The organism is Caloramator sp. mosi_1 (assembly GCF_028622835.1).
In the GTDB taxonomy this organism is placed as follows: Bacteria; Bacillota; Clostridia; order Clostridiales; family Caloramatoraceae; genus Thermobrachium.
In genome coordinates, this window is sequence record NZ_CP117677.1 from 859,851 (window position 1) to 975,193 (window position 115,343).

At 33.1% G+C, this 115,343-nt stretch carries 120 protein-coding genes, 6 tRNA genes, 5 rRNA genes, 1 other RNA gene, 28 pseudogenes and 2 riboswitches (2 of these 162 cut by a window edge); of the genes and pseudogenes, 19 read left to right on the top strand and 141 right to left on the bottom strand.

The window, feature by feature from the left end:
* Positions 1 to 162: the 5' end (the start) of an iron-containing alcohol dehydrogenase gene (locus tag PL321_RS06160; protein WP_273963874.1), read on the bottom strand. Its footprint begins 249 nt before the window's first position; 162 of the gene's 411 nt are visible here — the first part of the coding sequence; the start codon lies at positions 160 to 162; its stop codon lies beyond the left edge, outside the window.
* A 22-nt stretch (positions 163 to 184) separates the two neighbouring features.
* Positions 185 to 813, bottom strand: a pseudogene (locus tag PL321_RS06165) (iron-containing alcohol dehydrogenase).
* Positions 814 to 1,068: 255 nt separating this feature from the next.
* On the opposite strand from PL321_RS06165, the gene PL321_RS06170 reads away from it, so the two are divergent.
* Positions 1,069 to 1,248 carry a hypothetical protein gene (locus PL321_RS06170; RefSeq protein WP_273962636.1) on the top strand — a complete coding sequence of 60 codons (180 nt, stop codon included), beginning with the start codon at positions 1,069 to 1,071 and terminating at the stop codon, positions 1,246 to 1,248.
* Positions 1,245 to 2,459: a transposase gene (locus PL321_RS06175; protein ID WP_273962637.1), complete on the top strand. Its 1,215-nt coding sequence runs from the start codon at positions 1,245 to 1,247 to the stop codon at positions 2,457 to 2,459. Before PL321_RS06170 ends, PL321_RS06175 begins: the two co-directional genes overlap by 4 nt.
* A 150-nt stretch (positions 2,460 to 2,609) precedes the next feature.
* Here PL321_RS06175 and PL321_RS06180 read toward each other — a convergent pair whose 3' ends face one another.
* From PL321_RS06180 to PL321_RS06350, 38 genes and pseudogenes are all read right to left on the bottom strand, one after another.
* A complete protein-coding gene (locus PL321_RS06180; RefSeq protein ID WP_273963875.1) occupies positions 2,610 to 3,854 on the bottom strand; it encodes a DUF4179 domain-containing protein in 1,245 nt (414 codons plus the stop codon).
* Between the two features lie 119 nt (positions 3,855 to 3,973).
* A complete protein-coding gene (locus PL321_RS21095; RefSeq protein ID WP_443110695.1) occupies positions 3,974 to 4,099 on the bottom strand; it encodes an RNA polymerase sigma factor in 126 nt (41 codons plus the stop codon).
* Positions 4,096 to 4,440 carry a sigma factor gene (locus tag PL321_RS06185; protein ID WP_273963877.1) on the bottom strand — a complete coding sequence of 115 codons (345 nt, stop codon included), beginning with the start codon at positions 4,438 to 4,440 and terminating at the stop codon, positions 4,096 to 4,098. The genes PL321_RS21095 and PL321_RS06185 overlap by 4 nt, the downstream gene beginning before the upstream one ends.
* Before the next feature lie 170 nt (positions 4,441 to 4,610).
* Positions 4,611 to 4,763, bottom strand: a complete 153-nt coding sequence (locus tag PL321_RS06190; RefSeq protein WP_273963879.1) for a XapX domain-containing protein — start codon at positions 4,761 to 4,763, stop codon at positions 4,611 to 4,613.
* An 18-nt stretch (positions 4,764 to 4,781) separates the two neighbouring features.
* Complete coding sequence (locus PL321_RS06195; protein ID WP_273963880.1) at positions 4,782 to 4,949, bottom strand: XapX domain-containing protein; 168 nt, start codon at positions 4,947 to 4,949, stop codon at positions 4,782 to 4,784.
* A 217-nt stretch (positions 4,950 to 5,166) separates the two neighbouring features.
* Positions 5,167 to 5,250, bottom strand: a tRNA-Leu gene (locus PL321_RS06200).
* A 53-nt stretch (positions 5,251 to 5,303) separates the two neighbouring features.
* Positions 5,304 to 5,380, bottom strand: a tRNA-Asp gene (locus PL321_RS06205).
* Between the two features lie 29 nt (positions 5,381 to 5,409).
* A 23S ribosomal RNA gene (locus tag PL321_RS06210) occupies positions 5,410 to 8,296 on the bottom strand.
* Between the two features lie 219 nt (positions 8,297 to 8,515).
* Positions 8,516 to 10,032, bottom strand: a 16S ribosomal RNA gene (locus tag PL321_RS06215).
* Together the 16S and 23S rRNA genes with 2 tRNA genes alongside form the textbook arrangement of a ribosomal RNA operon.
* 243 nt (positions 10,033 to 10,275) lie before the next feature.
* Positions 10,276 to 10,647: a cation diffusion facilitator family transporter gene (locus PL321_RS19725; RefSeq protein ID WP_337961103.1), complete on the bottom strand. Its 372-nt coding sequence runs from the start codon at positions 10,645 to 10,647 to the stop codon at positions 10,276 to 10,278.
* The gene (locus PL321_RS19730) at positions 10,605 to 10,778 is read right to left on the bottom strand and encodes a cation transporter (RefSeq protein ID WP_337960977.1); all 174 of its coding nucleotides are present in this window, start codon (positions 10,776 to 10,778) and stop codon (positions 10,605 to 10,607) included. The genes PL321_RS19725 and PL321_RS19730 overlap by 43 nt, the downstream gene beginning before the upstream one ends.
* Entirely contained in the window at positions 10,748 to 11,059 is a 312-nt protein-coding gene (locus PL321_RS19735; protein ID WP_337960978.1) for a cation diffusion facilitator family transporter, read from the bottom strand. The genes PL321_RS19730 and PL321_RS19735 overlap by 31 nt, the downstream gene beginning before the upstream one ends.
* 344 nt (positions 11,060 to 11,403) lie before the next feature.
* Positions 11,404 to 11,928: a Crp/Fnr family transcriptional regulator gene (locus PL321_RS06225; protein ID WP_273963881.1), complete on the bottom strand. Its 525-nt coding sequence runs from the start codon at positions 11,926 to 11,928 to the stop codon at positions 11,404 to 11,406.
* 504 nt (positions 11,929 to 12,432) lie between these two features.
* Positions 12,433 to 12,507 (bottom strand) — tRNA-Asn (locus PL321_RS06230).
* 12 nt (positions 12,508 to 12,519) lie between these two features.
* Positions 12,520 to 12,634: ribosomal RNA gene (gene rrf, locus PL321_RS06235) — 5S ribosomal RNA — on the bottom strand.
* A gap of 28 nt (positions 12,635 to 12,662) precedes the next feature.
* Positions 12,663 to 15,548, bottom strand: a 23S ribosomal RNA gene (locus PL321_RS06240).
* Positions 15,549 to 15,645: 97 nt separating this feature from the next.
* A 16S ribosomal RNA gene (locus tag PL321_RS06245) occupies positions 15,646 to 17,162 on the bottom strand.
* Positions 17,163 to 17,695: 533 nt separating this feature from the next.
* Positions 17,696 to 18,640 (bottom strand): thiamine pyrophosphate-dependent enzyme, encoded by a 945-nt coding sequence (locus PL321_RS06250; RefSeq protein WP_273963882.1) that lies wholly within the window; start codon positions 18,638 to 18,640, stop codon positions 17,696 to 17,698.
* Between the two features lie 11 nt (positions 18,641 to 18,651).
* Positions 18,652 to 19,830, bottom strand: a complete 1,179-nt coding sequence (gene porA / locus PL321_RS06255) for a pyruvate ferredoxin oxidoreductase (protein WP_273963883.1) — start codon at positions 19,828 to 19,830, stop codon at positions 18,652 to 18,654.
* A 19-nt stretch (positions 19,831 to 19,849) separates the two neighbouring features.
* The gene (locus PL321_RS06260; protein WP_273963884.1) at positions 19,850 to 20,155 is read right to left on the bottom strand and encodes a 4Fe-4S binding protein; all 306 of its coding nucleotides are present in this window, start codon (positions 20,153 to 20,155) and stop codon (positions 19,850 to 19,852) included.
* A pseudogene (locus tag PL321_RS06265) lies at positions 20,148 to 20,724 on the bottom strand (2-oxoacid:acceptor oxidoreductase family protein). Before PL321_RS06265 ends, PL321_RS06260 begins: the two are co-directional and overlap by 8 nt.
* Positions 20,725 to 20,992: 268 nt before the next feature.
* Positions 20,993 to 21,097 (bottom strand): pro-sigmaK processing inhibitor BofA family protein, encoded by a 105-nt coding sequence (locus PL321_RS21100; RefSeq protein WP_443110753.1) that lies wholly within the window; start codon positions 21,095 to 21,097, stop codon positions 20,993 to 20,995.
* A gap of 206 nt (positions 21,098 to 21,303) precedes the next feature.
* Positions 21,304 to 21,423: a hypothetical protein gene (locus tag PL321_RS06270; RefSeq protein WP_273963885.1), complete on the bottom strand. Its 120-nt coding sequence runs from the start codon at positions 21,421 to 21,423 to the stop codon at positions 21,304 to 21,306.
* Positions 21,424 to 21,931: 508 nt separating this feature from the next.
* Positions 21,932 to 22,186, bottom strand: coding sequence for a hypothetical protein (locus PL321_RS06275; protein ID WP_273963887.1), 255 nt, complete (start codon positions 22,184 to 22,186; stop codon positions 21,932 to 21,934).
* A 213-nt stretch (positions 22,187 to 22,399) separates the two neighbouring features.
* A pseudogene (locus PL321_RS06280) lies at positions 22,400 to 23,733 on the bottom strand (IS1380 family transposase).
* Between the two features lie 345 nt (positions 23,734 to 24,078).
* The gene (locus tag PL321_RS06285; RefSeq protein ID WP_273963888.1) at positions 24,079 to 24,237 is read right to left on the bottom strand and encodes a hypothetical protein; all 159 of its coding nucleotides are present in this window, start codon (positions 24,235 to 24,237) and stop codon (positions 24,079 to 24,081) included.
* 1 nt (position 24,238) lies between these two features.
* Positions 24,239 to 24,811, bottom strand: a complete 573-nt coding sequence (locus PL321_RS06290; RefSeq protein ID WP_273963889.1) for a hypothetical protein — start codon at positions 24,809 to 24,811, stop codon at positions 24,239 to 24,241.
* Positions 24,780 to 25,385: a cell wall-binding repeat-containing protein gene (locus PL321_RS06295; RefSeq protein WP_273963890.1), complete on the bottom strand. Its 606-nt coding sequence runs from the start codon at positions 25,383 to 25,385 to the stop codon at positions 24,780 to 24,782. The genes PL321_RS06290 and PL321_RS06295 overlap by 32 nt, the downstream gene beginning before the upstream one ends.
* A gap of 49 nt (positions 25,386 to 25,434) precedes the next feature.
* Positions 25,435 to 25,716: a cell wall-binding repeat-containing protein gene (locus tag PL321_RS06300; protein WP_273963891.1), complete on the bottom strand. Its 282-nt coding sequence runs from the start codon at positions 25,714 to 25,716 to the stop codon at positions 25,435 to 25,437.
* A gap of 26 nt (positions 25,717 to 25,742) precedes the next feature.
* On the bottom strand, positions 25,743 to 26,021 hold the full coding sequence (locus tag PL321_RS06305; protein WP_273963892.1) for a DUF1871 family protein: 279 nt from the start codon (positions 26,019 to 26,021) through the stop codon (positions 25,743 to 25,745).
* A 41-nt stretch (positions 26,022 to 26,062) separates the two neighbouring features.
* Positions 26,063 to 26,236, bottom strand: coding sequence for a hypothetical protein (locus PL321_RS06310; protein WP_273963894.1), 174 nt, complete (start codon positions 26,234 to 26,236; stop codon positions 26,063 to 26,065).
* Between the two features lie 571 nt (positions 26,237 to 26,807).
* Positions 26,808 to 27,401 carry a recombination mediator RecR gene (gene recR, locus PL321_RS06315; RefSeq protein ID WP_273963896.1) on the bottom strand — a complete coding sequence of 198 codons (594 nt, stop codon included), beginning with the start codon at positions 27,399 to 27,401 and terminating at the stop codon, positions 26,808 to 26,810.
* A gap of 12 nt (positions 27,402 to 27,413) precedes the next feature.
* Complete coding sequence (locus PL321_RS06320) at positions 27,414 to 27,752, bottom strand: YbaB/EbfC family nucleoid-associated protein (protein ID WP_273963897.1); 339 nt, start codon at positions 27,750 to 27,752, stop codon at positions 27,414 to 27,416.
* An 89-nt stretch (positions 27,753 to 27,841) separates the two neighbouring features.
* Positions 27,842 to 29,442: pseudogene (gene dnaX / locus PL321_RS06330) on the bottom strand (DNA polymerase III subunit gamma/tau).
* Positions 29,443 to 29,720: 278 nt separating this feature from the next.
* Positions 29,721 to 29,985, bottom strand: an RNA gene (gene ffs / locus PL321_RS06335) — signal recognition particle sRNA large type.
* 4 nt (positions 29,986 to 29,989) lie between these two features.
* Positions 29,990 to 30,081: transfer RNA gene (locus PL321_RS06340), tRNA-Ser, on the bottom strand.
* Between the two features lie 108 nt (positions 30,082 to 30,189).
* Positions 30,190 to 30,483 carry an ArsR/SmtB family transcription factor gene (locus PL321_RS06345; protein ID WP_273963900.1) on the bottom strand — a complete coding sequence of 98 codons (294 nt, stop codon included), beginning with the start codon at positions 30,481 to 30,483 and terminating at the stop codon, positions 30,190 to 30,192.
* A gap of 223 nt (positions 30,484 to 30,706) precedes the next feature.
* Positions 30,707 to 31,284, bottom strand: a pseudogene (locus PL321_RS06350) (metallophosphoesterase family protein).
* Between the two features lie 313 nt (positions 31,285 to 31,597).
* Here PL321_RS06350 and PL321_RS06355 point away from each other — a divergent pair.
* Positions 31,598 to 32,197 carry an MFS transporter gene (locus PL321_RS06355; protein ID WP_273964437.1) on the top strand — a complete coding sequence of 200 codons (600 nt, stop codon included), beginning with the start codon at positions 31,598 to 31,600 and terminating at the stop codon, positions 32,195 to 32,197.
* A gap of 521 nt (positions 32,198 to 32,718) precedes the next feature.
* Here the strand turns inward: PL321_RS06355 and PL321_RS06360 are convergent.
* The 6 genes from PL321_RS06360 to PL321_RS06385 form a co-directional block, all read right to left on the bottom strand.
* On the bottom strand, positions 32,719 to 32,991 hold the full coding sequence (locus tag PL321_RS06360; protein WP_273963902.1) for a thioredoxin family protein: 273 nt from the start codon (positions 32,989 to 32,991) through the stop codon (positions 32,719 to 32,721).
* Positions 32,991 to 33,947 (bottom strand): NAD(P)/FAD-dependent oxidoreductase, encoded by a 957-nt coding sequence (locus PL321_RS06365; RefSeq protein ID WP_273963903.1) that lies wholly within the window; start codon positions 33,945 to 33,947, stop codon positions 32,991 to 32,993. Before PL321_RS06365 ends, PL321_RS06360 begins: the two co-directional genes overlap by 1 nt.
* Before the next feature lie 85 nt (positions 33,948 to 34,032).
* Complete coding sequence (locus PL321_RS06370) at positions 34,033 to 34,185, bottom strand: YeeE/YedE thiosulfate transporter family protein (protein WP_273963904.1); 153 nt, start codon at positions 34,183 to 34,185, stop codon at positions 34,033 to 34,035.
* A 44-nt stretch (positions 34,186 to 34,229) separates the two neighbouring features.
* Entirely contained in the window at positions 34,230 to 34,445 is a 216-nt protein-coding gene (locus PL321_RS06375; RefSeq protein ID WP_273963905.1) for a hypothetical protein, read from the bottom strand.
* Between the two features lie 152 nt (positions 34,446 to 34,597).
* Complete coding sequence (locus tag PL321_RS06380; RefSeq protein WP_018666356.1) at positions 34,598 to 34,825, bottom strand: sulfurtransferase TusA family protein; 228 nt, start codon at positions 34,823 to 34,825, stop codon at positions 34,598 to 34,600.
* Positions 34,826 to 34,840: 15 nt separating this feature from the next.
* Entirely contained in the window at positions 34,841 to 35,512 is a 672-nt protein-coding gene (locus tag PL321_RS06385) for a YeeE/YedE thiosulfate transporter family protein (protein WP_273963907.1), read from the bottom strand.
* A 209-nt stretch (positions 35,513 to 35,721) separates the two neighbouring features.
* On the opposite strand from PL321_RS06385, the gene PL321_RS06390 reads away from it, so the two are divergent.
* Positions 35,722 to 36,249 (top strand): LysR family transcriptional regulator, encoded by a 528-nt coding sequence (locus PL321_RS06390; RefSeq protein ID WP_273963909.1) that lies wholly within the window; start codon positions 35,722 to 35,724, stop codon positions 36,247 to 36,249.
* A complete protein-coding gene (locus PL321_RS06395) occupies positions 36,222 to 36,611 on the top strand; it encodes a LysR substrate-binding domain-containing protein (RefSeq protein WP_273963910.1) in 390 nt (129 codons plus the stop codon). The genes PL321_RS06390 and PL321_RS06395 overlap by 28 nt, the downstream gene beginning before the upstream one ends.
* Here PL321_RS06395 and PL321_RS06400 read toward each other — a convergent pair.
* On the bottom strand, positions 36,608 to 36,826 hold the full coding sequence (locus tag PL321_RS06400) for a sulfurtransferase TusA family protein (RefSeq protein WP_273963911.1): 219 nt from the start codon (positions 36,824 to 36,826) through the stop codon (positions 36,608 to 36,610). The genes PL321_RS06395 and PL321_RS06400 overlap by 4 nt on opposite strands.
* Positions 36,827 to 36,943: 117 nt before the next feature.
* Between PL321_RS06400 and PL321_RS06405 the strand changes: the two genes are divergently transcribed.
* The gene (locus PL321_RS06405) at positions 36,944 to 37,522 is read left to right on the top strand and encodes a class I SAM-dependent methyltransferase (protein ID WP_273964438.1); all 579 of its coding nucleotides are present in this window, start codon (positions 36,944 to 36,946) and stop codon (positions 37,520 to 37,522) included.
* Here the strand turns inward: PL321_RS06405 and PL321_RS06410 are convergent.
* The 12 genes and pseudogenes from PL321_RS06410 to PL321_RS06485 form a co-directional block, all read right to left on the bottom strand.
* Positions 37,490 to 39,894 (bottom strand): annotated as a pseudogene (locus tag PL321_RS06410) (glycogen/starch/alpha-glucan phosphorylase). The gene PL321_RS06405 and the pseudogene PL321_RS06410 sit on opposite strands and share 33 nt — an antisense overlap.
* 11 nt (positions 39,895 to 39,905) lie before the next feature.
* Positions 39,906 to 41,333, bottom strand: a complete 1,428-nt coding sequence (glgA, locus tag PL321_RS06415; RefSeq protein WP_273963913.1) for a glycogen synthase GlgA — start codon at positions 41,331 to 41,333, stop codon at positions 39,906 to 39,908.
* A 14-nt stretch (positions 41,334 to 41,347) separates the two neighbouring features.
* Positions 41,348 to 42,463 carry a glucose-1-phosphate adenylyltransferase subunit GlgD gene (glgD, locus tag PL321_RS06420; RefSeq protein ID WP_273963914.1) on the bottom strand — a complete coding sequence of 372 codons (1,116 nt, stop codon included), beginning with the start codon at positions 42,461 to 42,463 and terminating at the stop codon, positions 41,348 to 41,350.
* A 13-nt stretch (positions 42,464 to 42,476) separates the two neighbouring features.
* Positions 42,477 to 43,620, bottom strand: a pseudogene (locus PL321_RS06425) (glucose-1-phosphate adenylyltransferase).
* 7 nt (positions 43,621 to 43,627) lie between these two features.
* A pseudogene (gene glgB, locus PL321_RS21105) lies at positions 43,628 to 45,440 on the bottom strand (1,4-alpha-glucan branching protein GlgB).
* Positions 45,441 to 45,763: 323 nt separating this feature from the next.
* A complete protein-coding gene (locus PL321_RS06455) occupies positions 45,764 to 47,791 on the bottom strand; it encodes a carbohydrate binding domain-containing protein (protein ID WP_273963920.1) in 2,028 nt (675 codons plus the stop codon).
* Positions 47,724 to 48,611 carry a glycoside hydrolase family 16 protein gene (locus PL321_RS06460; protein WP_273964439.1) on the bottom strand — a complete coding sequence of 296 codons (888 nt, stop codon included), beginning with the start codon at positions 48,609 to 48,611 and terminating at the stop codon, positions 47,724 to 47,726. Before PL321_RS06460 ends, PL321_RS06455 begins: the two co-directional genes overlap by 68 nt.
* Positions 48,577 to 48,870 carry a hypothetical protein gene (locus PL321_RS06465; protein ID WP_273963921.1) on the bottom strand — a complete coding sequence of 98 codons (294 nt, stop codon included), beginning with the start codon at positions 48,868 to 48,870 and terminating at the stop codon, positions 48,577 to 48,579. Before PL321_RS06465 ends, PL321_RS06460 begins: the two co-directional genes overlap by 35 nt.
* 236 nt (positions 48,871 to 49,106) lie before the next feature.
* On the bottom strand, positions 49,107 to 49,337 hold the full coding sequence (locus tag PL321_RS06470) for a hypothetical protein (RefSeq protein ID WP_273963922.1): 231 nt from the start codon (positions 49,335 to 49,337) through the stop codon (positions 49,107 to 49,109).
* A gap of 8 nt (positions 49,338 to 49,345) precedes the next feature.
* Positions 49,346 to 49,501, bottom strand: a complete 156-nt coding sequence (locus tag PL321_RS06475; RefSeq protein ID WP_273963923.1) for a hypothetical protein — start codon at positions 49,499 to 49,501, stop codon at positions 49,346 to 49,348.
* 26 nt (positions 49,502 to 49,527) lie between these two features.
* Positions 49,528 to 49,734, bottom strand: a complete 207-nt coding sequence (locus PL321_RS06480; RefSeq protein ID WP_337961104.1) for an MCP four helix bundle domain-containing protein — start codon at positions 49,732 to 49,734, stop codon at positions 49,528 to 49,530.
* Positions 49,735 to 50,140: 406 nt separating this feature from the next.
* Positions 50,141 to 50,386: a hypothetical protein gene (locus tag PL321_RS06485; protein ID WP_273963924.1), complete on the bottom strand. Its 246-nt coding sequence runs from the start codon at positions 50,384 to 50,386 to the stop codon at positions 50,141 to 50,143.
* Positions 50,387 to 50,523: 137 nt separating this feature from the next.
* Here PL321_RS06485 and PL321_RS06490 point away from each other — a divergent pair.
* Positions 50,524 to 51,858: pseudogene (locus PL321_RS06490) on the top strand (IS1380 family transposase).
* Between the two features lie 155 nt (positions 51,859 to 52,013).
* Here the strand turns inward: PL321_RS06490 and PL321_RS06495 are convergent.
* The 34 genes and pseudogenes from PL321_RS06495 to PL321_RS06650 form a co-directional block, all read right to left on the bottom strand.
* Positions 52,014 to 52,247, bottom strand: coding sequence for a hypothetical protein (locus PL321_RS06495; RefSeq protein WP_273963925.1), 234 nt, complete (start codon positions 52,245 to 52,247; stop codon positions 52,014 to 52,016).
* A gap of 464 nt (positions 52,248 to 52,711) precedes the next feature.
* Complete coding sequence (locus tag PL321_RS06500; protein WP_273963926.1) at positions 52,712 to 53,224, bottom strand: response regulator; 513 nt, start codon at positions 53,222 to 53,224, stop codon at positions 52,712 to 52,714.
* Positions 53,202 to 53,834: a sensor histidine kinase gene (locus PL321_RS06505; protein ID WP_273963927.1), complete on the bottom strand. Its 633-nt coding sequence runs from the start codon at positions 53,832 to 53,834 to the stop codon at positions 53,202 to 53,204. The genes PL321_RS06500 and PL321_RS06505 overlap by 23 nt, the downstream gene beginning before the upstream one ends.
* An 11-nt stretch (positions 53,835 to 53,845) precedes the next feature.
* A complete protein-coding gene (locus PL321_RS06510; protein WP_273963928.1) occupies positions 53,846 to 54,277 on the bottom strand; it encodes a sensor histidine kinase in 432 nt (143 codons plus the stop codon).
* 124 nt (positions 54,278 to 54,401) lie between these two features.
* Positions 54,402 to 54,881, bottom strand: a complete 480-nt coding sequence (locus tag PL321_RS06515; protein ID WP_273963929.1) for a hypothetical protein — start codon at positions 54,879 to 54,881, stop codon at positions 54,402 to 54,404.
* 345 nt (positions 54,882 to 55,226) lie between these two features.
* Entirely contained in the window at positions 55,227 to 56,657 is a 1,431-nt protein-coding gene (locus PL321_RS06520; RefSeq protein ID WP_273963930.1) for an extracellular solute-binding protein, read from the bottom strand.
* 51 nt (positions 56,658 to 56,708) lie between these two features.
* On the bottom strand, positions 56,709 to 56,843 hold the full coding sequence (locus PL321_RS06525) for a hypothetical protein (RefSeq protein WP_273963931.1): 135 nt from the start codon (positions 56,841 to 56,843) through the stop codon (positions 56,709 to 56,711).
* A gap of 90 nt (positions 56,844 to 56,933) precedes the next feature.
* Positions 56,934 to 57,092, bottom strand: a complete 159-nt coding sequence (locus PL321_RS06530; protein WP_273963932.1) for a hypothetical protein — start codon at positions 57,090 to 57,092, stop codon at positions 56,934 to 56,936.
* Positions 57,093 to 57,118: 26 nt separating this feature from the next.
* Positions 57,119 to 57,346 (bottom strand): ABC transporter permease subunit, encoded by a 228-nt coding sequence (locus tag PL321_RS06535; RefSeq protein ID WP_337961105.1) that lies wholly within the window; start codon positions 57,344 to 57,346, stop codon positions 57,119 to 57,121.
* On the bottom strand, positions 57,310 to 57,828 hold the full coding sequence (locus PL321_RS06540; RefSeq protein WP_273963933.1) for a hypothetical protein: 519 nt from the start codon (positions 57,826 to 57,828) through the stop codon (positions 57,310 to 57,312). Before PL321_RS06540 ends, PL321_RS06535 begins: the two co-directional genes overlap by 37 nt.
* An 11-nt stretch (positions 57,829 to 57,839) precedes the next feature.
* The gene (locus tag PL321_RS06545) at positions 57,840 to 58,676 is read right to left on the bottom strand and encodes an ABC transporter permease (RefSeq protein WP_273963934.1); all 837 of its coding nucleotides are present in this window, start codon (positions 58,674 to 58,676) and stop codon (positions 57,840 to 57,842) included.
* A gap of 337 nt (positions 58,677 to 59,013) precedes the next feature.
* The gene (locus PL321_RS19740) at positions 59,014 to 59,520 is read right to left on the bottom strand and encodes a hypothetical protein (protein ID WP_337960979.1); all 507 of its coding nucleotides are present in this window, start codon (positions 59,518 to 59,520) and stop codon (positions 59,014 to 59,016) included.
* Entirely contained in the window at positions 59,511 to 59,894 is a 384-nt protein-coding gene (locus tag PL321_RS19745) for a GH36-type glycosyl hydrolase domain-containing protein (RefSeq protein ID WP_337961106.1), read from the bottom strand. Before PL321_RS19745 ends, PL321_RS19740 begins: the two co-directional genes overlap by 10 nt.
* Positions 59,882 to 61,750, bottom strand: coding sequence for a hypothetical protein (locus tag PL321_RS06550; RefSeq protein WP_337960980.1), 1,869 nt, complete (start codon positions 61,748 to 61,750; stop codon positions 59,882 to 59,884). Before PL321_RS06550 ends, PL321_RS19745 begins: the two co-directional genes overlap by 13 nt.
* A 64-nt stretch (positions 61,751 to 61,814) precedes the next feature.
* Positions 61,815 to 62,228, bottom strand: coding sequence for a family 1 glycosylhydrolase (locus PL321_RS06555; RefSeq protein ID WP_273963935.1), 414 nt, complete (start codon positions 62,226 to 62,228; stop codon positions 61,815 to 61,817).
* Entirely contained in the window at positions 62,206 to 62,667 is a 462-nt protein-coding gene (locus tag PL321_RS06560; protein WP_273963936.1) for a family 1 glycosylhydrolase, read from the bottom strand. Before PL321_RS06560 ends, PL321_RS06555 begins: the two co-directional genes overlap by 23 nt.
* Positions 62,654 to 63,159 (bottom strand): annotated as a pseudogene (locus tag PL321_RS21110) (glycoside hydrolase family 1 protein). Before PL321_RS21110 ends, PL321_RS06560 begins: the two are co-directional and overlap by 14 nt.
* A 73-nt stretch (positions 63,160 to 63,232) precedes the next feature.
* Complete coding sequence (locus tag PL321_RS06575; RefSeq protein WP_273963938.1) at positions 63,233 to 64,570, bottom strand: glycoside hydrolase family 30 protein; 1,338 nt, start codon at positions 64,568 to 64,570, stop codon at positions 63,233 to 63,235.
* A gap of 22 nt (positions 64,571 to 64,592) precedes the next feature.
* Positions 64,593 to 64,733 carry a hypothetical protein gene (locus PL321_RS06580; protein ID WP_273963939.1) on the bottom strand — a complete coding sequence of 47 codons (141 nt, stop codon included), beginning with the start codon at positions 64,731 to 64,733 and terminating at the stop codon, positions 64,593 to 64,595.
* Complete coding sequence (locus PL321_RS06585; RefSeq protein ID WP_273963940.1) at positions 64,724 to 65,815, bottom strand: hypothetical protein; 1,092 nt, start codon at positions 65,813 to 65,815, stop codon at positions 64,724 to 64,726. The genes PL321_RS06580 and PL321_RS06585 overlap by 10 nt, the downstream gene beginning before the upstream one ends.
* Complete coding sequence (locus tag PL321_RS06590; RefSeq protein ID WP_273963941.1) at positions 65,794 to 66,897, bottom strand: hypothetical protein; 1,104 nt, start codon at positions 66,895 to 66,897, stop codon at positions 65,794 to 65,796. Before PL321_RS06590 ends, PL321_RS06585 begins: the two co-directional genes overlap by 22 nt.
* Positions 66,898 to 67,103: 206 nt before the next feature.
* Complete coding sequence (locus PL321_RS06595) at positions 67,104 to 67,409, bottom strand: hypothetical protein (protein ID WP_273963942.1); 306 nt, start codon at positions 67,407 to 67,409, stop codon at positions 67,104 to 67,106.
* A gap of 38 nt (positions 67,410 to 67,447) precedes the next feature.
* Positions 67,448 to 67,624 (bottom strand): hypothetical protein, encoded by a 177-nt coding sequence (locus tag PL321_RS06600; protein ID WP_273963944.1) that lies wholly within the window; start codon positions 67,622 to 67,624, stop codon positions 67,448 to 67,450.
* A gap of 19 nt (positions 67,625 to 67,643) precedes the next feature.
* Positions 67,644 to 67,805 carry a hypothetical protein gene (locus PL321_RS06605; protein WP_273963945.1) on the bottom strand — a complete coding sequence of 54 codons (162 nt, stop codon included), beginning with the start codon at positions 67,803 to 67,805 and terminating at the stop codon, positions 67,644 to 67,646.
* 87 nt (positions 67,806 to 67,892) lie between these two features.
* Positions 67,893 to 68,261, bottom strand: coding sequence for a carbohydrate ABC transporter permease (locus PL321_RS19750; protein ID WP_337960981.1), 369 nt, complete (start codon positions 68,259 to 68,261; stop codon positions 67,893 to 67,895).
* Positions 68,246 to 68,743: a hypothetical protein gene (locus tag PL321_RS19755; RefSeq protein WP_337960982.1), complete on the bottom strand. Its 498-nt coding sequence runs from the start codon at positions 68,741 to 68,743 to the stop codon at positions 68,246 to 68,248. The genes PL321_RS19750 and PL321_RS19755 overlap by 16 nt, the downstream gene beginning before the upstream one ends.
* A 13-nt stretch (positions 68,744 to 68,756) precedes the next feature.
* Entirely contained in the window at positions 68,757 to 69,650 is an 894-nt protein-coding gene (locus PL321_RS06615) for a carbohydrate ABC transporter permease (RefSeq protein ID WP_273963946.1), read from the bottom strand.
* A gap of 73 nt (positions 69,651 to 69,723) precedes the next feature.
* Positions 69,724 to 70,536, bottom strand: coding sequence for a hypothetical protein (locus tag PL321_RS06620; protein WP_273963947.1), 813 nt, complete (start codon positions 70,534 to 70,536; stop codon positions 69,724 to 69,726).
* 17 nt (positions 70,537 to 70,553) lie between these two features.
* Entirely contained in the window at positions 70,554 to 70,883 is a 330-nt protein-coding gene (locus tag PL321_RS06625) for an extracellular solute-binding protein (RefSeq protein ID WP_273964443.1), read from the bottom strand.
* 335 nt (positions 70,884 to 71,218) lie between these two features.
* Positions 71,219 to 71,905 (bottom strand): substrate-binding domain-containing protein, encoded by a 687-nt coding sequence (locus tag PL321_RS06630; protein ID WP_273963948.1) that lies wholly within the window; start codon positions 71,903 to 71,905, stop codon positions 71,219 to 71,221.
* A 76-nt stretch (positions 71,906 to 71,981) separates the two neighbouring features.
* Complete coding sequence (locus tag PL321_RS06635; RefSeq protein ID WP_273963949.1) at positions 71,982 to 72,194, bottom strand: LacI family DNA-binding transcriptional regulator; 213 nt, start codon at positions 72,192 to 72,194, stop codon at positions 71,982 to 71,984.
* Between the two features lie 196 nt (positions 72,195 to 72,390).
* Positions 72,391 to 73,240 (bottom strand): annotated as a pseudogene (locus tag PL321_RS06640) (bifunctional 5,10-methylenetetrahydrofolate dehydrogenase/5,10-methenyltetrahydrofolate cyclohydrolase).
* Positions 73,241 to 73,247: 7 nt separating this feature from the next.
* A pseudogene (locus tag PL321_RS06645) lies at positions 73,248 to 74,919 on the bottom strand (formate--tetrahydrofolate ligase).
* A gap of 182 nt (positions 74,920 to 75,101) precedes the next feature.
* Positions 75,102 to 75,191 (bottom strand) — tRNA-Ser (locus PL321_RS06650).
* Positions 75,192 to 75,324: 133 nt separating this feature from the next.
* On the opposite strand from PL321_RS06650, the pseudogene PL321_RS06655 reads away from it, so the two are divergent.
* From PL321_RS06655 to PL321_RS19760, 4 genes and pseudogenes are all read left to right on the top strand, one after another.
* Positions 75,325 to 75,632 (top strand): annotated as a pseudogene (locus PL321_RS06655) (PadR family transcriptional regulator).
* 126 nt (positions 75,633 to 75,758) lie between these two features.
* Complete coding sequence (locus PL321_RS06660; protein ID WP_337960983.1) at positions 75,759 to 76,238, top strand: ABC transporter ATP-binding protein; 480 nt, start codon at positions 75,759 to 75,761, stop codon at positions 76,236 to 76,238.
* Between the two features lie 19 nt (positions 76,239 to 76,257).
* Positions 76,258 to 76,911, top strand: coding sequence for an ABC transporter permease (locus PL321_RS06665; protein ID WP_337960984.1), 654 nt, complete (start codon positions 76,258 to 76,260; stop codon positions 76,909 to 76,911).
* Positions 76,912 to 76,937: 26 nt separating this feature from the next.
* Positions 76,938 to 77,045, top strand: a complete 108-nt coding sequence (locus PL321_RS19760) for a hypothetical protein (protein WP_337960985.1) — start codon at positions 76,938 to 76,940, stop codon at positions 77,043 to 77,045.
* A gap of 62 nt (positions 77,046 to 77,107) precedes the next feature.
* On the opposite strand, the pseudogene PL321_RS06670 reads toward PL321_RS19760, so the two are convergent.
* Positions 77,108 to 77,440, bottom strand: a pseudogene (locus PL321_RS06670) (nucleoside deaminase); the annotation flags it as partial.
* A 168-nt stretch (positions 77,441 to 77,608) separates the two neighbouring features.
* Between PL321_RS06670 and PL321_RS06675 the strand changes: the two are divergent.
* Complete coding sequence (locus PL321_RS06675) at positions 77,609 to 78,010, top strand: hypothetical protein (protein ID WP_273963950.1); 402 nt, start codon at positions 77,609 to 77,611, stop codon at positions 78,008 to 78,010.
* 16 nt (positions 78,011 to 78,026) lie between these two features.
* Here the strand turns inward: PL321_RS06675 and PL321_RS06680 are convergent, their stop codons facing one another.
* From PL321_RS06680 to PL321_RS06740, 12 genes and pseudogenes are all read right to left on the bottom strand, one after another.
* On the bottom strand, positions 78,027 to 78,398 hold the full coding sequence (locus tag PL321_RS06680; RefSeq protein WP_273963951.1) for a DUF948 domain-containing protein: 372 nt from the start codon (positions 78,396 to 78,398) through the stop codon (positions 78,027 to 78,029).
* 3 nt (positions 78,399 to 78,401) lie between these two features.
* A complete protein-coding gene (locus tag PL321_RS06685; protein ID WP_273963952.1) occupies positions 78,402 to 78,755 on the bottom strand; it encodes a YtxH domain-containing protein in 354 nt (117 codons plus the stop codon).
* Positions 78,756 to 79,187: 432 nt separating this feature from the next.
* Positions 79,188 to 80,444: pseudogene (locus PL321_RS06690) on the bottom strand (IS66 family transposase).
* Positions 80,445 to 80,455: 11 nt separating this feature from the next.
* A complete protein-coding gene (locus tag PL321_RS06700; protein ID WP_273963954.1) occupies positions 80,456 to 80,800 on the bottom strand; it encodes a transposase in 345 nt (114 codons plus the stop codon).
* A gap of 92 nt (positions 80,801 to 80,892) precedes the next feature.
* Positions 80,893 to 81,117 (bottom strand): IS66 family insertion sequence element accessory protein TnpB, encoded by a 225-nt coding sequence (gene tnpB / locus PL321_RS06705; protein WP_337961109.1) that lies wholly within the window; start codon positions 81,115 to 81,117, stop codon positions 80,893 to 80,895.
* 210 nt (positions 81,118 to 81,327) lie between these two features.
* Complete coding sequence (gene tnpA / locus PL321_RS06710; RefSeq protein WP_273963008.1) at positions 81,328 to 81,570, bottom strand: IS66 family insertion sequence element accessory protein TnpA; 243 nt, start codon at positions 81,568 to 81,570, stop codon at positions 81,328 to 81,330.
* A 201-nt stretch (positions 81,571 to 81,771) separates the two neighbouring features.
* Positions 81,772 to 82,053 (bottom strand): hypothetical protein, encoded by a 282-nt coding sequence (locus PL321_RS06715; protein ID WP_273963955.1) that lies wholly within the window; start codon positions 82,051 to 82,053, stop codon positions 81,772 to 81,774.
* Positions 82,054 to 82,172: 119 nt separating this feature from the next.
* Positions 82,173 to 82,412 (bottom strand): hypothetical protein, encoded by a 240-nt coding sequence (locus PL321_RS06720; protein WP_273963956.1) that lies wholly within the window; start codon positions 82,410 to 82,412, stop codon positions 82,173 to 82,175.
* Between the two features lie 487 nt (positions 82,413 to 82,899).
* Entirely contained in the window at positions 82,900 to 83,247 is a 348-nt protein-coding gene (locus PL321_RS06725; protein WP_273963957.1) for a hypothetical protein, read from the bottom strand.
* A 41-nt stretch (positions 83,248 to 83,288) separates the two neighbouring features.
* Complete coding sequence (locus tag PL321_RS06730) at positions 83,289 to 83,558, bottom strand: hypothetical protein (RefSeq protein WP_273963958.1); 270 nt, start codon at positions 83,556 to 83,558, stop codon at positions 83,289 to 83,291.
* 226 nt (positions 83,559 to 83,784) lie between these two features.
* Positions 83,785 to 83,861, bottom strand: a tRNA-Arg gene (locus tag PL321_RS06735).
* A 64-nt stretch (positions 83,862 to 83,925) separates the two neighbouring features.
* A complete protein-coding gene (locus PL321_RS06740) occupies positions 83,926 to 84,090 on the bottom strand; it encodes an aspartyl-phosphate phosphatase Spo0E family protein (protein ID WP_273963959.1) in 165 nt (54 codons plus the stop codon).
* Between the two features lie 216 nt (positions 84,091 to 84,306).
* Here PL321_RS06740 and PL321_RS06745 point away from each other — a divergent pair.
* Positions 84,307 to 85,687: pseudogene (locus PL321_RS06745) on the top strand (oxaloacetate decarboxylase subunit alpha).
* A gap of 21 nt (positions 85,688 to 85,708) precedes the next feature.
* Here PL321_RS06745 and PL321_RS21115 read toward each other — a convergent pair.
* The 3 genes and pseudogenes from PL321_RS21115 to PL321_RS06760 all read right to left on the bottom strand — a co-directional run bounded on the left by PL321_RS21115 (position 85,709) and on the right by PL321_RS06760 (position 86,768).
* The gene (locus PL321_RS21115) at positions 85,709 to 85,999 is read right to left on the bottom strand and encodes an SH3 domain-containing protein (protein ID WP_443110754.1); all 291 of its coding nucleotides are present in this window, start codon (positions 85,997 to 85,999) and stop codon (positions 85,709 to 85,711) included.
* Positions 85,979 to 86,448, bottom strand: a pseudogene (locus tag PL321_RS21120) (N-acetylmuramoyl-L-alanine amidase family protein); the annotation flags it as partial. The gene PL321_RS21115 and the pseudogene PL321_RS21120, both read right to left, overlap by 21 nt.
* Before the next feature lie 110 nt (positions 86,449 to 86,558).
* Positions 86,559 to 86,768, bottom strand: coding sequence for an alpha/beta-type small acid-soluble spore protein (locus tag PL321_RS06760; RefSeq protein ID WP_027309403.1), 210 nt, complete (start codon positions 86,766 to 86,768; stop codon positions 86,559 to 86,561).
* A 237-nt stretch (positions 86,769 to 87,005) separates the two neighbouring features.
* On the opposite strand from PL321_RS06760, the pseudogene PL321_RS06765 reads away from it, so the two are divergent.
* Positions 87,006 to 88,082, top strand: a pseudogene (locus PL321_RS06765) (6-phosphofructokinase).
* A 14-nt stretch (positions 88,083 to 88,096) separates the two neighbouring features.
* Here PL321_RS06765 and mgtE read toward each other — a convergent pair.
* Positions 88,097 to 89,425, bottom strand: a pseudogene (gene mgtE / locus PL321_RS06770) (magnesium transporter).
* A gap of 217 nt (positions 89,426 to 89,642) precedes the next feature.
* A riboswitch (M-box (ykoK) riboswitch) is annotated at positions 89,643 to 89,805 on the bottom strand.
* A gap of 273 nt (positions 89,806 to 90,078) precedes the next feature.
* On the opposite strand from mgtE, the gene PL321_RS21125 reads away from it, so the two are divergent.
* Positions 90,079 to 90,327, top strand: a complete 249-nt coding sequence (locus PL321_RS21125; RefSeq protein ID WP_443110696.1) for a MarR family transcriptional regulator — start codon at positions 90,079 to 90,081, stop codon at positions 90,325 to 90,327.
* A 727-nt stretch (positions 90,328 to 91,054) separates the two neighbouring features.
* Here the strand turns inward: PL321_RS21125 and nuoB are convergent.
* From nuoB to PL321_RS06905, 26 genes and pseudogenes are all read right to left on the bottom strand, one after another.
* Complete coding sequence (gene nuoB / locus PL321_RS06775; RefSeq protein WP_273963962.1) at positions 91,055 to 91,753, bottom strand: NADH-quinone oxidoreductase subunit NuoB; 699 nt, start codon at positions 91,751 to 91,753, stop codon at positions 91,055 to 91,057.
* An 8-nt stretch (positions 91,754 to 91,761) separates the two neighbouring features.
* Entirely contained in the window at positions 91,762 to 92,121 is a 360-nt protein-coding gene (locus tag PL321_RS19765) for a hypothetical protein (RefSeq protein ID WP_337961111.1), read from the bottom strand.
* Positions 92,103 to 92,210, bottom strand: coding sequence for a hypothetical protein (locus PL321_RS19770; protein WP_337960986.1), 108 nt, complete (start codon positions 92,208 to 92,210; stop codon positions 92,103 to 92,105). Before PL321_RS19770 ends, PL321_RS19765 begins: the two co-directional genes overlap by 19 nt.
* A complete protein-coding gene (locus PL321_RS06785; protein ID WP_273963963.1) occupies positions 92,170 to 93,315 on the bottom strand; it encodes an NADH-quinone oxidoreductase subunit C in 1,146 nt (381 codons plus the stop codon). The genes PL321_RS19770 and PL321_RS06785 overlap by 41 nt, the downstream gene beginning before the upstream one ends.
* A gap of 44 nt (positions 93,316 to 93,359) precedes the next feature.
* Entirely contained in the window at positions 93,360 to 94,787 is a 1,428-nt protein-coding gene (locus PL321_RS06790) for a proton-conducting transporter transmembrane domain-containing protein (RefSeq protein ID WP_273963964.1), read from the bottom strand.
* A gap of 113 nt (positions 94,788 to 94,900) precedes the next feature.
* Positions 94,901 to 95,407, bottom strand: a complete 507-nt coding sequence (locus tag PL321_RS06795; RefSeq protein WP_273963965.1) for a hydrogenase — start codon at positions 95,405 to 95,407, stop codon at positions 94,901 to 94,903.
* Positions 95,408 to 95,419: 12 nt separating this feature from the next.
* Positions 95,420 to 96,346: a respiratory chain complex I subunit 1 family protein gene (locus tag PL321_RS06800; RefSeq protein ID WP_273963966.1), complete on the bottom strand. Its 927-nt coding sequence runs from the start codon at positions 96,344 to 96,346 to the stop codon at positions 95,420 to 95,422.
* Positions 96,347 to 96,358: 12 nt separating this feature from the next.
* Positions 96,359 to 96,493, bottom strand: coding sequence for a hypothetical protein (locus PL321_RS06805; RefSeq protein WP_273963967.1), 135 nt, complete (start codon positions 96,491 to 96,493; stop codon positions 96,359 to 96,361).
* Positions 96,475 to 96,915: a hypothetical protein gene (locus PL321_RS06810; protein ID WP_273963968.1), complete on the bottom strand. Its 441-nt coding sequence runs from the start codon at positions 96,913 to 96,915 to the stop codon at positions 96,475 to 96,477. The genes PL321_RS06805 and PL321_RS06810 overlap by 19 nt, the downstream gene beginning before the upstream one ends.
* Before the next feature lie 29 nt (positions 96,916 to 96,944).
* Complete coding sequence (locus PL321_RS06815; protein WP_273963969.1) at positions 96,945 to 97,205, bottom strand: hypothetical protein; 261 nt, start codon at positions 97,203 to 97,205, stop codon at positions 96,945 to 96,947.
* Complete coding sequence (locus tag PL321_RS06820; protein ID WP_273963970.1) at positions 97,202 to 98,008, bottom strand: proton-conducting transporter transmembrane domain-containing protein; 807 nt, start codon at positions 98,006 to 98,008, stop codon at positions 97,202 to 97,204. The genes PL321_RS06815 and PL321_RS06820 overlap by 4 nt, the downstream gene beginning before the upstream one ends.
* A 224-nt stretch (positions 98,009 to 98,232) precedes the next feature.
* Positions 98,233 to 99,863, bottom strand: a pseudogene (locus PL321_RS06825) (Na+/H+ antiporter NhaC family protein); the annotation flags it as partial.
* 94 nt (positions 99,864 to 99,957) lie between these two features.
* Positions 99,958 to 100,135: riboswitch (Lysine riboswitch) on the bottom strand.
* Positions 100,136 to 100,191: 56 nt separating this feature from the next.
* Positions 100,192 to 101,108 (bottom strand): annotated as a pseudogene (locus PL321_RS06830) (pseudouridine-5'-phosphate glycosidase).
* Positions 101,102 to 102,191: pseudogene (locus tag PL321_RS21130) on the bottom strand (PfkB family carbohydrate kinase). Before PL321_RS21130 ends, PL321_RS06830 begins: the two co-directional pseudogenes overlap by 7 nt.
* A gap of 85 nt (positions 102,192 to 102,276) precedes the next feature.
* On the bottom strand, positions 102,277 to 102,720 hold the full coding sequence (locus tag PL321_RS06850) for a hypothetical protein (protein WP_273963974.1): 444 nt from the start codon (positions 102,718 to 102,720) through the stop codon (positions 102,277 to 102,279).
* Between the two features lie 83 nt (positions 102,721 to 102,803).
* Positions 102,804 to 103,307 (bottom strand): cellulose biosynthesis cyclic di-GMP-binding regulatory protein BcsB, encoded by a 504-nt coding sequence (locus PL321_RS06855; RefSeq protein ID WP_273963975.1) that lies wholly within the window; start codon positions 103,305 to 103,307, stop codon positions 102,804 to 102,806.
* A 177-nt stretch (positions 103,308 to 103,484) separates the two neighbouring features.
* Positions 103,485 to 103,634, bottom strand: a complete 150-nt coding sequence (locus tag PL321_RS06860; protein WP_273963976.1) for a hypothetical protein — start codon at positions 103,632 to 103,634, stop codon at positions 103,485 to 103,487.
* Positions 103,635 to 103,672: 38 nt separating this feature from the next.
* Complete coding sequence (locus PL321_RS06865) at positions 103,673 to 103,945, bottom strand: hypothetical protein (RefSeq protein ID WP_273964717.1); 273 nt, start codon at positions 103,943 to 103,945, stop codon at positions 103,673 to 103,675.
* A complete protein-coding gene (locus tag PL321_RS06870) occupies positions 103,902 to 104,216 on the bottom strand; it encodes a cellulose biosynthesis cyclic di-GMP-binding regulatory protein BcsB (protein WP_273963977.1) in 315 nt (104 codons plus the stop codon). The genes PL321_RS06865 and PL321_RS06870 overlap by 44 nt, the downstream gene beginning before the upstream one ends.
* 10 nt (positions 104,217 to 104,226) lie before the next feature.
* A pseudogene (locus tag PL321_RS21135) lies at positions 104,227 to 105,457 on the bottom strand (glycosyltransferase family 2 protein).
* Positions 105,447 to 106,022, bottom strand: coding sequence for a DUF2334 domain-containing protein (locus tag PL321_RS06880; protein ID WP_273963978.1), 576 nt, complete (start codon positions 106,020 to 106,022; stop codon positions 105,447 to 105,449). The pseudogene PL321_RS21135 and the gene PL321_RS06880 overlap by 11 nt, the downstream one beginning before the upstream one ends.
* A 79-nt stretch (positions 106,023 to 106,101) precedes the next feature.
* A pseudogene (locus tag PL321_RS06885) lies at positions 106,102 to 106,323 on the bottom strand (DUF2334 domain-containing protein); the annotation flags it as partial.
* Positions 106,324 to 106,438: 115 nt separating this feature from the next.
* Positions 106,439 to 106,741: a hypothetical protein gene (locus tag PL321_RS06890; protein ID WP_273963979.1), complete on the bottom strand. Its 303-nt coding sequence runs from the start codon at positions 106,739 to 106,741 to the stop codon at positions 106,439 to 106,441.
* Between the two features lie 67 nt (positions 106,742 to 106,808).
* Positions 106,809 to 107,396 (bottom strand): hypothetical protein, encoded by a 588-nt coding sequence (locus PL321_RS06895; RefSeq protein WP_273963980.1) that lies wholly within the window; start codon positions 107,394 to 107,396, stop codon positions 106,809 to 106,811.
* A 29-nt stretch (positions 107,397 to 107,425) separates the two neighbouring features.
* Positions 107,426 to 107,608, bottom strand: coding sequence for a hypothetical protein (locus tag PL321_RS06900; protein WP_273963981.1), 183 nt, complete (start codon positions 107,606 to 107,608; stop codon positions 107,426 to 107,428).
* A complete protein-coding gene (locus PL321_RS06905) occupies positions 107,608 to 108,048 on the bottom strand; it encodes a hypothetical protein (RefSeq protein WP_273963982.1) in 441 nt (146 codons plus the stop codon). The genes PL321_RS06900 and PL321_RS06905 overlap by 1 nt, the downstream gene beginning before the upstream one ends.
* A gap of 211 nt (positions 108,049 to 108,259) precedes the next feature.
* Between PL321_RS06905 and PL321_RS06910 the strand changes: the two genes are divergently transcribed.
* From PL321_RS06910 to PL321_RS06925, 4 genes and pseudogenes are all read left to right on the top strand, one after another.
* Positions 108,260 to 108,535: a hypothetical protein gene (locus PL321_RS06910; protein WP_273963983.1), complete on the top strand. Its 276-nt coding sequence runs from the start codon at positions 108,260 to 108,262 to the stop codon at positions 108,533 to 108,535.
* A 242-nt stretch (positions 108,536 to 108,777) separates the two neighbouring features.
* On the top strand, positions 108,778 to 110,421 hold the full coding sequence (locus PL321_RS06915) for a PTS transporter subunit IIBC (RefSeq protein WP_273963984.1): 1,644 nt from the start codon (positions 108,778 to 108,780) through the stop codon (positions 110,419 to 110,421).
* 2 nt (positions 110,422 to 110,423) lie between these two features.
* Positions 110,424 to 111,207 (top strand): annotated as a pseudogene (locus PL321_RS06920) (endonuclease/exonuclease/phosphatase family protein).
* A 104-nt stretch (positions 111,208 to 111,311) separates the two neighbouring features.
* A pseudogene (locus PL321_RS06925) lies at positions 111,312 to 112,993 on the top strand (glycoside hydrolase family 13 protein).
* A gap of 38 nt (positions 112,994 to 113,031) precedes the next feature.
* On the opposite strand, the gene PL321_RS06930 reads toward PL321_RS06925, so the two are convergent.
* The 5 genes and pseudogenes from PL321_RS06930 to PL321_RS06950 all read right to left on the bottom strand — a co-directional run.
* Complete coding sequence (locus tag PL321_RS06930) at positions 113,032 to 113,208, bottom strand: H-type small acid-soluble spore protein (RefSeq protein ID WP_273963985.1); 177 nt, start codon at positions 113,206 to 113,208, stop codon at positions 113,032 to 113,034.
* 62 nt (positions 113,209 to 113,270) lie between these two features.
* Positions 113,271 to 113,527 (bottom strand): annotated as a pseudogene (locus tag PL321_RS06935) (DUF6241 domain-containing protein).
* 597 nt (positions 113,528 to 114,124) lie between these two features.
* Positions 114,125 to 114,328 (bottom strand): hypothetical protein, encoded by a 204-nt coding sequence (locus PL321_RS06940; protein ID WP_273963987.1) that lies wholly within the window; start codon positions 114,326 to 114,328, stop codon positions 114,125 to 114,127.
* An 11-nt stretch (positions 114,329 to 114,339) separates the two neighbouring features.
* Positions 114,340 to 114,955: pseudogene (locus PL321_RS06945) on the bottom strand (DnaJ domain-containing protein).
* Positions 114,956 to 115,017: 62 nt separating this feature from the next.
* Positions 115,018 to 115,343, bottom strand: the 3' portion of a protein-coding gene (locus PL321_RS06950) for a DUF5685 family protein (RefSeq protein ID WP_337961113.1). It continues 472 nt past the right edge of the window; 326 of the gene's 798 nt are visible here — the last part of the coding sequence; the start codon falls outside the window, past its right edge — the gene reads right to left on this strand; its stop codon occupies positions 115,018 to 115,020.

Consider the following 115,343-nt stretch of genomic DNA (forward strand, 5'->3'; position numbering starts at 1 on the left):
TAGTCTTTCCTTTACCTCCTCATCTCTTGAATTATATTTTAATACATAGGGTAAACATACTGCATTTAATAACCCGTGGGATAAATTATACCTCCCACCTACTGCGTGGGAAATACCGTGGGCCATCCCAAGCCCTACATTAGAAAAAGCACATCCAGCCATACATTGATATTTATGTACTTTATCACGGGCTTTTTATCTCCATTATAGGATAGTACAAGAAACTTAAATATACCCTTAACAGCCCCTCTGCCAAAACTTCAGTAAACTCATCTATATTTTTGTTTATATAGCATTCTACAGCGTGAGTTAATGCATCCATTCCTGTTTCAGCAACAACTTCCTTTGGCATTGAATAAGTTAAAGTAGAATCAAGTATTGAGTAGTCAGGAATAAAGGCATCAGATTTTAGACCTATCTTTATATTTTTTTCTTTATAGGTTATAACCGAAGCCCTTGTAACCTCCGTTCCTGTTCCTGAAGTAGATGGAATGGCTATAAACTTTGTCTTGAATCTTACCTGTGGCAAAGATATTCCTTCTACTTTATCTATATCTAAATCATACTCGTAAAATAATGCCATAGACTTTGCTGCGTCTATAGGAGAACCTCCCCTATACCAATTACAGCATCGGGGTTAAATTTTTTCATTTCTTCTATTCCCATTTTAACAACATCTGTTGTAGGGTTTTTAGTAACTCCTTTAAATACATACACCTCTATACCTTTTTCCTGTAATATATTTATTAACTTATCCAAAGTCCCATTTTCAACCATTGACCTTCCACCAGTTACAACAAAAACCCTTTTCATATCTATATTCTTTACATATTCAATAGAATTTTCTCCAATTACAATACTTTTTCCGTGAAACTTAAGCTCCTTCACTCTATCACCCCATATACCTTTTTATATATAGCCTTGAGCATAACTCAAAGACCTTGATTTTACTAGCCCGATAGGGCCAAATTTTTTATCACTCAAATTTATGTCATAGGATTTCCTCTCTTTTGTCGAATTATACTATATAACCACACATAATACAAAAACAATAAGGAGGAAATCTCTATGTACCAACGTCAAGAAATATTTAATATAATTGAACTTTTTACTTCTCAAAAACTTATCAATTTTTATACTAAAATCTTTGATAGTCTTGATTTATCTATATTACCCGATAGGATTCCTTCTAAATATGGTCCTAATGGCTATTCTCGCCATGCTCTTTTAGAGCCTTTATTGTTATGAAATGTGAGAAGTTCGGCAAAATTACTGACCTAAAAGATTTTCTAGAAAATAATCTAATCATTGCTCAGCTTTGTGGTTTTAATATTCTTAAGCCTTTGCCTTCATACTCAGTTTTTCAGAGATTTATTAAAAATTTATCTAACTCTTATCTTAAGGAAATCATGAAAAATCAAGTTAATATTCTTAAAGAACTAGGATTTATTGACAACAACTTTATATCAGTTGATGCAACGCCTGTTAAAGCTAACACTAAATTTAATAATCCTAAATGCTTCGCAAATAACAAGTTTTCTAAAAATAACCCGCCTTCTTCTGATAAAGATTGTAAATTAGGTGTTCATACTGCTAATAACTCTATGAATGTTCAAGTTTCAGAAGATAAACCTAATAATTCAAAGAAAAAATATGAATTCTACTGGGGATACAAAAATCATGTTATTTGTGATGCTATCTCTGGTCTTCCCATTGCTGAATTTACTACAACCGCTGATGTCAATGAAATTTCTAACTTTACAGAAATCCTATCTGATACAAATGAGTGGTTCCCACTCAAAGGTAGTTATATTATTGCTGATAAAGGCTATGATTCAAAGCAAAATCATGACTTTATTCGTAATACCCTTAAAGGTCATGCTTTCATTGCATTAAATAAACGTGGAAGAAAGCCTAAAGACTTAACATCCACAGGTAATGTAATATGCGATGCTGGATTAGCAATGCATAAAGATGGCAAACAATATTTTGATTCCTATATTAAACAAAAGTTTTGCTGTCCTTTTAGAACTTCTAAAGATGATTCTTTATGTCCATGTAACCACGAAAAATTCTTTAACGGTAAGAAAAACAGAGGTTGTGTAAAATACATAAGTATTGGCACTGATTATAGATCTTCCATAAATCGTGATTCTATATTTTTCAAGAAAATATACAGTCTTAGAACTGAATCTGAAAGATACAATTCTAGATGGAAGAATCTAAATACTGAGCAAGCTTATGTTAAAAATATTAACTCTGTTGCTAATCTAAATACAATCGGACATATTTGTCTTTTAACTATTGCAATTGCTGCTATAAAATCTGGCTGTGTTGATAAATACAAATCCCTATCGGGATTAAAAGGACAGCTTAAACTAAGTTATATCAAAATTTTTAAGCATCAATTTCACCAAGGGGATAGTCTACCCTTTTTTGTTTCTTTCATTTCAATTTAAATTCCATTTTTGATAGTTAAGCTACGCTTAATAAAAATTGTAATAATTTAACTTTTGTTGTTTTATTTTTTATTTAATTATGCTCATATCTATTTTTATATATTATACCACAAACAAGTAAACACAAGGTGAAAACCACCTTGTGTTTACTTACTTTATTTCAAATTCCATAGGCTTCTCTATTCCCTTTAACACGTGTGTAATCTTGATTTTTAATCTCTTTGTTTCCAGAGACAGTTTATTTTTCTTTATAACTATACTCTCAATATATTCTCCATTTTGTTCATAATATCTCCACAAGCAATCATCAAAATCATATCTTCTACCGTTCTGATCGTAAATTTCACCATAAGTAAATCCTCCAGCTATGTTATACTTTTGCATATTTCTTACTATTTGTTCATCCGTTATAACAAATTGAATATCAATACCATATTTTCCTTCATCATCTCCAAGCACATTGCCATATTTTATCTCTTTCAAAATTATTCCATAACCAGAACTATCTAATATCTTATGGTTTTCTAAATCTACAACAATATATTCATCCTTGTTTGGTTTGTAGTATATTCCATCAAATTTTAGCTTTAAACTTTTAGACTTTGTAAAATAAGGACTTTCAAATTTATATACATATTTAAAAGATTTAGTACCTTCTACCCATCCGTAACATTTATAAATCTCTCCATCTTCTGTTTGTATTTGTGGATTTATTAAATCAAAACTTGTATATTTGTCATTATTAAAAGAAACACCTATTTCACAAGTAGTCGGCGTAATTTCTACTTTCCCTAAACTTACTTCTATATCGCCAACTAAAACTTTCTTATCAATAGAATACTTCTTAACTGGCATCTCAGAAAACTTAGGTATATCAATTCTTACCTTCCAATTTCCATCTATCTTGACTGACTTATCATTTTCAAATAGTTCTATATTATTTGCATATAGATAGATCTTTTCAGGAATTTTGTTAGGCTCTAAAATTTCAACATCTATAGTTCCTGTAAATATATTGTTTGTTTTATTTATTTTTGGACTATGCATTACATTATAAAGACCTTCTATTTTGTTTCCTTCTTCATCGAAGAATACAAAATTTTCTATAAATGCAAATTGGTATGGTTTTTGTGTCTCTATCGAATAGAGTATTGCAAATCTTTTATTGTGTCCTGCAATATTATTTACTACTAATTTAACTCCCTTATCTTCAGAAAAAGTACTAACATCTTTAACATATCCTTCTTTTGCTGACTTTTCTAAACCTTTATCATATTTTAGGATTTCTACAATATTTCGTAATATAGGAACCTTCATCATAGTCTCTGCTGATACTGTAAAATTATTGACAATTATTATTAACACAGCTATAAATATTGCTGCAGATGTAGCCATATTTTTAATAAAACTTATTCTCTTATTTTTTCGTGCTCTTTTTATAGATTTTTCTATAACAATATTAAGCTCATCTGGAATCTCTATTTTTTCAAAATTATATTCTTTTTATCCATATTCTACTCCTCCCTTAATTGAAATCTTAAAAACTCTAAAGCCTTATGCAAATTATTTTTTACACTGCTATCTGACATTTCTAATATTTCTGATATTTCCTTTATTGTATAGTTATAGAAGTATTTCAATATAATAATGCTTTTTGAACACCATTTAATAAATTTATTCCATCATATAAATCAATATATTCTTTATCTTGAGTCTCAAAATTACCTACATCAGTATCCCAATATAAATTATTTTTATGTTTTAAAAAATCAATTGCACAATTTATCAGTATTCTTGTTATCCAAGTTTTAAAATATTCCTTTTTCTTCAACTTTTTATAGTTTAAATAAGCTTTGTATACTGTTTCATCAACAATTTCCAGTGCATCCTGCTGATTCTTAACATACAAAAATGCCATTTTATACAGATACTCTTTGTATGTTGTTATATTTTCTATAAACTCTTTTTCTGATGTTGTCAATTAATCCACCCCCAACTCAATTTACCTTTTCATCTATTAGACTTATAAATATAAAAATTGTTTTTGTAATAAGAAAATTTTTATCAATAAAGTACTTTTTATTTTACCGTATTATATTTAGTAAGCATATATAATTTTTTGTAAAATAAAAAGAGGGTTTAAAAACCCTCTTAAATTAGCTTTGCTAACATACTTCCAAGAAGTACTCCTAATACCCCTACTACACCTGGTAATGTTGGTGGTGCTGGTAGTGGTAGGTTTAGCTTTTTAAATAGAGCACCTAATATCATTCCTGCTACTGTTGCTAATAGTATTGTTATCATTTTCTTTCCCTCCTTTAATTATTTTGATAACTTATCAATTATAACTGAACCAAGCCACACACCAAAGATACCCATAAAAGCATCAATAGTAGGTGGTGCTGGTACAGGTAGGGAAAGCTTTTGGAATATAAATCCAACGATAACTCCTGTAAGTAGTGATAATACTACAAGCTTTGCCTCCTTCAATGCTCCTTTCTCCTTTCAATCATAAACCCTCCGCCCACCCTAGCTATTTTATTTTATATAAATTATTCTCAAAAATCAATAGAAAAATGTGCTATACTATTTTAAATTTTAGAAATTTTTATGGTATTATTTGTATATTTATTGTTTTATTATTACAAATTTTTTGCTAAATATATTAGAAGACAAAAACAAAAGGCCACCTGTTGGTAGCCTTTTATGGTGCGGGCGGAGGGACTTGAACCCCCACGCACTGGGCACTAGATCCTAAGTCTAGCGCGTCTGCCAATTCCGCCACGCCCGCTCGTTATATAATTTATTATACAATATATTAATATAAAATGCAATAATAAATTTTGGCGACCCAGAAGGGGCTCGAACCCTCGACCTCCGGCGTGACAGGCCGGCACTCTAACCAACTGAGCTACTGGGCCATTAGTTCTTTCAAAACTGCACAGCCTATATGATCAAGCCCTCGACCTATTAGTACCAGTCAGCTAAACGCCTCACGACGCTTACACCTCTGGCCTATCAACCTGATGTTCTTTCAGGGGTCTTACTAGCTTAACGCTATGGGAAATCTCATCTTGAGGTGGGCTTCGCGCTTAGATGCCTTCAGCGCTTATCCCTTCCGAACTTGGCTACCCAGCTGTGCCACTGGCGTGACAACTGGTGCACCAGAGGTTCGTCCATCCCGGTCCTCTCGTACTAAGGACAGCTCCTCTCAAATTTCCTACGCCCGCGACGGATAGGGACCGAACTGTCTCACGACGTTCTGAACCCAGCTCGCGTGCCGCTTTAATGGGCGAACAGCCCAACCCTTGGGACCTACTTCAGCCCCAGGATGCGACGAGCCGACATCGAGGTGCCAAACCTCCCCGTCGATGTGGACTCTTGGGGAGATCAGCCTGTTATCCCCGAGGTAGCTTTTATCCGTTGAGCGATGGCCCTTCCACTCGGTACCACCGGATCACTAAGCCCGACTTTCGTCACTGCTCGACTTGTCAGTCTCACAGTTAGGCTCCCTTCTGCCTTTGCACTCTACGCGCGATTTCCAACCGCACTGAGGGAACCTTTGGGCGCCTCCGTTACTCTTTAGGAGGCGACCGCCCCAGTCAAACTGCCCGCCTAACAATGTCCCGTGACCAGATTCATGGCCTCCGGTTAGAGCTTCAGTATCATCAGGGTGGTATCCCAACGTCGGCTCCATAGCGCCTAGCGACGCTACTTCTCTGCCTCCCACCTATCCTGTACAGACAATACCGAAACTCAATGCTAAGCTGCAGTAAAGCTCTACGGGGTCTTTCCGTCCAATCGCGGGTAACAAGCATCTTCACTTGTACTACAATTTCGCCGGGTCCCTTGTTGAGACAGCGCCCAGGTCGTTACGCCATTCGTGCGGGTCGGAACTTACCCGACAAGGAATTTCGCTACCTTAGGACCGTTATAGTTACGGCCGCCGTTTACTGGGGCTTCGGTTCAAAGCTTCGCTTGCGCTAACCTTCCCCTTAACCTTCCAGCACCGGGCAGGCGTCAGCCCCTATACATCGTCTTTCGACTTAGCAGAGACCTGTGTTTTTGCTAAACAGTCGCCTGGGCCTATTCTCTGCGGCCTACCTTGCGGTAGGCACCCCTTCTCCCGAAGTTACGGGGTCAATTTGCCGAGTTCCTTAACAAGGGTTCTCCCGCTCGCCTTAGGATTCTCTCCTCACCTACCTGTGTCGGTTTGCGGTACGGGCACCAGCATCCTCGATAGAGGCTTTTCTCGGCAGTGTGAAATCAGCTGCTTCGTCTTACGACTCCCCATCAACACTCAGCTTATCCTCCCGGATTTGCCTGGGAGGCACGCCTTGTGCCTTGGACACACATATCCATCAGTGTGCTCAGCCTATCCTCCTGCGTCACCCCATCTCTCAAACGGCTACTGGTGGTATCGGAATATCAACCGATTGTCCATCACCTACGCCTTTCGGCCTCGGCTTAGGTCCCGACTAACCCTCAGCGGACGAGCCTTCCTGAGGAAACCTTAGGTTTTCGGCGAATAGGATTCTCACCTATTTCTCGCTACTTATGCCAGCATTCTCACTTCTTAGCAGTCCACCAGTCCTTCCGGTCTGACTTCTACCCGCTAAGAAAGCTCCCCTACCACCCGTTAGGGTCCATAGCTTCGGTGGTATGTTTGAGCCCCGGACATCTTCGGCGCAGGACCTCTCGACCAGTGAGCTATTACGCACTCTTTAAATGAATGGCTGCTTCTAAGCCAACATCCTGGTTGTCTTGGAAATCCCACATCCTTTTCCACTTAACATACACTTTGGGACCTTAGCTGATGGTCTGGGCTGTTTCCCTTTGACCACGGATCTTATCACTCGTAGTCTGACTCCCGGGCATCAAGATCATGGCATTCGGAGTTTGATAAGGTTCGGTAACCTAGACGGCCCCTAGCCCATTCAGTGCTCTACCTCCACGTCTCTAACCCGAGGCTAGCCCTAAAGCTATTTCGGGGAGAACCAGCTATCTCCGAGTTCGATTGGAATTTCTCCGCTATCCACAGCTCATCCCATGGTTTTTCAACACCAACGTGGTTCGGGCCTCCAGTGAGTTTTACCTCACCTTCACCCTGTCCATGGATAGGTCACCCGGTTTCGGGTCTACGGCATGCAACTTTTCGCCCTTTTCAGACTCGGTTTCCCTACGGCTTCACACCTTAAGTGCTTAACCTCGCTACATACCGTAACTCGCTGGCTCGTTCTACAAAAGCACGCCGTCAGGCCTTAACGCCCTCCGACTGCTTGTAGGCACACGGTTTCAGGTTCTATTTCACTCCCCTCCCGGGGTTCTTTTCACCTTTCCCTCACGGTACTATACGCTATCGGTCACCAGGTAGTATTTAGCCTTGGGAGGTGGTCCTCCTGCTTCCCACAGGGTTTCACGTGTCCCGTGGTACTCTGGATCAGGTCTAGCTTAAATTCTCTTTCGCCTACAGGGCTATTACCTTCTGTGGCCGGCCTTTCCAGGCCTCTTCGACTAGAGATTTTAAACCGTTATGACCTGTCCGCAACCCCAGAGTTTCCTCTGGTTTGGGCTCTTCCCCTTTCGCTCGCCGCTACTTAGGGAATCGATTATTCTTTCTCTTCCTCCGGGTACTTAGATGTTTCAGTTCCCGGGTGTGCCCTCCTTAACCTATGGATTCAGTTAAGGATACCTAGTGTTTACTAGGTGGGTTCCCCCATTCGGACATCTGCGGATCACAGCCTGTTTGCGGCTACCCGCAGCTTTTCGCAGCTTACCACGTCCTTCTTCGGCTCCTGGTGCCAAGGCATCCACCATGCGCCCTTTGTAGCTTGATCTTACAAAGAACTTGTTACCTTTGGCTGTGCAGTTTTCAAAGAACTTTTTTGCTTAAACTAAAAGACGTATCCTATTTAAAAGCGTCTTTAATCGAAGGGACTTCGGCCTTTCGGCTCCGGGGCAATTTAAACGCTAATTTGATTAGCTAAATTGCCCGCCGAAATCCATTCAGGATTTCGGCCCCTCAAAACTAAACAGCGAGAGCTATTTCCTCTTAGAAAGGAGGTGATCCAGCCGCAGGTTCTCCTACGGCTACCTTGTTACGACTTCACCCCAATCACCAGCCCCACCTTCGACAGCTGCCTCCCTTGCGGGTTAGCCCACTGGCTTCGGGTGTTGCCGGCTCTCATGGTGTGACGGGCGGTGTGTACAAGGCCCGGGAACGTATTCACCGCGGCATGCTGATCCGCGATTACTAGCAACTCCAGCTTCATGTAGGCGAGTTGCAGCCTACAATCCGAACTGGGACCGGTTTTTGAGATTAGCTCCCCTCGCGGGTTTGCAACTCATTGTACCGGCCATTGTAGCACGTGTGTAGCCCAGAGCATAAGGGGCATGATGATTTGACGTCATCCCCACCTTCCTCCTGGTTAACCCAGGCAGTCCCTCTAGAGTGCCCAACCGAATTGCTGGCAACTAAAGGCAAGGGTTGCGCTCGTTGCGGGACTTAACCCAACATCTCACGACACGAGCTGACGACAACCATGCACCACCTGTCTCACCGTTCCCCGAAGGGCACCCCCGTGTTTCCACAGGGTTCGGTGGATGTCAAGCCCTGGTAAGGTTCTTCGCGTTGCTTCGAATTAAACCACATGCTCCGCTGCTTGTGCGGGCCCCCGTCAATTCCTTTGAGTTTTAATCTTGCGACCGTACTCCCCAGGCGGGGTACTTAATGCGTTAGCTGCGGCACAGAGGGCTTCGCCCCTACACCTAGTACCCATCGTTTACAGCGTGGACTACCAGGGTATCTAATCCTGTTTGCTCCCCACGCTTTCGTGCCTCAGCGTCAGTTACAGTCCAGAAAGCCGCCTTCGCCACTGGTGTTCCTCCCAATCTCTACGCATTTCACCGCTACACTGGGAATTCCGCTTTCCTCTCCTGCACTCTAGCTCTCCAGTTTGAGTGCAGTTCCTGGGTTGAGCCCAGGGATTTCACACCCCACTTAAAGAGCCGCCTACGCACCCTTTACGCCCAGTAATTCCGGACAACGCTTGCCACCTACGTATTACCGCGGCTGCTGGCACGTAGTTAGCCGTGGCTTCCTCCTCCCTTACCGTCATTATCGTCAGGGAAGACAGAGCTTTACAACCCGAAGGCCTTCATCGCTCACGCGGCGTCGCTGCGTCAGGGTTTCCCCATTGCGCAATATTCCCCACTGCTGCCTCCCGTAGGAGTCTGGGCCGTGTCTCAGTCCCAGTGTGGCCGACCACCCTCTCAGGCCGGCTACCCATCGTCGCCTTGGTGAGCCGTTACCTCACCAACTAGCTAATGGGCCGCGGGCCCATCCTTGAGCGGAATTAACCTTTGGCTAAGACGCCATGCAGCATCTTAGCGTTATGCGGTATTAGCAGGCCTTTCGACCTGTTATCCCACTCTCAAGGGCAGGTTACCCACGTGTTACTCACCCGTCCGCCGTTGAGGTTCAAGAAGCAAGCTCCTATCCCCTCCGCTCGACTTGCATGTGTTAGGCACGCCGCCAGCGTTCGTCCTGAGCCAGGATCAAACTCTTATGTTATAACCTAGCTTTTATTTGGTACGTTCGCTCTCGCTGTTCAGTTTTCAAGGACCGTTGACGCTTATTTATATTATCACGTCTTTTTATCTATGTCAACTACTTTTTTGTTTCTTATCTCGTCGCCCTCGCGACGACTTTTATATAATATCACGCGATTAAATATTTAAACAAACAAAAAGAGAAGAAATTCAGGGTTTAAATCTTTATTTCTTCTCTTTTATCTTATTTCTCTTTTTTCTTAATTCAACACTCCAGGTTGTGTTGATATTCATCTATAATATTAGGTTCAACGTGTACCATACAGTGCTTTATATTTTCAATTCTGCTTTCTAAAATGTCGTGTACATCTTCTGCTATTTGATGTCCATCCTTAACAGTTAAATTTTCATCCACTAATATTTCTAAATCAACATATATTCTATGCCCAAATATTCTTGTCTTAAGATTTTTAATTCCCTCTACTCCTGTTACTCCCAGAGTTAACTCTTTTATTTTTTCACAAGTATCCTTATCCGCAGACTCATCAACAAGCTCTTTTGTTGCCTTTATATAAAACTCTATTCCAACTTTGACTATAAAAAGCTTACTATGATTGCAGCTAATGGGTCGAAAAATTTATATCCTAATCGTGCTACAAATATACCTATAAAAGTACCTACTGATGAAAAAGCATCTGAACGATGATGCCAAGCATCAGCTTCTAATGATATACTCTTTATCTTTTTGCAATAATAATTGTATACCAATACATTCCCTCTTTTACTAAAATAGATACCAACGCTGCTATTAATGCAAGTTTACCTGGAATATCTGTATCCCCAGAAATTAAATTCTTAGCACCTTCATATCCTATTAAAGCACCAGTTAAAATTAATATTATACTTATTATTTTAGCAAATACAGGCTCAAATTTTTCGTGCCCATATGGATGCCCTTCATCTTCTTTTCTTGAACTTATTTTAAGCCCTAATATTACAACAAAAGTAGCCAAAACATCTGATAAAGTATGAACACCATCTGCAACCATTGCAGCACTTTTACCTATTATTCCTGCAAAAATTTTAAATAGACATAAAAAATATTTATGGCAATTGTAATTATAGAAGCCTGTATTCCAAGTTTTTCTCTTTCCATACCAATCACTTCCTTTTCAATTGAAATAAGCTTATATACTAAATTATATACTTCAAACCTTGTAGATTCTACTTAAAAAACGAAATTAATTTTTATCAATTGATAATAACTTTAATTATTATTTAAATTACAAATTGTACCATATGTCCATTAATTCTTTAATATATTTCACTTTTAAAAACTATATATAAATAAAAAAGCTACTAAATTTAATGCTTAGTAGCTTATATTTAGTAGTTATGCTAATGTTTTAAGAGTTTTTAAATCAAGTATTGTAAGTTCCTTACCATCTATTTCAATTATTCCTTCACTTTTAAATTTAAAAAGAGTCCTTGTTAAAGTTTCACGAGTTAATCCAACCATATTGGCCATATCTGTTCTTGAAATATCTAATTGTATTTTAGACCCTTCCTTTATCTCTACGCCCTTAATTTTGAAAAGATGCATTATTAGCGTTGCTGTCTTTTGGCTTGAATCCTTAAGAGAAAGATTTTCAATCTGCATAGCAACCATCCTTAACCTTTTTGCCATAATCTTTACAAGTTCAACCGCTATCTTTGGATGTTTTTCTAAAACCTCTTCAAGCTTTTTATTATCTATTACATATACAACTGTGTCTTCAATTGAATCTGCACTTGCAGGATATGGACAAGCTTCAAAGATACAAGATTCTGCAAAAACATCTCCATCAGTCATAATATGAATTATATGTTCTTTTCCATCTTGACTTGTTTTATAGATTTTTACTTTTCCCTTTTTCACAACGTATACAGCCTGAGCTCTATCCCCTTCTACAAATATATTACTTCCTTTTTATACTCTCTTTCTATTAATATCTGTGAGAGTTTCGTAAGACTATCCTCATCAAGGGCAGAGAAAAATTTCAGTTTCTTTAATATTTTATCCATATTTATCCTCCTAAAGCACTTCTAATATTGTAATTTACAATTTGCCTTCTACCCATTTAATCTATTCTGTTATTCATTTTAACTTAATTTGCAACAGAAGTCACCCATTTCTATTAATGGGTTATGAATATTATTGTGCAGATCTCATCTTTAGAATATATTTAGGAATATATTTAGTATAAGAAAAATATAAATACAACAAAAATCAAGATTTATTTGCCTTATAAAAGATAAAACTTCAAATATAGTCAATCTAATAAGAAGAATTACCCTTATCACTAATCATCACATCTATAACTTGAAAGAAAGCAAAAATTAAATAAAAAGAGGTTGCGATTACAACCTCCTACATTCAAAGTGGCTCCACGGAGAGGACTCGAACCTCCAGCCCTTCGGTTAACAGCCGAATGCTCCACCATTGAGCTACCGTGGAATATTTTATTTTATCCGGCAACGACCTACTCTCCCACACCGTACAGTGCAGTACCATCGGCCCTGCGGAGCTTAACCTTCGTGTTCGGAATGGGAACGGGTGTTTCCTCCGCGGCATTGTCACCGGATTAGTTCTTTCAAAACTGCACAGCCTATATGATCAAGCCCTCGACCTATTAGTACCAGTCAGCTAAACGCCTCACGACGCTTACACCTCTGGCCTATCAACCTGATGTTCTTTCAGGGGTCTTACTAGCTTAACGCTATGGGAAATCTCATCTTGAGGTGGGCTTCGCGCTTAGATGCCTTCAGCGCTTATCCCTTCCGAACTTGGCTACCCAGCTGTGCCACTGGCGTGACAACTGGTGCACCAGAGGTTCGTCCATCCCGGTCCTCTCGTACTAAGGACAGCTCCTCTCAAATTTCCTACGCCCGCGACGGATAGGGACCGAACTGTCTCACGACGTTCTGAACCCAGCTCGCGTGCCGCTTTAATGGGCGAACAGCCCAACCCTTGGGACCTACTTCAGCCCCAGGATGCGACGAGCCGACATCGAGGTGCCAAACCTCCCCGTCGATGTGGACTCTTGGGGAGATCAGCCTGTTATCCCCGAGGTAGCTTTTATCCGTTGAGCGATGGCCCTTCCACTCGGTACCACCGGATCACTAAGCCCGACTTTCGTCACTGCTCGACTTGTCAGTCTCACAGTTAGGCTCCCTTCTGCCTTTGCACTCTACGCGCGATTTCCAACCGCACTGAGGGAACCTTTGGGCGCCTCCGTTACTCTTTAGGAGGCGACCGCCCCAGTCAAACTGCCCGCCTAACAATGTCCCGTGACCAGATTCATGGCCTCCGGTTAGAGCTTCAGTATCATCAGGGTGGTATCCCAACGTCGGCTCCATAGCGCCTAGCGACGCTACTTCTCTGCCTCCCACCTATCCTGTACAGACAATACCGAAACTCAATGCTAAGCTGCAGTAAAGCTCTACGGGGTCTTTCCGTCCAATCGCGGGTAACAAGCATCTTCACTTGTACTACAATTTCGCCGGGTCCCTTGTTGAGACAGCGCCCAGGTCGTTACGCCATTCGTGCGGGTCGGAACTTACCCGACAAGGAATTTCGCTACCTTAGGACCGTTATAGTTACGGCCGCCGTTTACTGGGGCTTCGGTTCAAAGCTTCGCTTGCGCTAACCTTTCCCCTTAACCTTCCAGCACCGGGCAGGCGTCAGCCCCTATACATCGTCTTTCGACTTAGCAGAGACCTGTGTTTTTGCTAAACAGTCGCCTGGGCCTATTCTCTGCGGCCTACCTTGCGGTAGGCACCCCTTCTCCCGAAGTTACGGGGTCAATTTGCCGAGTTCCTTAACAAGGGTTCTCCCGCTCGCCTTAGGATTCTCTCCTCACCTACCTGTGTCGGTTTGCGGTACGGGCACCAGCATCCTCGATAGAGGCTTTTCTCGGCAGTGTGAAATCAGCTGCTTCGTCTTACGACTCCCCATCAACACTCAGCTTATCCTCCCGGATTTGCCTGGGAGGCACGCCTTGTGCCTTGGACACACATATCCATCAGTGTGCTCAGCCTATCCTCCTGCGTCACCCCATCTCTCAAACGGCTACTGGTGGTATCGGAATATCAACCGATTGTCCATCACCTACGCCTTTCGGCCTCGGCTTAGGTCCCGACTAACCCTCAGCGGACGAGCCTTCCTGAGGAAACCTTAGGTTTTCGGCGAATAGGATTCTCACCTATTTCTCGCTACTTATGCCAGCATTCTCACTTCTTAGCAGTCCACCAGTCCTTCCGGTCTGACTTCTACCCGCTAAGAAAGCTCCCTACCACCCGTTAGGTCCATAGCTTCGGTGGTATGTTTGAGCCCCGGACATCTTCGGCGCAGGACCTCTCGACCAGTGAGCTATTACGCACTCTTTAAATGAATGGCTGCTTCTAAGCCAACATCCTGGTTGTCTTGGAAATCCCACATCCTTTTCCACTTAACATACACTTTGGGACCTTAGCTGATGGTCTGGGCTGTTTCCTTTTGACCACGGATCTTATCACTCGTAGTCTGACTCCCGGGCATCAAGATCATGGCATTCGGAGTTTGATAAGGTTCGGTAACCTAGACGGCCCCTAGCCCATTCAGTGCTCTACCTCCACGTCTCTAACCCGAGGCTAGCCCTAAAGCTATTTCGGGGAGAACCAGCTATCTCCGAGTTCGATTGGAATTTCTCCGCTATCCACAGCTCATCCCATGGTTTTTCAACACCAACGTGGTTCGGGCCTCCAGTGAGTTTTACCTCACCTTCACCCTGTCCATGGATAGGTCACCCGGTTTCGGGTCTACGGCATGCAACTTTTCGCCCTTTTCAGACTCGGTTTCCCTACGGCTTCACACCTTAAGTGCTTAACCTCGCTACATACCGTAACTCGCTGGCTCGTTCTACAAAAGCACGCCGTCAGGCCTCAACGCCCTCCGACTGCTTGTAGGCACACGGTTTCAGGTTCTATTTCACTCCCCTCCCGGGGTTCTTTTCACCTTTCCCTCACGGTACTATACGCTATCGGTCACCAGGTAGTATTTAGCCTTGGGAGGTGGTCCTCCCTGCTTCCCACAGGGTTTCACGTGTCCCGTGGTACTCTGGATCAGGTCTAGCTTAAATTCTCTTTCGCCTACAGGGCTATTACCTTCTGTGGCCGGCCTTTCCAGGCCTCTTCGACTAGAGATTTTAAACCGTTATGACCTGTCCGCAACCCCAGAGTTTCCTCTGGTTTGGGCTCTTCCCCTTTCGCTCGCCGCTACTTAGGGAATCGATTATTCTTTCTCTTCCTCCGGGTACTTAGATGTTTCAGTTCCCGGGTGTGCCCTCCTTAACCTATGGATTCAGTTAAGGATACCTAGTGTTTACTAGGTGGGTTCCCCATTCGGACATCTGCGGATCACAGCCTGTTTGCGGCTACCCGCAGCTTTTCGCAGCTTACCACGTCCTTCTTCGGCTCCTGGTGCCAAGGCATCCACCATGCGCCCTTTGTAGCTTGATCTTCATTAAGAACTTGTTACCTTTGGCTGTGCAGTTTTCAAAGAACTTTGGACCTTACGGTCCCTGAAGACTAAACAGCGAGAGCTATTTCCTCTTAGAAAGGAGGTGATCCAGCCGCAGGTTCTCCTACGGCTACCTTGTTACGACTTCACCCCAATCACCAGCCCCACCTTCGACAGCTGCCTCCCTTGCGGGTTAGCCCACTGGCTTCGGGTGTTGCCGGCTCTCATGGTGTGACGGGCGGTGTGTACAAGGCCCGGGAACGTATTCACCGCGGCATGCTGATCCGCGATTACTAGCAACTCCAGCTTCATGTAGGCGAGTTGCAGCCTACAATCCGAACTGGGACCGGTTTTTGAGATTAGCTCCCCTCGCGGGTTTGCAACTCATTGTACCGGCCATTGTAGCACGTGTGTAGCCCAGAGCATAAGGGGCATGATGATTTGACGTCATCCCCACCTTCCTCCTGGTTAACCCAGGCAGTCCCTCTAGAGTGCCCAACCGAATTGCTGGCAACTAAAGGCAAGGGTTGCGCTCGTTGCGGGACTTAACCCAACATCTCACGACACGAGCTGACGACAACCATGCACCACCTGTCTCACCGTTCCCCGAAGGGCACCCCCGTGTTTCCACAGGGTTCGGTGGATGTCAAGCCCTGGTAAGGTTCTTCGCGTTGCTTCGAATTAAACCACATGCTCCGCTGCTTGTGCGGGCCCCCGTCAATTCCTTTGAGTTTTAATCTTGCGACCGTACTCCCCAGGCGGGGTACTTAATGCGTTAGCTGCGGCACAGAGGGCTTCGCCCCTACACCTAGTACCCATCGTTTACAGCGTGGACTACCAGGGTATCTAATCCTGTTTGCTCCCCACGCTTTCGTGCCTCAGCGTCAGTTACAGTCCAGAAAGCCGCCTTCGCCACTGGTGTTCCTCCCAATCTCTACGCATTTCACCGCTACACTGGGAATTCCGCTTTCCTCTCCTGCACTCTAGCTCTCCAGTTTGAGTGCAGTTCCTGGGTTGAGCCCAGGGATTTCACACCCCACTTAAAGAGCCGCCTACGCACCCTTTACGCCCAGTAATTCCGGACAACGCTTGCCACCTACGTATTACCGCGGCTGCTGGCACGTAGTTAGCCGTGGCTTCCTCCTCCCTTACCGTCATTATCGTCAGGGAAGACAGAGCTTTACAACCCGAAGGCCTTCATCGCTCACGCGGCGTCGCTGCGTCAGGGTTTCCCCATTGCGCAATATTCCCCACTGCTGCCTCCCGTAGGAGTCTGGGCCGTGTCTCAGTCCCAGTGTGGCCGACCACCCTCTCAGGCCGGCTACCCATCGTCGCCTTGGTGAGCCGTTACCTCACCAACTAGCTAATGGGCCGCGGGCCCATCCTTGAGCGGAATTAACCTTTGGCTAAGACGCCATGCAGCATCTTAGCGTTATGCGGTATTAGCAGGCCTTTCGACCTGTTATCCCCCTCTCAAGGGCAGGTTACCCACGTGTTACTCACCCGTCCGCCGCTGAGGTTCAAGAAGCAAGCTCCTATCCCCTCCGCTCGACTTGCATGTGTTAGGCACGCCGCCAGCGTTCGTCCTGAGCCAGGATCAAACTCTTATGTTATAACCTAGCTTTTATTTGGTACGTTTGCTCTCGCTGTTCAGTTTTCAAGGACCGTTGACGCTTATTTATATTATCACGTCTTTTTATCTTGTCAACTACTTTTTTGTTTCTTATCTCGTCGCCCTCGCGACGACTTTTATATAATAACATACAGGAGAAATTGATTGCTATTATAATTTGTCATTTAATTAAATTAGATATATTATTTTATTATTTTTCTTCTAATTTCTTATTTTTCTTATATCGATATGCCAGGATTAGTTGATTCTACATTTTTTATTATTTACCCATATATTTTTTATTATTCATACCAAAAATAATTTTTCATTTCTTATAAAGCGAACAGAACAAATTAAGAAAAAACAATAAACTTCATTTAAAACCATTGAAATAAAATACAGCAAAAAGCAAAGTAAATTTCATCCGCTTATATCATAAATTATATTTTAAAGGGGTAATACCTTACCCTTCAAAAATCCCTCATTAAACAAAAACACCTAAAGGAGCAAAATCCTTTAGGTGTTTTTTCATTATTACTTTTCACCACAAAGTTCAAGAAGTCTTTCCCATCTTCTGTCAACTTCTTCTTGAATCTTAGCTACAATATGTTCATTTTCTGGCTTTAATAGGTGCTTAAATCTTCCTTGAAGCTTTAACCATTCAGTTATTGGTTTCTTTTCAGCTGGCTTGTAGTTTAGTTTGTAAACTCCATTTTCAACTTCATATAGTGGCCAGAAGCAAGTTTCAACAGCCGCCTTAACAACGTCAAGTTCAGTTGCTGTATCACATCTCCAACCTCTTGGACAAGGAGTTAATACATTCATAAACTTAGCACCCTTTATGCTGAATGCCTTTTCTGCCTTATTGTATAAGTCAAACATATACTTAGTTCCTGGTATAACTGGAACTGATTGAGCAACATATGGAATATGATGTCCTACCATTATCTCAGTTAAATCTTTTCTAAATTGTTGCTTACCTGGTACAACCTTTCCTGCTGGTGATGTAGTTGTATCCGCACCAAATGGAGTAGCTGATGATCTTTGAATACCTGTGTTCATATATGCTCCGTTGTCATAGCATACATAAAGTAGGTCGTGTCCTCTTTCCATAGCACCTGAAAGTGATTGAAGACCGATATCGTATGTTCCACCGTCTCCACCAAATGCTATAAACTTATATGTATCATTAACCTTTCCTTTTCTTTGGAATGCTCTGTAGCAAGCTTCTGCACCGCTACCAGTTGCAGCTGCGTTTTCAAATGCTGTGTGTATCCAAGAATCCTTCCAAGCTGTGTATGGATATAAACAAGTTGAAACTTCAAGACATCCAGTTGCATTTGATATAACTGCCTTTTCATCATCTTTAAGTGCCTTAAGTATCCAATTTACTACCATTGGGGCACCGCAACCTGCACACATTCTATGTCCACCAGTTAATCTAACCTTCTTTGCTGAAAGTTCCTTTAAATTTGGCATGATGGCACCTCCTATTCTCTTACACCAATGTAGTTGTAAACTTCATACTTGCCAGTTTCAATAGCATTAAATAGATTGCTGTAAACTTCTTCAAAATTATATGTTGTAACGTCTCTTCCTCCAAGACCATAGATGTAGTTTTGTACTATCTTTCCATCTGCTTTTCCATACATAGCACTTACTACTTCATTGAATAATGGTCCACCTGCTGCATTGAAACCATCAACCTTATCCATTATTGCAACAGCCTTGACATTCTTTAGAGCTTCAGCTATTTCTTCAACTGGGAATGGTCTAAATACTCTAACCTTTATTAAACCAACCTTCTTGCCTTGAGCTCTTAAAGCATCAACAACAGTCTTTGCAGTACCTGCTGATGAGTTAATTAAAACTATAGCAGCTTCTGCATCTTCCATCTTATATTCTTCAAAGAAACCATACTTTCTTCCTGTTAACTTTTCATATTCAGCAGCAACTTCAAGAATAACCTTCTTAGCATTCTTCATTGCTTCTGCTTGTAATCTCTTGTGTTCAAAATAGTGATTTGGTAAATCAAGTGGTCCCATTGATACAGGTTCTTGACCAATTAATGCAAATGGAGCCTTTCTTTCTTCTCCAACAAACGCCTTAACATCTGCATCATCAAGCATTTCTAAGTTTTCAACAGCGTGGCTTGTAATAAATCCATCATAACATACCATTACTGGTAGTTGTACATCTGGATGTTCTCCTATTCTAACTGCTTGCATTAGGTTGTCATATGCTTCTTGTGCATTTTCACCATATAGTTGTATCCAGCCTGAATCTCTTGCACCCATTGAGTCTGAGTGGTCGTTATGTATGTTAATTGGTCCTGAAAGTGCTCTGTTTGTTACAGCAAGAACCATTGGTGTTCTCATTGACGCTGCAACATATAAAACTTCCCACATAAGTGCAAGACCTGCTGATGCTGTAGCAGTCATAACTCTACCACCTGCAGCTGCAGCACCTATACAAGCTGACATTGCACTATGTTCTGATTCAACTGGTACGAATTCAGTTGTAACCTCACCATTTGCCACAAATTGTGAGAAATATTGTGGAACTTCTGTAGATGGTGTTATAGGGAAAGCAGCAACAACATCTGGATTTATTTGTTTCATACCAAATGCAACTGCTTCATTACCACTTAATGATACTCTCTTTGCCATTGCCTAATTCCTCCCCTCATTATTCTTCTGGTACAAAGTCAAGGGCACCGAACTTACATTGTTTTGTACAAACTCCGCATCCCTTACAGTGGTCAAAATCAAAACCTACAAGCTTGCCACCTTCAACCTTTATTGAGTTGTCTGGACAAACAACCCAGCAAAGTAGACAGTGCTTACATTTATCTTCATACCAAACTGGTCTCATTGCTCTCCAGTCACCAGTTTTGAAATCTTCTGCATTACCAGCATCTACGATTACTCCACCTGGTGTAGTTTCTTTCCAAGTTGTTTCATTTGTTATGTTAACCTTTCTTTCCTTATTCATTTCCCTTCACCTCCTCAAGTGCTCTCTTAACAGCTTCCATATTTTTGGAACAACGTGAGGTTTGTTAGCAAACTTATGCTTAAATGATGCCTCTATATCATTTAAGAAAGTTTCAACAGGGATAACTCCTGTTATCTTAACAACAGCAACTAACATTGGAGTATTTGGGAAATATGCTCCAAGTGTTTCTTCTGAAATCTTTCTTGCATCTATTGTATATACTCTTCCATCGTAGTTTAATTCCTTTTTAATTTCTTCAGGTGATTTTGCAGTATTTACAATTACTGCACCACCCTTTTAAGTCCTGCTGTAACAGGTACAGACTTAATTAATGTTTCATCAACAACTACCACATAATCTGGTTCATAAATGTTGCTATGTATTGATATAGGTTCATCACTTATTCTGTTGTATGCAGTAATTGGTGCACCCATTCTTTCTGGGCCGTATTCTGGGAAACCTTGAATATACTTTCCAGTATTAAAAGCTACTTCTGCAAGTAAAAGTGAAGCTGTCTTTGCCCCTTGGCCACCACGACCATGCCAACGAATTTCAACTAGCTTTGACATTAAATTATCCTCCCTTCACACTCTTTTATATAACAGAAAATTCTGAACAAGCCTGTTATAATATAATTTATGTTCCTTGTACTATAACAGCGTGTACACTCCTTATAATACAAGGCTTTTCATTACAACAGCCTGTCAATTAAAATTGTAACAGACTCAAAATATCCTGTCAATAAACTTAACTAAAAAATTCGACTTATCTAAAAATTTGTTAATTTGTTAACACTCTATGCTTAAAATAAATGGACAAGTAAATCTTGTCCTTATTTTAAAATATAGCCCATTCTAAGAGGAATATAAGACCAAAACCAGGAATACCAAGCACTCCTGTGCATATGGCTGTAAATAAGTTAAGAGGAATTGTTATGTTAATTTTTGACCTATTATATTAAATGCAAAAATTATAAGGGCACCTATAACTGTTTTTAAAATAAATTTAATAATTATTAATGATTTCTCCTTTAATGCCATAACAAATAGTAAAAGTAAAAAACAACCATTACATATATGACAATATTAATATCAATTTGTAAAGGCATACATTCCCCTAAAATACTTGTTTGTTATAATTTATATGCATCAATAGTTAACTATATTATTAATTCTTTTTGCAACTTTAAAAAGATAACTCAATCTTGCAAACTCAACCTTTTCTTTAAAAATTGCATAATCAATCATATCAGGATCTGTGGAATACATAAATATATCCTGTGCACTTTTAATTTCTAATATGGTATTTTCTATTTCTCTTTTACTTCTAACAATTCTTTGTTTTCCTGAACCTTTTGTGTGCTTATAACCTTTATTGCCTTTTCTAATAAATCAATGGTTGAAACGTGTCCATCCATTTTAACCCCTCCTAAATTTTCTCATTTAAATTATTAACAACTTTAGGACAGGTTATACATATATAAGAAAATAATGTAAAAAGAAAGGAAGGGTTAAAACCTTCCTCTTTTAGTTTACTGTATGGATTTATAGATTTTGGTATGATATTATCCTTAGATAAACTCACTAAAAATATCTAATTTCAAGTAAGTATTTTAGGATAGTACAAATTAATAAACTTTGTTCTATAACCTTAGATTGTTTTTTCTACTTTCTATTGCCTTAATCCATTCATTAACACCATTAACTACAAAAACTTCATTCTTACCTTCTACAGTTTCAACTTCAATTCCTTTTTTGAATAATTTAAAAATTGGTACTACTTTTGTTTTTTAATTTGTGATAATGGAATTGTAATTTGATGGCAATTAAAATTATACCTATGAGTCTGAAAAATAAGTTCATTCTCAGTTAAAAACAACCACCCACCTGCTGATTCAAAATTTATAAAATGATTCGCAGGACCTTCATAAACTATTTTTTTATCTCTTGTTATTTCTGATGCAATCCTTTTAAACTTTTTACTTTGAATATATATAAAAATGTAAAGAACATTCCAAATATAATTCCACACAATAATCCTTGCAATATCCCTTTAATGAAAGATAAATTTATCTTGAATTCGGCAAGTAAATTTTAAAAAGTTTCTACTTGCCATTTTTGTTTTCTTTATGAATAAATTTACATTTATTATGATATTTTATACCGTTAGGTCTTTTTTGAGTATACTTAATAAACCCAAATAACATTTGGATTTTTAAGGGAATTTATTGTTTTTATTTTACTATTAAGTATAAACTGTTATCATTTTTCTACTAAAAATATGTATTTGTTTTTGAATATGAGTAATGATTTTTTCTAATAAGCAATTATTTGAAAAACTTAAATATCTATAATATTTGCTGCCGCAAACATTACCACAAACTCTATAAAATATTCTTCTTAATGTACTAATTTCATGATGTTGTACTTCCTTAGGCATGATTGCTTGTTTAAACCAGTTATGAATGTTATATGCTATCATTTTTATTAAAAGGTACAATTCATTGCATTTATGATTTACTAAACTATTTTCGCTAAAGGCATAGCCTTCTTTTATTTCATCTATATTATTTTCAACATCACATCGTTGATTATAATCTTGAAATATTTCTTCAGGTGTTAAATAATTTATATTTGTTACTATTGCTTGATATTTATATTTACATTCTTCGAACATTAACTGATTCATATTTTTGGAATAATTTTTTCTCTTATAATCACAAATCTTCTTGCTCTTTGCCATTTAGGCAATGGAACTGTAATTTCTGTAACAGATAAAGTAGAACTTATATCGTGCCATATATAATCCTTTGGATTATTATTTATAAAATCTATTATCATTTTAACAGTAGAATACATTTTACATTTAACAACATATTCTATTCCATTATCTTCAAAATATAAAAAGTTTTCTTCATCAAAAACCTCTATCAAGTCTAACTCTTTTAAGAATATATCTTGAAGGAAGCTGGTTTACACAACTCTTAAAGAAATCTAAAAATTTATAATTACTATGGTGTCTACCATTTTCAAGAGTAATGTTAAGTAATTCATCAGTTCCTGAAATAAACCCAACTTTTTCTTTAAATGATGGTCTTCCATTGTACCTTGGATTATATCCTATTCCTGATTTTTCTTGATTACCAAAGATAGTTATAACAGTATCATCAATATTAATACAAACCTCGCGTACATCTTCAGTTGAAGACTTTAAGTCAAGTATTTTTTATTTATAGTTCTTAATTCTTCTAAAGTTTCTGTTGGTAAAGCTTTTAAGAGATCTCTACATACTTTTTCACTGGGTAATTTATCTACACCTTTAAACTTTTTATATCCTTCATCATTTCTTAATGTTTCAATGTGCATAAATCTTGAGAAACCAAGAATATTTGCATCAATCATGTATTCTATAATTTCTGCAGTATTAAAAGTAGAATTAGCGGCCTTCTTATAGGTTACGCCTTTTTCTAAAATAGTTGGTAATCCTATTATTTGTTTAAAGGATTCCACATAAGAAAAAGTTGCTACAGAAGTAACTTTGGTATCATTAAATTTTGCTTTCATGTTCAAAAATCTAATTTTCTTCTTTAAATTTTTTGATTTTGTTGTAAACTATCCATAGAAATCACCCTTTTGTGTTTTAGTTTTGCAATTATATTTTAACACTTAAAAGGGATGATTTCTTTTAATTTTTGAACAAAAATCCTTTAATTCCAATGTCTTTCGGCATTACTTGCCGAATACAAGATTAAATAATATTTAAAATAATGTATTAAAGAATGGAGGAAAATAATATATAAATTTTCCTCCATTCCCCTCTTCCTCCCTATTCTCTTTTTATTTACACCTTATTTTATACCCTATATCCTATTACTTATTCTTTTTTCATACAAAAATAGTCCCACTATTTTAGTGGGACTATAATTATTTTTCTATAGCCATTTTTATATTATCATTATTTCTATTAAGTTTTCCTCCAACCTTTGAGAAGTATAAAGCACCTGTAGTTCCATCAGCTATAAATTCTCTTCCATCAAGTATATAAAATTTACCTACATCAAGTGTTCCACTTCTACCTAACATATTATCCCATATTTCCTCCCATCTTGTTGGGAAGTAAAATTTTAAAATTTGTGGATGTATCCAGTTCTTTTTGACTTTGGAATGCATAAAGTGGGTCTGTTGAAAATTCTACTGGTCCACTTCTAAATGCTATTCCATAATCTACACCTTCGTTTGAATTATTAAACAAGAAAATTGATTCCCATCCACCATTTCTACCTGATGGAGAGTATGCAACAGTAAGTTTATCAGCTCTCATATATTTCATTTCAAGATACTTTATCATTGTTTCTGTATCTTTTTGCCAATTGTCAGTTGCCTTTAAATTAGCTGGTAATACTGGCATAACCCAACCTGATTTAAAACCTCTATTGTTTTCAAATACAAGCATATCGTTGTCTGGTCCTGGTGTTCCAAGTTTAGGAACAAACATGCCTTTAAATGGCTTTCTCATCCAATAATCGTAAATAGGATTATTAGTTTTATCAAGGTAATAGTATTCAGGTTTTTCTCCTCCATTTGCTACAGTATCAAATGTTAATTTGCTTACAGCTCCTTCTCCCCTAATATATAAGCCTTGGATACATTTTTTCATTTATATAACCTTTGTAGTATATATCTATATTTTCATTTGCAGTTAATAGTATAGGTGCTTTTTTCTCCTTTGCTAAACACACTCCACTTAGTGCATCAGGAAAGTTTAATCCATTTGCTACTATAACATAATCGTTAAATTCATCTTTAAAATACTCTGCTATCTTCTTAGATGTATCGTATCTATCCCCTCCACCTATTCTTATTATATCTATATTCTCATTAATACTCTTAATCCTATTTACTACACTATTAGATACAACACCTGTTCCTCCTATTACAAAAACCTTATTTGCCTTTTCTATATACTTTACACTACTTTCTCTTATATTATCCTTTGATACAAGTACTATTGGATAATCTTTTATAGCTGATATTGAACTTATCGATAAGGCATCTGCAAAACTTTCTCCATTAACAACTATTATTGTGCTAAAATCATCAAGTTTTGAATTGGTTTTGTCATTAGTATCATATCTATCTACTCCACCTATTCTTTCAACTTCAAAACCAAGTTCTATAATCTTGCTCTCTACGCCTTCTCCTATTACTCCTGTTCCCCTAATATATAACATTTTCCTCCTTGTTTTAGGTTGTTTTTAATATAGCTTTCTATATCTACATCTATTTTTCTTTATCAACTAATAATATGGGTGCTTCATATTTTGATGATAGTGCTGATGCTCCTAAACTATCAGGAAAGTTATTACCATAGGCTATGATTAGGTTATCATACTTTTTCCCTCTCAGCTCATAATGTTTCTTGGCTATATTTGCTGATGTTTTATACCTATTTTGCCCACCTATTCTTTCAACTTTAACTGTTTTTGCATTTGTTACTATCCCTTTACATGAAGTCAAAATCATAAACATAGACATTGTAAGAGATACTATTCTTTTGTTCATATTTAATCCTCCTTGTTGTCATATATTTAGTTATTATTAAATACTTCCCATAAGTCTTTAGCCATCTTATAAATATCCTCATCATTTATTAAAGCTCTATTAAACCAATAAGCAAAAATATTAATTATTTCCCCTTTAAATTTTTCAAAATCCTTGATACTTTTACATCTATTTAATATATCTATTATTTCAGGTTCATACTCGTCTTCATTGAAACCCAAATATATTCCCATAGGGTCATATTTATTTACAATATCTTTAACATTTAAGAACATCTTGTCATTTCTGTTTATCCAATTTCTCATAAAACAAACCTCCATATAACAACTTTAATTAATGCAAGACATTAAATTGATATTAAAGATATTATTACTTTATATTCTATTTTCTGTATATTGATAGATATATATATTATTATACTATAAATATAATATTTTAAAAATACTACCTTTTCTCCTCTTAAATTCCTTAATCCTAAATACTTGTCCCTACTATGTTTTCGTAAAATAAACTCCTTCAAAATCCATCCCCTCAACCCTTGAAAAATCTACATCCCATTTTTATCCATAAAATAAAGTTCTTCAAAATCCTCAATTTAATTTCCAATTTTTATCCTCTTTTTCCATTTTCTCTTGTCGAATCGTAAAATAAAGTTGTTCAAAATTAGGGCTATAGGAGATAGAGTTTTATAGGAGATTAGGGGATAGGGGTTAGGTAAAAAGGAGGGTATCCTTTCCACATTAAAATCTTAATTATTTCTCAATTAATTCCCAATAAAATCCCCCTTATTCCTATTCCCTAAAAACCTTATTCCTATCCCCCAAAACCCTTTAAAATTCTAATATTCTCAATTATTCTCCTATAAAATTCCCAATTAAATATCCTATTTCCTTAATCCTAAATTCCTATCACCTAAAACTGCAATTAATATCCTAATAAATACCCCTATATCCTATCAAAACAATAAAAATAGAAACTAAAAAGGAAGAAGCAAAAAATGCTCTTCCTTTTTTGAACAAGTTTATTTTCTTTTGAAGAAGTTTAACTGGAATTGAAGGAGTTTATTTGAGCAAGACACAAAAACTACAAATTTATATCTCTCTTCTTCCCTCAAGTGCTTTAAGAAGCGTTACCTCATCAGCATATTCTATGTCCCCACCTACTGGAATTCCGTGGGCTATCCTTGAAACTTTTATTCCAAGAGGTTTTATAAGTCTTGCTATATACATAGCTGTAGCTTCTCCCTCAACATTGGGATTTGTTGCAATGATAACTTCCTTTACTTCATCATTCATTCTTGATATTAGCTCTTTTATTTTTATGTCATCTGGTCCAATACCAAGCATTGGCGATATTGCACCGTGGAGTACGTGATATAATCCTTTATATTCCTTTGTTCTCTCCATAGCAATAACATCCTTAGGTTCCTGAACAACACAAATTGTACTTCTATCCCTTGAAGTATTAGCACATATTACACAGGGATCTGTATCAGTCAAATTCCCACAAACAGAACAATATTTTATTGTCTCCTTTGCTTCGATTATTGAATCTGCCAGAGATTGTACATCTCTCTTGTCCATATTTATAATATAAAAAGCAAGCCTCTGGGCTGTCTTTGTTCCAACACCCGGAAGCTTTGAAAGTTCTTCAATTAGTTTTGCAACTTTAGTAGGATAAAACAACTAACTCACTCCTTAGAAAAGACCAGGCATATTTAGCCCACCTGTAAGTTTGCCCATTTCATTTGCCATCATTTCTTCTGCCTTCTTTAGAGCTTCATTTACAGCTGCTAAAACTAAATCCTGTAGCATTTCAACATCATCTGGATCAACAACTTCACTATCAATAACTATATCAACTATTTCCTTCTTACCATTTGCAACCGCCTTAACCTTTCCACCACCAACAGTTGCTTCAACAGTTTGTTGTTCAAGCTTTGCTCTCATTTCTTCTATTTGCTTTTGAAGTTTTTGAGCTTGTTTTAAAAGATTATTCATATTTCCACCCATCGGGGGCATTCCACCTTTAAACATATAAAAACCTCCCTTATTTCACTATCATTTTATTATATTCACTTTACCCTCTTATTGTACCAGTTAGTTTTTACTAATTCAACGATAAACTACTCCATAACCTCAACTAAATCGTCTCCAAATATGTTTTTACCCTTTCAATTTCTTCCTCCATTGGGTCACCTAAAATTCTAAACTCAAATTTTACATCCTTCTTTAAAACCTTTGAAAAATACTCTTCAACCACCTTTTTATTTTCAACCTTTTCAAGATTATCTTTGCTGAAGGAATATTTCTTATCAAAACCAATTACTATTTTATTGCCCTTTGTCTCTACAACATCCCCTGGCTCAAGATATGCATACACTATCATCTTTTGTTAGCCTTAAGTAGGTTTAATACATCGTGCCAGTTTGCTCTAACTTCATTTATAGATACATCAGCTACAGGAAGTTCCTCTAAAACCTCTTCCCTTTTGACTTTTGTCTCCTCTACCTTTTAGGTGAAACAGGCTTTTGCTTTGGAGGTTGCGGCTTTGCCTCTGCACTTTGAACTACAAAACTTCCCTCTCTTATTTTTTCCTCCAAAGTATTAAGCCTTGACATTATAGTTTCAACCGATATATCATATTCCCTCTTACAATATCTTATTACAGTCATCTCAAGAAGTATTCTCCACTGGTTTGTAACCTTTGTTGAGTTTTCTGTTTCAACAAATAGGTTAATCGCCCTCATTATTTCTTCACTTCTTAGTCTCCTTGACTGTTCAACTAATCTATTTATAGTATCTTTACTTAAATCAAGTATTTCCTCTGGATTTTTACTAACCTTTGCAAGAAGTAGATTTCTAAAATGCCTTGTCATATCCTTTATAAACTGAACTACATCCTTACCGCTTAATATAACTTCATCAATAGTCTTTATTGCACCCTCTATGTTTCTTTCTATCATAAAGTCTACTAAATTAAAAATATATTCATTTGATGTAAGCCCAAGCATCTCTGAAACTCTTTGGTATTCAACTTTACCATCAGACATTGCAATTGCCTGGTCTAATATTGAAAGGGCATCACGCATAGCACCATCTGAAACTCGTGATATAAGTTCAAGTGTTTCATCATCACAAAGAGCACCTACTTGATTGACAACACCTCTTAATCTAAAAACCATATCCTTTGTTGTTATTCTCTTGAAATCAAACCTTTGGCATCTTGAAAGTATTGTAGGGGTACCTTTTGAGGATCTGTCGTTGCAAGTATAAAAATAACGTGCTTTGGAGGCTCCTCTAAAGTTTTCAATAGTGCATTGAAGGCACTCTGGGAAAGCATATGAACCTCATCTATTATATATACCTTATATCTTGCTCTATGGGGTGGATACTTTACATCCTCAATAAGTTCCCTTACATTTTCAACCCTATTATTTGAGGCAGCATCAATTTCAAAAACATCAATCAACGTTCCTGCATTTATTTCCCTACACATTTCACATTCATTACAAGGTTCTGCATCAATAGGATTAAGACAGTTTACCGCCTTTGATAAAATCTTTGCCGTTGATGTCTTACCTGTTCCTCGAGTTCCACAAAATAGATATGCGTGTGGAACTTTATTTTGTAATATTTGATTCTTAAGAGTTCTAACTATATGTTCCTGCCCTACCACCTGGCTAAAGTTTTGTGGTCTAAACTCTCTATAAAGGGCTTTATACATATTATCACCCCTTAAATAATTATAACCAATTATTTTACCTGTGAACTACCCCCACCTATAGAGGTGGTGGCTTCGTGGTCAAGGCAACTTCTGTTGCCAGTTTACCCACGCTCAAAGGGCTGTTCCTTCCCCAGTTTTACCAATCATATGGCTAATTTTAGTAGCCTTGGTTTTCGCTACTTTTCAGCGACATTCATCACCAACTTACAGAAGTGGGCGACTTCTGTTGCTGTTTATGTTAAAAAATATAAAAAAAGCCCTAAAGGCTATTTAAAAGACCGTGCACCTTACTTCGATGTAAGCCTACAAGCGTTACCCAGGCAGTAAGCTCCAATCAGGCTTACCCGCGGCACACGAAAGTGTTCACTTACCGTTGCTTCCTTCCGGACCTGGCGGGGTTCATGAATTTCCGTTGCGCAGGACCCAATCTTCAACACCACTTACCTAGGTCAGTCCCTACAAGCTTACACCTAGGCAAGGAATTCAACCCTGCTATAGCGGATTGCAGGTTACAGGGCACCGCTACCTCCCCGTCTAGCACGGTCACTGGCGGAGAGAGGGGATTCGAACCCCGATACGGGTTTTGTCCGTATACGCGATTTCCAGTCGCGCGCCTTCGACCAGCTCAGCCATCTCTCCAAGTGCTGACTATTACATTATATATATTTTATTTAACTATGTCAAGGTGAGATTTGTCAGAAATATTTGTAATAAGTTAGTAAAAGGTTCCTATCTTTCTCTACTGCCCTACTTAAACTTTCTAAATCTCGCCTCAGCCATTTCGTCTGCAACCTTTAATAGTTCCTTAATTTCTTCTGAAGCTAAGCTGTAGTGGATATTAAGGCCTACCTTTTCTCCTTTAACTATCCCAGCATCCTTTAATATTCTTAAGTGTTGTGAAAGATTTGATTGGGTAAATTCTATGTTTTCATTTAGCTTACAAACACATTCAGGCCCGTCTAATAAAAACTTTACTATCTTGTATCTTATTGGATGTCCTAAGGCCTTGAACATTTTGACAATCATTTCTTCTTGTGTCACGCTAAACACCCCTTTGTATTCAGTTAACTATATTATAATTCTCTAAATAAATCTCTGCAACACCAAAGTAATATATATGTTGAAAGGGCATATTATGCCCTTCCTGTTCTTATATTTTTAATAAAGCTTTCTGGCATTCCTGCCTCCTCCATATCCTGTGCAGCTCTTTCATAATCATATGGTACATACATTATTTCAACCTTTAGCTCTTCATTCGCATCTATTATAATATAATTTGCATCTGGTCTTCCGTTTTTGGTTTCCCAACACTTCCTGAGTTTATAAGCATTTTATTATAGTATCTTTTAAAATATGGTACGTGTGTATGTCCACAAACCAAAATATCGTGGCCTATTTCTTCCATAACTTCTTCTGCTTCTTTTGAATTTTCCTTTAAATATTCATTTATCTTTCTTGGACTTCCGTGAACAAATATAAAGGTTCTATCTCCAAAAGTTAATACAGCCTCCCTTGGAAGTTCCCTCAAAAATCTTTTATTCTCTTCAGTCGTATTTTCTACCGTCCAACTAAGTGATATGCCTGCATTTTCAGCGTCCTTAGGATCAGGATAATCACATCCGCATACCATTCTTTCAAATCCTACTGCATCATCATAATTACCCATTATAGTCAATATATTTTTCCTTCTAATTAGTTCTATTACTTCATTTGGATGGGTTCCATAACCCACAAGATCACCTAAGCATACAGTTAAGTCAACATTCCTTTTTCTATATCTTCCATAACCTTTTCTAACGCATATATATTGCTGTGTATGTCTGATATTACCGCTATTCTCATAACATCACTCCTTAATACTATTTAATTATATAATAAATTATAAATATGTACCTGTAAAGTTAATTTTGCGTTAATATTTTCTTTTCAAGACTTATTATTTCCAAAATTTATTGTACTAATAAGTATAAAATGTTATAATATTTTTAGCAGTGAAGGGAGGTATTAAATTGAAGGATAAGAAAAAATTGCTGTTCAGTTTATTATTTTATTCGGTATTATAAGTGCTTTAGGTGATGTTACCTATGAGGGTGCCCGAAGCGTATATGGAGCATATCTTAGCTCTTTAGGTGCAACTGCAACAATAATAGGCCTCATTACAGGATTTGGTGAATTCTTAGGCTATACCTTTAGATTAATTTCAGGGTATTTTGTTGACAGAACCGGCAAAGAATGGCCAGTTACTATTTTAGGATATGCTCTATTATTATCTGTTCCTCTATTAGGCTTTTCAACCACTTGGAAGGTAGCTGCAATATTTGTTCTTTGTGAAAGGCTGGGAAAAGCTATTAGAAGCCCAGGGAAAAGTTCAATGCTATCCCACGCAACAAAACACGTTGGAACAGGTTTCGGCTTTGGTATTTTAGAAGCAATCGACCAACTTGGTGCCTTAGTAGGCCCTCTAATATTTACCTTTGCACTAACACTTACAGGAACCTACAAGGCTGGATTTAAATTTATGTTAATTCCTGCACTCTTAACTATTGCCTTTGTTATCTATGCAAGAATTACAGTACCTAATCCTAAGGAACTTGAAGATGAGATAAAATCCCAAACAAAGGTTGAAATTAAAGACAATAAAGCTGTATATACTAAAAAATTTATAAACTATTCACTATTTATTTTCTTTAGTATAGTTGGTTTTGTGAACTTTCCTATACTCTCATACCACTTCCTAAATAAAAAGTTATATTAGAGGGGTAATCCCTACACTATATGCTGTTGCAATGGCACTTGATGGTTTATTTGCTGTTGTTATTGGAAAATACTACGACAAAAAGGCTTTAGAGCTCTTATATTTGTACCTATACTTTCAATTTTACTTATAATCTTAGGTTTTACTGAAAACACATATCTTGCTGTAATTTCTGTTATGCTTTGGGGTATTATAATGAGTATTCACGAAACAATACTTACGGCTGCAATAGCTGATATAACAACAAAGGATATTCGCGGAAGAGCCTATGGAATTTTTACACTATATATGGAATATCAATGCTAATTGGAAGTGTTTTAATAGGATATTTATATGAAATATCAATATTATCCACAATAGTTTTTGCAGTAGTATGTCAATTAGTTGCCTTTGTATTCTATTTTAGGTTTAAACAAAGCCTGCAAGGGTAGTCATTTAATAGTGTATTAATATTGCCCGATTAAATGTTTAAAAATACATTTAATCGGGCTTTTATACCAACACAGAAGCTTAAGAAACTATTATGCAAGTTCCTTTATATTCTCAATTATTGCATCCTTTTCAATGTTATTATCCTTCTTTACAACCTTACCATCCTTCGTATAATACAATGTAAGTGCTTCAACATCACCTAATCTTGCAGCAAGTGTAGCATTTTTATATACATCTATTTTAAACACCTTTAACATATCTCTATATTCCTTTTCAATGTCTTCAATAACCTTTAAACTTTCTCTGCTCTTTTCATCTATTGGAGACCAAAGATATATAAGGCCTACTTTTTCCTTTTGCATTATTTCCTTTTCAAAAGTTCTGATTCTGCAACATACTTTTCTGCCATAATGCCAGCTATTGCACCGTCCCCAACTGCTGTTGCAACCTGTTTTATGGCCTTTGCTCTAACATCTCCCGCAGCAAAAACGCCATCTATATTAGTCTGCATATTCTCGTCTGTTATAATATATCCATTTTTATTCATATTAATTTGTCCTTTAAATATTTCTGTATTAGGTTCATAACCAATGAATAAAAAGCATCCATCTACAGGTACATCAATAAGTTCACCTGTCTTTACGTTCTTTAATACAACTTTATTTAACCTTTCTTCTCCCTCAAAGGAGTGAACCATTGTATTCCAAATAAACTCCATCTTAGGATTATTCATTGCCTGCTCCTGTGCTATTTTGTTAGCATCCATTATACCAACATCGTGAATAACAGAAACAATAACCTTTTTAGCAAACTTTGTTAAAAATATTCCTTCCTCTATTGCAGCATCTCCACTTCCAATAACCATTACTGTTTTATCTGTGTAATATGCTGCATCACAAGTCGCACAGAAGGATATACCCTTATCATATAAAAAGTTTTCCTCATTTTGTGCTTTGGTTAATCTTGGTTTCCCACCAGTTGCAATTATAACAGCCTTTGCGTGATATATAACCCTAAATGTTTCTAAGGTTTTATCTTTACCCTCTAAATTTACAGCCTTTACATCCGTTTGTTTTATAGTTACACCAAACTTTTTAGCCTGTTTAGTAAAAAGATTCATAAGTCCTGTACCTGTCTCTCCCTCTGGAAATCCTGGATAGTTTTCTATTTCACTTGTATAGGTAGCAAGTCCACCTAACAGAGACTTTTCAAACAATATTGTTTTTAATCTGGCTCGTCCACAGTATATCGCTGCTGTAAGCCCAGCTGCTCCACCACCAATAATTGCAACATCATAATATTCGTGCTTTTTTTCCATAATTAAACCTCCTAAAATACGAGCTCGGTTTCCCGAGCTCTTTTTGTATTAATTACAAACCTTTAATATAGTACTTAAATTTTAGTTACATAAAATATTTAACTAACAACTTACTACCAATAAATGCTCCTACAAATATAAATACCATAAATACCCATCCGTGTAATGACATAGATGCAACACCACTAAATAGAGCACCTATATTACATCCAAAAGAAATTCTTGCACCATATCCCATCAAAAGTCCACCTATGATTGCTGCTACAACCTGCTTCCAGGATTTTATCTTTTAATCTTAAATTGTGAAGCAAGAAGTGTTGCTAATAATGCACCAAATATGATTCCTAAGTTAGAAACGCTGTGAGTATCTGCCCAAAATCCTGCCTTTATTGCTTCAGCGTGTACTTTTTGTTGGAAATAGAACCAACCTTCAGGATTTCCTCCTAATGCCTTATATATCCAAGCACCCCAATAGGAAAATGGAGTTGTTACCCCCAAGCCTTTCCAGTAGATGCTAAAAGACCTATGTTTAATAAACCTAATATTACCGCACCTGAAACATAACTCCAAGGATCCTTTAATAATTTTTGTAGTATGGATTATCTTGAATTTTCATTTACATCCCCCTCCTATAACATTTAATTAAGCCTTTACTTTGTTTTTTCAATATAAATCTCCCATTGTCCGTCATCAACTTCTTCTATTTCAACATTATATCCTTCTTTTCTTGCCCATTCTGGCACGTTCTTAACTGCACAGCTGTGATCAATTTCAACTATTAGTATATCTCCAACCTTTAAAGTTTCCATCTTCTTTTGAGTTTTTAGTAGTGGTACTGGACAAGCTTCTCCTAAACAATCTAATCTGTATTCAGCCATTGTAAACTCCTCCTTTTATTCATTAATCTTCTTATTTCCATACCAATCTGCAACTATATATATAACAAATAACAAACCAAATTGAATAAGTAGTGCAAGTGGCCAACCTAATACCTTTGGTAAAAATACAGGCTTTGTCTTAGAAATTAAATTCTTTGACCACCATCCAAAATCGTGTGCTCCCCAAAGTGAACCTATTATAAAGAACACTAAGGATAGCCATTGCATCATAAATCCTTCTCCAACTCTCATAAGCGTTCCAGAAGCACAACCACCAGCTATAACCATACCAATACCAAACATTATTGCTCCAATTGCAGTATGAATTCCAACCGGTGAAATATTACCTGGTATCTTTGAAGGATCCTTTAAAAATGCGGAGTATTGAATTGATGCAAATCCAATTGTCGCTGTAGCAATTGCAATAATTACAGCCTTAGTTAAAGATGTGCTTCCTGTTAAAACAGGGTCTCTCATTGAAGCTGTAAAACAAAATCTTGACCTTTGTAGAGTGTAGCCTAATGCAACACCAAATGTCCACATAATTGCTGCTTTAGGTGCTTGATTTGCAGCAAAGAAACCTACTCCAACAATTGCAATTAAAAGTGCTACTCCAAAAGGAATTTGATTTACCTTGTTCTTTTTTGTCTTTGCCCTTGTTGAAACTTGAATTTTTGTTTCTCCCACATAAATCCCCCTTATTTGTTAATAGATTAACTGTTTTATTTGTAGAATTTTCTTTACATTTATAATTATAATATAATTTGTTATTTTTTGTCATTAATTATTTTAATGCTGTATTAGTTTTTCTTATGAATATCTTTTCAAAATAATTGAAATTGTTAATTAATAAATTATATAATTAATATTAGATAAGATGTAAGGGGTTGTTACCAATGAACATACAAAGTTTAATTTCCTTTAGGGAAACTGTCAGACAAAACAGCATATCAAAAGCATCAAACAAACTACACTTAACACAATCTGCCTTGAGTCAACAACTTCAAAACCTTGAGAAAAATGTTGGTTGTTCTCTTTTAATTAGAAGCAACAAAGGGGTTGAATTGACCAAAGAGGGAGAAATTTTACTTGAATATGCCGAATCAATAATTAATCTTTATGAGAATATGTTATCGGATATTAATGAATCGTTACACAACAAAATAAGTAAAATTAAAATTTTAAGTTGTAACATAGTAGGTGAGTATCTTCTACCTTGTTCCGTATACATATATAAGTCAAAACATTCAAATATCAAATTTGATATTAAAATTGAAAACACTAAAAAGGTTATAGAAGGTATTAAAAGTAAAATAGCAGACATTGGATTTATTGATAAACCCTTGATAGATGACGGAATAGAGAGTAAAAAATCTGTGCAAATGATTTGGTTTTTGTGTATAATCCTAAGAGGTATAAAATAGCTGATAACAAAATCAATATAAATAGACTATCAGAAATTCCACTAATACTGTTATCTAAAGACAACGGTATAAGATATATAATAGATACATCTATAAAAGATGAAAATTTGAAATTAGAAATGGAGCTAAATACAATTGAATCAATAAAGGCTTCTATAATAGCTGGTATGGGTGCATCTATATTACCCTATACATCTATAAAATCAGAAGTACACACAGGTCTACTCTCTGCTCTTCCAATAGAAGATATGTCCTGTTTTTGTGATATTTACTTAATCTACAACAAAGATATATTAAACAAAGAATATGTTAAGGATTTTGTTGAATTTATAATCAAGCACGGCAAGGAAACCTTCTGCTAAAGCTTAGTTATTTTTATATACCATATTCCAGCATCATCTTCTACTTCTATTTTGCAATTATAGTTTTTAAAGGCTTCAAAAATGCCTTGCTGTGTACAGCTATGGTCTGTAACAACTGTTATAGATTCATAGCTATTTATATTTTTAAAGGCTATTTTTGCTTTAATTACTGGAATAGGGCAGAATAATCCTATACAATCAATTTTGTTATTCATTTTTACCACCCTTTTAAATAGAGTATAATTTGTTATAATATAATTGTAACAGAACTTAAGGAGGCATAAAATGGATCAAAGAGATTTTTTAATAGACTTGCACCCGTTTGGGATCAAATAACAAACCATAACGAAGAAAAAATAAATAAAATACTGCAATTAATAGAAATAAAAGATAATTTAGACATACTTGACGTTGGTTGTGGCACAGGAATACTCGAATCCTTTCTTCTAAAATACAATCCAAACTCTATCACCGCAGTTGATATATCTGATAAAATGATTGAAGTTGCAAAATCAAAGTATGATAATAACAAGATAAACTTTATAACACAGGATATAATGGAACATAAAGGGGTATATGACTTAATTATAGTCTATTCTGCATACCCTCATTTTTATGATAAAAGGGCACTTGTTGAACATCTTTCAAGTATGCTAAATAAAGGTGGAAAGCTTGTGGTTGCCCATTCCGATTCACGCGAAAAAATAAACAATGTTCACAGTAAACACAATGAAGTTAAAGAAGATAGACTGCCACCTGCAATTGAAACAGCAAATATATTTTCAGAACATCTGTATGTTGATCTCATTATTGATAATGACGAAATGTATATAGTAAGTGGAATAAAAAATAAACAAAAGGTGTTTTGCACCTTTTGTTTACTTAAACCATATATCCCTTGCATATTCTAAAATTGTATTATCACTTGAGAACCTTCCTGAATGTGCAATGTTAATTAAGGACATCTTATTCCATCGGATTTTATCCTTATACATCTCATTTATCCTTTTATGTGCTTCACAATAGGAGTTAAAATCCTTAAGTACAAAAACTCATCATTGTAGGTTAATAGATGATTGAATATCTCCCTAAACTCTCCCCTTGGTGCAAAGTATCCATCATCAAGTTCATTTAATATCCTTGTTAATCTTCTATCTTGATAATATAAATCCCACGAATGATATCCTCCATTTTTGTAATAATTAATTACTTCTTCTGAGGTCATACCAAATATAATTATGTTTTCATCTCCAACTTCTTCATATATTTCAACATTTGCACCATCAAGAGTTCCTAAGGTTATTGCACCATTCATCATAAACTTCATATTACCTGTGCCTGATGCTTCCTTAGAAGCTGTAGATATTTGTTCACTAATCTCAGCACTTGGGATAAGCTTTTCTGCCAAGGATACATTATAATTTTCTGCAAAAACAACCTTTATTCTATTATTAACTATTGGGTCATTGTTTACCTTTTCACCTACACTATTTATTAGTTTTATAATCTTCTTTGCAAGATAGTACCCTGGTGCTGCTTTTGCACTAAATATAAATGTATGTGGCACAATGTCCATATTTGGATTATCAATAAGCTCATTATATAGATTAATAACGTGCAGAATATTAAGAAGCTGTCTTTTATAGGCGTGTAATCTCTTTGACTGCACATCAAATATTGAATTAGGGTCTATTTTAATACCCTGTGTTCTTCTTATATAGTCTGCTAATTTCACTTTATTGTTGTATTTAATCTTTGCAAGTTTATCTAAAAACGCCTTATCTTCCTTATAGTCCTCAAGCTTTATTAATTCCCTCGGATTTTTTATAAATTCGCATCCAATTGTATTTGCAATAAGAGTTGTAAGCTCTGGATTTGCTTTTATAAGCCATCTTCTGTGGGTTATCCCATTTGTTTTGTTGTTAAATTTATCTGGATAGTATTCATTAAATTCCTTAAGCTCTTGATTTTTGAGTATTTCTGTATGAAGCTTTGAAACTCCATTTACACTGTGGCTCCCTACTATAGCAAGGTTAGCCATCTTAACCCATCCCCCACTTATAATAGCCATTCTGTCTACCTTATTCCAATCATTGTTGTACCTTTGCATAAGTTCTTGACAGAATCTTCTGTTTATCTCTTCTATTATTGTATATATTCTTGGTAATAGATTTTTAATCATTTCAACAGGCCATTTTTCAAGAGCTTCTGCCATTATCGTGTGGTTTGTATAGGCTATAGTTTTAGTTGTTATATACCAGGCATCTTCCCAAGAAAGGCCTTCATCATCTATAAGTATTCTCATAAGTTCAGCAACAGCAAGTGCTGGATGCGTATCATTTATGTGTATTGCCACATATTTATGGAAATCATAAATTGAGTGTCCCATCTTTTAAAGGTTCTCATAATACTCTGAACACCAGCACTAACAAAGAAATACTCCTGTTTTAATCTAAGCAGTTTACCCTTTTGTGTTGTATCATCAGGATAAAGAACCTGAGATATAGACTCAACAGAATACTTATATTCTACAGCCTTAGTATAATCTCCTGTATTAAAGCTTTGGAAATCAAAATCCTTATTTTTTACCTCTGCACTCCATAATCTTAATGTATTTACAGTATCCGTTCCATAACCTATTATTGGAACGTCATAGGGAACTGCAAGTACCTCCTCATATCCCTCGTGTTTGGCAACAAAACGACCATTTTCAGTTGTAAAGTAAACGTATCCCCCAAACTTTACAATAACAGACTTATCTACCCTTCTTATCTCCCAAGGATAGCCGTGCCTTAACCAATCATCAGGTGTTTCCACCTGATATCCATCCCTTATTTGCTGTTTAAAAATCCGTATTTGTATCTTATTCCATTTCCGTGACCTGCTATAGATAATGCTGCCATTGAATCTAAAAACAAGCCGCAAGGCGTCCTAATCCCCCATTTCCAAGCCCTGCTTCCCTTTCAACATTCTCAAGTTCATTAAGTCTAACACCTAAATCATCTAATGCCTCTTTTACCAATTCCTTTATACCTAAGTTTAGAAGGTTGTTTTCAAGAAACTTTCCTAACAAAAATTCCATTGAAAAATAGTAAACCTGTTTAATTCCTTCCTTTTTATACTTTTGGTTTGTCTTCATCCATCTTTCAAAACTATATTCCTTTATAAGCTCAGCAAGTGCTATATATTGATGTAATACAGAGGACTCCTCCAAGTCCTCTGCAAATAAATTTATTAGTTTTTTCTTATAATCATTTTTTATTTGTTCCTTGGTCAAATTCATATAATCACCACCTAAATTCCTTCATATAAACCTTTGTATAATCTTGCAGAATTGTTCCAACTATTATCCCTTTCCATTCCGTGTTTAATTAAATGGTACCAGGCATTTTTGTTATTTCTATATACAGAAACAGCATATTTTATTATATTTAACATCTCATAGGAGTTATAATTTCTAAAGGAGAATCCCCAGCCTTCACCCGTAAATTGATTGTAAGGCTTTACTGTATCCTTAAGTCCTCCTGTTTCTCTAACTATAGGAACAGAACCATATCTTAAGGCAAGAAGCTGACCAATTCCGCAAGGTTCAAACAATGAAGGCATTAGGAACATATCGCTTGCTGCATATATTTTTCTTGCTAAGCCATCGTTAAAACAAATATTAGCAGACACCTTAGATGGATATATAGAAGCATAATATTTAAACAAATCTTCATATACATACTGTCCGGTTCCTAATACAACAAGTTGAACGTCCTGCCTTAATATTTCTTCAATCACATTTGCAACTAAGTCAAAGCCCTTTTGGTCTGTAAGTCTTGAAACTATTCCTATCATAGGAATATTTTCATTCACCTCAAGGTTTAATTCCCTTTGAAGCGAAGTTTTATTTATCTTCTTGTTTTCTATAGAATTAATATCATATTTTGCATAAATACTTCTATCAGTTGCGGGATTATATACATCATAGTCAACACCATTTAAAATACCTGTAAACTTATAGGATATACCTGCTAAAAGACCGTGAAGTCCTTCTCCATAGAAGGGCGTCTTAATCTCCTCTGTATAGGTTGGGCTTACTGTAGTAACCTTATCGGAATATATAATTCCTCCCTTCATAAAGGAAACAGCATCATAATACTTCATCTTATCTTCGGCAAAATAACCATCATCAAGTCCTAATAAATCCCCTAACACTTCCCTTCCAAATACTCCTTGGAATTTTAGGTTGTGGATTGTAAGTACTGTTTTTAAATTCCTATGAAAATCGCTGTGCCAATAATGATGTTTTAATAAAACTGCAGAAACTGCTGTATGCCAATCATTTAAATGAAGTATATTTGGTTTAAAGTCAATGTGGTAGATTGCCTCAAGTATTGCTCTGCTAAAATATGCAAATCTTTCACCATCATCGTAATATCCATAGGCACCCGGCCTTTTAAAATAATATTCATTATCTATAAAGTAGAATGGTACTCCATCGTACTCAAGATATTCTATACCACAATACTGTCTTCTCCATCCAACCCATACATCAAAATGAGTAATATGCCTCATCTTGCTTTTAAAATCATAATTTATATCTGAATACTTAGGCATTATGACCCTGGCATCTACACCTATTCTTCTCAATGCCTTAGGAAGTGCATAGGCAACATCGCCAAGCCCTCCTGTTTTTAAGAATGGATAGCACTCAGCCGCTGCAAACAATACCTTCATTAAAACCACCTCTCTTATATTCCGACATAACTTCCCTTCTCAATTACAATTGGATAGTTCTTATCTCCAATTAAAACCTTATCCATTTCAATTTCAACATTTTTATCTAATATAACGTTTTTAAGCTTTACATTTTTATTGATTACACACTTTGGAAAGACAATTGAATTTATGACTTCAGCCCCTTCTTCAATGATAACCCCACGGGATATAATACTATTTTTAACTGTACCCTTTATAACACATCCATTTGCAACAAGTGAATTTACTATCTCTGAACCATTTAAGTATTTTGTTGGAGGTGAATCATTGGATTTTGTATAAATTCTTCTTGAAGAATTTAAAAGTTCCTTCATTACATCATACTCTAATATATCCATTGATACCCTATAATATGAATTAACTGAATTAACACACCCTACATAACCTTTATATTCATAGGCTCTTACATCAAACTTCTTAAGGTTTGCAAATAAATATTGTTTTATAGTATCACATCCGCCATCCTGTATACATCTTAAAATACAATCTATAAAGAACTCCTTATTCATAATATATATTTCCATATTCACATTAGCTGTATCTGTCAAACAAAGATTTCTTCCAACACTTAATACTCTACCGTTTTCATCTATCTTCAATGTATCACAATTTAAGAACATATTGTCTCCATTTTCTACCTTTTTATATACAACTGTTACATCAGCGTCACTCTTTTCGTGTTCATAGGCAATTTCCTCAAAGTCAATATTACATATCATATAGGAGGATGTCATAATAACCTTGTTCTTTTTACTTCTATATAAAAACTCTAAGTTGTTTTTGAGAAGTTTTATATCACTATTTACTGCTGCATTTAAGTATCTATTAAATATAAACACACCATCATTTTTTCTGTTCATATCCCAAGGTTTTCCTGTTCCTATATGGTCAATTAAAGAACGTGATGCAGAATTAACAAATATACCTACATTTGTAATTCCTGCGTTTTTCATATTAGATAGCATAAAATCTATCACTCTGTATCTTGCAAATATTGGTATAGAAGCAATTGGTCTATGAACTGTCAAACTTCTTATATTGCTTTCATCCTCGCTTAGAGAAATTACTCCCATATAATCCTTTAGCATAAATTACCCCCAGTCACTCATTCTTTGTATTTTCTTTTATATCTTTATTATCGCCAATTAAAATAATATCCTGGCAGTTTCCGACAGATACTCCTGCTCTTACCCTACAACCTTTTCCTATAATTGCTCTACATATATAGGCCCCGTCTTCTATCTCGGTATGATTCATAATTATTGAATCTACAACCTTTGCATTTTTCCCCACCTTAACTCCATAGGATAAAACAGAATTTTTAACTTCTCCTTCTATAATACATCCCTCAACAACTAAGGAATTTTTAATATCTGCATCTGCCCCAATATATTGTGGGGGTAGGAATAATCTGCAGTATATATCTTCCAATATGGATCGTTCAAATCCATACCACTCTCTTCATCTAATAGATCCATATGTGCTTCCCAATAGCTCTCTACTGTTCCAACATCCTTCCAATATCCCTCAAACTTATATGCATAAAGTTTTAGACCGCCATTTAGCATTTTTGGTATTATATTTTTACCAAAATCTCTTTGTGATTCTGCATCCTTTTCATCTTCCTTAAGGTATGCCTTAAGCTTTTGCCAGTTAAATATATAAATACCCATTGAAGCTAATGTACTTTTTGGTTTTTTGGTTTTTCCTCAAATTCATATATTCTTCCGTCTTCCTCTGTATTCATAATTCCAAATCTTGATGCCTCTTTTAAAGGTACCTCAATTACTGCAATTGTCGCATCAGCCTTCTTTTCCTTATGATAATCGAGCATCTCAGAGTAATCCATCTTATAAATATGATCACCTGATAATATAAGTACATACTCTGGTTCAAAATAATCTATAAAACTAATATTTTGGAAAATAGCATCTGCTGTTCCCTTATACCAGTTACCACCCGATTCACCTTCAAAGGGTGGAAGTAGTGTTACACCACCGAATTTTCTGTCTAAATCCCAAGCAGAACCAATACCTATATGAGTATGTAGTATTAAAGGCTGATACTGCGTCAAAACACCAACTGTATCTATACCAGAATTTGAACAATTGCTCAATGTAAAATCGATTATTCTGTATTTACCACCAAATGGAACTGTTGGCTTTGCATTATTACGAGTTAAAGTCTTTAATCTACTTCCTTGACCTCCTGCAAGTATCATTGCTACTATTTCTTTTTGGCATATTAACCCCCTATGCTTTCTTTACTGGTTTTAATATCATAAATGACAGCGGTGCAACCTTTATATTTATATGATACTTCCTACCGTGCCATTCCTCTTTTTTGGCTTTATTATTTCATCATTTATAAAATTGCTTCCTCCATAAATATCTCTATCGCTATTAAACACCTCTACATATTCACAATTTTCAGGTACTCCTATTTTAAAGTCTTCGTATTTACCCTTATTAAAATTACATACGACAACTAAAAGTCTCCCTTTTTGTTTCTTCTTATAAATGAAAATACTGATTGATGTGCATTTGATGCATCTATCCACTCAAACCCTTCCATCTTATGGTCAAGTTCATAAAGTTCAGAATTATATCTGTAGAACCTATTTAAATCTTTAACATATGTCTTTAATGCATCGTGCATTGGATACTTAAGCAAAAACCACTCTAAGGATTCATAAAATCTCCATTCAATAAACTGGCCAAACTCTCCACCCATAAACAGAAGTTTTTACCTGGATGAGTCATCATATACCCATAAAACGCTCTTAGATTAGCAAATTTTTCTTCATACGTACCAGGCATTTTATCTACTAATGACTTTTTACCGTGTACTACTTCATCGTGGGATAGAGGAAGAACAAAGTTTTCCGAAAAAGCATACATTATAGAGAATGTGACAAGATTATGATTATCCTTTCTGTATTCATAGTCTGTTTGCATATAACGCAGCATATCATTCATCCAGCCCATATTCCATTTATAATTAAAACCTAAACCTCCATCGTGAACTGGATATGTTACAAGTGGCCACGCAGTTGATTCTTCTGCTATCATTAGAGGATTCTTAACCCTTTCAAATATAGCTTTATTTAGCTTCTTTAAAAATTCTACTGCTTCAAGATTTTCCCTTCCACCAAATTTATTTCTAATATTCATATTCTGCTTTCCATAATCTAAATAAAGCATAGCAGCAACTGCATCAACTCTAAGTCCATCTACGTGGAACTCTTCAAACCAATATAATGCATTAGAAATCAAGAAGCTTTGAACAGCTTTTTACCATAATCAAAGTTTGCTGTTCCCCAATCCCAATTATCTGCAAGAAGAGGATTATCTGATTCAAAGACGTGTCCACCATCAAAACAATAAAGACCGTGTTCATCGCGGCAAAAATGGCCTGGTACCCAATCAAGTATTATACCAATACCATTTTGGTGTAGCTTGTCTACTAAATATTTGAAGTCCTCTGGCCTTCCATATCTACTCGTTACAGAGTAGTAACCTGTTGGTTGATATCCCCAAGATTCATCAAGAGGATATTCTGATACTGGCATAATTTCAACGTGGGTATATCCCATATCTAAAACATATTCACACAGCTTATCAGCTATCTCTCTGTATGTTAAAAATCTGTTGTCTTCTCCCCTCATCCAAGAACCTAAGTGCACCTCATATATATTTACAGGAGATTCGTATATATTAGTCTGTTCTCTTTTATAAGCCATTCCCTATCCTTCCACTCATATTCTTTAAGTTCTGTTACAATAGATGCTGTTTTTGGTCTTAATTCTGAATATAATGCATAGGGGTCAGCTTTTAGAACTACACCTCCATCCTGTTTATGTATTTCATATTTATATAATTCTCCCTCCTGTATCCCCTCAACAAACAGCCACCATAAACCAGTATTTAAAACTTTGTACATCCTATGCTTTTCACCATTCCACCCATTAAAATTTCCAACAACTCTAACCTCTTTTGCATTTGGTGCAAAAACGCAAAAGCTTGCTCCTTCTTTCCCTCTATAATTTATAAGTTTACTCCCCATAAATTTATAACTTTCAAAATGTTCACCTCTTATAAACCTATCAACATCCTTTTCAAATAAGAATGCATTTACTTTTTCCTTGGCAACTTTTTCACCCCCAAGTATAAATTTTCACTAAATATTTGAAAATTAATGGTAATTTAATATTAAATTTAATTATACACGAGTTTTGTAAAAATCTATACTTTCTGTGTAAAAATATAAAATATTTATAATTTTTATTAATTTCAACATACTTCGACAGCAAATGTAGATTTATATGCATATATTGTTGAAAAAGTTATATTGTAAAATAAAAACATATGGGATAAACCCATATGTTTCTACCTTTCCTCTACAACAACATTATCAATAAATATATCGTGGGGTTGAAGAGGGAACTCATTACCATCAATCTTACCTAAAGCAAACACTATATGTGCATTTGGGTCTGTATCATTATTCATTGTAAATTCAAAGGTAAATCTCTTCATCTCGTTTGTCAAATCTGCCACCTGTGGTTCTAAATACTTTGTATATGCTCCTCCATTTTGTTCAATTATAACCTGTATCTTTCTACTTATGCTTGACCTTGCATCAAAGCTTACCACATATGTCTTCCCTTTTTCTATTTTCAATCTTTCCTGTGCTAATTGTGTTGACCAAAACTCTGTTCCTTCAAAATCAATATGAATTAAAGCCTCACCATTTACTACGTTAAATGTTGAATAGGCTCCTTCCCAATTTGCCATAAAGCGAATCCATTCCTTTGTACCTTCCCCAAAGTCTCCATTCCTTATCATATTATATTTTACTTCTAAAACTACATTATCAATGTATATATTGTGTAGCCCATATGGTACTGTTTCATCTGTTTTTCCTAATAAGAACTTTAAGTTTGCAATTTCATCTTTTTCCATCTTAAAAGTGAATTCATAGTGTTTCATTTGACTTCCTGCTGGTGCTTCAACTACCTTGCTAAAGTATCTATAATATGCAGCATTATCAATAACAACTTCTATATTTCTACTCTCTGATGCTCTCACATCAAAAGCAAGTACATATTCAATACCCTTATGCATTTTAAAACCTTCTTGGTTTAATAGTATAGACCAAGGATTAGGTCCTGCATTTCTTACAGATATTTTTGCCTCCCCATTTTCAACTGTAATAGTTGAATCAGCACCATCACCTATATTAGGATATGGTTTCCACATATCTAATCCACTTGAAAAATCTCCATTCTTTAATGGATAAAGTACTAATTTAGAATAATCTATAGGATTTGAAGTCTTAATTAACTTAACATCATCAATATAAACGTTTGCATTGCTTCCTCCAAGTTTAAAAACTATCTGAGACTCTAAATCACTTTGATCTACCATTTTAAAATCGATTGTATACTCCTGCATTGATTTAGTTAAAGTTATCATATTATCTTCAACATAATTAAACTTACCTTCTTTATCTAAAAATGCTACTTTAATTGTCCTATTAAGATCTGCTCTTGCTTTAAAAGTTAGTCTATATTCACTATCTTTCAATAACTGAATACCTCTTTGGAATAACAAAATAGATTCATAATAATTACCGCCGTTATTAATATTAATTGTTATTTCTCTTGTATTTTCTGGAATACTTACAGTTGCCTTTGCTCCGTCTACTTTAAAATTCCAATAGGTCATTCTATCTATATAACCTTTATCGAAGGTACCATTATATATGTGATTTCCATCAGGTAACGGTTCTTTTGATGCGTTATAATCTACTTCTGGGGCTGGTATCTCTTCAAGTCTTACATTTCCTATCCAAACTGGTTTTGTACTTAATCCTAATTGGAACTCAAGTCGTGCAAACGCATCTGAATCCTTTTGCATTTGGAACACATTTTCAAAATGCTTTACCTCATTTGTAAGTTCTGCTTTAAAATTATCAGTATAGGAAGTCCATCCCCTTTCAGCACCACCACCTATTTTTACGTTTATACTTCTATTACTATCTGTCATAGCATCAAAGGACAATCTATACCATCTTCCCTTTCCCATTGGAACTATTTGAATAAGTTGTACTGCATAGTCCTGTGTACCTGCTGATGTAATATCTATCTTTGCAAAATTACTGTTATTTATTCTTTCTATAGAAACGCTACCACTTCCACCAAAATCAGGAACGTGAACAAAGTTCCACCCTGTTCCAAAAGGTAGACTTCCATCTATATTTTCTTGAATTTCATTTCTACTAAAATCACCATTATAAACATAATTACCATCACTGGTTGGTAACTTTGAACCTTCTGGTAATGGTTCAGCTTCTACTAAAGGTCTCTGATGGTGTTTTATATTCTCTGCCAACAAGTTCATACACTCGTACATAATCAACTTCCATTGTTGCTGGAAATACAGTGTTTTCATTTGGTTCTCCGTCCCAATGACCACCGACAGCTAAATTTAGAATTATATAAAATTCTTGGTCAAAAGGAGCAGGGAAAGAAAATTTTTCTCCACTATTAGGATCCTTTGAATACCAATTATTTTGCACTTGATATAAATTGCCATCTACATACCATCTAATCTCACCAGGTTCCCATTCAATTGCATAGGTATGAAAATCACTGCTTACACTCTGTCCTTCTGGAAATAAATATTCTTTTCCTGTATAAGTATTATTTGGCCAAGATGAACCATAATGAATTGTACCTGCTACTTTATTAGTGTTACTTCCCCAAGCTTCCATAATGTCAATTTCGCCTGATGCCGCCCAACCACCATAAACATCTTTTTCGGGCAACATCCAGATAGCAGGCCATAACCCTTTACCTTCAGGTAATTTTGCCTTTACTTCTATACGACCATATTTTTTAGAATACTTACCTTTAGTTTTAATTTTTCCAGAAGTATAATTTAATGTAGTTCCAAACTGATCTGTTACGTTCTCTTTTCTTGCTATAATCTTTAGCTTTCCATCTTGTACATATACATTATTTTTCGAATCTGTATAATACTGCTTTTCGTTATTACCCCAACCATCAGCAATCTTATTTCCATTAGCGTCTACTAATGCATTACCTATATCATATCCCCATTTTGTTAAATCAAGCTCTTTTCCATTAAACTCATCACTCCACACCAGTTTCCAATTATCCTTTTTGGTTGTACTATCATCTTTTTCCCTTTGTCTTGAGTTTTTTACTATTAGTTTTACCCGTAAAAATTAAATTGGTTTCATTAGTAGAATCATTTACTTCATTTTGTTCAGATAACTGCTGTGACTCATTATGTGATTCATCTTTGTTGGTATCTTGTTTTTGATTAGTACTATCTTTAGATATTTTTTCTTGATTAGTTTGAGCCACTGGATTATTATTTCTTTTAAATCCTAATGCCCAATACGTAGTAAAAGCTACTGCAGCCAATAGAAATAACGTAAGTAGAATAGTTGTTGTTTTTTTCATACTTTCCCCCTTATCAAACAAATTATTATGAATTATTAATTTTATCTTAATATTCATTTAATATTGATAAAAGTGTATCTATTTCGTTTTTGGTTTCTATATTTTATATGGAATAATTTGTATATAAAAAATAAAACCCAAACATAAAAGATTTGGGTTTTTCTAATTTATAAAACTAATATCTATAAACATAGATAGGGGGAACTTTAATATATGAAAAAATCACAATTTTATTATTAAATAATGAACTTATTTATTATTTCTGATAAACTATGTGACATATTACTTAACAATTGAGCTGTTGTTGCAACTTCTTCTGCTGACGAAGTAATTTCTTCAGAAGAAACTGCTACTTCTTCAATAGATTCTATATTTTCTTTGGTAATAACATTAACTAATTTAATTCTTTCTAAAACATTATCTTTAGCTTTTTCCATATCTTTTATCTCTTCAAAGGTATTTAACATCAAAGGCTCTATTTTTGTATTGAATCCGAAATATCACTAAAAACAAACACTGAGTTTTCAACCATACTTATCTGATGATTAATATTGATTTTATCAATAATTTCTTTATATAAATTTTGAACATTAACATCTAAATTTTTGTCATATTCTTTAAATATATTCAATCTAAAAGCTTTATAAGCATTTATCCTCATTTCAAAAATGAACTATTTATACTCTGCACATAGTCTGTTGGAATTACTATGTCACTATACATACTATAAAGTGCTTTATTTGTAATATTTAAGTTTCTTAGTCCCTCTAATGAAGTTATTAATGCTGTTACTATTGCAATTAGCACCAATAGATTCAATAGAAATTTTACTGTTATTTTATTTTTGTTCTTAAAAATATTTATACTTGTTTTTTCATTAGCTTTGAAAACATTTGTCTAAATCCCCTAACATTAATTTATAATCACAACCAGATATTTTAATTAAGCTTAAATATTAATTAAAATTTTATTAATTTTTTGTATTTTCTAATTTTATTATAGTAATGATACCTTATTAATTTTAGTGTCTATTTTTTGTTTTTGGTGTTTAATTTTCAGAAAAATAAAACACCCGCATTGTAACAACTTACATACGGGTGTTTAAAACTATTTTAATTTAAGACTAAATATTTTTTGCCTATATTCAATTGGTGAAATTCCCTCCATATCTTTAAATATTTTAGCAAATTGTTTTGAATTTTTATAGCCAACCTTTTCACCAATTTCATATATTTTATAACTGTCATCTTCAAGAAGTTTTTAGCCTCTTCTATCCGTATCTTTTTAAATAATCAACAAAATTTAACCCTATATATTCCTTAAATATCTGAGAAAAATAAGAATAATTTAATGAAACATAATTAGAAACCATAGCCATATTTATATCTTTGTAGTAGTTTTGATGAATATATTTAATAGCCTTTTCTATGTATATATTATCAGTATAGGCTAATTTCTTTTGATTTATATATTCATTTAGTTTAACTTGTATTCGGCAAGTAATGCCGAAAGACATTGGAATTAAAGGATTTTTGTTCAAAAATTAAAAGAAATCATCCCTTTTAAGTGTTAAAATATAATTGCAAAACTAAAACACAAAAGGGTGATTTCTATGGATAGTTTACAACAAAATCAAAAAATTTAAAGAAGAAAATTAGATTTTTGAACATGAAAGCAAAATTTAATGATACCAAAGTTACTTCTGTAGCAACTTTTTCTTATGTGGAATCCTTTAAACAAATAATAGGATTACCAACTATTTTAGAAAAAGGCGTAACCTATAAGAAGGCCGCTAATTCTACTTTTAATACTGCAGAAATTATAGAATACATGATTGATGCAAATATTCTTGGTTTCTCAAGATTTATGCACATTGAAACATTAAGAAATGATGAAGGATATAAAAAGTTTAAAGGTGTAGATAAATTACCCAGTGAAAAAGTATGTAGAGATCTCTTAAAAGCTTTACCAACAGAAACTTTAGAAGAATTAAGAACTATAAATAAAAAATACTTGACTTAAAGTCTTCAACTGAAGATGTACGCGAGGTTTGTATTAATATTGATGATACTGTTATAACTATCTTTGGTAATCAAGAAAAATCAGGAATAGGATATAATCCAAGGTACAATGGAAGACCATCATTTAAAGAAAAAGTTGGGTTTATTTCAGGAACTGATGAATTACTTAACATTACTCTTGAAAATGGTAGACACCATAGTAATTATAAATTTTTAGATTTCTTTAAGAGTTGTGTAAACCAGCTTCCTTCAAGATATATTCTTAAAAGAGTTAGACTTGATAGAGGTTTTTTGATGAAGAAAACTTTTTATATTTTGAAGATAATGGAATAGAATATGTTGTTAAATGTAAAATGTATTCTACTGTTAAAATGATAATAGATTTTATAAATAATAATCCAAAGGATTATATATGGCACGATATAAGTTCTACTTTATCTGTTACAGAAATTACAGTTCCATTGCCTAAATGGCAAAGAGCAAGAAGATTTGTGATTATAAGAGAAAAAATTATTCCAAAAAATATGAATCAGTTAATGTTCGAAGAATGTAAATATAAATATCAAGCAATAGTAACAAATATAAATTATTTAACACCTGAAGAAATATTTCAAGATTATAATCAACGATGTGATGTTGAAAATAATATAGATGAAATAAAAGAAGGCTATGCCTTTAGCGAAAATAGTTTAGTAAATCATAAATGCAATGAATTGTACCTTTTAATAAAAATGATAGCATATAACATTCATAACTGGTTTAAACAAGCAATCATGCCTAAGGAAGTACAACATCATGAAATTAGTACATTAAGAAGAATATTTTATAGAGTTTGTGGTAATGTTTGCGGCAGCAAATATTATAGATATTTAAGTTTTTCAAATAATTGCTTATTAGAAAAATCATTACTCATATTCAAAAACAAATACATATTTTTAGTAGAAAAATGATAACAGTTTATACTTAATAGTAAAATAAAAACAATAAATTCCCTTAAAAATCCAAATGTTATTTGGGTTTATTAAGTATACTCAAAAAAGACCTAACGGTATAAAATATCATAATAAATGTAAATTTATTCATAAAGAAAACAAAAATGGCAAGTAGAAACTTTTTTAAAATTTACTTGCCGAATTCAAGTTTAATTAATAAATTCTCAAGGATCCTATAATAGTCGTGAAAACTTGAGTAATTATAAATATTTTCTATTATTTTATATTCTTTAATTTCCTCATAAAACTCTCTATCTAAATCAGTAATAAAACCTTTAATAACATTTACTATCTCCCTATTCACTTCCTCTATATAACTAATATTATATTTTAGTATTTCTTTTATATTATATATTTCTCTCAAACAATTTTTAATTTCTTCTTCTCTATTTGTTCCTATTAAATTGTTTAGTTTCTTTATTTTACTTATAGGAATAACATAATCTTCTACCCTATTTTTTATATCTTCATATTTTACAATACGTTGATTTGTATATAAAAATATATACTTTAATGCTTCAATTGATTCATAATACTTATCTCTTAATTCTCCTAAGTAACTACCTTCACCACTTACACCTAAATTTAATGATATATGACATTGTTCAAATCTAAAAATAATGTAATTATATAAATCTATGCTGCTACTAATAATAACTACCCTTTCATCCTTATCTAAAAAAGCAATGTTCTCACCATTAAAATTTTTTCTATATTCATTTAAAATTGCTTTTAACTTATCTAATAATTCCTTGGTATCTATTTTACAATTATTACATTTTATTTTATCTACAACATATATAAAGTATCTATCTTTAAAAATATTATCTAAATTAATTTTTTACACAGTTCATTTATTTCATTTCTACTTAAATTTGTGTTTAACAAAATATAGTTTATTTGGGAATTAAAAAATTCATCTTTATTGCTATATATTTCATTATTTTTGATATTGGTATTTTCCTTTGATTTTATTTCTTTTTCTATTCTTTCAATGGTATCATAAAGAAGATTTCTTTTAATTGGCTTTAACAAATAATCCTTAGCTCCATTCCTTAAGGCGTGAGTTGCGTAATTAAAATCATCATACCCACTTAAAATAATAATGTTAGTTTGTACATTGTTACTATATAAATTACTAATTAATGTTAAACCATCCATAACAGGCATTCTTATATCTGTTATCAATATATCAATATTATTTTGTTTATAATATTCTAATGCTTCTTCTCCATTTGAAGCAAGAAATATTTCATACACCCCAGGATACCTATTTTCTATCATAGATTTTATCCCTAATCGTATATTCTTCTCGTCGTCAACTATTAATATTTTTCTCATAACCATTCAAACCTCCTGAGAGTATAAGCAAAGGTAGTTTTACGGTAACGGATGTATAGAAATTTTGTTTACTTTCAATATATATACCATATTCTTTTCCATAATATAGCTTTATTCTTTGATTAACATTTCTTAATCCTAAACCATTATTTCTTCTTTTATTAAATATTTTATCATTTCCCATATATATTTTATTAAAGGTTTCATCATCTAAATTTATCTTATAATTTATTTCATATAACTTATTTTCTTCTATACCTTTACCAAAATCTTTAATGATAATAACAATATTGTTTAAGTCCACAAAAGCACTAATATCAATAGTTAATTGTTCTTCTTCCTTTATTCCATATTTAACTGAATTTTCTACAATTGGCTGTAATGACATTTTTAATATTTCTTGTTCAAGGACCGTATCATCTATATTTATATTTAGGTTGATTTTATTATCAAACCTAATATTCATTAAAGCTATATAATTCTTTATATGTTCTATTTCTTCCTTCAAAACTACATATTCGCTTGTCCACTTCATATTGTATCTCATCATATCACCCAGGGATGTTAATGCATCAGAAATTTCGAACTTACCCTCTATTTCTGCAAGCATTTTAATATTTTCTAAGGTATTATATAAAAATGCGAATCTATCTGATTTTGAAGTGCTTTAAGCTCCGCTTCTTTAGTAATAGCCTTTTTATTCACTGATTCTGCAATAAGTTCATTAATTTTATCTAATAATCGCCTAATATTATGAGCAAGTTCTCCAATTTCTCTGCTGCCTTTAACATCTATATCAATATCAAACTCTCCCTTTCTAATCCTTTTAACAGAATGTATTAGAATATTTAATTTCTTTAGTACAATTGAATTTATAAAATTAGTTACTACTGATAAAATACCAGTTAAAAGTAGAGTAATAAATATAATGTTATTTCTCATTCTTGATATTTTAATAAATATATCTTTTAAAGATATTATAGAAACTAAATATGAGTCAATTTCTTCAAGATAGGTATATATAATATATACAGATTTAGTTTTACTATCCAAAAAAAGCTACCTCTATTTTGAACCATTTTCTGATTTAATTCTTGTTTTATATATGATACATCAATTTTATTTTCCTTAAAAAAATCATTTTCTAAATCCATATAAATGTTTCTATTATTATCTATTAGTAAAATTTGTGATGGAGGATTTGGTGTTTTGACATACATCTTAGGAAAAAATTTTTTAGAAGCATATCAACTTCAATAATACCTATGTGTTCATTCTCCGGATAATTAATTTCTCTTAATAGCATTATTTTAGCAGAGTTTTCAGGGATAGCATTATATTTTCTGTCAACTACTTCATCATCTTTATCTTGAAAATACCAAAGTGCTCTTCCATTTAGTTCATTTGTCTTTTTAAACCAATATTTATCACTTACTCTTGACTCATTAAAAACTATAGGCCATATTTCATTTATATATGGATTATTAGTAAACAATCTTATATGTTCAATATTAGGATTGCTATTTTGTAATCTAACAATATTTACTACACCATTTAAATTGAAATCTATTAACTCATCTGTTGTAGATTCATTTCTATTTTTGATAAAATCTATAAACTTTTTATCTGATATAACCATTTGAGCTACATTTTCCATTGTATTAATATTTTTTAGAATACCAACTTTTTCTATCTCTAATAAGTATTCATAGTTCTTGATAGCATCTTTTATTGTATTGTCCTTAAACCTTTTAAAATAAATAAATGAGAATATTACAATAGGAATAAGAATTACTAATATATAGGATAAGACTAATTTACTTTGAAGAGGTATATTATCATACCATTCTATAAATTTTTTTTATTTTTTTAATTGATAACATTAATGGTTTCAAAATAACACCACTTTCATAAATATGATAATAAAAAATTATTTAACATATACGCGGAAGAAACGGCTAAAAACCCAGTTTTACTGGGTTTTTAACCGTTTATTATTTAATTATTTTTCTATTTTTTTCTTGTTTTCTTGGTACTTTTGCTCTTGATATTTTAATACTTTATCATAGCCATATTGCTTTCTCTTTTCTAAAAATTCATTAAATAGTTTATCAAATTCTTCATCAGACTTAGCTAACAATAATTTTGGTAAAGTCTTACCCCATTCCATTGCTATCTTGTTAGCTGCTATACCTTCATCAGAATCTCCTGTTGGATTTATACCATCGAATACAGCATAGCTTACAGTCTTACCCTTTGTCCAATCCTCTAATTGCTTCATTGGTTCTGCTGTTGGAGGTGCCCATTGAAGCATCATATTTGTATCCATAAGCATCCAGAATGTATATGAAGCACCATATTTCTTGTCAAAGGCTGCTCTATCCTTATTTAATAAATCTAAAACTTCTGGCTTAAATTGATCTTTTCCATCAATTGTATCATATGTTATGCCCTTTTCTCCGAGATATAAATCCTTTTGTCCTTCTTCGCTGATTAAATAGCTTAGGAATCTAATAGCTCTTGCCTTGTCCTTACAGTCCTTTGATATTAACGTAATTGTCCAACCTGATAATCCGTCACCAGCAAGTTTTGGTGCATCAAGGTTTGAATTTGAAGGCCCATCAACTGCAATATAAACAGAATTTGGATCTTTAGCAAAAAGTGCTTGGTTTTGTGCTGCAAAGTCACTTCTTTGGAAAATCATTGCAAAATATCTTCCTTGAGCTATCTTTTCTTCCATTTGGGCTCTCTTATCTACAAATATATCCTTTGCATGAAGCCCCATTTCATTAGCTTTTCTGAATGTCTTTAACCATTTAATATATTCTGGGTCTGTCAATCTATCATAAAGTTTTCCATCTTTTTCTCTCGGAATTGCAAGGAAATTTTGTAAGTAATCTTCTAATGAATAGTTTCCTGTTTCAGTAAATTCGTGCAATCCAAGTGGTATCAATGGTTGTCCATTTACTGTTGGGAACTTTTCCTTTGCCATCTTTAATGCATTTAGAAATCCTTCTGGTGTTCTCATATCTGGTTTTCCTAATGCTTCATATATGTCCTTTCGTACTACAAATGTTTGATTAGATGGCTTTAATTCTTTATATCTATCAAAATCCTTTGGTGAAGATGATGCATTTGGATATCCGTATACGTGTCCATCAGGTTGTCTATACCAATCAAGCTTTATTGGATCAGCAACCTTAAAGAAATATGGGTCATATTTTTCTGCAAGCTCATCTAAAGGTAAAACTAATCCACCTTCTATCATCTTCTTAACGCCGTCTTCCCACCAACCAAGAGTTATAAAATCAGGTAATTTACCAGACGCAATCATTGTGTTTAACTTTTCATTTTCATTTCCTGCTGGAACAATAAAGTTGATATTTACACCAGTCTTCTTTGTAACGTATTGTGAAGTTAAATCTACCCCCACTTATTTGGAAACCAAGAAAAGTTTAAATACCAATCAAAGGTAATTGGTTTGTCAGCATCCTGCTTCCATCCTGAGTATCTGCTGACACATTAGTGTTGCTATTAGTTTCTTTTGCATTGTCTTCTTTTTACCACATCCTGCAAGAACCGTTGCAGTCATTAAAATAGATAAAAGAAGAGCAAGCAATTTTGTTAGTTTTGTTTTTTCATTTTAATCCCCCTTCTTTTTTATAAATATCTTTGCTAATAGCAAAGAATATAAACAAAGTAAAAATAATCACCCCTTCACAGAACCAATCATCATACCCTTTACAAAATACTTTTGTAGGAATGGATAAACACATACAATAGGAAATGTTGTTACAACCATTGTTGCAAGCTTTATTGATTGGCTTGTTACTGTTCTTGTAACAATTCCACCTGGTGCTGACTGCATTGCCGTATTACTTCCTGCTTGTGCAACTATTCTATATAAAAAGTTTGTATTGGTTGTAAATCAGGGTTATTTATAAATATCATCCCTGTAAAATAGTCATTCCACTGATATACCCCGTGAAAAAGTGCAATTGTTGCTATAACTGGAAGTGATACAGGTAATATTATCTTTAGAAATATTGTAAAATCATTTGCTCCGTCTATTTTAGCTGCCTCTTCTAAACTTGACGGAATCTCTCTAAAAATGCCATAAATATTATTGCATCATAAAAACTAAACATAGCTGGAATGATATAAACAATAAATCTATCTAAAAATCCTAAATTTTTAAGTAGTAAGTAATATGGTATCAACCCTCCACCAAAGAACAAAGTGATAGTACCTAATGTCATATAAAATTTCCTTCCTATTAAATCCCTTTTAGAAAGTGCATAGGCTACCATAGCTGTAAAAAACACGTGTACAACCGTTCCTATAACTGTTTTTGCTACTGTAATCCACATAGCTTTTGCAATACCTGGGCTTGAAAAAACTGCCCTATAGCTATCTAAACTAAATTTTCTTGGCCACCAATAAATGCCACCTCTCATAGCATCCATACCATCGTTAAAGGAATTAACTATTACATACCAGATAGGATATATGGTGAGAAAACATATAATAAGCATTATTATTACATTTATAGTATCAAATACTTTTTCTCCAGGTGTTCTTCGTTTTAATATACTAATTTTCATATCATATCCCCCTAAAACAATGAAGTATCATTAAGTTTTTTAGAGACGTAATTTGCTGATAGCAGCAATAAGAATGCTATAATCGACTTTACTAATCCTACAGCTGTTGCATAAGAATATCTACTAAGCTGAATACCCATTCTATAAACATAAATATCTATAACATCACTTGCACTTGCATTTAATGAGTTTCTCAATACTAATATTTGATCAAAATTAGAATTCAATATACCACTTACAGCTAATATAAATAATATTGTTATAGTTGGTTTAATTGCCGGTAAAGTTATGTATATCATTCTATGAATTCTGCTTGCCCCATCAATTGTTGCTGCTTCATACATTTCAGGATCTACCCCTGCTATAGCAGCTAAATATATTATTGCCGACCAACCAAGCTCCTTCCATATATCAGATAAAACCACTATCCCCCAAAAATATTTAGGATCTGCTAAATAATTGACTGGTTCTTTTATAATATTTAATTTCATTAAAATCTCATTTATTATACCAACATCTGAAAGCCAAGTTGTTAATATTCCACCTAAAACAACCCAAGATAAAAAGTGAGGTAGATATGATATCGTTTGGACTGCTCTTTTAAACTTTACTGATGTTAATTCATTAAGCATTAGTGCAAACAAAATAGGAAGTGGAAAACCTATTAATAACTTTAAAGCACTTATTCCTACAGTATTTTTAATAACGTTATAAAACTCTGGATCAGTTAAAAACTCTTTAAAATACTGAAATCCAACCCAAGGTGCTTTTGATATTGGTTTTATTATGCTATATCTTTTAAATGCTATTATAAGACCATACATTGGTAAATAATTGAATATAATCATCCATATAACCCCAAGTAAAGCCATAACCTGTAAATATTTCTGAGATAAGAATTTATTTAGTTTATTTTTTGCTTATTTTTACCAACTACAACATTACTACTTAGTTTTATATCCATTATTTTACCTTCCTCCAAACCCATTTTTAAAATTTTCTTATTTTTCTATATTTATTTTACTTTATGGGTTTTTCTATTTTAAGGTATGGTTTTTTATTTATGGTGTAGTTTTTTGGTAATTATTCCATATTGTAATTAGATATAGTTACTAATTTAATTTTATAAAAAGGACAGGAATTCTAATCGAACACCCGCCCTTTCTTTTAAGAAGAGGCTTTAAATCAACCAAGTTCCACAACTATATCGTGTACCTTATCAATATCTAATGCTTCTATAACACTTCTCTCAATTACTGCTTTATTATTACATAAATCACAATCTACTTTATTTCCATTTATACTTACAGATAATATCTTATACTGTCCATAATTTACTTTGTTTTTATTAACATATTGAACTCTTATACTTCTTTGGGCAAATAATGCAGTTGCAGAGGCTTTACCTTCATTGTTAAATTGCTTATCTAATAGTTTTGGTTCTAATACTAAATCTCCTATCTCACCCTTTACTCCAAACATCTCAGTTAAAACTGTTAAAAGTAGCCAGCTTGCTGAACCAGTAAGGTAGTGATACATACCTCTTCCTTTTTCATTGATGTATTCTGGTATTCCTGGGTATATTCTACTCTTTTCAAAATCCATACATTGAGTGTATATTGAATTTATAACCTCATATCCTGCATCCACAAAGCCTCTCTTATAAAGAGCATTTCCATACATTACTGCCATATGGCTAAACATTGCACCATTTTCCTTATGTCCAAAGGCAAAACCAAAAGTCTTCCTAAATCCTTCTTAACCTCATAAAAGTTAGTATTAAGTCTATATCCACCTACTTTTTCATCCTTTAAATATTTGTTTGCAGACTCAATGATTTTAACAACTTGTTCTTCTGTAGCTGTTCCACCCATTGTAGTAAACACTTGGCTTGTTAAATTCATTCTTGTACCATTTATATGGTCTCCCTCTACTCTATTTCCGGAGTTATCATAATATCCATTAAACCATTGGTATCCTTCAGAGTTTGTTATCCACTCATTGTTTCTTATATGATTGATTATCCAATTTCCTTTTCTTTGTAAATCATTAATTAAATCATCAATTGAAACCTTAGCTTTTTACCCGAAACTTTGCTCTTACAACTATTGAAATACTTCTTAAGTAAATTAACCTTTTCCTCTACAGAATCGTAATTTACAGGAGTATTTAAAGAATCTAACAGTAGCAGCATCTCTTCAACTAATTCTATTTCATAAATAGAATTACTTTCCTTTAACTCTCTTAGTAATTTTGCAAATTCAATCAGATTACTTCCATATAGGGCTGTAAAGGCAACACTCTCTCCCTTTTCAGGAGCCATATCTAACCCATCATTCCAATCTGCACCTTCAAGCCTAATGTTGTTATGCATTCCTACATTAAAAAATGGAGTAAGATGCTGTATTAAAATATGTTCTAATATTGTTCCCTTATAGTTTTTTCCATCTATGGTTTTTAATTTATTTCCTTCTTCAATTGTCCAATTTTCATCAAAATCAGTACATCTACTTGCAAGCCTATCCTTAAAGTATTCCTGTTCTTCTAATAAGAAGTTTAGATCTCCACTTAAATCTAAATATAGCTTTGTTGTTAAGAAAGGCCAAGCACCGTGGTCCATCCATATTCTTGCTATATTATTTCTATCTGCTATAAACTCACCAGGTTTTGAACCAATTATAGTAGCATTACTTCCATCTATTCTTACACCAGCATAGTTGTTGTAAAGAAGCTTTCTAACTTCGTCTGGTTCCATCATAAGAAGTGCAAGACAATCCTGCCATAGGTCTCTCCAACCTCTTCCGCCTCTACCGTAGTCGTGATGAGGTAGGAAGGAACATCCATATATTCTTCTTAAAATAGGCTGTAAATTAATCCACTTCATCCACTTATCAAATTTATCATCGCCAGTCTTAAATTCTGGCTTGCTTAGTTTGTTTTGCCAATATACTTTGCATTCATTTAAAGCCTTATCAAACTTTTCTTGGCTTCCATACTTGTTTATAAGTACTTCATTTTCCTTTTCATCACCATCTTCATTTATAGCCATCATTATGATAAATGTCTTTGTTTCTCCTGCTGAAAGTTCTACATCTTTAAATCTTATAGCACCTATTGCTTCATACCCTTCAAGCATATCCCCTGACTTACAATAAGGCTCTTTATTTAAAAATACAGCTTCAGGGCATTCTAAATTTCCGCCTTCGCCAATAAATTCTTCTACCTCTGGGAAAAATCCAATTGGGTTGTCACCATTTCCTTCAGCACCAAGTACAGAATATATAACATTATTAGTCTTATGCCCTCTTTCATCAAAGGATAGTGTAGGTTTTACTACTACACCATAATCCGTCGTCTTAATTCTATGAAGTAATGAAGTAACGTGTCTGTGATCCCTTAAATTATCTGCTGAACGTCCATATATAGGAATGGCTGCAGTAGGTATAATTATCTTTGTATCCTCTCCTATATTTGTAATGCTTACCTTCATTAATTCAACTTTGTGATTGTCAACAGGTGCAAAGTTTAAAACCTCTGCCCTGATTCCTAAATCCTTGTTTTCTCTTATTATCTTGTGCCATAAAAATCCTGCTTGTAATTTTACACTTTCAGGAGAATTCTCTTGGAAGGTATATCCTACCTGCGTTGGTGAATTTCCGCTTACAGACCATACTCCTCTTTCCTTAATGTTAATCCAAAAATTTCTTGCACTTCTTGTATTGTGTAAATCCTCTGCTGATACAGGAAGTAAAAGAAAGGTGTTTTGACTTGACTTAATGTCTCCGTTTAAAGTTGGAGTTATTGATGACATAATCCCAGCTTCATTAGCAATAGGAAAGTACAGATAACTATTCTTTTCTGGATTTTCAAGTTCAAACTCTCCATTTTCGTTAATAAACTCCCAAGGTTTAACCTTATTCATAATATTTGTCCTCCTCTTTTAATATCAACACTCAAGATACACTTTATATTTAACTTATTAGCTCTCAATCAAGTAGTCCATTATTCTTTATAACTTGGCTATACCAGTAGGCACTGTCCTTTATTATTCTGTTTTGATTATTATAGTCTACAAATACAATACCAAACCTCTTTGCATAACCTTCTGCCCACTCAAAATTATCTAAAAATGACCACAGATAATATCCCTTAAGATTTACTCCATCTGAAATTGCTCTGTGAACCTCCTTTAAGTGTTCATAAAGGTAATAAATTCTATAGTCATCTACTACTTTTCCATTGGAATTTACTATATCATTAAAGGCTGCTCCATTTTCTGTAATATATATATCTATACCATTATAATTTTGATGTATAGCCATTAGAATATCATATAACCCCTCAGGATATATTTCCCATCCCATATCAGTTTTTGGGTTATCTACTTCTACTGCCTGCAACCTTTAATGGATAAGCATTTTCATCATATTTAACTACACCTCTGGTGTAATAGTTTATTCCTAAGAAGTCTATCTTTTCCTTTATAATTTCCATATCTTCCTCTAAAATTTCTGGCAGTATATTTTGTTCTTTATACAATTTAACGATATCTTCAGGATAACTTCCCTTAAGTACAGGGTCTAAAAACCATCTATTTACAAAACCATCATTTATTTTGGCTGCAAGTACATCCTTTTCATCTGAAGTAAAGGGATATGACGTTAGTACATTTAAAGTTATACCTATTTTCCCCTTTAAATTCATTTTCCTATAGAGTCTTACAACTTTTCCGTGGGCTAAAAGTACATTATGGGCAACTTGAAGAGCCATTTTATAGTCCTTTATACCTGGTGCGTGTATTCCCAAGCATATCCTAACATTGAAACTACCAAGGTTCATTATGTGTTATCCATATAGGTACTAAATCACCAAACTCCTTAAACATAAGCTCAGCATACTCAACAAAGTAGTCGACAACCTTTCTATTTGCCCATCCACCTAAATCCTGAAGGTGTTGTGGCAAGTCCCAATGATATAGTGTAACTGCAGGCTGTATTCCCTTACTTACAAGTTTGTTAATTAATTTTCTATAAAACTCTAAACCCTTTTGATTTACTTCTCCATAACCCTTTGGAAATATTCTTGCCCAAGATATTGAAAGTCTGTAATTTTTATTCCCAGTTGTTCTAATATTTCTATATCCTTTTCATATAAATGATAATGGTCGCAGGCTACATTACCATTATGATTCTTATATATATTACCTGGAATGGAACTAAACCTATCCCAAATATTTTCTCCTTTACCATCTTCATTATACGCACCTTCTATTTGATATGAAGATGTAGCTACTCCCCAAACAAAGTCCTTTGGAAAAGAATATCTATTCATACTTACCTCCTATTTTTAATTATAAATTTGGCAAGCAACTTAGCGTTCAAGTTGCTTGCCTAAACAAAATAAATTACTCAATTACAAGTGTAACTATCGAATGTCTTACGCTCTTAAATTCTGCTGTTCCTTCATTAATCTTTAGTCTAAAATCAATGTTCTCATCCGATCTATTCATAACAACAACCGCAACCGAACCATCTAAGTTTTTAAATGCTGTAACTTCTAAGTTTTCATACGGATTTACAAAGCCTATTCTCTTTGCTCCTCTTTTTATAAATCTGCTAAAGTGCCCTATATAATAGTAGGAACTTTGGTAATAAACTTTATCATTTTCAGTATCAACAATAATTGGAGCATCACAGTAATTACCTACGTGGTTTGGTCCACCTTGCGTATCTAAAATTAAATTCCAGTCAACCCAACCAACTGTGTGGTTATTTAAATCCCCAATAATGTTGTGTCCATATCTTTCACCAACATTCCAATCTCCAAGCTTTACTCCGCCTTCTTGACAACCTTCTGTAAATAATAGCTTTTTATCTGGAAACTCTTTATGTGTTTTTTCAAGGTTTTCAAACTGATCTCCTGAATACCAGTGGAATCCAACACCCCAAACATACTTTGCTGCTTCTTCATCCGATAATATTACCTTAGCTCTATCATATAATAGGTCTCTATTGTGATCCCAAACTATTATATTTATGTCCTTTAGCCCCTCTTTATATAAGGTTGGCCCTAAATGATTTTTCACAAAATCTCTCTCTTCTTCTGCTGTATATCTACAAGAATCCCAAACCTGAGTTGCTTCAGGCTCGTTTTGAACAGTAATACCCCAAATATCAATGCCCTCTTTCTTCATTGCCTTAATATATTTTGCATAGTAGAGAGCCCAAACATCTTTATACTCATCCTTAAGTCTTCCACCATTATTCATTTCTCCATTTGTTTTCATCCAAGCTGGAGGACTCCAGGGTGAAGAAAAGAGCCTTATTTCTTGGTCTGATATAGATTTTGCTTCTTTTATAAAAGGAATAACATATTTTCGTTCTCTTGCTATATCAAAACTTTCAAGAGAAATGTCATTTTCCTTAACATAATCATAGTTTCCTAATGAAAAGTCACAACTATTTATATGGGTTCTACAAAGGTTATATCCGTGTCCTTCTTTAGTATCAAAATATGCCTTTAAAATATTCTTTCTATTTTCTTCACCAAGCTTATAGAAATTATATGAAGCTGATTCTGTGAAGGCTCCACCAAACCCTTCAATTGTCTGGAAAGTTTGATTTTCAATTACTTCCACAGTTTTATCAAATACTGCATTTTCATTTAAAGAAATATTGCCTTTATATGCTAATCTATCCTTAGTATCCTTAGCTGTCATATATACTTTTATGTTCCTTTTCATTGTTTGCCTCCAACATAATTTATTATTGTAAATGAATTTCTATTTTGTCTACTTTTCCTTCCCTTACAAGCTTTGCATATTCTTCTTCAATTATATTGCCTTGAATATTTACAACACTGCCATCTGATAAGTATATATTAATAGATTGATTAGTTAAATCCATTTCATAGGTATTTTTCTTGATGGATTATGGTAAGTTACAAGGCATTTACCTAAGAAGTTAAAGCTTACTTTATTTTCTTCATCAAATAACCATTCAGGCAATACAGGATTAAAGCTTAAGGTTAATTTTCCATTTCTCACTGCAAATGGTTGTTTTCCAGCAAACATCAATCTCCACATACTTAAAAACTCGGCTGTTGCACCACTCAATCTTGCTACAAATCCTGTTCCGTGTATTGATTCATCTAAGTTAGCACTACTTGCTATAAATGAAGAATTTTCAAGTGGGCTTCTTCCATATACATCTGGATCCATAAATGCAATTATTACCTTCCTGAAGTCATCATAGTATTCCTTATATAAGCCTCCCTTTAGCACCTCGAGCATATACTTATACTCCATATGAAGCCAAATAGATTCATTTTCAAGCCATCCTGGAGTAAAGGCCCTTGCTCTACCTATTTCAATAGTTTCATTTTCTAAGGAAGCATTAACCTTATACATATTTAACTTATTATCAAATAGGCCGCTATTTCTTACCTTATTATATATACCTCTTAAAAATTCCTTATCATTATAAATTTTAAATCCTCTAACTACCCCTTCTAAGAATAGAGGCATCTTTCTTTGCTTAAATTTTAATACTTTAACATATTTGTCTTTGCTTTCATCCTCTATCTTTTGGCTATCGTTTTCTATTACTTCGTATTCTTCTGCCTCATAGTAGAAATATGTTGGCATAATTCCATCATTTTCTTGTAATGCTCTTTCTAAACCTAATCTAAGCTTTTCATTTAGAAGCTCTATTTTCACAGCCAGCTCTTCAGCCTTAACCACTACTTCTTTTCCTTCAAAGCCAAACTTAACATCTTCTCTATATTTTTCTCTTAAATTAGACATTATTGTCCAGAACTCAAAGTCCCTATTTTCTTCATTTAAATCTTTGTATTTATTTATACAATCCAACTCATTTTCTAATAGTTCCATTACTTCAACAGGAACTTTTACACATTCATTTGAGTATTCCTTTAATGTATCCTTAATAAATGTTAATAATCTTGCTAATTCATAGGCCTCTGACACAGATGAACCAAAAGCCCTGGAAGACCATTCAGTGCATCATACCATCCAGGTTTTCCTGCCTCCATTTCAATTCCCATACCCTTTGGATCTACTGTTGCAAATTTAACTACTGCCAGATTTAATAGTTTTACCATAAGGTTGGTTTTATATATTTCACCAAAACCTTTTTTATCCCTCATTATATTTTTGTATTCTTTTCTATCTTCAATTATTTTCTTCTTATCCTTATCAGCAACTAAGGAATTATATTGTCTTACCTTACCATTTGATAAGACGTATCTCTTTTCTCTTGGCAATACAACTTCACAATCATCGAAATATGTGTAATCGTATTCATTAAATAGTAAATCCTTCTTTTTGTCTGGATATACCTCTAAATAGTTTTCGATTAAATCAAGATTATATGTCCAGTGGTCAGTCCAATATCCTTCACCGTGAACTGCATCTACTTCTTCATTTGAATTTTCAATTATTTTTACTAAAAATTCTTCTTCTGATACATTTATTTTAATTTGTTTTTCTTCTATAAATGTAAACAGCTTTCCTGGCGTAAATGGATTCTTTAAAAATTCCTTTAGTTCTTCAGCCTTATCAACAAGACCATCTAATAGGCCTAAGCTATTAGAATCAAATCTATACTTTACACCATTTATAACAAGTGGGTTATATCCATCTGTTTGAATCAAATTCATAAATGTTTTTATGTTATAACTACCAACTGCAGGGTTAAAGAATACATCATTCCTTCTGTTTTGATTTACATCTCTATAGTTTCCGTTACCGCTTGAGTAGTACTCGGGTTGAAGTGAGAAGTAGTTGTAGTCTCTTTCTAAGTCTCCGTGTTTTCTTGAATACATATAGTAAACAAGAGTCTTGCCATCTTTATTAAATACGATTGGGTATCCACCTCTTAAGATGTTATCTAAGTATGTTTGTCTACAGTATTCATCAAAAACCTTTGAGGATGTTTTTGTATATATATCATTAGTAATATTTTCTATTATTCTATTTCCCTCTTCATATTTATTTATCAAATACTCTTCATTCATAAACTTATCTTTATAACCTTCTAAAATATCCATATCAGGTACGTGACCTATTACTGTATATATATTTACCTCTTCTGCTTCTTCAAGTTCAACACTAAAGGCTGAGAAACCACAAGGTATTTTGTTTGCAGTTACTTGTTTTCTATTTAAAATATCTTCTACAGAATTGTTTGCAAATTCATCTGGATAACTAAAGGAAGTATTTCTACCAAATACTAAATCAGGATCTACTATAGGTTTTAAAAGTTCAGATTTATTATTTTTGCTCTTAAAGGATACAAAGAAATTTCCTCTTTAAATTCACTTACGTTTACACTATCCTCAGATGAAGACCTCATCTTATATACAGGAATACCACTCTCTAAATTGTATACAGCCATCCAAGCCTTTAGAGTATTTCCAACCTGTTTTAGCCCTCCATCACTTACACCATAAGGAAGAACTGATGGAGCACCATCTATAATTTCTAATGATTTTTTAGAGTTTGAAATGTTTTTTATAGTTACCTTTCTAATCAACGCAGCTATTCTTTCTTGCGGAAGCATAAAATAAAGCACATCTGTTTTAAGTCCCTTTTCATTGTTTACTTCCTCTCTTCTAATTCATTCATTCCTATATACATATTTTGAGAAATATTTGAATAATCTCGTTGGTTTGCAAAAGGTTCATAAATGCTGTTATCATCAACTAATTTTATAAATGTTCTAAAACCTAAACTTTGAACATTTTGATAACACTTATATGCTGGGAAAAACTCCATTATTGGGTTATCTTTATTTTTATTCCAAAGGATGAAATACACTGTCCTCTATTAACATAGAAAATCCACATTGGAATACCCTTTTACCTGCAATTCCTGGTAAAAAGCTTGAAAAAGTCTTAGAAGTATTAAAATTCTTTATAATAAATCTGTTCTTATTATCAAAGTAATAGTTGCCCATAGACAGCCTCCATTAAAATTTTATTTTTTCTATAGAATAAACCCAAGAAAAACTACTTTAACTTGGGTTAAAAACAATAATCTTTTATTATTCCTTTACAGAACCTGCAGATATACTGCTTATTATATATTTTGAAAATACAGCAAAAGCAATTATTATTGGAATAACTGACATTGAAATAGCTAAATACATTGAACCTAAGTTTTCAGCAACCTTTCCACCCTTTAAATATCCCATTAATACAGGTAGTGGATATTTTGCTGGTGTTGATATAACAATAAGTGGAACTAAATAGTTGTTCCAAGCACCTATAAATGCAAAGATTGACATTGTTGCTATAGCAGGTAGCATCATAGGTAAAATTATCTTATGAAAAATCTCTATTTCACCAGCACCGTCGATTCTTGCAGCCTCAATTAAAGCAGGGTGCATTGTTGACACTAAGTATTGACGCATAAAAATACAGTAAAAGGTGTTGCAATAGAAGGAACTATAAGTGGAATGTAGCTATCTAATGTCTTTAAGGCTTTATTTAACTCATAAAAACCAAGAAGACCTAATTGGCTTGGTATCATCATCATTATTAGAATAAGAATAAATAGAAATTTCTTACCCTTAAAATCATAGGCAAAGAATCCATAGGCAGTTAAAGCGGAAAAATATCCACTGAGCACAGTAACTGAAGCAGCTATAAAGAAGCTGTTTTTAAATCCAAGCCATATTCCAGAAAATCTACCGTCAGTTACGCTCATATGGTACATCATATTTCTATAGTTTTCCATTAAACTTTTGCCTGGTATTAACGTAAATCCTTTTACAATTTCTGTATTTGAACGTGTTGCATTTACTAACATCATTGTAAAGGGAATCAAACATATTATTGCTAATAGTGTCAATAAAGCATATAGTATCCCTTTGATAATATTTGTTTTATTCAATGGTTACACCTCCTTAAACCTCTTCTTTGAACATACCCTTAAATACTATTAATGAAAAGACTAATATTATAATAAATAGTCCATAAGCTACAGCTGCAGCATATCCAAAGTTTCGGTATTTAAATGCTTGGTTATATAAATAAAGTACCATTGTAACCAAGGAACCCTCTGGTCCACCAAGTCCATTTTGTGACATTAAGAAAGGTATTTCGAATAATTGCAATCCACCTATTAATGAAGTTATAACAACGTAAAGCATAATTGGCTTTAATAGTGGTAGTGTCACCTTAAAGAAGGTTTGAGCCCTGTTTGCTCCGTCTATCATAGCAGCTTCAAAATAATCCTTTGAAATTCCTTGTATTCCTGCAAAAACTATAATAAATGTGTGTCCAAACCACAGCCAAGTTTGAATTAAGGATACAGACAGTTGTGCCGTTGCTGGTTGTCCTAACCAATTTACAGGTCTTGAGATAAGTCCATATTTTAATAATAATGAGTTTAAAGCACCGTGTTGCCAATCTAATATAAATAAGAACAATAACGCAACTGAAGAAACTGTCATCAAATTAGGTAGATAAAAAATAGCTCTAAATAAATTTAAGCCCTTTAGTTTCAACCTAATATCTGAAAATATTACCGATAAAATTAGTGCTATCGATAATTGTAGTACAATGTTTACTCCCCATATTTTCCAAGTGTTAACAAAGGCTTGACGGAAATAGCTGTCACCTAATAATCTTGCATATTGTTGTAAACCTACAAAGTTTGCGTTAAACGGTGAACCAAATCCCTTAAAGTCTGTAAAACTCATATATAACGATAGTAGTATAGGATATATTCCAAATATTGTAAACACTATAAAGAAGGGAGAAATAAATAAATATCCATATCTATTTTTTGTTCTCATAGTGCACCCTCTCTCTTTAAAATTAGTATAATAGGTGAACAGATGCCCACCTATTATACTTTAATTTTGTCTATTATTTATCAAGCGGAGTTTTGATTTCTGGATAAGCATTCTTTACTTGCTTATAGAATTCATTTATAACTTGATCTTTTGTCTTCTTTCCATCTACATATTCTGATACTAAGCTTCCCCAAATTTGATCTATACCTTGGTCATACTTTGTTACTATTTCTGGAGTTATCTTTTCTGCTTCCTTTAGGAAGAACTCATAGTGGTTTTGTCCCTTTAAGAAATCATCTTTAGCTGTATCTTTAACTTTATCTGTTACAGGCTTATATGATAGTAAATCTCCTGTTTTGTTGTACCACCAGTTTAGGAATTCTTGATCGTGTGTCATCATTTTTACAAATTCCCAAGCTGCACCTTTGTTTTGTGAACCTGAATATATTCCAACCCAAGTTCCTCCCCAGAAGTATGGTGATGGTCCTGAAGTTAGTCCCCAATCTCCTGCTGTCTCCTTTGCATTTGGCTTAATTACATAGTGTAGTCCCCAAGTTGGCATAACGTAACCGAATACTTCAACTTTCTTGCTATTTTTAGCTTCTTCTACTTTATCCCAGCCTGCATTGAATGGAATTGGTCCTCCCATTGATGCAAACCACGCTGGTGACCATTCTGGTGCCATAGCTGAATATTCTTTATCACGTAGTTGCTTTTGATAATCCATAAAATCAATTTGTGCCTGAGTTAATTGCAATTCATTCTTTCCATTTACCCAAGGCTTTGGTTCTGAACCCTTAGCAAACCAACGAATAGCTCCTTCATCAGGTACTATCTTATATCCTGCTTGTTTTAATTCTTCAGCAGCCTTCATAAAGTTTTCCATATTTGAAAGCTTCTCAGCTACGAATGCTGGGTCATCATTTCCCCATACCTTTCTTGCAATCCATCTCTTATAAATAAATCCACCTGAGTTGCTTGCCAAGATAGAGCCTTTACCTTACCATTATTGTCTTTACCTATATTCCATACATATGGTACATAGTCCTTTTCCCAATCATTTACGTTGTATGGAGCATCTGATAGGTTTTCCCAATATGGCATATCTACCCATTGCTTAACCCAAGCAATTTCTGCTGTAAATACGTCTGGAGCACCTTGACCACTATCAAGAACTGGTTGAAGCTTTGATGCATAATCTGCAGTAGGAACAATAGTAAGTTCTGTTTTTATTCCATACTTTTCTTCAAAATACTTTAGTGGTTCTTTAAGCTCGTCTGTAAAAGACCAAACTTTAAGTACTTTTGTCTTGTCAACTTCTAATTTTTTCTCATTGTCACCTGTTTTTTAGGTCCACATCCAACAAGTGATGTAGTAACTAATACTGTTGATAATAAAATACCAAGATATTTTTTAAGTTTCATCAAATTTACCCCTCTTTTTTGATGTTTCTATAGCAACACGTTGTGTTACCATCTTAACTTATTATTATTTTCGAAACCGGTTTCGAATGCACTAAAAAAATAATTATTTTGATTATTTTAAAGATTCGCAGGAATCTCTAATAACTAATTCAACAGGAACAATAACAGATGTTCTATTAATTTTTTATCTATCATATTAACTAAAATATCTGCTGCATTTTCACCTAATAAATCTGTATTTTGTTTTATTGTTGTAAGCTTTGGTGTTATATACCTTGATATTTCTAAATCGTCATATCCTATAACTGATATATCTTTAGGCACTTTAAGTCCCTTTTCCTTTATTGCATTTATCGCACCTATGGCCATAAAATCTCCTGCTGCAAAAACTGCAGTTGGCGGTTCTTTTAATTCTAAGAGTTTTTTCATCGCATCATAGCCGCCTTCAAAGGAGAAATATCCACCATCTACAAAATACTCATCCCTTATTTCTACACCAAGTTCTATTAAGGCATTTTTAAATTCATTAAATCTTACATTACCTGAAAATGTATCCTTACTACCATAAATATGCGCAATCCTTCTATGCCCTAATGAATATAGATATTCTGCTGCCATAAAGCAGCCTTGTGCATCATCAGAATGAACACTGCTTACTCTATTACTTTCATTATCTATTAAAACACAAGGAAAATCACTTTTTATAATATCTTGTATTTGCTTATCATCAGGTTGAGAGGTAATTATTATTACTCCATCAACTGCTCTTATCTTACAATGGTCTAAATAACTTATTCTATCTCCACCTATATCTTTAGAAATGAAGAGCAAGTCATAACCTCTTGACTCAACAGCTTTTTGAAACTTTCAATCACAGAGTTGAAAAATGGGTGTTTCATACCAACATTTAGTTTTTCATCAAATAAAACACAGATTGTCCAGGACTTTTTGTAGTTAAAATCCTTGCGTGGGAATTGGGGATGTACCCCATTTCATTTGCCTTCTCTAATATTATTCTTTTAGTCTTTTCACTAACATCTGGGTAATTATTTAAGGCCTTTGATACTGTCGTTGGCGAAAACCCTGTTTCTTTTGATATATCATAAATTGTTACAGTCAAGTTTAAACACCTCTTATTCTTTTTCGAAACCCATTTCGTAACTTTAATTTAATTATAACAAAGACTTTACTTTGAAGTCAACAGATTTTTTAAAAAATTTCAGTAAATTTAAAAATATATACTTTTCATAAACAAATGTTAACAACCACATTTTATAAAAACAAGCCACAAAATATAATTTTTGTGGCTTTATCTTCTAAAGTTTTGTCTGCATTCTACACGCCTTAATTAAATTCTTAAATAAAATCGTATTTGTTACCGCTCCCACTCCACCTGGAACAGGAGTTATAGCCAAAACAATGTCTTTAATATCATCAAAATCTACATCACCACAGAGGTTACCCACATTATCCACATTTATACCAACATCAATAACTGTTGTTCCTTCACTTACATATTCTCTATTTATATACTTTGCACGTCCTATTGCAACAATTAAAATATCTGCTTGCTTTGTTATTTCCTTTAAGTTTTGTGTTTTTGAGTGGCATATTGTAACTGTAGCATCTTCATTTAAAAGGAGCATTGAGAGTGGTTTCCTACAACCATTGACCTTCCAATCACAACAACGTTTTTTCCTTTTAAATCTATATTGTAATGCTTTAATATTTCTATAACTGCATATGGCGTACAAGGAGCAAAGCCTGATTTATCCCCCTCCACAACCTTTGCTACATTTACAGGGTTTATACAGTCTACATCCTTATTTGGGTTTATATAGTTTTTTACCCTATCCTCCTCAATATGCTTAGGTAATGGTCTAAAAGAAGCAAACCGTGTATAGAATTATCATTGTTTATTCCTTCTATGCAATCAATTAAATCCTTAGTATCTATGCTTTCCTCTAATTCAAAAACCTCAACCTTTATACCAAGCTTTTCAGCTCTTTTTATTGCACCACGTTCATAGGATATGTCGCTTTCATTTCTACCTACCCTTAAAATTGCAAGTTTAGGTTCAATACCCATACCCTTTATGTTATTTACTTCTCTTATTATCTCTTCTGACAGCTTATCTGCAACCTGTTTTCCATATAATATCAAAATATCCCTCCTAAAATAGTCCTGTTATTCTTCCATTTTCATCTACATCTATCTTTTCTGCTGCAGGAACTTTAGGAAGTCCAGGCATCTTCATAATACTTCCTGTTATTGCTACTATAAAACCAGCACCTGCTGACACATAAACTTCTCTTACAGTTATTTTAAATCCTTCTGGTCTTCCAAGTTTAGTTGCATCATCACTTAATGAATATTGTGTCTTTGCCATACAAATTGGTAAGTTTCCAAAACCTAATTTTTCAAGTTCACCTATCTGTTTTTCTGCATCAGATGTAAATAAAGCATCATCTGCACCGTAAATTCTTCTTGCTATTGTCTTTATCTTTTCCTTAATTGGAATATCAAGCTCATATGCAAAGTTCATACTACTGTTCTTTTCTTCTATTAGTCTTAAAACTTCCTGTGCAACTTCTATTCCACCTTCTCCTCCCTTTGCCCAAACTTCTGAAACCTTTACATTGACACCAAGGGCACCGCATCTTTCTTTAACAAGTTCTATCTCTTCTTCTGTATCAGTCGGAAATCTATTTAAGGCAACCACTGCTGGTAAATTAAACACCTTTGTAATATTTTCAACGTGCTTTAATAGGTTTGGAACTCCCTTCTCTAAGGCCTCTAAGTTCTTTTCTCCTAACTTTTCCTTTGAAACTCCTCCATTATATTTAAGGGCCCTTACTGTTGCAACTATTACAACAGCACTTGGTTCAAGTCCAGCCATTCTGCACTTTATATCTATAAACTTTTCAGCACCTAAATCAGCACCAAAACCAGCCTCTGTTACAACATAATCAGCCAAATGTAGTGCCATCTTTGTTGCCATTATTGAATTGCACCCGTGGGCAATATTTGCAAAGGGTCCTCCGTGTACAAAGGCAGGTGTTTTCCCAAGCGTTTGAACTAAATTAGGCTTAAGGGCGTCTTTAAGAAGGGCTGCCATTGCACCCTGTGCCTTTAAATCACCTGCAGTAACGGGTTTTCCGTCTCTTGTATATGCAACTACTATTCTTGCCAGTCTTTCCTTTAGGTCGTTTATGTCCTTTGATAGGCAGAAAATAGCCATAACTTCTGATGCAACAGTTATATCAAATCCGTCCTCCCTTGGAACACCATTAACCTTTCCTCCAAGGCCACTTACAATAAACCTTAGTTGCCTATCGTTCATATCAACACATCTTCTCCAGGTAATCCTTCTTTGGTCAATATTTAATTCATTACCTTGGTATATATGATTATCAAGCATAGCTGCAAGTAAATTATTTGCCGCACCTATTGCGTGGAAATCTCCTGTGAAGTGAAGATTGATATCTTCCATAGGAACAACCTGTGAATATCCTCCCCTGCTGCTCCTCCCTTTATTCCAAAAACAGGTCCAAGAGATGGTTCTCGAAGTGCAACTGCTGTTCTTTTACCAAGACAAGTTAAAGCATCCGCAACTCCTATTGAAGTTGTTGTTTTTCCTTCTCCTGCAGGAGTTGGATTTATTGCTGTAACTAAAATAAGCTTCCCGTTTCTGCTTGGCTTATTTTTCAATATGTTATAATCCACCTTAGCCTTATACTTTCCGTACAGTTCAAGCTCATCTTCTGTAATATCAAGCTTTTTGCAATTTCTCTAATGTCTGAAAGCTTTGCCTCCTGTGCGATTTCAATATCCGTTTTAAACATACAAGCCCTCCTTTTATTTATATTACATAAATAAAGATACCGCCTACTCTCTATAAAATATATTCTACACTATTTGTTTGTATCCTTCTACAGTAATGTTTATAATATTCTAAAAATCAAAAATAAAAAAACCAGGTTAATGGAACATTGTGGAAAATGTCACATTCACCTGGGTGGCACTTTGGCGGAGAGAGTGGGATTTGAACCCACGGTACGGTCTCCCGTACGCACGATTTCGAGTCGTGTGCATTAGACCTCTCTGCCATCTCTCCATCTAAATTATATGATAAATGTATTGCTTTTTAATGTCAACATATTATATTTAGTTAACTTGTATTAATTTTATAGCCTTGATATAATTTTTATATCGATATTCGATAACGGTTTTAGATAGGAGTGATTTTATTGGACAATAAAATATTACGCAAGCTTTTCCTTGGTTTTATCGAAATACACATACTTCATCACGCAAAAAGAAACCCTTTTATGGTTCTTGGATGATTGAAGAACTTAAACACCACGGATATGAAATTAGCCCTGGAACATTGTATCCTATACTTCACTCACTTTGTAAAGAGGGCCTTTTAAGTGTAGAAGAACAAAATGTAAAGGGTAAGATCAGAAAATACTACTCTATAACTAAAGATGGTGAAGAAGTGCTTAAAAGGGCAAAAGAAAAGGCATTAGAACTTATTAATGAGATAGGAGGATAAAAAGATGTTTGAAATAAAAGGTATTAGGTATAAAGACATACTGGAAATTGAACACCTTATAATAAGAAAAACTCTATTGTAAGTATTGTAGGGGAAAGTGGTAGTGGAAAAACAACCCTGCTTAAAATGCTAAATAATATAATTAGTCCCGATAAAGGTGAAATATTTTTCGATGGAAAGGAACTAAACCAATTCAACCCAATAGATTTAAGGAGAAAAGTTGTTATGCTTCCTCAAACTCCTGTTATTTATAAGGGAAGTATACTTGAAAATATTTTGATTGGTAAAATCTTTTCAAAGTCCTATGATTATAATCTTGAAGAGATACAAAGTCTATTAGAAAAATTTAATTTAAATAAAGACCTTAACGCTCCTGCTGAAAACTTGTCTGGCGGAGAAAAACAAAGAATATGCTTAATTAGGGTACTTATAATGAACCCAGAAGTTATACTTTTAGATGAACCTACCTCAGCATTAGATGAAAATACTGAAGATACTGTTATTAATTATGTAGTTGATTATATAAAGAAAAACAACAAGACTCTTATTATGGTAACCCACTCTAAAGAGATAGCAAAAAATATTCAGACCATATTGTTGAAATAAATAAAAGGAGATGATTTATTTGAACGGTGCTATAAAACTTTCTGTATTACAAGTAATATCTGCCTACGTATTTATCCTAATACTTCTTTTAATAGTTAGAAGAAGGGGTTTAAATAGAGAAAAGGAAATAATAATCTCTACAACAAGAATGACTCTACAATTGATTTTAACTGGTTACATCCTAACCTATATATTTAAAAATCCAAATCCATTTTTAACTGTAATTATTATATTTGTTATGGAAGTATTCGCTATACAAAACATAATTAAACGTACTAAAGCAAGACTTTCAAGGGAACTAAAAAAGGTAATAATTTTTTCTATGTCAAGCGGTACATTGTTTACTCTATTTTATTTTATTTTTATTGTTATAAATATTACGCCTTGGTATAACCCCCAATACTTTATACCTCTTGCTGGTATGATAATTGGTAATTCAATGACAGGAATAAGTCTTGGAATAAATAAATTAGTAGATGGATTTAAAAAACAAGTAGATTTAATTGAAAACTCTTTAATGCTGGGTGCAACTCCTAAGGATGCTTGTAAGCCGATAATAGACAATGCCTTCGACTCTGCCATATTACCTACTATTAATTCAATGGTTGGTATGGGAATCGTATTTTTACCTGGTATGATGACAGGGCAAATACTGTCTGGTTCATCTCCCTAATTGCTATAGAATACCAAATTGCAATTATGCTTGGCATTTTAGGAAGTGTATCAATTTGCGTTATTGTATTTTTAATGCTTGGATATAAAACATTTTTCAATAATAGAATGCAAATTAAAAGAGAGGAACTATAGCCCTCTCTTTTTTCTAAAAAGTCACTTAAAAGAGCAGCACACTCCTCCTCAAGGACTCCTCCTACAACCTCTATTCTATGGTTTAGCCTCTCATCACAGGCTATATTATATAAAGTCCCGCAGGCTCCAAACCTTTTGTCATAGGCTCCAAACACCAGCCTCTTTATTCTGCTGTTTACAAGAGCTCCTGCACACATAACACAGGGCTCTAAAGTTACATATATCTCACAGTCAATCAGCCTCCATCCACCTAAGTTTTTACAGGCCTCCTTTATTGCAATTATTTCAGCGTGTGCTGTTGAATCCTTTAAAGTCTCCCTTAAATTATGACCTCTACCAATAATCTTTCCATCTTTAACAACTACAGCACCAACGGGTACCTCGTCTAAAATCAGGCACTTTTTGCTTCCTTTAAAGCCTCCTGCATAAAATTCTCCATAAAATCACCCAAGGATATTATAAATTATATTGTAAATTAAATAAATATAATTATTTGGATAATCACTTTACTTTGATAACATTTTTCTGTTAATATATAATTAATAAACATAAGGGGTGGTTATATGTGTTATTTTATATTTACTGTAACAAATAATACTATAGGTGAAGATGTAATAAAAAGAAACGAACAAAATAGCCTTTATGTACAAGACGTAACTAACTTAGTTGAAATTAAAGATAAGAATTTATATCATATTAGCAACGGCCACTGTGCCTGCGATATTGCAGTAAGTCCACATAGGTTAATTGAAAATGTTAAGGATGTACTTAAAAATACAAAAGAAGACTTCAATTTTATAATAATCGATAGTGAATACGACGATGTTGAACCTCTACTTGAAGAAAATAAAGATTTTAAAAACTTTTTATCTAAATTTGAACTAAGAGAAATTAGCTTTGATGAATTTATTGAAAAATATCCCCGTGAAATAAAATTTGATACTCTCTACAAAATAAAGCGATAAGCTGCTGCTTATCGCTTTATTTTAAACCTCTTTTTGAAAAGATATTTCTAAACTGGGAAAACACATCTACAACATCATAGACAGCCGATACTATGTCATCAACAGTTGCTGCAACTTCATTTACACTTGATACAATATCTCCTACCTCATCACCCTTTGAGCCAATGCTCTCAGCAATTTTATTAACATTATCAACAAGTTTAGGTAGAGTATTTAGTGTATTATCTATGTTGTTCTTATTTGTGTCTAATATATTATTAACCTTGTCCGCCATTGAAGATAGCTTTTTCAAAGTTGTCACTAAATAGTATGTAGCAAAAACTACTGCAACTATTCCAACTACTGCAAGTATATCACTTAAAGTAATAGTTAAAGTTAAACTACTCATATATTATTCTCCCTCTTTTTCCTCTTCATTGTTGCAACAGTCTTCTCCACCACAGCAACAGTCCATATCGTCTTCACAGCAGCAATCAAAATCCTCCAAGCATTCTTCACCTTCACAACAGCAGTTTGTCTTAACAACCTTTGATTTTACATTTTCTGCAACTTCCTTTGCCTTATCAAAAGCCTCCTTTGCACCTTCCTTTAAGTCCTCTCTTGTTTCTTTACCTGACTTTGGTGCAAATAATATACCTGAAATTGCCCCAAGTGCTGCACCTATTGCCACACCTGCTGCAAGACCTTTTCTTAAACTCTTTCTTGCTCTCTTTTCTCCTCTTAAATCAATATCAAACCTTTTCATAATATCAACCTCCTTTTGTCATATTATACCACATAGTTCAAAAAGTAAACTATTTCGACAAAAATAATTCTTTTACACAAAAGAACTTAATATATGTAATCAATACAATGTAAACTTCAAGAAATGGTAAGTTTGATGAACCTGTAAGATATAGATTTAATGACAAATTTTATCTTGAAATACTTAACCTTTATGTTGACTTTAAATCAATAGAAGAAATTTTATGTTAAAAAGTCTATTTTTTACATTTTGTTCATTAGAAATAATGTAAAGAATTCTTGACTAACATTAAAATAAAAAGACTATGAATAATCACAGTCTTTAAGTAAGCGTCAAAATTTTAGCACCTACAACTTTTATAAAAAGGCATTAAAATATCCTAGTAAGGCAAATAAGCTTTACTAGGATTAATTTATTTCTTATCTTTAATTTTCATATCTTCAGGTATTTTATGAGACCAAGGCATAAGATTACCTAAGCTATCGCTATCTTGCATATCTATTTTTGATAGGTTATCAAACAAATAGACTAAATACTTTTCTACAACTATATTGTTAGCCTTGGCAGTTTCAATAATACTATATATAATAGCACTAGATGTTGCACCTTTTGCTGTATTTGCAAACAAAAAGTTTTTTCTACCTATTACAAAAGGTTTGATAGCTCTTTCTGCTGCATTATTATCAATTTCTAAAGAACCATCAAGCAATACATTCTTTAGTCCAGGTAAATGTTTTTTAGCGTAGTCTAGTGCTTTGCCTAATGGACTTCTTGGAAGAGCATTAGGTATTTCTCTTTCAACATAATCTATAAATTCATCTAATAGCGGAGCTAATTTTTCAACTCGTATTTTATATCTAATTTCATAATAGTTTTCATCACTTGAATAAGATTCTCGTAATTCTTTTTCAAGTTTATAAATTTGCTCACAAAAATTAAACCCTATTATAGCTCTAGAGTCCTTTAGGGCTTCCTCATCCAGCTCTGCAATTATATTATAAAAGTGTCTTCTTATATGAGCTAAGCAGTACACTCTTGTAGCATTTGAAACAGAGTTATAGCCACTATAACCATCTGTTTGAAGATACCCACTAAAATCTCCTAAGAAATTTTTAGGGCAAGAGCTTGAACAGGTATTTTGATAATCATACAAAATTACAGGCTTTGAATTAGTATTACTCATATATAACCACATATATTTTTTAGATTTAGACTCTGTACCATTATCATTAATTACAGTTAGAGTAGTTTCATCTGCATGAATATAATTTCTACTTAACAATTCTTTTTCATGTGGTTATATATTGGTTCTAGAGCTTTGGCTGCCGCCATAGTCCAGTTTGATAGAGTTTGCCTTGAAAGTGTGGCTCCCATCATATCAAAATATGTTTCCTGCCTGTAAAGTGGTATAGCATGTTGATATTTTAAAGTAAGAGTATGTGCAACCAATTCATGTGAAGCCATGCTGTTGTAAAAAATAGTCTTTGGAGCTTCCGTTGAAATTATATTACTTTCGCCTGTTTCTTTTTCACAAGCTTTACAAGCGTAGCTGTATGTTATATGTTCTTCAACTATAAGTTTAGCTGGAACATACTTTATAATTTCCTTTCTAGATTTAACACCAATTTCAACAAGATCTTCACCACATTCTTTGCATTTAAGGTCTTCGCCTTCTAATTTATGTTCAATAACTACTCTTTCTAAATTTGCAAGATTATCTTTTTACCTGTACTGTTATTTCTCTTAGCTCTTCTATATGTAATTTCTTCTAAAGTAGGTTCTTCTGCTTTTGAATCACTATGTTTTTCAACCTCGTTAAAAAGAGATAGTTGGTTAGCATCTACTTGTTCACTAGATGTTCCAAATATCTTTTTATTCTTATTTGATATAATAGACTTTAAAAATTCTATTTCATTTTTAAGATTTTTTATTTCTTCATCTTTTTGACTTAATTCCTTTGATTTCGCATTGATTTCTTCTTCCATCTTTTCTATTAATGCTTTTGTAGTATCATCTATTTCATTAGTTAAAATTTCGTGATTCATCGTAAAGTACCTCTTTAGAATTTATTTTATAAATTAATTATATCATAAAAGTCCTTGGAAATAAAGGTTTCTCAAGGACTTTTTATGTTCTATTAAAAATAATTACTTGGTTTTATAGGTTTAAATTTAGATACTGTTCTTACTTCGTAACCTTTTAAAAGCCAACGTAATTCTTCTATATTAACTTTTAATGCTTCTTGTGGATTAGATGGCCATTTAAAGCGATTAGCTTCTAAACGATAATAATATAACCAAAAACCTTCGTCAAAATGGAGAATCTTTAATTTATCCATTTGTCTGTTACAAAAACAAATAATGCTTTTTCAAATGGGTCTAGCTTCAATTGACTTTGGACTATCATTACTAGACCATCTATACTTTTTCTTAAATCCGTAAAGCCGCAGGCAAGATAAACTGTTTGTACTTTATCTATGTTTAGCATGATATAGATAATTCCTTTATTATTTTAGATATTAGATTGACTTCATCAGAAGGAATGATTACAGTTACATTACCTACGGTAATTTTTACTTCTTTTGATAATTTAGCAGTTTCTTTTGCTCATCTTGTATAGCTAATGGAATAGCGTGAAATACAACGTCTTTTCTATCATTTGATTCTTCCTTTTGCAATCTTTTTCTATGGTAATAGAATTGTGTTTTACAAATGTCATTTTCTATACAAAAATCCTTTACTGTTATTGAACCATTATATGATTCAAATTTCTTTATATATTCTTCCCATTTAGCATGACTCATTCTTTTACCCATAAATTACCTCCCATTAATAATATTTGCTTTTATTCTATCAATGGGAGGATGAGATATCTAGGTACTTAATTTTTGACGCTTACGTCTTTAATTATTGGAAGCCTTTGAATGCCAAAGATTGAGATTCCACTTTTCAACTAGGTAGCATCTACTAATTATTAGGAGACGATATGAAGTTTCTACTCTTGTGATCGATAAATATTATTTTTGTTTTCCTCCAAATATACAATATAAATTACTATATTCCTGATTTCGTTTAAGTTTAATATCAACTTCAATTTGATCTTTTAATAACTTAATTACACCCGTTCCAGAATTTCCCCATCCATCTTCATTAAAACTAAAAATTCCTTCTCCTTTGTCATTAAATATCACTTTAAAATCTTCTGTATTTGCAACGTGTGTAGCATTTTTATCAAATAAAGAATAAAAATTAACAATTGCTGTATTATCACTAACAAACTTTATACTAAATACGTCCAACCCATCCTTACTAACCCATTCTCCATTGTATTTCTTATAATCTATATCATTACCTTTGTTGACTTTTTCAGAAACTTGTTCATTTTTTTCATTATTTTTATCTTGTATTTTATTTTCATTTATTTGTTCATCAAAAAAATATCGATTTTTATATTGCCTGTAAAGTTATTACCAACACATTTTATAATTGCATTTCCATAAACAGGAATAGATATATTTCCTTCTTGTGAATCTTTAAATAAATCTATAACATTATCATCTCTTGTTACTAATATAACTCGTACACTTCCACTCTTAACACTTGATTTATAATTTATATTAATATTATTTTCCTTTGTTAACGAATAAATATTTAACATATTTATAATTCCAGTTAAATCATTATAATTTATATCTACTCCTTTAAAGTTAAAATTATAATTTATATCTGATAAAATAAATTTTTCTACTGATGTATTTACAACATTGAAATCATCTTTTTTACATCCTTACTATTAAAATTTACCATTTTACAGCTACTTAAGTTTAGAAAAATAATTAAAATTCCTACTAAAACTTTTAATTTCTTCATATTATTTTTCACCTTTTGTTATTATTGTTGATAAAAATTTTTGAATGTATCTACTATTTTAATACTATTTTAATAAAAACTATATTAATTCAAGGAATCTAATATATCTTGAGGAATATTTTTATCAATATCTTTTGGCATATAAACTCCCTCTTCAAATCCCCACTTGGAAGATTTATTTTTACTGTTGGTAATTTTAATTTCAATCCTTTGTTCAATAAAATCTACAATAACATATCCAGAATTTCCCCAACCATCATCTTGATACTTTGATTCTACTTTATTATTAATAATTTCCCTTGAACTTTTATCTTAGCAAGTAAATCAATCTTTTTATTCACTACTTTTATACGATAAATATTCCCCAAAGCATAGTTATCCTTAACATTAATCTTATTTATGAAATATTCTCCATCTCCTAAGTATTTAGCTATTTTTTCTTCTTCCTTTATTTCTTCAGATTGTTGTTTTTGTATTGGTTCTAAGCATAGAATATCTATTTTAATATTTCCAGTAAAATTATCACCTATGCATTTTATGACTGTATTATCATTTATTATAGACTTTATACTTCCTTCTTTAGAACCTGTTAATAATTCAGTAGTTTTATTATTATCTACCATAACAACCTTAACATTACCACTTTTTACAGTAGATTTATATTTTATTTCAACCTTTTTATCTTTTTAATAGAATACAAATTTAGCATATTTATAATGCCATTTAAATCTTTATAATTTATATCTACTCCTTTAAAGTTAAAGTTATGATTTATATCTTGCAAGCTAAAATTTTCTATAAACGTACTTATATTGTCTATTTTATTGAAACTATGTAAATCTTTTTCTTTAAAACCATATAATTTACACCCTGTTAAAGTAACTAATAAGAGGCTTAATATTGTTGTATAAAGTATTTTATATTTTATTTTCATTGCTTATCACCTATAAAACATTTTTTCATACCTTCATTTATTTTATTTGTTCTTAAATAACATATTCTACATTTTAGTTTTAATTCCTTCTAAGCTAAGATTACAATAATAGAGAATACTATATTTTTGTGTATAAAAATTCTATATAGTGTTGTCATTATCCCCTCTTCAACTAAATTATTCAAAAATAAAAGTCCTTGAAACTTAACGATTTCAAGGACTTTTATGGTGCACCTGACACGATTCGAACGTGCGACACACGGTTTAGGAAACCGTTGCTCTATCCTGCTGAGCTACAGGTGCATATTCTATTTTGATTATAGTACCATAAGTTTTCTTTGTCAACTGCAAAAAATAGGGATATCCCCTAAACTACCTTTCTATTTTGATATTTTTTCTGATACATTACTATATACTCATCCAATTCTTGACTTATTTTAACTATTTCGTCATTGGTTACATAGTCATTTTCCTTTAACTTCCTATCAAGCAACTCCTTTAGTTTATCAATTTTTAATCGCAGGTTCCTCATACCGACTCAACCCCTTTTTTTAAAGAGTCGGCCTCTTTAAAAGTTTTTATTTTCTTGTTGTTTTAAGTATACACAATTTTGTATATTTTTTCAATAAAAGTGAGATATTTTAGTAACTAAATTTATTTCATTAATTATGAAATTTATCCTTCATTTTTTGATATTATTGATAATTTATTGTATAATAGATATATAATCTAAAAAGGAGTGGGGAATGTGAGAGTTAATATAACCGAAACAATACTTAGAGACGCTAATCAATCTTTAATTGCAACAAGACTACCCTATAAGGACTCTGAAGCTTCACTTGAACTACTTGATTCTGCAGGATATTATTCTTTAGAAGCTTGGGGTGGTGCAACATTTGATTCGTGTCTTAGATTTTTAAATGAAGACCCTTGGGACAGACTTAGAAATATAAGAAAGAGAGTTAAAAACACAAAACTACAAATGCTTCTTAGAGGGCAAAACCTTTTAGGATATAAACACTATCCTGATGATGTTGTTAGGGAATTTATAAAAAGGCTATACATAATGGTATAGACATAATAAGAATATTTGATGCACTTAATGACTTTAGAAATATTGAGGTTTGCGTTGATGAAGTTTTAAAACAAGGTGGACACGCTCAAGGAACAATTGCCTATACAATAAGCCCAATTCACAACACAGAAAACTATATAAAACTTGCAAAGGAACTTGAATCAATGGGTGTACACTCAATATGTATTAAAGATATGGCAGGGATAATGGGACCAAAGGACGCCTATGAGCTCGTTTCTGCACTTAAAAATACTGTTAAACTTCCAGTTGTTTTACACACCCACAGCACAACAGGCCTTGCACCACTAACTTACCTTAAGGCAGTTGAGGCTGGAGTTGACTGCATAGATACTGCAATAAGTTCCTTCTCAGGTGGAACAAGCCAACCTGCAACAGAGTCCATCCACTATGCCCTAAAGGAACTTGGATATGAAACCGGTCTTAACGAAAAAACATTAAAGGAAATAAACGATCACTTTAAAAGGTTAAGGACAAATTTGTAGAGTCAGGACAGCTAAACCCATTTGTACTTGGAACAGATACAGACGCCCTTGTTTATCAAGTGCCTGGAGGAATGCTTTCAAACCTTATATCACAACTTAAAGAACAAAAGGCTCTTCATAAACTTGATGAAGTTTTATCAGAGGTTCCAAAGGTGCGTGAAGATTTAGGTTTCCCTCCACTTGTTACTCCAATGAGCCAAATGGTAGGAACTCAAGCCGCACTTAATGTACTACAGGGAGAAAGATACAAGATAGTTTTAAAGGAAGTTAAAGCATATATAAAGGGCGAGTACGGAAAGGCACCTGGTGAGATAAACCAAGATTTAATAAAGAAGGTATTAGGTGATGAAAAACCATTAACAATCAGGTTTGCAGATATGTTGGAGCCAGCCTTTGAAAAAACTAAGGAACAAATAAAGGAGTTTGCAAAAACAGATGAAGATGTTCTATCATACCTTCTTTTCCCACAGGTTGCAGAAAAGTTTTTAAGAAATAAATACTCTGATAAACCAAAAGAAAGAACAATATCCTTTACAATTGAAGCAGTATAAAAGGTGGCATAATGCCACCTTTTATAATAAATCTACATATTGCCCAAATACCCAACCATCATTTATTTTAAACCACCCATCCTCCATTGTATAAACATCTATTTGTTCTCCATACTTCAAAACCCTAACAATAGGGTATTTAGTAGATGGGCCACTTCTTACATTTAATCCAGCCCTTGCATTAACCCTACCCTTTCTTGACTCAACAATTTGAACTCCTATATCCTCACCAATACCCTTTGCAATACATAGTGCGATTTTTTTCTGATTATTTACATCAGAAAGTATTCTCTCCTCATTCAGATTACTTATAAAGGCTATTTCTACTAAGCAGGCAGGCATTTTTGTATATTTTAAGACATAGAAATCTGCTGTCTTTACTCCCCTGTTTCTAAAGCCCATTGTAGTTACAATTTGGTTTAAAATCTTCTCTGCCATATTCTTTGCTTTGCTTGTAGTTTTATAAACAAAAACCTCACTTCCATTTGCACTTCTATTTTCTGCTGCATTACAATGTATGCTTATAAAAAATCTGCCCCACTTTCATTTGCTATTTTTACTCTATTGCCTAAACTTTCATTACTATTATTTCCAAGTCTCGTATCAGTGGTTCTTGTATAAACAACTTCGATGCCATTTAGTTTTAAAATATCTCCTAAAAAAAGTGCTACATTCAAATTCACATCCTTTTCCCTTAGAAAGTTTGGGCCAACAGCACCAGTATCTCCTCCACCGTGTCCAGCATCTATACATATTTTCATAATTATCCCCCTTATACAATATATTCACTATATAAATAGTTGTCTCAATAAAAATTTACATAAAAAGGGAGCATCCGAAGACACTCCCTTTTTTGTTTTTGATTAGGTTATTACTTACCAGCAAGATTTCTTTCGTAAGCCTCAACCATCTTCTTAACCATATAGCCACCTACTGTTCCACATTCCTTAGAAGTCATATTTCCCCAGTAACCTCCATCTGGAACCTTAACACCTACTTCATTAGCTACTTCATATTTGAATTGGTTAAGAGCTTTCTTTGCTTCTGGTACAACCTTTTGATTTTTACCTGTTGTATTCATTCTATTCACCTCCTGTTTTGTTCTGTTACTATTAATTTAACCAAATAGCAGTTATATATTCAGGGAATTAGGTGAAGGGTTGTATTTTTATATTCAAAAATACTTTTTTGTTAAATAAAAATAACTTTTTAATATTCTGAATATTATTTATTTTAACCTTAATATGATACTATAATTTAATTAATAGGGTCTTTATTTAATTAATTAAATTGGAGGGGTTTATATGGCAACAAAAAAATAGCTATTCTAACAGGCGGTGGGGATTGTCCAGGTCTTAACGCTGTTATTCGTGCAGTTACAAGAACCGCAATTTTAAAATATGGATATGAGGTTATAGGGTATAAATATGGTTATAGGGGACTGTATAAAAATGATTTTATTCCATTGACATTAGATACTGTTTCAGGAATACTCCATAAGGGTGGAACTATACTTTACAGCTCAAATAAGGACAACCTATTTGATTATGCAGTTGAGGAAAATGGAAAAATTGTTAAAAAGGACGTTTCAGATGTTGCAGTTGAAAATCTTAAAAGGAAAATGTAGATGTTCTTGTTGTAATAGGCGGAGATGGAACACTAACAAGTGCCCGCGACTTTTCAAGAAAGGGTGTTAATGTTATTGGTATACCAAAAACAATAGATAACGACCTATATTCAACAGACCTAACCTTCGGATTCTACTCAGCTATTGACGTCGCAACGGATGCACTTGATAGACTACATACAACAGCAGAGTCCCATCACAGAATTATGATTCTTGAGGTTATGGGAAGAAATGCAGGTTGGATTGCTCTATACTCTGGTATTGCAGGTTCTGCTGATGTTATATTAATACCAGAAATACCCTACAGCATAGAAAGAGTTGTAGAAAAGATTGAGCAAAGAAAAGCACAAGGCAAACCCTTTAGCATTATAGTTATTGCAGAGGGTGCAAAACCAAAGGATGGAAGTGTTGTGATTAGCAAAATTGTAGAGGACAGTCCAGACCCTGTAAGACTTGGCGGAATAGGTAATAAGCTTGCAAGCGATTTGGAAAAATTAATAAAGAGCAATGAAATAAGATGTACAGTACTCGGACATATACAAAGAGGAGGAAATACATCAACCTTTGATAGAATTCTTTCAACAAGATATGGAGTTGCTGCAGTTGAGCTTATCCATCAAGAAAAGTTTGGAAATATGGTGTGCCTAAAGGGTGATACAATAACCTACGACTCTCTTAGAAAATGTTATAGGTAAAACTAAAAATGTAGATACAAACAGTGAACTTGTACAAGTTGCTCGCTCAATAGGAATAAGCTTTGGAGACTAATCTCCAAAGCTTATTTATATACCTAAAATCATTGTTGCACAGGTGAAATATACTATTAAGGCAACAGCATCAACTATTGTTGTTATAAGTGGACTTGCCATAATGGCTGGATCAAGCTTAAGTTTTCTTGCAATTATCGGTAGAACTCCTCCTACAATCTTAGCAAGCATAATTGTGATAAATAATGTTATTGTTACTGTTAATGAAACTTTAAAATTAATCTTTTCTATAAAGTAAATTCTTAAAAAGTTAATAAAGGATAGTACAATTCCAACTAAAAAGATACTTTTAGTTCCTTAAAAACAACCTTAAAAAGTCCTTTGTTTTAATCTCATCAAGTGCAAGTCCTCTAATTACAAGTGTTGAAGATTGCGAACCTGCATTCCCACCTGTATCCATAAGCATTGGTATAAAGGCTGCTAAAATTGCAACTGATTGAAGAACCTCTTCATATCTTTGAATTATCCTTCCTGTAAAGGTTGCTGAAATCATAAGAATTAAAAGCCACGCTATTCTGTTTTTAGCAAGAGAAAAACGCTTGCATCAAGATATTCAATATCGGTAGGTTCCATACCTGCCATCTTTTGAAAATCTTCTGTGTTTTCCTGTTCGATAACATCCACAATATCGTCAATTGTTATTATTCCAACCAATCTTTCTTCCTTATCTAAAACTGGAATTGCTATAAAGTCATACTTTTTAAACAGGCTTGCTACCATCTCTTGGTCATCGTGGGTGTGAACATATATAACGTCTGTATTCATTATATCTTCTACTTTTTCATCTTCATTGCTAATAACTAACTTTCTTAATGAAACTATACCCTCAAGCTTTCTACTTCTATCTGTAACATAACAAGTATAAATAGTTTCCTTTTCTAAACCTGTCTTTTTTATATGTTGAATTGCTTCCTTTACTGTCATATCCTTATGCAAATCAACATACTCTATTGTCATTAGGCTTCCTGCAGAATTCTCTGGATAATTTAAAAACTGATTTATTAATGCTCTTTCTTCTTCCTTTGCATTTTTTAATATCTTTTTACAACATAAGCTGGCATCTCTTCAATAAAGTCAATCATATCGTCAAAAACATCTCATTCATTATGTGTTCTATTTCTTTATCTGTAATTGAATTTATAATATTTTTTGCTGTTCATTTGAAAGATAGGAAAATACATCAACGGCCAAGTCCTTTGGAAGAAGCCTAAATAGTATAACTGCTTCGCTTATATCTACTTCTTCTAATATATCTGCTATATTTACTTCATTTAACTCCATAAGCTCATTTCTAAGTTCTTTGTAGTTTTTGTCTTTTAATAGTTGTCTAATTCTTTCATTCATTCTGACCCCTCCTTTTAGAAGAGCCAATATCCAAAGTGATGAATATGGCTCTTTTTTATTAAGTTTTTATAATCCGGAAAAGGACTACCAGAATCCATACCCATCACTCCCTTCTTAAAAATAATAAGTATTTTTACTTAAACCTTATAAAAATAAATATTATATTTATTATCATTTCCTAATAAATAAAAATCTCTACTCAACAGTAGAGAAATTAATCATTTCTTTATTGTTGAGCTTTAGCACTACAAAGCGTAGACTCATTGTCAGCTACGTTAGAAATAACCTTCACGATTATTTCTGTTGACCCATTGGAATCTCTCGATTTTTCTGGGCAGTAGCATATATCTTTGTAGGAGCCTCACCTAACAATATATTTAATTTTATCTATAGCATATTATAATATACATTGCATAATAATGCTACTATTTTATTGTAAAATTAACATTATTGTTTGCCATAGAACTTAACAAAAATATTTAATACAGTAAATCAAAAGAGCATAACTAACACTCTTTCAAATCCTATTTGACTATTGAAAATACCACCATCATATATTTTAAACTTTTATGTTAAATCAACTTTAAATAGAAAAAAATGATTTTATATTATATAATAGTTTATTATGAAAGTTTAAAGGAGAACTTTTGCTTATGTATAAATCAGATAAAAACTACCTATCATTTTGTATTTACAATTATTCCCGATATATATTTTTAAAAATTGAAAATGAATATGAAAACTATCTAAGTAGATTCAATATAACTTTGCCCCAGCTTAGATGTTTATGGATAATAAAAAGTTTTCCTAAAATTTCGGTTTCTAAAATATCTAAAATAGGATGTTGGTCTGTTCCTACTGTTACTAATATGCTTAAACTTTTGGAAGAAAAAAATATATAAAAAAGAAAAGCTAAATAACAAACAGTTTTCTATCACAGTTACGCACTTAGGGGACGATTTAATAAAAAAACACGAATAAGTAATAATACACTTCTTCCAATAATACAATTAAAAAATTTTTTAGATGAGGTATCTATAGATAAACTAATTGATTTTTACTCTAACATTTTAAATAAGGAACAAGTTGATATAACACTCAAATATACTGAGTGTTTAAATAATTATTCTTTTAAAATAGATATAAACTCATTTGAGGATTGTGAAAAAATATAATAAAAAAATCATTGTTCTTTATAATCTCATAAGGGTATTTGTTTTAAGTATTCAAAAAGAACATACATTATATCTAAAAATTTAGATTTAACTTACCCTCAAATTAGAGCCCTAAAACTAATTGAAGCATTCCCTTATATTAATTCTTTAGAGCTCAGTCAATTAGGCTTCTGGTCACATTCGACAGCAAACCTTATAGCAAAAATTTATATAAAAAGGACTGATAAACAAAATTAAGGCTAATGTAAAGAATACAATTGAACTGTCAATTACACAAAAAGGTGAAAATTTAATTAGAAAAGATATTGCTGAAAACATAGGTAAAATAAGCTATATAAAAACCCTAATTAAATCTGATATAGACGATTTAATCAGGGTTTATGAATTACTGAATAAAATAGCTAAGGAATTTAATATTGATATAATAAATGATATCGCTCATAAAACATACTCTTTATATTCTTTGCATTAATTTTAAAAGACCATATATTATTGCCTGTGGTGATGGTGGACAACCTGGTATATATAAATCTACAGGTAATATTTTATTTAGGCTTTCACAATTAGCATATGTGTCTTTAAATATTCCGCCATCACAAGCACAAGAACCAACTGCTATAACAAGCCTTGGCTGAGGCATAGCATAGTATGTTTTAATCAGAGCATCCTTCATATTAAGTGGAACTGGTCCTGTAACAACTATACCATCCGAATGCCTTGGGGATGCTGCAAAATTTACTCCATACTTAGAAATAGAATAAAAATTGTTTGTTGTCGCTGATAGTTCAAGCATACAGGCATTACAAGAACCTGTATCTACTGAACGAAGTATTAAGGAACGATTAAACTTTTTATATATCTCTTCTCTTAATTTGTCTCCTATCTCTGCTATTTTATAGTTGTGAGTGTTTTTGAGAGCATCATATTGACACACATCTATACAATTTCCACAGTATATACAACCTTTACTATCAATAGTTATTTTTTCATTCTCTATCTTTATAGCATCAACTATGCAATGTTTTATACAATCTTTACAAAGTTTGCATTTACTATAATCAACCTCTATCTTTCCGTATGAATTTTCATTTTCATATAAAGGATTTCTAACTGTTTCTTTACCATATTTAATTCTATCTAATAAAATATTCATAATCATCCCTACCTATCGTTTTCAGAATATGACATATTGAAACTTTTGTTACATAATGGAAAATCGGGAACTATTTCTCCCAATACTGCATAAGTCAATCCATTCCAATTTGTAAAGGAAGGTGTTTTAAAGTAAATTCTTTCAAATCTATTGTCCTCTCCTACCTTTCCATATACAACAAGTTCACCTTTAACAGTTTCCACTGAAACTAAAGCTTCTTTACCCTCAGGTAACTGTATATTTACTCTTTGCTTTCTAACTTCATCAACTTTGCTACATAATGTCTTTATGAAATTGATTGCATCTCTAATTTCTGAAATTTTAACCTTATATCTTTCAAATACTCCACCTATTGTTTCAAAATTGATATCCTTTTTATCTCTTTATACATTTCATAAGGAAAACTTAATCTTACATCATACTTTATTCCTGAGGCCCTTCCAACTACTCCTGTCAAAAGAAGTTTTTGCTACTTCATTTTCAACAATACCAGTTATCTCAACTCTATCCAAAAATGAAACAGAATTTAATGTCATATCTACAATAGCTTCAAATCTTTCTTCAACATTTTCTATAGTTTCTAATATAGTACTTATTTTTTCTTTAGTTAAATCTATGTTTATACCTCCAGGTATTATTGTATTTCTCAAAAATCTACTTCCTGATATTTTTTCATTTAACTGATGTATTAATTCAGAAAGATAACTAAATTTCTTTGCTGGATAGCTATAACCAACATCTACACATATTCCTGCTATATCATCTAAAAAATTATATATTCTTTCAAGCTCTAATAATATTGTTCTAACAACCTTTATATCATCTGCTACACCAAACTCAAGCAGCTTTTCTATTAAAAGTGCATATGCTTCACTATATGCAACAGATGATTCACCTGCAACTCTCTCAAATACCAGATTTAACTTATCTGCTGATACATTTTCACAAAGTTTCTCTATTCCCCTGTGTTTATACATAAGTCTTATTTCAAGATTTTCAATATCTTCCCCTATTACACTAAATCTAAAATGCCCTGGTTCAATTATTCCTGCGTGAACAGGCCCAACAGGTATTTGATATGCCCCATCACCACTTATTTCCTTAAATCTGTATTCCTGTATTTCATAGCTATCCTTAACCTTATCTTTAAATTTAAAATCTTTTCTAAGTGGATATACATTGTCCTGCCATATTTCGTGTTTAACAATATTTCTGGTGTCTTTACCTCCATTAATTTTAAGTCCAAACAAATCAGAAATCTCTCTTTCAAAAAGTTCACTTTGATATGCCAATCCTTGAAGAGAAACTATATCTTCATCTGTTTTATATCTTAAAATTACATAGTAGCCATTTTTTCTGTTATTTAAAACTACATTAATTATGAAATTTTCTACGTTGTCAACACAAAACTCAGCAACAAAATAGAGTTTAAACTTTAAAAACATACTATTGACTACATCTCTAATATTTTCCTTTTCAACATCTATATAAATTTCATTTTTATTTTTAACTTGGAGCTTGTATTCATTTTGAAGTTCTTTTATTAAATCTTTGAAACGCATAACCTCACATCCTTAAAAACCAATTATTTTTGTTGATTTTTCTATTATGTTATATATATATCCATTAAAAAGGCAGAAACAAATACCACAAAAACCAATGTTATTATAAGCGGAACAATATTGTTTCCATCTTCTTCTAATTTAACAACTTCTACATCATTTTGTTTTGTATATATCATCTTCATAAATGCAACTAAAAAACCTGCAAATACAATTAAAAGACATAAAGCATATATAATAGTTGCAATAAAATGTCCACTTTTTATTCCTGAAATCAAAATATAATATTCACTGAAAAACGATGCAAAAGGAGGTGCCCCTGTTATAATAAGCATTCCTAATATTAAAAAGGCTGAATTAATTGGCATAAACTTAAATAGATAATGTATCTTATCTATTCTTTTTGTTTTATAGTTCTCTAAAATATTACCTGCTACCAAAAATAAAAGTGTTTTCCCAAAAGCGTGTATTATAGAATGAAGTACTGCTGCAAATAATCCAAAATATCCTCCAAAACCAATTCCTAAAGAAATGATACCTATATTTTCTACCGATGAAAAAGCCAGAAGTCTTTTGTAATTGTTTTGTTTTAAAATACTAAAAGATGAAATAAATAAAGATAATACACCAAATATAACAAACAGCTTATTGAAATTTTGTAGATTATCTATGTTTTTAATTATTACATAGAATCTAACAACTACATATAAAGCAAGATTTAATAAAATTCCTGACATCATTGCACTAATTGGAGATGGTGCCTCACTATGGCCATCAGAAAGCCAGGTATGCATTGGAGCAAATCCTGCTTTTGTTCCTATACCAACGAAAATTAATGTAAAAGCTATTTTTGTAATTGTGATATCAAATGTTGAATAGTGCTTTGATAGGTATGTCCAGTTTAAGTTTTCCATAGTAACATTACTACCTGTAGAGTAAATTAATAAAATTATTCCTACAAGTCCTATTGTTATACCTACTGAACATAATATTATGTATTTCCACGCAGCTTCTAAAGATAGTTTGTCTCCATTAAATCCTATTAAAAATGCTGTAGCTAAAGTTGTTGCCTCTAAGGATATCCACATAATCATTACATTATTGGCAAATGATATTAAATACATAGAAAAAACAAACAAATTAAATAAAATATAAAAAATTTTAGCTTTTTTAATTGAAATAATTTGATGCTTTACTTCATTTAATATATATTTATAAGAATAAATTGACGAAACTAATGTAACCCCTGAAATAATAAACAATTGAACAGTTGAATATGAATCTAAAAATAATATCTTTTCAAGATAAAATAATGTATCAAAGGACTCTACCTTTATTACTAATAAAATACAAGCAATAAAATTAATTATAGAAACAGATATATTTATACAAGATATTGTTTTTATATCTTTAATTAAAAACGAAATTAATGTTGAAAGTGCAATCAATCCAAAAATTAACCATAGTTCCATTCAATCACCTGCTTATTCCTTTATATTTGATAGATAATCTGTATTTATAGAATCAAATGATTTATTTATGTTAAAAACCATAACACCCATTATAAGTGAAAGTATTAAAACCTCTAAAAAATTCCAAATTCTATTGCTAAATTCATTTGAACTGTTGAAAGTTCTATTAGTACAATACCATTTTCTACAGTTAAAAAACCTATCATTTGATTTATTGCCTTTTTTCTTGTTATAAGAATAAATGTACCAAACAGTATTAATACTAAACCTGTTTTAATCAAATCTTGCCTGAAATTTTTTAAAAGCATTAGAGCAATAACAACAAAAATTGAAGAAAATATATATGACCAATATCCATTTATAATCATATTCATCTCTCTTGCAGTCTTTAGCTTATTAATTGACTTATTCATAATTATTGGTATAACTATTGCTTTAATCAGTATGGTCAACATACCTAATGCATAATAGTGTGCTTCATTTGTCTCATATCCAAGAAAGAAACATATAAAAGCAATTGATAGTGACTGTATCATAAATGTACCTGTCATAAGCTTAAGTCGTCTAAAACCAGACATTGCAACAGTTGAAAGAAGGGTTAAAGTTATAAGTAGATTCATTTTTATCGCTCCTTACAGATTAAAATAAAGCATTGCAATTGAAATTATAGATAATGAAAATGCTGAAGCTAAAAGTTCTGGTACTTTAAATAGTCTGAACTTTGCTATACTTGTTCTAATTATTGCTATAACAAATAGTACCACTATCATTTTTAGTATATATATAACTATTGATATAAATATTGAATAAATACTAATTGAAGTTGCAATTCCAAATGGTAAAAATAAATTAATTAGTAATGTTGCAAAGACAATAAATTTTATTGATGAAGCAAGTTCAATAAAAGCTAAATTTCTTCCAGATATATCAAGTATCATTGCTTCGTGTACCATTGTAAGCTCAAGATGTGTTTCAGGATTATCAACTGGCATTCTTGCATTTTCAGCTAAAACTAATATAAAAAATGACGCTAAGGCTAAAATATGTGCAACCGTAATATCCGTATTACTTATTGCATAGCTTATCTTAAATACATTAAAATTATTGGATTCAAAATATAAAACGCTAAGTGTAAGAAGCATAACAGGTTCTGCAAACAATGATATAAAACTCTCTCTGCTGCTTCCCATTCCACCAAATGTACTTGCACAATCAAGACCAATCAATGTTGTTATTATTTTAATTACTGCCAGCATAAATATAACTAAAAATACATTTCCAAAATTTATAATATTATTTGTATAGAAAACAGGAACTAATAAACTTATAACTATTGAAAAAGCCAAACAAATGGATGGCCCAAATATACTAACAAATGAACTACTATTTGATACAACCATTCCTTTATTAAATAGCCTTTTTATGTCGTAGTAGGGTTGGGTAATTTTTGCTCCCTGATATCCTCTAATAAAAGCCTTCATTCTTTTTAATATGCCTACAAATAAAGGAGTTATAATTAATAGAAACAAACTCTGCAAAACAATTAAAACATAATCCAACAAAATCACCACCTAAATTAGTTTGATTGAAACAAATAAAGCAAACATCAATGCAACTAATATATATAAAATATATAACTGTATTTTTCCATAGTGCATCTTCACGACTTTAGTAGCTATAAAATCAATCATTCTAACAACTGGCATATAAATATTTTCATAAAAGATGTCGTGTATACTAATTTTAAGTAAAATGGCTTCCTTTTACTAACATTCTTTCTATATGATGCAACTTTTCCAAAATATCTTGAAACAGGTTGTGAAAACCCTTCTCCCGAATACTGCATATAAGGCTTTACTGCATTAAATCCACATCCCCAAGTCTCATAGTTTTCAATTTTGTTTTTCCTACTTATTAGAATTAAAAGAGCAGTTATTACAAAAGCTATAAATGAAATATATATTATATCGCTGGCTATATAAATTGTGTTCATATCCTTTATATTTAAAATGTCCTCTGAAATTCTTGATAAAAACTTTACTACAAAGGGAGAAAAGATACCTAATACTACTGCATATATTGATAAAATGCCCATACCTATATGCATTGAAGTTGGTATCTTATGCACTTTAACAGCCTTTTGGCTCCTTGCTTCTCCTAAAAAGTTATCCCAAAATACTTTATTGCAGAATATATTGCTCCAGATGAAGTTAAAGCTAATAATGCTAAAGAAAGTACGATTAAAATAGATATGTTTTTATTTTGAATTAAATTAGTTGCCTCAATAAAGCTTCTAAATATTAAACTTTCGCTTGCAAAACCATTAAATGGAGGCATTGCAGATATAGAAGCCATACCTATAAAGGCAAAAATAGTAGTATATTTTAATGTCTTGTGCAGTCCACCTAATTCATTCATATTTTTGTAGATGTTGCAAACAAAACGCTACCTGCATTGGCAAATAACAGACTCTTAAATACGCTGTGATTTAAAATATGATATAATGCTGCAACTAAAGCAACCAATGCACCTACCTTTATGTTTTGTGAATTTAAGATGATTGAAAGTGCAATGGTTGAAAAAATTAATCCTACGTTCTCAGCGCTTGAATATGCAAGTAGTGCTTTAATATCCTTTTGGAATATACCATTCAATATTGAAATTACTGCTGTAACTAATCCTATTATCAAAAGAACAAGGCCGTTTATTAAATTACTATTATTCACTACTACAAAGTTCACCAATATAAAACCATAGATAGCTACTTTAAGCATAACACCTGACATCAGGGATGATATATTTGATGGTGCGGCAGGATGAGCCTTAGGAAGCCAAGCGTGAAGAGGAATAAGACCTGCCTTTGCTCCAAAACCTATAATTGAAAGATAGAATATAGTATTTATTTGTTTTGTATTCAATGTAGCAAACTGTATATCACTAAAATATAACTTGCCTGTGTATTTATATAAAAGTGCAAACATAATCATAAGTGTTAGTCCACTAATATGCGTCATTATAAAATAAAAAATACCTGTATGTATTGTTGAATATTTCTTATGCTCATAAATTACCAAGAAAAATGACGATATGGACATAAGTTCCCAAAATACCATAAATGATATTATATTACTTGAGAAAACTGTTAAAATCATTGATATAACAAATAAAAAAGTAAAAAACCAAAAATATGTAATAGAATATTCCTTTTTATATTCATTCATATAGCCTGTTGAATATATAAAAATAGGTATAAAGATAAATAGTATTATAAATAAAAAAAGTATGACAGGGGATATACATTAAATTTTAAAAATAAATCCATCCAAAAACCACCTCATTTAATAAAATATTTAGCATTCGAATATTACTACATAAAATTTTACCATACGACAATATTTTTGTTAAGTACATTATAAAAAACTTAAGGTGCATAAGCACCTTAAGTTTATTCAGAAACAGTTACTTCTCCTTCTAATTCTATATCTTCAACTGGTTTTCCAACAAATCTTACAAGCATAAAACAAGCAAATACTCCAAGTATTAGTGAAACCACAACAGGTATGCCTATTGCAACAGGTAAATAACCGCATACTACTGTTACAACACCTATTGTAACTGCATAATACAGCTGTGTTTTAACGTGGTGTAGGTGGTCGCACATTGAACCCATTGAAGACAATATTGTAGTATCTGATATAGGTGAACAGTGGTCACCGAATATTGCACCCGTTAAAACTGCACCTATGCTCATTGTCATAAAACTTGCATCAGGTGACATTGAGTGGGCAAGTGGAATAACAAGAGGCATTAAAATTCCCATTGTTCCATAGGATGTACCTGTTGCAAAGGATATAACAGAACCTAAAACAAATATTAAACTTGGTAGTAAAAACTTTGGTAGTGTACCTGATAATACTCCTGCTAAGTACTTTGCAGTTCCAAGTTCCTTAATTGTTCCAGAAAGTGACCAAGCAAGAAGTAGGATTGCACCTGTTATAACAAGGGACTTTACACCCTCAAGCCAAGTATCTATCGCTTCACTTAATGTCATTATTTTTGTGTTACTGCCATTATAATTGCTATAATACTTGCTAAAAGAGCTGATTGGAAAAGTACAACACTGGCATCAGATGCACCAAATATCTCTCTTATTGAGCTAAAGGATAGAGGTGCATTTTTTATAACCTCAATAAGTTCCTTATCTTCTCCACCTATTATAGCTGTATATCCGCTATAATAAAAACCTAAAAAGGCAAATAGTATAAGAGAACCGATTGGAATTATTGCATTCCAAATGCTAAGCTTTATTCCTTCCTTTGGCTCAATGTTTGAAGCCTCAGTTGATACCATTGGCTTTGCGTCATCTGCAATTACCTTTCCAAGTATCTTTGCCCTTCTTTCAGCCTCAAGCATTGGCCCAAACTCACGTGCAAGTACAGCTGTTAAAACTATAAATATTAAGATGAATATGTTGTAAAATCTATATGGTATTGTTGAAACAAACATTCCGTAGGCATTTACATCTTGTCCAATTTGTGCATAACCGTCTTTTATTAAACTTATTTCATATCCTACCCAAGTTGAAATAAGTGCAATTCCTGCAATAGGTGCTGCTGTTGCATCTATTATAAAAGATAATTTTTCCCTTGATATCTTCATCTTATCAGAAACTGGTCTCATTATTGGGCCTACAATTAGTGAATTTGCATAGTCGTCAAAGAAAACAAATATACCAAGAAGCCAAGTTATAAGCTGTGCACTCCTTGCTGATTTTGCCCTCTTTGCTAAAGATTCGGCTATTGCCTTTGCACCACCCATTTTTGATACAACTGCTATAAGTCCTCCTATAGCAAGACATTGAAGTATTACACCCGCATTCCAAGTATCTGCAAGGGATGCAAGCATCTTATCTACTAATCCTAAGAAGGCATAAAAGAAACTTAAAACAAAACCGTGGGAACTTAAACTTAAAAGAAATGTACCTGTAAGCACCCCTACAAAAAGGGATAAAAGAACATTTTTGGTTCTAAATGCTAATACAATAGCGACAAGTGGTGGTAAAAGTGTTAAAAATCCTGGCATAAAAAAACTCCTCCTTTAATTAATGATTTTTCGGAGGAGAGTCCATCAAAGCAAAAGACACCAAAGGTACAAAAAGCGTACCTTGCCTTTGCATGATAGCTCTCCACAAACTATGCGTTTGTGACAGTGCTATATATATTCTATATAGCCCCAGCCATAGAGCCTTAAAGCATCAGCTCTACGCTTCGGCGATGGCTCCTTTCCTATACCATCATAGTGCTTACCTCAGGTATAGTACTCTTAGACACCGCGCCTCTATCATGTTTAACGCATATTTAATTTTTTTATTTAATAAATATTCTGCAACAAAGTTAATAGTTTGTCAAGCCTTTTTATAAATTTTTGCTATCTGTGCTGCAAGCTTAGCATTATTAAATACAAGCTGAATATTAGACTCAAGGCTCTTTCCACCTGTAATATCCTTAACCTTTGCAAGTAAAAATGGCGTTGATTCTTTACCCTTTATTCCCTTTTCTTCTGCTTCCTTTAGTGCATCCTCTATTGCCTTTGTTATTGTGTCATAATCCATTTCATATTCCTCAGGAATAGGGTTTGCAATAACTGCACCGCCTTTAAGGTTAAGTTCCCATTTAACCTTAAGCATCTTTGCAATTTCCTCTGGTGTATCTAATCTATAATCCACCTTAAATCCACTTTTTCTTGTATAGAAGGCTGGAAGCTCCTCTGTTTTATATCCTACAACTGGAACACCAAAGGTTTCAAGGTATTCAAGTGTAAGTCCTAAATCAAGTATTGATTTTGCACCTGCACAAACCACAGCAACATTTGTATTTGCAAGTTCCTGAAGGTCTGCTGATATATCAAAGGTCTCCTGAGCACCTCTGTGTACTCCTCCTATTCCACCTGTAGCAAAAACCTTTATTCCTGCAAGGGCTGCTATTATCATTGTTGAAGCAACAGTTGTTGCACCATCTATTCCCTTTGCTACGATATATGGAATATCGCGTCTACTTACCTTAACTATTTCTCTGCCTTTTTACCTAAATATTCTATTTCATCGTGCGTTAAACCTGCCTTTAGTTTTCCTCCTATTATTGCAATAGTTGCAGGTACTGCACCATTTTGTCTAACTATCTCTTCAACCTTAAGTGCAGTTTCAACATTTTGAGGATATGGCATACCGTGTGATATTATTGTAGATTCAAGTGCTACAACAGGTTTGCCATTTTCAAGTGCCTCTTTAACCTCATTAGAAACAACTAAATAATCCTTTAACATAATCCCAACTCCTTTGCCTTTGTATTCACATTTTGTATTGTCATCTTGTTTGAAATAGTGTCCTTTGATGAAAGGGCAATTGCTGCTGCTGCCATTGCAAATTTAGCTGAATCTTCTATTGTATAATCATATAAATAGCTGAAAACAAGTCCTGCCAAGAAGGCATCACCTGCACCCGTTGCATTTACAACATACACCTTTGGCATATCTATTTTAAAGATTCCTTCCCTACTTCCGCAAACAACTCCCTCTTCACCAAGGCTTAAAAATACCCTTTTTACTCCTTTTTCTAAAAGTACTTCACAGGCTTTTTTGCTTTATCCACATTATCAACAGAAATTCCTGTCAAAACTTCTGCTTCATATCTATTGGGTTTTATTGTGTGGAACCTTCCTATGAAATCTTTAACCTTTTGTGCCTTTTTAGTTGAAACAGTATCTAAGAATAAATCAACACCTTCAACTTCGGCTATAACTTCAAGTGTTTCTTTAGGTATGTTGGTATCTACAACACAAACCCTTGAGCCTTCTATTATTTTTTTCTTTGATTTTATAAAATCTACACCTATTCTTTCACATATATCCATACAGGATAGGGCAACTGCCATATCTCCTTCTTCATCAAGTATTGAAAGATAGGTAGATGTGTTTTCATCGGCTAAGGTTAAGCTGTGGCTCATATCTATCCCTATGTTTCTTGAATGCTCTATAATTTTTTGCCGTACATATCATCTCCAACGGCTGTTATAAGCTTTACATTAACATTTAGCCTTGCAAGGTTTTCTGCTATGTTTCTTGCTACACCACCTAAGGACATATTTAAAATACCAGGGTTTGAATCTTTGTATTTTAGTTTTTCTTTTGGGAATCCCTGTATATCTACATTTGCACCACCAATAACTAAAACATACTCATCAAGATTTATAATATACCCTTTTCCTAAAATATATCCCTTTTTCATTAGATTTGTGATGTGAACTGCAACAGAAGCCCTTGCAATGTTAAGTTTTGATGCTATTTCCTCCTGCGTAATAAAGGGGTTTTTCTTTATAAGTTCAAGTATTTCTCTTTCTCTATTCGTCATACAATCACCTAAACTTTTGTTTAATATTTAATCATATGTTTATATTAACATTTATAAAAAGAAAAATCAATAAAAATTAAAATTTTTAGATTATTTCTCGCCTGTCTATAATAAATATTGCAAACAATATAAATACCGATGCCCCAAGGCATATATAAGCTATTGCTTTATATTTATTTGTATATTTGTAACTCTCCACATAGTAAGTTTTTACTGTACCCATTGAATTTATTACACAAACATTACCCTTTAATCCTTCAACAAAGCTAAAGTCACTTAAATACGTAGAAATACTCTTTAATCCAGATTTATTAATAGAATTTAAAGCTAAAACAAATGTATCTTCATTAGCTTCTATAAGCTGAACTACACTATCCTCATCCTTAGCTGTTATACCCTCTTTAGTTTTATATCCTCCATCCTTTACATTAACCCACAATCTATCCTCTAATTCCTTTAAATTTAATCCATAGACTATATTGTTTTTAGATTTATCAGTAGAAAAACCTATGCTTAAACCATCAAGCACATTAATACTATGCCCTAAAAAGGCAAATATATTTGATAGATTGGTTAAATCTTCACTATCTATATTGCTTGGGATTACTACCTTTAAGTTGTTGAACTTTCCATTTTCGATAAAAGGTGCAGGAAAATAAAGAAGGTCTCTTCTTTTTCCTGTTTTGTTGGTTTATATAAAATAGAATCACTCAATATAACAGCAAAGAGATTTTCTGCAACATCTGCTACATCCTTTTTATTTTTAGGAATAAGGTTAAACTTTAATTTTAGTTTTATTGTTCCTGTTTCTGCTATTTCTCTTAAGTTTATCCTTATACTATCCCTTTGAATTTTCTCTAATGATAAGGTTTTATCTGTATAAGGCACATCATTTACCATTATACAAAGTGATGATTTGTTAAAATCTAATAGGTTTGAGTACCTTAAATAAAACTCAAAATAGGCATCCTTAGTTAAACTTTTATCCTTTGGTATTTCTATAAAGAATTCTGCCTCATTATCAATGCTATTTAAAACTATATCTTTATATCCTAACTCCTTTAGAGTTGATTTCTCCTTAAGTGTCTCACAATCCTTCGGTTTATATTCACTCACATATAAAGTGTTACCAGTAGCGGTTTCTAAATAATTAAAATCTCCTAATGTCTTTGTTGCAACAGGAAGTTTTTGCTGTCAAAGGAGGTTATGATTAGAACATACCTACCATCCCTATAGGGGATTTTATAAGTTTTACGACGGCATTATCAGACATCCTTATTCTATCTTCACTATCTAAGAACTTTTTAATTTATCCTCTAAGTCCCAATAGGAGGCTATAACTATTATATTTTTATCCACATCATCCACATTAAAATCCTTAATATGCTTTGCCCTTAGGTTTAAATTTGAATATGCATCATATCTTCCAAGAGCGGACGACAAGTAAAGAAGTGCAAGATAAGCCTCTACATCTTCGCCTGTTATAATAACTGAATTAAAAGTGTTTCCATTTCCTCTTTTAAAAAGGGATAAGGAAAGCTTTTAAGGAGTATATTTTCTGTGTCTTCTTCATACTCAATATGAACATAGCTGTCCTCCTGAATATCAACCCAGTTTCCAATATTAATATCTTCAAAATAGTCATCTTCATCTATCATTTTAAAGGTAGAAATTTTTAAAGAATTAAAGCCTGTCTTTATCCATTCTTTTTTAGGTAAAAGGCTGTTTGTATATTTTTTTGCCGTATATATCAATGCTTCCTACAGGAAAACCATTCAGATAAACAGTCAACATAGAATTTTTATATTTTATTACATCACTTATATTTACATTCAAATAAACATAGCCTTCATCCTTTAAAATCCAATGCTCATCCACATAAAAGTTAAAATTAAAGGAAGCTCTAATTCCTCTAAGTTCTATATTATTATTTAGTTTATAGTTTCTTACACCTATTTCCTCTGCATAAATAGGCTGTGAACAAAGTATAAAAAATATAGTAAAAACTATTAATACCCTTTTCATTCTTTACCCCCTAAAATCTTTCTGTCTTATACCACCTATACTCTCTCTTTGAAATTCTATCCTTTATATAAGAAAAAACACCAACAGTAGAAACAACACTCCAAAGCTTACAATAGGTAAAATACATTAAAAATATTAAAGATATATTTTTTAGTGTAAACTCCTCCTTTTCAAACGATAAAGATATTGAAACCTCAAGTACGAACATAATGTAGGATAAAAGCCAAATTAAAAGCAAGTTACCTAAAACTCCAACCCTTAGTTTAGTAAATATTCCAAGTAAAAAATACAGTCTGACATTAAGACTGAAAGGAGAAAAACAAAATATACAGATGCAAAATAAATAACATCTACCCAGGCTTCCCTTTTATTAGATTGATGTCAAATAGGTATTTAAATATCACATATACATTACCCTTAACCCACCTTTTTCTTTGTTTAAACCACACCCTCAAGGTTTCTGGTTCCTGTTCAAAGGTTACAGACTGAGGCACAAACTTTATTCTATATCCCATCTTGTATATTCTTATACTAACCTCTGTATCCTCCGCCATTGCCTTCTCGTCCCATCCACCAATCCTATCTAATATATCTTTTCTAACCAAAAATTTGTGCCGGGTATTGTACATAGACTAAAAAGTTTCCACCTTCCTCCCTGTGCCATCCATTGAAAACTAAGCCCTTCTATGTTTATAAACCTTGTTAATAGATTTTTATCTTTATTTATTGTCCTAAACTTTCCAATAACAGCACCTAAGGTTTCATCTCTTTTAAGTTCACTTACAAGGTTGTAAAGTGCCCTTTTATCTGGTCTATTATCAGCATCATATACTGCAACAAACTCACCTTTTACATACTTAAGGCCAACGTTTAATGCATTCGCCTTTCCTTTCCCCCTGTATTTAAGTCTGTCTTTATAACTTTTAATCTATCCTTGTACTCCTGCTTTAAACTTTGCAAAATATGCTCTGTGTTATCCGTTGATAAGTCATCAATCACTATAAGTTCGTATCTATTAGATGGATAATCAAAATCCATTATACTCCTTACCGTATACTCAATCACCTTCTCCTCATTATGTGCAGGGACTAAAATAGATACAAAGGGAAATCATCTAAAATGAAGGTTGTTCTTCTTGTTTCAAGATAATAAAGGTATCCAAAATAGGTTAAAATTCCACCTATTATAAGCATTAACCATATAGAATAAAGGGAGAACAAAAACACACTGTCATAAATCATACCCCTTCTCCCTCCTTAAACAAAGTGAGTGAATTAAAATAAACAAGAGCCCTGTTATCAGGAATATAAATATATACAGGACTATCCTCTGTACATCCAGAAAGTTTAATCTTATCTCTAACTTTTTATTGTAATTCCCTTCAACTTTTCCTTTTGAGCTTTTTATAGTTATATCCTTTAAAATTACGTAGTTTTCCTCTTCTTTTAGGTCGTAAAAGCCGTAACCTCTATCCTTTAACTCTTTAATGATTTTCTTTAGATAATCAATATCCATAAATGTATGAAAATAAAAACCTCCAAAATAGTCTCTAACTACTGAAGTTCTATCTATATTTTTTAATATTTCGTTTATATTATCTGAATAGACATAGCCTAAATTTTCAGGTATCAATCTGTTTAAAAACTCAATATTTTCTATTCTATAGGGATAGGATGTGGTACAAAATGAGTACTGAGATGTTTGTATATGCCCTACATAAGTTGAAAAATGTTCTTTTAAAAACTCATACCCATCCCTATTTATGGCATAGTGGGGTGCTTCAAAGGCAAGGGGTATAGACCGCATTTTAAGCACTCTAAAAGTGCACTATATACTCTATCCTCCATATATCTATACATATCTTCAGATGGTGGCCTACTATTTTTTATATCCCAAAACTCATACCCCTCCCCGTCCTTTCATCCCTTATCTGGTGTGTATATCCGTGCAGAACTATTGAAGCTCCATTATCCTGCATATGTCTTAAGGTCTTAACAAGCTCCCTATTATCAGATATCCTGTATATTCTTCCATTTTCTCTATAGGATGGGATTAATGCTATCATATAGGGAATTCCTTCTGACTTTAGATATTCACCTATTTCCTTTAACTTTTTACATCTACTTTAGCGTGTACATCCTCTATCCTCACAAAAACTCTTTTTTCTTCTTTATGTTCTTTGTCTAAAATATCGTGTAGGACATTGCAAAGAATATTAAAGGTTACCCCTCTGAATCATATTTTGTAGCCACCCACCTGTTGTTATATTTAAATATATATGGTATTTGATTTTTTCCATCGGTAAAATAGCTTATTATCTCTGCATTTTTTACATTATAATAGTCAACATAATTATTGTCATATATGCCAAACCTTCTTTTGAAGGGAAAGCTAAAATCCTTATAGTATATATCTACAGCATTATAATTTTTCTCTAAGAAAATATTACTACCAAACTCCTCCATCAAAAGAATACGTCTAAAACCCGTCCCAATAAAAGTAGTAGGTGCTTTATAATCAATCAAATCCTCTACAACACTATCAGGTATTTCCCTTCATCTAAGCCTAATAAAAATACATAATCAAACTCCTTTAAATACCCCTTGTATAGTCCTTCTCTGCAACTTCAAAGACATCTATATCAAAATGGCCTAAAGCAATCTTAAAGGCCAAAACCTCATCATTGTCATAGCCAAATCTATACCTTGTGTCGTATATTATAAGGGCCCTGTCGCGTCTATCCTCTGCAAAAGCTCTTCCAAGCATAAAACAGAGAATAAACAATAAGCTAATTATTATCTTCTTTAACAATATAACATCCCCCATCCTTAAGGCTAAAAGTGCATTTAAATTATCAAAGGAGTGAGCATATAAAGTAACTTCATTTCCTAATGCACCATATATGGGGGATAATCTATTTTTACATTGAAGCTTAAGCATTCTGTTTATTAGCATATTGTATAAATCTATATCTTTATAGAATAATGCTACCCTTGCTAAAGTTGCATATATTGCTGTGGATTCTACCTTTGAAGAGGGTTTTAAATCCTTTATATAATACTCTGAGTAAATAGCACCCCTTATTTCCATCTCATTTTTTATAAACTTTATAAAATCCATATAGAAAATGTTGTCCTCTGCCAAGTGTTCAACCACTATTGCATTTTGAAGAATATCCACCTTATTTTCACTTGAATATTGTTTTGTTCTTAAGTTGTATTTATTTCTAAAAAGGGCGTGCCGTCAATCTTTCCATTCTCCAAAACCCATTTTGAGTTTTCATATATACTCTTAAAGTTTGGTTCGTAATTGCCAATAAGGTTCATTGTATATAAATCTATGTAGGATAGAGTTATCGCTCCTGCCCTTGTATATCCATCATAATAATCCACTAAAAACCCACTTCTACATTCATATTTTTTACAGCACCTATAATCCTTTTTGCAAGATTATAATACTCCTTGTCCCCAAAAACGCCATACCCAATGATAAGAGCTCGTACAATTCTTAAATCATCTATTGAAGCAGAGGAGGAATATTTATAATCCTCTCCTACCCTCCAAGAGACTAAATTGTTTTTAAGCATCATTCTTTCCTTTACAAACTCAACGTGCCTTCTATAACCTTCTTCATCCTTTATATACAAATAATACAGCATAGCAAGTCCCTCAGATTCTGAAAGGACATCCCTCGAACCAAACTCATTTTTATAGTTTGTATAAACACCTCCATATTCATCGGTTAACTTTTTCTCAATAAATTCTCTAACAAGCCTTTCACTTACTATTTCGCAAGGATAGTCATATTGGAAATTCAACCTTTGACTATTCATATTCCCTCCCACAGCATAAAAATTAACAAGATTAGAACCACTATATACCTTTTAATAACAACCACTCCCCAACGTCTTATAAAATTATATTTGTCTAAAGAATTAAATAGAACAGGTTAAATCTTGGTTAATTTATTGACAAGCCCTTTGTGTTGATTTATACTAATATTGAAAATAATCTGAATATTATTGTTTTTGGAGGCGACCTACTATGACTTTATACCACATAGACCTAACCCTTAGAAATACAATAGATGACATAGCAAAGGAAATCATAGACAACAACTTTGATGTAATTGAAATAGACGGGATTTGCAACAGTTGCGACAAAAATTTAGTATTTGAATGTTTTGATTCAAACCCTATATTTAACATATTAAGGGAACTTCAGCTACAGGGAATTAGAGGATATAGATTTGATTGTAATATTTATAACAATTCAGATAGAAAAATTACTCTTGTAAAAAATACGATGTTACTAATATAAATGAAATATAATACATAAAAGCAACAGATTTCTCCCCTTAAAATATTAAAGTATTAATCCTTATGATATCATCTGTTCAATTCTTTATTTTTTAATATTTTTATTTATCTTAGGTTTCTTGACATCAGACTTTTTTACTATATACTACAATTGTTAATTGTCTGAAATATTTGGTGGTAAAACCATCAAATATTTTTTACGCCTTATGCAATCGTTTGCTCATATTGGAAGGAGGTTTTATAATGTCTAAGAAAATATTCACCTTTGATTTCTGGCAAAAATTCGGAAAAGCACTTATGGTCGTAGTTGCAGTAATGCCTGCTGCAGGTCTTATGATTTCAATCGGAAAACTTATCGGGATACTATTTGGGGACATAACACTTACACAAACGATTGCAAGAATTATTGAAGACTTAGGTTGGGGGATAATTGTTAATCTTCACATATTATTTGCAGTTGCAATTGGAGGTTCTTGGGCAAAGGAGAGGGCTGGTGGAGCCTTTGCTGCACTTATAGCCTTTATATTAATAAACCGCGTAACAGGTGCCATTTTTGGAGTAAATGGTGCAATGCTTCAGGATGCAACCGCAACTGTTAAAACTGTATTTGGTTCAAACTTAGTTGTTAAAGACTATTTTACATCTGTACTTGGTGCACCTGCACTTAATATGGGTGTTTTTGTTGGTATAATAGCAGGTTTCTTAGGTGCCGCACTATATAACAAATACTACAACTATAATAAACTACCAAATGCACTTTCCTTCTTTAACGGAAAAAGATTTGTACCATTTGTTGTTATAATAGGTTCAGTAATTACAGCAACTTTACTTTCAATAGTTTGGCCAATTGTTCAAACTGGTATAAACTCCTTTGGTAAATGGATTGCAACTTCAAGGGATAATGCTCCCTTTATATCAACCTTTATATACGGAACACTGGAGAGAATTCTGCTTCCATTTGGTCTTCACCATATGATAACAATACCTATGAACTATACTGAACTTGGAGGAGTTTACACCATACTAACTGGTGATAAGGTAGGACAAGCAGTTTACGGACAAGACCCGCTATGGCTTGCTTGGATTACAGACCTAAACAATCTAAAGGCTGCAGGAGATATGGCTACATATAACAAGCTGCTCTCAACTGTACATCCAGCACGCTTTAAGGTTGGACAAATCGTAACTTCAACCGCATCACTAATAGGTGCTGCACTTGCAATGTATATGAGCGTTGAAAAGGAAAAGAGACCTCAATATAAATCAATGTTTTTATCAGCTTCACTTGCAGTATTTTTAACAGGTGTTACAGAACCTATTGAATTTATGTTTATGTTTACTTCACCAATACTATTCTTTGGATATGCAGTATTTACAGGACTTGCCTTTGCAATGGCAGACCTTATAAACTTAAGAATACACGCCTTTGGTTTTATAGAACTTTTAACTCGTACACCTATGATAGTAAATGCAGGACTTTCAAAGGACCTATTAAACTTTGTATTTACTTGCCTTCTATTCTTTGCTGTAAACTTCTTTGGATTTAGGTTTGCTATAAAGAAGTTTAACATACTAACTCCAGGACGTGGAGAAAACCAATTAGATGCAGAGGAAGAGGCTGCTGCAACAACTACAAATTCAAGCAACAAAGAGTTGGCACTAAAGATAATAGACCTTCTTGGCGGAAGCGAAAACATAGTTGAGGTTGACGCTTGTATGACAAGACTTAGAGTTACAGTTAAGGATACATCTTTAGTTGCAGAACAAAGTAAATGGAAGGAAAACGGTGCTGTTGGATTAATAATTAAGGATAAGGGAATACAGGCAATATACGGACCTAAAGCTGATATATTAAAGTCAGATATAAATGACATATTGGGGGCATAAATATGAAGCTTTTAACACTAAACTGCCACTCTTGGATTGAAGAAAATCAACTTGAAAAACTTGATATAATTGCAAAGGATATAATAGAAAAGGGATATGATGTAGTTGCACTTCAGGAAGTAAATCAGCTAATAAAGAGTGAGACTGTAGAGGGAAATATAAAAGAGGACAACTTTGCCCTTGTACTTATGAATAGGATAAATGAAGTTTCAAAGGAAAAGTACAGTATGTACTATGAAAAAAGCCATATAGGATACGATAAATACGAAGAGGGAGTTGCCCTTCTTACAAAACATAAGGTGCAGGGTGTAAAAACATACCTTGTTTCTAAAAATGATGACTTTAGAATCTGGAAAACAAGAAAAATCCTAAAGGCAAGTATTTTAATAGAAGGACAAGAAATAGACTTCTACTCCTGCCACCTTGGTTGGTGGGAGGATGAGGAGGAACCCTTTAGAGAACAATTCGATAACCTTTATCAAACTATTGATAAGGAAAAACTAACATTCCTTATGGGAGACTTCAACAACAACGCATTTATACGAAATGAAGGCTATGATTATATGATAAAAAGGGACTGTTTGATACCTACACTCTTGCAGAAGTTAAGGATGATGGAGTTACAGTTAGAGGTAAAATTGCAGGTTGGGATGAAAATAAAAAGATTTAAGGCTTGATTTAATTTTAGTGAATAGGTCAATTTATGTTAAATCATCAAAGGTTATATTCAATGGTATAAACAAAGAGGTTGTTTCTGACCACTTTGGAGTTTGTGTTGAAATATAATATATAGGGCTGGGAGGTTAAAATTAGTCTCAGCCCTCTAAATAAACTATATATTTTCTGATTATTTTTAAATTTGTATAAAATTATAAAGGATGGTGTTTATTGTGAAAAGAGCTTGGTGGAAGGAAGGAGTAGCGTATCAAATCTATGTTAGAAGCTATAAGGATACCAATGGAGATGGAATAGGAGATTTAAGGGGTATAATTGAAAAACTTGATTATCTGAAACATTTAGGTGTAGATATGATATACCTAAACCCTATAAACAAATCTCCTAACGATGATAACGGATACGACATAAGCGACTACTACGATATAATGGATGAATTTGGCACAATGGAGGACTTTAAACTTTTAATTGAAGAGATGCACAAAAGAAATATGAAGCTTATAATGGACCTTGTTATAAACCACACATCAGATGAACATCCTTGGTTTGTTGAGAGCAGAAAGTCAAAGGACAACCCATACAGAGATTATTATATCTGGCATCCAGGAAAAGACGGCAATCCACCAAACAACTGGGGTTCCTTCTTTGGAGGAAGTGCCTGGGAATATGATGAACAATCAGGTGAATATTATCTACACCTCTTTTCAAAGAAGATGCCTGACTTAAACTGGAGATGTGAAGAAGTAAGAAACGAAATAATTAAAATGATTCAATTTTGGATTGATATGGGGGTTGATGGATTTAGATTTGATGCAATAAATCACTTAGAGAAGGATTTCAACTTCCCTGATGCAGAGGTAAAGGAAGGGCAAATATATGGAGACTTTATAAAGTACGTGCAAAACCTTCCTAAGGTACACGACTATATAAAGGAAATAAGAAGAAGGGTGTTTAACACAGGACACCACGTTTTAATTGGAGAAACAGGTGGAATAAGCTACCACAATGCCTACCTATACACAGGAGTTGATAGAGAAGAACTTGATATGACCTTCCACTTTGATATGCACTCTGTAGGAAAGGGAGATAAGGATTGGGAAAGAAGAAAGATAGACCTTGTTAAAGAGATTAAGGAAAAGATGAGTGGATGGCAGATGAGGGAGGAAAAGGAGGGCTGGTGTCCTATATTCTACTCAAACCACGACTCAACAAGAACAGTTTCAAGGCTTGGCGATGATGAAAAGTATCATAAAGAATCTGCCAAAATGCTTGCTACACTGCAACTTACACAAAAGGGAACTCCTTTTATATACTATGGTGACGAAATTGGAATGACAAATGCTTGGGACTTTGAACTTGAGGACTACAGGGATGTTGCTGTGTTTAATAAGTACAGGGACTTTGTAGAAACTGGACTTGTAAGCCACGAAAACTATATAAAGGGACTGCATCTTACATCAAGGGATAATGCCAGAACTCCAATGCAGTGGGACGACTCTGAAAACGCTGGATTTAGCAAACAAACTCCTTGGATTAGGGTAAACTCAAACTATAAAAAATAAATGTAAAGTCACAAATGAAGGAAGAAGATTCAATATTAAACTACTATAGAAAGCTTATAGAACTTAGAAAGAATAATTTAACCCTTGTTTACGGCGACTTTATTGAAATAAATAGAGAACACCAGGAGATATATTCATATATAAGAAAAGGCGAAGACGACGCATTTCTTGTAATAGTAAACTTCTTTGGTGGAACACCAGAATTTAAACTTCCTGAAGATGTTAAAATTAAAGAGGCAGAGCTTGTTTTATCAAACTATCAATGTGAAGATAAAAACATAGATAACATAAAATTAAGACCATATGAAGCAAGAATTTATAAGTGTAAATTATAAAAAATAACCTTTAGGTGACCTCACCTAAAGGTTATTTTTTAACTTTCTTGAAGTTTTGAAACAGGAACTTCAAAGACCTTATTTGTTTCTAAATCCTTAATTAGGGCTGATTTACTGTCTTTATGTACCTCCTCAATCCAAACGCTGTGCCCATTGTACTTCACATCAATTACACCCAGTGAATCTTGAATTTCCATTGCCCTCTCTATCCTCATACCTACACCCCTTTTGTATTATTTTTGCATAATGTATAATATTATACCTTATAGATTAACATTTATTTTCTCAAAGACTTTGCTTTTCCAATACTACCATTAAGTTTTTTCCAAACATAATTATGTTCCTCTACACAATTAGAAAAATCGCCCTGCTCCCATCTTTTAATATGTCAATCAATTTCTTCTTTTCTAAACTACTAAAATTACTTTCATTTATCAATGATATAATTTCTCTACAAAGCTCTGGAGTTATTTCAATCTCTCCCCAAATCTGCCCATCTTCTGCCTCAATCTTACTATTTGCCATCTTGTGCATAGTATCATATATATCATACTCAAGTGTCTTTTTAGAAACCGTAAATTCAGACTTAGTAAATTCCTTCAGCACACCTTCTTCGATAAATTCTCTTCCAATAAGAAAGGATAACGCTAAAAACACAATAAAATATTAAATGCCGCTGTTTTCTTTAGCAAACCTTGGCTTGATGAAAACCTGCGACAAACATTAGAATGCTTAGACTTAAAAGCTTTAAAAAGATGTTTTAGAGAGTTAAAGAAACACAAAGGCTTGAAGTTAATATCCGTAAAGTCAAACAGTGGTGACGAAGTGGAGATAATAGTATAGGGCTGTATCTACAGCCCTAATTTACTTATTACCCATCCTATAAATTTTGTAAACACAACATCATATATATAGAAAAATACCTGTGCTAAAAGAGAAAGATGTAATAGTAGCCTATCACAATGTCCTTTGAAATGAATAACTTATACACATTATACACAGCAATTATTGAAAGATTAAAATAGATGTATTTAAACACCCAATGCAATTTGGTTTTACTCTCTAAGTATGCCTTAACTGCAGGATAAAAGGACATAGGGATAAAAACTAATACATAAGCTTTATTAGGAATTAAAAAAAGGATAATATATCTGAAGCTACTGACACCAAAAACCCTGTATATATGTTTGAAACAATAATGGGTATAGCAAGTATATAGCTTGCAAGAGATAAGAAGGTTATCTTTCCCTTAAAACTTATAAGCCCTAAATAAAGTGAAATAACAGCAAGTGCTGCAGATATACCACTGTAGGCGACTCTTTTAGTTTTATCCACACTATCCCCCTTTAGCAGCAGGAAATTAAATCTCCCCTAAACATTCGCAGCAGCAGTCTGCACAGTATAGATATGTACAAATAGTACAGCAGTCGTCGTTTGACCTTCTTGAAGCATTGTAGTAATGAGTATTGTAGTTTCTGTAACTATTATTCATTCTGTATAGTGCATCCTTATACTCTTGATTGTACGGATTCATTTGAGCTGCTCTTTTTATATAGTCGTAACCTACCGAATAGTTTCCCTATTTATATATATAAGCCCCATAAGGTAAAACCATTCATCATTTCTCATATTTATTTTATTTAGCTCTCTTTCAGCACTAAAATAGTCTCCTCTGTTTATGTAGTCCCTAACCCTTTGAAAATCTGAAAAATTGCCTTGATTAGAATATCCACTTGATGAATAACTGCCATTTGAATATCCACTTTGCTGTTTTCCGTGATTGTTTAAAAGATAATCATAGGCCTCATTTATCTCTCTTAATTTTTCCTCTGCAAGTTCCTTTAAAGGATTATCCTGGTATCTATCAGGGTGATATTTTTTAACAAGTTCCCTATAGGCTCTCTTTATATCCTCCATTGATGCGTTCTTGTCTACACCTAATACCTCGTATGGATTTTTCATTTAGCTTCTCCCCTTTAAAATTCTTTCAGTCTTATCGGCAAGGGATAGATATATTATGTTGTCTAATATTCCCTTGTTCTTTTTATATTTAAAAGTTCGTAGGCCTTTGTTATGTTTTCTAAGTAACTATACAGTACAAATCTTATGTTTTCTACTACTCTTTCCTTAAATTTATGTTCATCCTCTTTTTGATAATTAAAGGCGTATACAATTGGGTTGTACTTATTTTCCCTTATATCCTTTTCTAAATCGTCTAAAGCGTCTACCACATAAATCCATCTTCCTAAATTATAACCTAAATATTTTAATATTTCACCTTCTTTTCCTTCTAATACATCAAAGGTTTCCTTTGTAATCTCACCAAAAATATGGCTTAGTCTATCGATGT

Excerpts from the sequence above, each read along its gene's own strand:
- PL321_RS06305 (WP_273963892.1), bottom strand. The coding sequence starts at position 26,021 with ATGAGAAATTGGATAAACAGAAATGACAAGATGTTCTTAAATGTTAAA.
- PL321_RS06805 (WP_273963967.1), bottom strand. The coding sequence starts at position 96,493 with ATGCCAGTTGTTAGAATGATTGATTTTATAGCTACTAAAGTCGTGAAG.
- PL321_RS06250 (WP_273963882.1), bottom strand. The coding sequence starts at position 18,640 with ATGCCAAATTTAAAGGAACTTTCAGCAAAGAAGGTTAGATTAACTGGT.
- PL321_RS06485 (WP_273963924.1), bottom strand. The coding sequence starts at position 50,386 with ATGTCTTTCGGCATTACTTGCCGAATACAAGTTAAACTAAATGAATAT.
- PL321_RS06540 (WP_273963933.1), bottom strand. The coding sequence starts at position 57,828 with ATGAAAATTAGTATATTAAAACGAAGAACACCTGGAGAAAAAGTATTT.
- PL321_RS06790 (WP_273963964.1), bottom strand. The coding sequence starts at position 94,787 with ATGGAACTATGGTTAATTTTTGGATTGATTGCACTTTCAACATTAATT.
- PL321_RS06320 (WP_273963897.1), bottom strand. The coding sequence starts at position 27,752 with ATGTTTAAAGGTGGAATGCCCCCGATGGGTGGAAATATGAATAATCTT.
- nuoB (WP_273963962.1), bottom strand. The coding sequence starts at position 91,753 with ATGAATATTTTATTAGATAGAATTAAATATGGTAAAGAAACAGTTAGA.
- PL321_RS06180 (WP_273963875.1), bottom strand. The coding sequence starts at position 3,854 with ATGGCTACATCTGCAGCAATATTTATAGCTGTGTTAATAATAATTGTC.
- PL321_RS06380 (WP_018666356.1), bottom strand. The coding sequence starts at position 34,825 with ATGGCTGAATACAGATTAGATTGTTTAGGAGAAGCTTGTCCAGTACCA.
- PL321_RS06290 (WP_273963889.1), bottom strand. The coding sequence starts at position 24,811 with ATGAAAAAATGTATCCAAGGCTTATATATTAGGGGAGAAGGAGCTGTA.
- PL321_RS06730 (WP_273963958.1), bottom strand. The coding sequence starts at position 83,558 with ATGAAAATAAAATATAAAATACTTTATACAACAATATTAAGCCTCTTA.
- PL321_RS06175 (WP_273962637.1), top strand. The coding sequence starts at position 1,245 with ATGAAATGTGAGAAGTTCGGCAAAATTACTGACCTAAAAGATTTTCTA.
- PL321_RS06390 (WP_273963909.1), top strand. The coding sequence starts at position 35,722 with ATGAACATACAAAGTTTAATTTCCTTTAGGGAAACTGTCAGACAAAAC.
- glgA (WP_273963913.1), bottom strand. The coding sequence starts at position 41,333 with ATGAAGGTATTGTTTGCAGCGGCTGAGTGCTATCCATTCTTAAAAACA.
- tnpA (WP_273963008.1), bottom strand. The coding sequence starts at position 81,570 with ATGGGTAAAAGAATGAGTCATGCTAAATGGGAAGAATATATAAAGAAA.
- PL321_RS06815 (WP_273963969.1), bottom strand. The coding sequence starts at position 97,205 with ATGAATGAATTAGGTGGACTGCACAAGACATTAAAATATACTACTATT.
- PL321_RS06675 (WP_273963950.1), top strand. The coding sequence starts at position 77,609 with ATGTGTTATTTTATATTTACTGTAACAAATAATACTATAGGTGAAGAT.
- PL321_RS06515 (WP_273963929.1), bottom strand. The coding sequence starts at position 54,881 with ATGGAAAATGTAGCTCAAATGGTTATATCAGATAAAAAGTTTATAGAT.
- PL321_RS06260 (WP_273963884.1), bottom strand. The coding sequence starts at position 20,155 with ATGAATAAGGAAAGAAAGGTTAACATAACAAATGAAACAACTTGGAAA.
- PL321_RS19740 (WP_337960979.1), bottom strand. The coding sequence starts at position 59,520 with ATGGCAGTAATGTATGGAAATGCTCTTTATAAGAGAGGCTTTGTGGAT.
- PL321_RS06760 (WP_027309403.1), bottom strand. The coding sequence starts at position 86,768 with ATGAATACAACAGGTAAAAATCAAAAGGTTGTACCAGAAGCAAAGAAA.
- PL321_RS06550 (WP_337960980.1), bottom strand. The coding sequence starts at position 61,750 with ATGAATAAGGTTAAACCTTGGGAGTTTATTAACGAAAATGGAGAGTTT.
- PL321_RS19760 (WP_337960985.1), top strand. The coding sequence starts at position 76,938 with ATGCTTGGCATTTTAGGAAGTGTATCAATTTGCGTTATTGTATTTTTA.
- PL321_RS06725 (WP_273963957.1), bottom strand. The coding sequence starts at position 83,247 with ATGGTAGATAATAATAAAACTACTGAATTATTAACAGGTTCTAAAGAA.
- PL321_RS06915 (WP_273963984.1), top strand. The coding sequence starts at position 108,778 with ATGTCTAAGAAAATATTCACCTTTGATTTCTGGCAAAAATTCGGAAAA.
- PL321_RS06930 (WP_273963985.1), bottom strand. The coding sequence starts at position 113,208 with ATGAGGATAGAGAGGGCAATGGAAATTCAAGATTCACTGGGTGTAATT.
- PL321_RS06785 (WP_273963963.1), bottom strand. The coding sequence starts at position 93,315 with ATGCGTTTCAAAGATTTAATAAAAGAACTTCAAAATGAATACAAGCTC.
- PL321_RS06910 (WP_273963983.1), top strand. The coding sequence starts at position 108,260 with ATGACTTTATACCACATAGACCTAACCCTTAGAAATACAATAGATGAC.
- PL321_RS06505 (WP_273963927.1), bottom strand. The coding sequence starts at position 53,834 with ATGCTTGCAGAAATAGAGGGTAAGTTCGAAATTTCTGATGCATTAACA.
- PL321_RS06530 (WP_273963932.1), bottom strand. The coding sequence starts at position 57,092 with ATGCAGTCAGCACCAGGTGGAATTGTTACAAGAACAGTAACAAGCCAA.
- PL321_RS06295 (WP_273963890.1), bottom strand. The coding sequence starts at position 25,385 with ATGTTATATATTAGGGGAACAGGAGTAATAGGAGAAGGCGTAGAGAGC.
- PL321_RS06870 (WP_273963977.1), bottom strand. The coding sequence starts at position 104,216 with ATGAAAAGGGTATTAATAGTTTTTACTATATTTTTTATACTTTGTTCA.
- PL321_RS06270 (WP_273963885.1), bottom strand. The coding sequence starts at position 21,423 with ATGTATTCCACAGATCCTGATATGATTGATTATGCAATTTTTAAAGAA.
- PL321_RS06285 (WP_273963888.1), bottom strand. The coding sequence starts at position 24,237 with ATGTTAGGTAGAAGTGGAACACTTGATGTAGGTAAATTTTATATACTT.
- PL321_RS19735 (WP_337960978.1), bottom strand. The coding sequence starts at position 11,059 with ATGGTTGCAGATGGTGTTCATACTTTATCAGATGTTTTGGCTACTTTT.
- PL321_RS06615 (WP_273963946.1), bottom strand. The coding sequence starts at position 69,650 with ATGAGAACAAAAAATAGATATGGATATTTATTTATTTCTCCCTTCTTT.
- PL321_RS06660 (WP_337960983.1), top strand. The coding sequence starts at position 75,759 with ATGCTAAATAATATAATTAGTCCCGATAAAGGTGAAATATTTTTCGAT.
- PL321_RS06590 (WP_273963941.1), bottom strand. The coding sequence starts at position 66,897 with ATGGATATTTTAGAAGGTTATAAAGATAAGTTTATGAATGAAGAGTAT.
- PL321_RS06465 (WP_273963921.1), bottom strand. The coding sequence starts at position 48,870 with ATGAAAAAAACAACAACTATTCTACTTACGTTATTTCTATTGGCTGCA.
- PL321_RS06500 (WP_273963926.1), bottom strand. The coding sequence starts at position 53,224 with ATGAGAAAAATATTAATAGTTGACGACGAGAAGAATATACGATTAGGG.
- PL321_RS06820 (WP_273963970.1), bottom strand. The coding sequence starts at position 98,008 with ATGAATGAATATAAAAAGGAATATTCTATTACATATTTTTGGTTTTTT.
- PL321_RS06400 (WP_273963911.1), bottom strand. The coding sequence starts at position 36,826 with ATGAATAACAAAATTGATTGTATAGGATTATTCTGCCCTATTCCAGTA.
- PL321_RS06740 (WP_273963959.1), bottom strand. The coding sequence starts at position 84,090 with ATGAGGAACCTGCGATTAAAAATTGATAAACTAAAGGAGTTGCTTGAT.
- PL321_RS06470 (WP_273963922.1), bottom strand. The coding sequence starts at position 49,337 with ATGTTAAATACCTTTGAAGAGATAAAAGATATGGAAAAAGCTAAAGAT.
- PL321_RS06370 (WP_273963904.1), bottom strand. The coding sequence starts at position 34,185 with ATGGGATATGGTGCAAGAATTTCTTTTGGATGTAATATAGGTGCTCTA.
- PL321_RS06795 (WP_273963965.1), bottom strand. The coding sequence starts at position 95,407 with ATGAATCTACTTATAACTTTAACCCTTCTTTCAACTGTTGCAATGTCT.
- PL321_RS06605 (WP_273963945.1), bottom strand. The coding sequence starts at position 67,805 with ATGGGCAACTATTACTTTGATAATAAGAACAGATTTATTATAAAGAAT.
- PL321_RS06455 (WP_273963920.1), bottom strand. The coding sequence starts at position 47,791 with ATGTACGAGTGTATGAACTTGTTGGCAGAGAATATAAAACACCATCAG.
- glgD (WP_273963914.1), bottom strand. The coding sequence starts at position 42,463 with ATGCTAAAGGATTATATGGGAGTAATTTCTCTAAGCGAGGATGAAAGC.
- PL321_RS06620 (WP_273963947.1), bottom strand. The coding sequence starts at position 70,536 with ATGGAAAACTTTATGAAGGCTGCTGAAGAATTAAAACAAGCAGGATAT.
- PL321_RS06685 (WP_273963952.1), bottom strand. The coding sequence starts at position 78,755 with ATGAAAAGGTTTGATATTGATTTAAGAGGAGAAAAGAGAGCAAGAAAG.
- PL321_RS06595 (WP_273963942.1), bottom strand. The coding sequence starts at position 67,409 with ATGCTTCCGCAAGAAAGAATAGCTGCGTTGATTAGAAAGGTAACTATA.
- PL321_RS06680 (WP_273963951.1), bottom strand. The coding sequence starts at position 78,398 with ATGAGTAGTTTAACTTTAACTATTACTTTAAGTGATATACTTGCAGTA.
- PL321_RS21125 (WP_443110696.1), top strand. The coding sequence starts at position 90,079 with ATGTATAAATCAGATAAAAACTACCTATCATTTTGTATTTACAATTAT.
- PL321_RS06365 (WP_273963903.1), bottom strand. The coding sequence starts at position 33,947 with ATGGAAAAAAAGCACGAATATTATGATGTTGCAATTATTGGTGGTGGA.
- PL321_RS06720 (WP_273963956.1), bottom strand. The coding sequence starts at position 82,412 with ATGTTAAATATTTATTCGTTAACAAAGGAAAATAATATTAATATAAAT.
- PL321_RS06580 (WP_273963939.1), bottom strand. The coding sequence starts at position 64,733 with ATGGATTTAACTAATCAATCTATTAATATATACTTATCAGATGGCAGT.
- PL321_RS06600 (WP_273963944.1), bottom strand. The coding sequence starts at position 67,624 with ATGGAGTTTTTCCCAGCATATAAGTGTTATCAAAATGTTCAAAGTTTA.
- PL321_RS19750 (WP_337960981.1), bottom strand. The coding sequence starts at position 68,261 with ATGCGTCAATACTTAGTGTCAACAATGCACCCTGCTTTAATTGAGGCT.
- PL321_RS06560 (WP_273963936.1), bottom strand. The coding sequence starts at position 62,667 with ATGAACCTTGGTAGTTTCAATGTTAGGATATGCTTGGGAATACACGCA.
- PL321_RS06575 (WP_273963938.1), bottom strand. The coding sequence starts at position 64,570 with ATGAAAAGGAACATAAAAGTATATATGACAGCTAAGGATACTAAGGAT.
- PL321_RS06190 (WP_273963879.1), bottom strand. The coding sequence starts at position 4,763 with ATGATAACAATACTATTAGCAACAGTAGCAGGAATGATATTAGGTGCT.
- PL321_RS06170 (WP_273962636.1), top strand. The coding sequence starts at position 1,069 with ATGTACCAACGTCAAGAAATATTTAATATAATTGAACTTTTTACTTCT.
- PL321_RS06700 (WP_273963954.1), bottom strand. The coding sequence starts at position 80,800 with ATGAATCACGAAATTTTAACTAATGAAATAGATGATACTACAAAAGCA.
- PL321_RS06360 (WP_273963902.1), bottom strand. The coding sequence starts at position 32,991 with ATGCAAAAGGAAAAAGTAGGCCTTATATATCTTTGGTCTCCAATAGAT.
- PL321_RS06880 (WP_273963978.1), bottom strand. The coding sequence starts at position 106,022 with ATGCGGTCTATACCCCTTGCCTTTGAAGCACCCCACTATGCCATAAAT.
- porA (WP_273963883.1), bottom strand. The coding sequence starts at position 19,830 with ATGGCAAAGAGAGTATCATTAAGTGGTAATGAAGCAGTTGCATTTGGT.
- PL321_RS06545 (WP_273963934.1), bottom strand. The coding sequence starts at position 58,676 with ATGATTATATTCAATTATTTACCAATGTATGGTCTTATAATAGCATTT.
- PL321_RS06300 (WP_273963891.1), bottom strand. The coding sequence starts at position 25,716 with ATGAACAAAAGAATAGTATCTCTTACAATGTCTATGTTTATGATTTTG.
- PL321_RS06905 (WP_273963982.1), bottom strand. The coding sequence starts at position 108,048 with ATGAATAGTCAAAGGTTGAATTTCCAATATGACTATCCTTGCGAAATA.